At 58.6% G+C, this 83,539-nt stretch carries 92 protein-coding genes and 1 tRNA gene; 55 read left to right on the top strand and 38 right to left on the bottom strand.

The genetic code is table 11. The features are described 5' to 3' along the window. Positions 1-145: 145 nt before the first annotated feature. From ACR0EL_RS18480 to ACR0EL_RS18435, 10 genes are all read right to left on the bottom strand, one after another. Positions 146-847 carry a hypothetical protein gene (locus tag ACR0EL_RS18480; RefSeq protein WP_480501512.1) on the bottom strand — a complete coding sequence of 234 codons (702 nt, stop codon included), beginning with the start codon at positions 845-847 and terminating at the stop codon, positions 146-148. A 99-nt stretch (positions 848-946) separates the two neighbouring features. Further along, positions 947-1,036, bottom strand: a tRNA-Ser gene (locus ACR0EL_RS18475). Between the two features lie 138 nt (positions 1,037-1,174). Continuing rightward, positions 1,175-1,966, bottom strand: a complete 792-nt coding sequence (locus tag ACR0EL_RS18470; protein WP_480501511.1) for a hypothetical protein — start codon at positions 1,964-1,966, stop codon at positions 1,175-1,177. 118 nt (positions 1,967-2,084) lie between these two features. Further along, positions 2,085-2,981 carry an RDD family protein gene (locus tag ACR0EL_RS18465; protein WP_480501510.1) on the bottom strand — a complete coding sequence of 299 codons (897 nt, stop codon included), beginning with the start codon at positions 2,979-2,981 and terminating at the stop codon, positions 2,085-2,087. After that, complete coding sequence (locus ACR0EL_RS18460; RefSeq protein ID WP_480501509.1) at positions 2,978-3,973, bottom strand: stage II sporulation protein M; 996 nt, start codon at positions 3,971-3,973, stop codon at positions 2,978-2,980. Before ACR0EL_RS18460 ends, ACR0EL_RS18465 begins: the two co-directional genes overlap by 4 nt. Continuing rightward, on the bottom strand, positions 3,973-5,235 hold the full coding sequence (locus ACR0EL_RS18455; RefSeq protein WP_480501508.1) for a DUF58 domain-containing protein: 1,263 nt from the start codon (positions 5,233-5,235) through the stop codon (positions 3,973-3,975). The genes ACR0EL_RS18460 and ACR0EL_RS18455 overlap by 1 nt, the downstream gene beginning before the upstream one ends. 17 nt (positions 5,236-5,252) lie before the next feature. Beyond that, entirely contained in the window at positions 5,253-6,209 is a 957-nt protein-coding gene (locus ACR0EL_RS18450) for an AAA family ATPase (RefSeq protein ID WP_353013462.1), read from the bottom strand. Beyond that, positions 6,199-7,509, bottom strand: a complete 1,311-nt coding sequence (locus tag ACR0EL_RS18445) for a hypothetical protein (protein ID WP_480501507.1) — start codon at positions 7,507-7,509, stop codon at positions 6,199-6,201. The genes ACR0EL_RS18450 and ACR0EL_RS18445 overlap by 11 nt, the downstream gene beginning before the upstream one ends. Beyond that, positions 7,506-8,207, bottom strand: a complete 702-nt coding sequence (locus tag ACR0EL_RS18440) for a hypothetical protein (protein ID WP_480501506.1) — start codon at positions 8,205-8,207, stop codon at positions 7,506-7,508. The genes ACR0EL_RS18445 and ACR0EL_RS18440 overlap by 4 nt, the downstream gene beginning before the upstream one ends. Positions 8,208-8,340: 133 nt before the next feature. Then, positions 8,341-9,228, bottom strand: a complete 888-nt coding sequence (locus ACR0EL_RS18435) for a MurR/RpiR family transcriptional regulator (protein ID WP_353013468.1) — start codon at positions 9,226-9,228, stop codon at positions 8,341-8,343. Between the two features lie 94 nt (positions 9,229-9,322). On the opposite strand from ACR0EL_RS18435, the gene ACR0EL_RS18430 reads away from it, so the two are divergent. Genes ACR0EL_RS18430 through ACR0EL_RS18405 form a run of 6 tightly spaced genes read left to right on the top strand, consistent with a single transcriptional unit; the run spans position 9,323 to position 13,797 of the window. Then, positions 9,323-10,405, top strand: a complete 1,083-nt coding sequence (locus ACR0EL_RS18430; protein WP_480501505.1) for an alcohol dehydrogenase family protein — start codon at positions 9,323-9,325, stop codon at positions 10,403-10,405. Then, positions 10,402-10,980 carry a dimethylsulfonioproprionate lyase family protein gene (locus ACR0EL_RS18425; protein ID WP_480501504.1) on the top strand — a complete coding sequence of 193 codons (579 nt, stop codon included), beginning with the start codon at positions 10,402-10,404 and terminating at the stop codon, positions 10,978-10,980. Before ACR0EL_RS18430 ends, ACR0EL_RS18425 begins: the two co-directional genes overlap by 4 nt. Next, a complete protein-coding gene (locus ACR0EL_RS18420; RefSeq protein WP_480501503.1) occupies positions 10,977-11,108 on the top strand; it encodes a hypothetical protein in 132 nt (43 codons plus the stop codon). Before ACR0EL_RS18425 ends, ACR0EL_RS18420 begins: the two co-directional genes overlap by 4 nt. Next, a complete protein-coding gene (locus ACR0EL_RS18415; protein ID WP_480501502.1) occupies positions 11,105-11,389 on the top strand; it encodes a cupin domain-containing protein in 285 nt (94 codons plus the stop codon). The genes ACR0EL_RS18420 and ACR0EL_RS18415 overlap by 4 nt, the downstream gene beginning before the upstream one ends. Beyond that, on the top strand, positions 11,386-12,492 hold the full coding sequence (locus tag ACR0EL_RS18410) for a mandelate racemase/muconate lactonizing enzyme family protein (RefSeq protein WP_480501501.1): 1,107 nt from the start codon (positions 11,386-11,388) through the stop codon (positions 12,490-12,492). Before ACR0EL_RS18415 ends, ACR0EL_RS18410 begins: the two co-directional genes overlap by 4 nt. A gap of 33 nt (positions 12,493-12,525) precedes the next feature. Further along, on the top strand, positions 12,526-13,797 hold the full coding sequence (locus tag ACR0EL_RS18405; protein ID WP_480501500.1) for an aspartate aminotransferase family protein: 1,272 nt from the start codon (positions 12,526-12,528) through the stop codon (positions 13,795-13,797). Positions 13,798-14,015: 218 nt separating this feature from the next. On the opposite strand, the gene hemC is transcribed toward ACR0EL_RS18405, so the two are convergent. Continuing rightward, positions 14,016-14,987 carry a hydroxymethylbilane synthase gene (gene hemC / locus ACR0EL_RS18400; protein ID WP_480501499.1) on the bottom strand — a complete coding sequence of 324 codons (972 nt, stop codon included), beginning with the start codon at positions 14,985-14,987 and terminating at the stop codon, positions 14,016-14,018. Between the two features lie 107 nt (positions 14,988-15,094). On the opposite strand from hemC, the gene hemE reads away from it, so the two are divergent. Continuing rightward, positions 15,095-16,129 (top strand): uroporphyrinogen decarboxylase, encoded by a 1,035-nt coding sequence (gene hemE / locus ACR0EL_RS18395; protein WP_480501516.1) that lies wholly within the window; start codon positions 15,095-15,097, stop codon positions 16,127-16,129. 59 nt (positions 16,130-16,188) lie between these two features. Here the strand turns inward: hemE and ACR0EL_RS18390 are convergent, their stop codons facing one another. Next, complete coding sequence (locus tag ACR0EL_RS18390; protein WP_480501498.1) at positions 16,189-17,298, bottom strand: CaiB/BaiF CoA transferase family protein; 1,110 nt, start codon at positions 17,296-17,298, stop codon at positions 16,189-16,191. Between the two features lie 158 nt (positions 17,299-17,456). Between ACR0EL_RS18390 and ACR0EL_RS18385 the strand changes: the two genes are divergently transcribed. From ACR0EL_RS18385 to uvrC, 6 genes are all read left to right on the top strand, one after another. After that, a complete protein-coding gene (locus ACR0EL_RS18385) occupies positions 17,457-18,386 on the top strand; it encodes an ABC transporter ATP-binding protein (RefSeq protein WP_353013485.1) in 930 nt (309 codons plus the stop codon). Beyond that, complete coding sequence (locus ACR0EL_RS18380; RefSeq protein ID WP_170535638.1) at positions 18,383-19,144, top strand: ABC transporter permease; 762 nt, start codon at positions 18,383-18,385, stop codon at positions 19,142-19,144. The genes ACR0EL_RS18385 and ACR0EL_RS18380 overlap by 4 nt, the downstream gene beginning before the upstream one ends. Positions 19,145-19,247: 103 nt before the next feature. Continuing rightward, the gene (locus tag ACR0EL_RS18375) at positions 19,248-20,045 is read left to right on the top strand and encodes a S49 family peptidase (RefSeq protein ID WP_480501497.1); all 798 of its coding nucleotides are present in this window, start codon (positions 19,248-19,250) and stop codon (positions 20,043-20,045) included. Between the two features lie 168 nt (positions 20,046-20,213). Further along, positions 20,214-21,164 carry a calcium/sodium antiporter gene (locus ACR0EL_RS18370; RefSeq protein WP_170535642.1) on the top strand — a complete coding sequence of 317 codons (951 nt, stop codon included), beginning with the start codon at positions 20,214-20,216 and terminating at the stop codon, positions 21,162-21,164. Between the two features lie 21 nt (positions 21,165-21,185). Next, positions 21,186-21,965: an SDR family oxidoreductase gene (locus ACR0EL_RS18365; RefSeq protein ID WP_480501496.1), complete on the top strand. Its 780-nt coding sequence runs from the start codon at positions 21,186-21,188 to the stop codon at positions 21,963-21,965. A 290-nt stretch (positions 21,966-22,255) separates the two neighbouring features. Further along, complete coding sequence (gene uvrC, locus ACR0EL_RS18360) at positions 22,256-24,130, top strand: excinuclease ABC subunit UvrC (RefSeq protein ID WP_480501495.1); 1,875 nt, start codon at positions 22,256-22,258, stop codon at positions 24,128-24,130. On the opposite strand, the gene ACR0EL_RS18355 is transcribed toward uvrC, so the two are convergent. Continuing rightward, positions 24,127-25,011, bottom strand: a complete 885-nt coding sequence (locus ACR0EL_RS18355) for a DMT family transporter (RefSeq protein WP_480501494.1) — start codon at positions 25,009-25,011, stop codon at positions 24,127-24,129. The two genes, uvrC and ACR0EL_RS18355, sit on opposite strands and share 4 nt — an antisense overlap. Before the next feature lie 170 nt (positions 25,012-25,181). Between ACR0EL_RS18355 and pgsA the strand changes: the two genes are divergently transcribed. Genes pgsA through ACR0EL_RS18340 form a run of 3 tightly spaced genes read left to right on the top strand, consistent with a single transcriptional unit; the run spans position 25,182 to position 26,544 of the window. After that, positions 25,182-25,850 (top strand): CDP-diacylglycerol--glycerol-3-phosphate 3-phosphatidyltransferase, encoded by a 669-nt coding sequence (gene pgsA, locus ACR0EL_RS18350; protein WP_480501493.1) that lies wholly within the window; start codon positions 25,182-25,184, stop codon positions 25,848-25,850. A 3-nt stretch (positions 25,851-25,853) separates the two neighbouring features. Beyond that, positions 25,854-26,099: a molybdopterin converting factor subunit 1 gene (moaD, locus tag ACR0EL_RS18345; RefSeq protein ID WP_480501492.1), complete on the top strand. Its 246-nt coding sequence runs from the start codon at positions 25,854-25,856 to the stop codon at positions 26,097-26,099. A 1-nt stretch (position 26,100) separates the two neighbouring features. After that, positions 26,101-26,544: a molybdenum cofactor biosynthesis protein MoaE gene (locus ACR0EL_RS18340; protein WP_480501491.1), complete on the top strand. Its 444-nt coding sequence runs from the start codon at positions 26,101-26,103 to the stop codon at positions 26,542-26,544. A 10-nt stretch (positions 26,545-26,554) separates the two neighbouring features. Here ACR0EL_RS18340 and ACR0EL_RS18335 read toward each other — a convergent pair whose 3' ends face one another. From ACR0EL_RS18335 to ubiA, 3 genes are all read right to left on the bottom strand, one after another. Then, the gene (locus ACR0EL_RS18335) at positions 26,555-26,875 is read right to left on the bottom strand and encodes a hypothetical protein (RefSeq protein ID WP_170446384.1); all 321 of its coding nucleotides are present in this window, start codon (positions 26,873-26,875) and stop codon (positions 26,555-26,557) included. 1 nt (position 26,876) lies between these two features. Then, the gene (locus ACR0EL_RS18330; RefSeq protein ID WP_480501490.1) at positions 26,877-28,796 is read right to left on the bottom strand and encodes an OmpA family protein; all 1,920 of its coding nucleotides are present in this window, start codon (positions 28,794-28,796) and stop codon (positions 26,877-26,879) included. Positions 28,797-28,859: 63 nt separating this feature from the next. Further along, a complete protein-coding gene (gene ubiA, locus ACR0EL_RS18325) occupies positions 28,860-29,822 on the bottom strand; it encodes a 4-hydroxybenzoate octaprenyltransferase (protein ID WP_480501489.1) in 963 nt (320 codons plus the stop codon). Between the two features lie 12 nt (positions 29,823-29,834). Here ubiA and ACR0EL_RS18320 point away from each other — a divergent pair, with 12 nt between their 5' ends. The 9 genes from ACR0EL_RS18320 to pheT all read left to right on the top strand — a co-directional run bounded on the left by ACR0EL_RS18320 (position 29,835) and on the right by pheT (position 38,981). After that, positions 29,835-30,560: a 16S rRNA (uracil(1498)-N(3))-methyltransferase gene (locus tag ACR0EL_RS18320; protein WP_480501488.1), complete on the top strand. Its 726-nt coding sequence runs from the start codon at positions 29,835-29,837 to the stop codon at positions 30,558-30,560. Next, the gene (locus ACR0EL_RS18315; RefSeq protein WP_480501487.1) at positions 30,557-31,219 is read left to right on the top strand and encodes a hypothetical protein; all 663 of its coding nucleotides are present in this window, start codon (positions 30,557-30,559) and stop codon (positions 31,217-31,219) included. The genes ACR0EL_RS18320 and ACR0EL_RS18315 overlap by 4 nt, the downstream gene beginning before the upstream one ends. After that, on the top strand, positions 31,216-31,743 hold the full coding sequence (locus ACR0EL_RS18310; protein ID WP_480501486.1) for a hypothetical protein: 528 nt from the start codon (positions 31,216-31,218) through the stop codon (positions 31,741-31,743). The genes ACR0EL_RS18315 and ACR0EL_RS18310 overlap by 4 nt, the downstream gene beginning before the upstream one ends. A gap of 67 nt (positions 31,744-31,810) precedes the next feature. Beyond that, positions 31,811-33,181, top strand: coding sequence for a glutamate--cysteine ligase (locus tag ACR0EL_RS18305; protein ID WP_480501485.1), 1,371 nt, complete (start codon positions 31,811-31,813; stop codon positions 33,179-33,181). A 70-nt stretch (positions 33,182-33,251) separates the two neighbouring features. Continuing rightward, positions 33,252-34,325: a phenylalanine--tRNA ligase subunit alpha gene (gene pheS / locus ACR0EL_RS18300; protein WP_480501484.1), complete on the top strand. Its 1,074-nt coding sequence runs from the start codon at positions 33,252-33,254 to the stop codon at positions 34,323-34,325. 8 nt (positions 34,326-34,333) lie between these two features. Next, positions 34,334-34,642, top strand: coding sequence for a hypothetical protein (locus ACR0EL_RS18295; protein ID WP_480501483.1), 309 nt, complete (start codon positions 34,334-34,336; stop codon positions 34,640-34,642). A gap of 565 nt (positions 34,643-35,207) precedes the next feature. Continuing rightward, entirely contained in the window at positions 35,208-36,011 is an 804-nt protein-coding gene (locus ACR0EL_RS18290; RefSeq protein WP_480501482.1) for a CE1 family esterase, read from the top strand. Positions 36,012-36,088: 77 nt separating this feature from the next. Beyond that, positions 36,089-36,496: a cupin domain-containing protein gene (locus ACR0EL_RS18285; protein ID WP_480501481.1), complete on the top strand. Its 408-nt coding sequence runs from the start codon at positions 36,089-36,091 to the stop codon at positions 36,494-36,496. 88 nt (positions 36,497-36,584) lie between these two features. Further along, on the top strand, positions 36,585-38,981 hold the full coding sequence (pheT, locus tag ACR0EL_RS18280; RefSeq protein WP_480501480.1) for a phenylalanine--tRNA ligase subunit beta: 2,397 nt from the start codon (positions 36,585-36,587) through the stop codon (positions 38,979-38,981). Positions 38,982-39,026: 45 nt separating this feature from the next. Here pheT and ACR0EL_RS18275 read toward each other — a convergent pair whose 3' ends face one another. Then, positions 39,027-39,911: a LysR family transcriptional regulator gene (locus tag ACR0EL_RS18275; RefSeq protein WP_480501479.1), complete on the bottom strand. Its 885-nt coding sequence runs from the start codon at positions 39,909-39,911 to the stop codon at positions 39,027-39,029. An 84-nt stretch (positions 39,912-39,995) separates the two neighbouring features. Between ACR0EL_RS18275 and ACR0EL_RS18270 the strand changes: the two genes are divergently transcribed. Together ACR0EL_RS18270 and ACR0EL_RS18265 are read left to right on the top strand one after the other, a co-directional pair. Next, positions 39,996-40,631, top strand: a complete 636-nt coding sequence (locus tag ACR0EL_RS18270) for a class I SAM-dependent methyltransferase (protein WP_480501478.1) — start codon at positions 39,996-39,998, stop codon at positions 40,629-40,631. 84 nt (positions 40,632-40,715) lie between these two features. Further along, complete coding sequence (locus tag ACR0EL_RS18265) at positions 40,716-41,165, top strand: YtoQ family protein (protein WP_480501477.1); 450 nt, start codon at positions 40,716-40,718, stop codon at positions 41,163-41,165. 63 nt (positions 41,166-41,228) lie between these two features. Here the strand turns inward: ACR0EL_RS18265 and ACR0EL_RS18260 are convergent, their stop codons facing one another. Continuing rightward, a complete protein-coding gene (locus ACR0EL_RS18260; RefSeq protein WP_480501476.1) occupies positions 41,229-41,927 on the bottom strand; it encodes a glutathione S-transferase family protein in 699 nt (232 codons plus the stop codon). 145 nt (positions 41,928-42,072) lie between these two features. Between ACR0EL_RS18260 and mscL the strand changes: the two genes are divergently transcribed. Continuing rightward, a complete protein-coding gene (gene mscL, locus ACR0EL_RS18255) occupies positions 42,073-42,501 on the top strand; it encodes a large conductance mechanosensitive channel protein MscL (protein WP_170535682.1) in 429 nt (142 codons plus the stop codon). 132 nt (positions 42,502-42,633) lie between these two features. Then, on the top strand, positions 42,634-43,407 hold the full coding sequence (locus ACR0EL_RS18250) for a mechanosensitive ion channel family protein (protein WP_480501515.1): 774 nt from the start codon (positions 42,634-42,636) through the stop codon (positions 43,405-43,407). 189 nt (positions 43,408-43,596) lie between these two features. Here the strand turns inward: ACR0EL_RS18250 and ald are convergent, their stop codons facing one another. Beyond that, positions 43,597-44,715 (bottom strand): alanine dehydrogenase, encoded by a 1,119-nt coding sequence (gene ald, locus ACR0EL_RS18245; protein ID WP_480501475.1) that lies wholly within the window; start codon positions 44,713-44,715, stop codon positions 43,597-43,599. Between the two features lie 138 nt (positions 44,716-44,853). On the opposite strand from ald, the gene ACR0EL_RS18240 reads away from it, so the two are divergent. Then, a complete protein-coding gene (locus ACR0EL_RS18240) occupies positions 44,854-45,312 on the top strand; it encodes an Lrp/AsnC family transcriptional regulator (RefSeq protein ID WP_480501474.1) in 459 nt (152 codons plus the stop codon). Here the strand turns inward: ACR0EL_RS18240 and ACR0EL_RS18235 are convergent, their stop codons facing one another. Further along, on the bottom strand, positions 45,313-46,152 hold the full coding sequence (locus tag ACR0EL_RS18235; RefSeq protein WP_480501473.1) for a CPBP family intramembrane glutamic endopeptidase: 840 nt from the start codon (positions 46,150-46,152) through the stop codon (positions 45,313-45,315). It abuts the gene before it with no gap. A gap of 226 nt (positions 46,153-46,378) precedes the next feature. Here ACR0EL_RS18235 and ppk2 point away from each other — a divergent pair, with 226 nt between their 5' ends. Further along, on the top strand, positions 46,379-47,314 hold the full coding sequence (ppk2, locus tag ACR0EL_RS18230) for a polyphosphate kinase 2 (RefSeq protein WP_353013533.1): 936 nt from the start codon (positions 46,379-46,381) through the stop codon (positions 47,312-47,314). A 67-nt stretch (positions 47,315-47,381) separates the two neighbouring features. Here ppk2 and ACR0EL_RS18225 read toward each other — a convergent pair whose 3' ends face one another. Continuing rightward, positions 47,382-48,527: a CAP domain-containing protein gene (locus ACR0EL_RS18225; RefSeq protein ID WP_480501472.1), complete on the bottom strand. Its 1,146-nt coding sequence runs from the start codon at positions 48,525-48,527 to the stop codon at positions 47,382-47,384. Between the two features lie 302 nt (positions 48,528-48,829). Next, positions 48,830-49,036 (bottom strand): 30S ribosomal protein S21, encoded by a 207-nt coding sequence (gene rpsU, locus ACR0EL_RS18220; protein ID WP_008207378.1) that lies wholly within the window; start codon positions 49,034-49,036, stop codon positions 48,830-48,832. 111 nt (positions 49,037-49,147) lie between these two features. Here rpsU and ACR0EL_RS18215 point away from each other — a divergent pair, with 111 nt between their 5' ends. From ACR0EL_RS18215 to ACR0EL_RS18205, 3 genes are all read left to right on the top strand, one after another. Continuing rightward, complete coding sequence (locus tag ACR0EL_RS18215) at positions 49,148-49,840, top strand: COQ9 family protein (protein WP_480501471.1); 693 nt, start codon at positions 49,148-49,150, stop codon at positions 49,838-49,840. A 57-nt stretch (positions 49,841-49,897) separates the two neighbouring features. Beyond that, the gene (locus ACR0EL_RS18210) at positions 49,898-50,884 is read left to right on the top strand and encodes an NAD(P)H-quinone oxidoreductase (RefSeq protein WP_480501470.1); all 987 of its coding nucleotides are present in this window, start codon (positions 49,898-49,900) and stop codon (positions 50,882-50,884) included. Between the two features lie 108 nt (positions 50,885-50,992). Further along, complete coding sequence (locus tag ACR0EL_RS18205; protein WP_480501469.1) at positions 50,993-51,976, top strand: quinone oxidoreductase family protein; 984 nt, start codon at positions 50,993-50,995, stop codon at positions 51,974-51,976. A gap of 130 nt (positions 51,977-52,106) precedes the next feature. Here ACR0EL_RS18205 and ACR0EL_RS18200 read toward each other — a convergent pair whose 3' ends face one another. From ACR0EL_RS18200 to ACR0EL_RS18165, 8 genes are all read right to left on the bottom strand, one after another. Further along, positions 52,107-52,580, bottom strand: a complete 474-nt coding sequence (locus ACR0EL_RS18200; protein ID WP_353013544.1) for a YHS domain-containing (seleno)protein — start codon at positions 52,578-52,580, stop codon at positions 52,107-52,109. 101 nt (positions 52,581-52,681) lie between these two features. Further along, positions 52,682-53,038 (bottom strand): hypothetical protein, encoded by a 357-nt coding sequence (locus tag ACR0EL_RS18195; protein ID WP_480501468.1) that lies wholly within the window; start codon positions 53,036-53,038, stop codon positions 52,682-52,684. Next, complete coding sequence (gene plsY, locus ACR0EL_RS18190) at positions 53,035-53,640, bottom strand: glycerol-3-phosphate 1-O-acyltransferase PlsY (protein WP_480501467.1); 606 nt, start codon at positions 53,638-53,640, stop codon at positions 53,035-53,037. The genes ACR0EL_RS18195 and plsY overlap by 4 nt, the downstream gene beginning before the upstream one ends. Next, the gene (gene pyrC, locus ACR0EL_RS18185; RefSeq protein WP_480501466.1) at positions 53,640-54,920 is read right to left on the bottom strand and encodes a dihydroorotase; all 1,281 of its coding nucleotides are present in this window, start codon (positions 54,918-54,920) and stop codon (positions 53,640-53,642) included. The genes plsY and pyrC overlap by 1 nt, the downstream gene beginning before the upstream one ends. After that, complete coding sequence (locus ACR0EL_RS18180; RefSeq protein ID WP_480501465.1) at positions 54,917-55,303, bottom strand: hypothetical protein; 387 nt, start codon at positions 55,301-55,303, stop codon at positions 54,917-54,919. Before ACR0EL_RS18180 ends, pyrC begins: the two co-directional genes overlap by 4 nt. Next, positions 55,288-55,806, bottom strand: a complete 519-nt coding sequence (locus ACR0EL_RS18175) for a hypothetical protein (protein ID WP_480501464.1) — start codon at positions 55,804-55,806, stop codon at positions 55,288-55,290. The genes ACR0EL_RS18180 and ACR0EL_RS18175 overlap by 16 nt, the downstream gene beginning before the upstream one ends. Then, entirely contained in the window at positions 55,803-56,738 is a 936-nt protein-coding gene (locus ACR0EL_RS18170) for an aspartate carbamoyltransferase catalytic subunit (protein WP_353013558.1), read from the bottom strand. The genes ACR0EL_RS18175 and ACR0EL_RS18170 overlap by 4 nt, the downstream gene beginning before the upstream one ends. A gap of 340 nt (positions 56,739-57,078) precedes the next feature. Then, positions 57,079-57,255 carry a hypothetical protein gene (locus ACR0EL_RS18165; RefSeq protein WP_480501463.1) on the bottom strand — a complete coding sequence of 59 codons (177 nt, stop codon included), beginning with the start codon at positions 57,253-57,255 and terminating at the stop codon, positions 57,079-57,081. A 241-nt stretch (positions 57,256-57,496) separates the two neighbouring features. On the opposite strand from ACR0EL_RS18165, the gene ACR0EL_RS18160 reads away from it, so the two are divergent. From ACR0EL_RS18160 to ACR0EL_RS18135, 6 genes are all read left to right on the top strand, one after another. Beyond that, on the top strand, positions 57,497-58,261 hold the full coding sequence (locus ACR0EL_RS18160; protein ID WP_480501514.1) for a uracil-DNA glycosylase: 765 nt from the start codon (positions 57,497-57,499) through the stop codon (positions 58,259-58,261). After that, on the top strand, positions 58,261-58,857 hold the full coding sequence (locus ACR0EL_RS18155; RefSeq protein WP_480501462.1) for a metallophosphoesterase family protein: 597 nt from the start codon (positions 58,261-58,263) through the stop codon (positions 58,855-58,857). The genes ACR0EL_RS18160 and ACR0EL_RS18155 overlap by 1 nt, the downstream gene beginning before the upstream one ends. Further along, on the top strand, positions 58,857-59,477 hold the full coding sequence (locus tag ACR0EL_RS18150) for a LysE family translocator (protein ID WP_480501461.1): 621 nt from the start codon (positions 58,857-58,859) through the stop codon (positions 59,475-59,477). The genes ACR0EL_RS18155 and ACR0EL_RS18150 overlap by 1 nt, the downstream gene beginning before the upstream one ends. Positions 59,478-59,483: 6 nt before the next feature. After that, positions 59,484-60,026, top strand: a complete 543-nt coding sequence (gene moaB / locus ACR0EL_RS18145; protein WP_480501460.1) for a molybdenum cofactor biosynthesis protein B — start codon at positions 59,484-59,486, stop codon at positions 60,024-60,026. A 105-nt stretch (positions 60,027-60,131) separates the two neighbouring features. Next, positions 60,132-61,580, top strand: coding sequence for an efflux RND transporter periplasmic adaptor subunit (locus ACR0EL_RS18140; RefSeq protein WP_480501459.1), 1,449 nt, complete (start codon positions 60,132-60,134; stop codon positions 61,578-61,580). A gap of 5 nt (positions 61,581-61,585) precedes the next feature. Continuing rightward, complete coding sequence (locus ACR0EL_RS18135) at positions 61,586-64,987, top strand: efflux RND transporter permease subunit (protein ID WP_480501458.1); 3,402 nt, start codon at positions 61,586-61,588, stop codon at positions 64,985-64,987. On the opposite strand, the gene ACR0EL_RS18130 is transcribed toward ACR0EL_RS18135, so the two are convergent. Beyond that, positions 64,984-65,403, bottom strand: a complete 420-nt coding sequence (locus tag ACR0EL_RS18130) for an NUDIX hydrolase (RefSeq protein ID WP_480501457.1) — start codon at positions 65,401-65,403, stop codon at positions 64,984-64,986. The genes ACR0EL_RS18135 and ACR0EL_RS18130 overlap by 4 nt on opposite strands. 4 nt (positions 65,404-65,407) lie before the next feature. Continuing rightward, on the bottom strand, positions 65,408-66,220 hold the full coding sequence (locus tag ACR0EL_RS18125; protein WP_480501456.1) for a protein-disulfide reductase DsbD domain-containing protein: 813 nt from the start codon (positions 66,218-66,220) through the stop codon (positions 65,408-65,410). 145 nt (positions 66,221-66,365) lie between these two features. Here ACR0EL_RS18125 and ACR0EL_RS18120 point away from each other — a divergent pair, with 145 nt between their 5' ends. After that, entirely contained in the window at positions 66,366-66,920 is a 555-nt protein-coding gene (locus tag ACR0EL_RS18120) for a YqgE/AlgH family protein (protein WP_480501455.1), read from the top strand. Here the strand turns inward: ACR0EL_RS18120 and ACR0EL_RS18115 are convergent, their stop codons facing one another. After that, entirely contained in the window at positions 66,921-67,868 is a 948-nt protein-coding gene (locus ACR0EL_RS18115) for an L-threonylcarbamoyladenylate synthase (protein ID WP_480501454.1), read from the bottom strand. A gap of 139 nt (positions 67,869-68,007) precedes the next feature. Here ACR0EL_RS18115 and ACR0EL_RS18110 point away from each other — a divergent pair, with 139 nt between their 5' ends. From ACR0EL_RS18110 to ACR0EL_RS18080, 7 genes are all read left to right on the top strand, one after another. Next, positions 68,008-69,711, top strand: coding sequence for an acyl-CoA dehydrogenase (locus ACR0EL_RS18110; RefSeq protein WP_480501453.1), 1,704 nt, complete (start codon positions 68,008-68,010; stop codon positions 69,709-69,711). Between the two features lie 19 nt (positions 69,712-69,730). Continuing rightward, positions 69,731-70,756 (top strand): MBL fold metallo-hydrolase, encoded by a 1,026-nt coding sequence (locus ACR0EL_RS18105; RefSeq protein WP_480501452.1) that lies wholly within the window; start codon positions 69,731-69,733, stop codon positions 70,754-70,756. 3 nt (positions 70,757-70,759) lie between these two features. Next, positions 70,760-71,212: a DUF6173 family protein gene (locus ACR0EL_RS18100; protein ID WP_353013580.1), complete on the top strand. Its 453-nt coding sequence runs from the start codon at positions 70,760-70,762 to the stop codon at positions 71,210-71,212. Between the two features lie 56 nt (positions 71,213-71,268). Next, positions 71,269-73,107 (top strand): glycerophosphodiester phosphodiesterase family protein, encoded by a 1,839-nt coding sequence (locus ACR0EL_RS18095; protein ID WP_480501451.1) that lies wholly within the window; start codon positions 71,269-71,271, stop codon positions 73,105-73,107. After that, entirely contained in the window at positions 73,094-73,654 is a 561-nt protein-coding gene (locus ACR0EL_RS18090) for a hypothetical protein (RefSeq protein ID WP_480501450.1), read from the top strand. Before ACR0EL_RS18095 ends, ACR0EL_RS18090 begins: the two co-directional genes overlap by 14 nt. 67 nt (positions 73,655-73,721) lie before the next feature. Then, positions 73,722-73,856, top strand: coding sequence for an aa3-type cytochrome c oxidase subunit IV (locus ACR0EL_RS18085; protein WP_170535738.1), 135 nt, complete (start codon positions 73,722-73,724; stop codon positions 73,854-73,856). 20 nt (positions 73,857-73,876) lie between these two features. Next, complete coding sequence (locus tag ACR0EL_RS18080; RefSeq protein WP_480501449.1) at positions 73,877-74,509, top strand: hypothetical protein; 633 nt, start codon at positions 73,877-73,879, stop codon at positions 74,507-74,509. Here the strand turns inward: ACR0EL_RS18080 and ACR0EL_RS18075 are convergent. Together ACR0EL_RS18075 and ACR0EL_RS18070 are read right to left on the bottom strand one after the other, a co-directional pair. Next, entirely contained in the window at positions 74,498-74,830 is a 333-nt protein-coding gene (locus ACR0EL_RS18075; RefSeq protein WP_480501448.1) for an AzlD domain-containing protein, read from the bottom strand. The two genes, ACR0EL_RS18080 and ACR0EL_RS18075, sit on opposite strands and share 12 nt — an antisense overlap. Then, a complete protein-coding gene (locus tag ACR0EL_RS18070; protein WP_353013586.1) occupies positions 74,827-75,537 on the bottom strand; it encodes an AzlC family ABC transporter permease in 711 nt (236 codons plus the stop codon). The genes ACR0EL_RS18075 and ACR0EL_RS18070 overlap by 4 nt, the downstream gene beginning before the upstream one ends. Between ACR0EL_RS18070 and ACR0EL_RS18065 the strand changes: the two genes are divergently transcribed. The 6 genes from ACR0EL_RS18065 to ACR0EL_RS18040 are packed head-to-tail and all read left to right on the top strand — an operon-like array spanning position 75,536 to position 80,701. Further along, positions 75,536-76,477: a formate dehydrogenase accessory sulfurtransferase FdhD gene (locus tag ACR0EL_RS18065; protein ID WP_480501447.1), complete on the top strand. Its 942-nt coding sequence runs from the start codon at positions 75,536-75,538 to the stop codon at positions 76,475-76,477. The two genes, ACR0EL_RS18070 and ACR0EL_RS18065, sit on opposite strands and share 2 nt — an antisense overlap. Continuing rightward, complete coding sequence (locus ACR0EL_RS18060; protein ID WP_480501446.1) at positions 76,470-76,916, top strand: hypothetical protein; 447 nt, start codon at positions 76,470-76,472, stop codon at positions 76,914-76,916. The genes ACR0EL_RS18065 and ACR0EL_RS18060 overlap by 8 nt, the downstream gene beginning before the upstream one ends. After that, positions 76,913-77,557 carry a molybdenum cofactor guanylyltransferase MobA gene (gene mobA / locus ACR0EL_RS18055; RefSeq protein ID WP_480501445.1) on the top strand — a complete coding sequence of 215 codons (645 nt, stop codon included), beginning with the start codon at positions 76,913-76,915 and terminating at the stop codon, positions 77,555-77,557. The genes ACR0EL_RS18060 and mobA overlap by 4 nt, the downstream gene beginning before the upstream one ends. Further along, positions 77,554-78,045: a molybdopterin-guanine dinucleotide biosynthesis protein B gene (gene mobB, locus ACR0EL_RS18050; RefSeq protein ID WP_480501444.1), complete on the top strand. Its 492-nt coding sequence runs from the start codon at positions 77,554-77,556 to the stop codon at positions 78,043-78,045. Before mobA ends, mobB begins: the two co-directional genes overlap by 4 nt. Positions 78,046-78,065: 20 nt before the next feature. After that, positions 78,066-80,111, top strand: coding sequence for a molybdenum cofactor synthesis domain-containing protein (locus ACR0EL_RS18045; RefSeq protein WP_480501513.1), 2,046 nt, complete (start codon positions 78,066-78,068; stop codon positions 80,109-80,111). A gap of 41 nt (positions 80,112-80,152) precedes the next feature. Next, the gene (locus ACR0EL_RS18040) at positions 80,153-80,701 is read left to right on the top strand and encodes a GNAT family N-acetyltransferase (protein WP_480501443.1); all 549 of its coding nucleotides are present in this window, start codon (positions 80,153-80,155) and stop codon (positions 80,699-80,701) included. On the opposite strand, the gene ACR0EL_RS18035 is transcribed toward ACR0EL_RS18040, so the two are convergent. The 3 genes from ACR0EL_RS18035 to ACR0EL_RS18025 all read right to left on the bottom strand — a co-directional run bounded on the left by ACR0EL_RS18035 (position 80,698) and on the right by ACR0EL_RS18025 (position 82,794). After that, a complete protein-coding gene (locus ACR0EL_RS18035; RefSeq protein ID WP_480501442.1) occupies positions 80,698-81,693 on the bottom strand; it encodes a hypothetical protein in 996 nt (331 codons plus the stop codon). The genes ACR0EL_RS18040 and ACR0EL_RS18035 overlap by 4 nt on opposite strands. A 14-nt stretch (positions 81,694-81,707) precedes the next feature. After that, positions 81,708-82,178, bottom strand: a complete 471-nt coding sequence (gene greA / locus ACR0EL_RS18030) for a transcription elongation factor GreA (RefSeq protein WP_170453169.1) — start codon at positions 82,176-82,178, stop codon at positions 81,708-81,710. Between the two features lie 235 nt (positions 82,179-82,413). Continuing rightward, positions 82,414-82,794 (bottom strand): VOC family protein, encoded by a 381-nt coding sequence (locus ACR0EL_RS18025; protein WP_480501441.1) that lies wholly within the window; start codon positions 82,792-82,794, stop codon positions 82,414-82,416. Between the two features lie 87 nt (positions 82,795-82,881). Here ACR0EL_RS18025 and soxR point away from each other — a divergent pair, with 87 nt between their 5' ends. Continuing rightward, positions 82,882-83,337 (top strand): redox-sensitive transcriptional activator SoxR, encoded by a 456-nt coding sequence (gene soxR, locus ACR0EL_RS18020; protein WP_353013598.1) that lies wholly within the window; start codon positions 82,882-82,884, stop codon positions 83,335-83,337. The last annotated feature ends 202 nt before the right edge of the window (positions 83,338-83,539 follow it).

The raw sequence follows: 83,539 nt of genomic DNA, 5'->3' as shown, positions 1-83,539 counted from the left end.
GTAGGTTCAAATCCTACTCCCGCAACCAACGCCAGAAAATCCCAAACAGCCCGCATCTCTACAAACAACCCACTGGATCAATCGCTGAACGATCAAACATCGGCGTTAGCAGGGTTTTCGTAAGCGTTGCATCTGACCCCCTAAATCACCCCTGATCAGCTCGTACCTGGCAGTTTATGATGTCCGAAAAAGGATACCCGCTCATGTTCACATTGTCGGTTTCATCGCGGTCGTCTTCGTGACCTTGAATTATCTTTCGGCCAAATTTGACGCCAAGGTTGGTAAGGCGCAATGACAGTAGTGTCTTGAAATGAGAGTGATGCGTTACATTCGCGCACCCGACATAACCTTCAAAACCAATCAATCCATCCGCCAGTTTTTGAAAGGCTGTGTCCGTAAGATTATTGAGATAGACAACATAAAACTGAGTGCTGTGCCGGAAGGTGATCTGCTCTATTGGACACACCGCATCGCGGAAGGCCTCAAACAGAATGTCTTGGTGTTCGTTCTCTCCAAGGTAGTCGCCGTGGAGGATGCTATTCTTGGTGTGCGGGTCTAGGAGCGGAATCAAATGCTTGAAGACTTCATATCCATACCAACTACTTTCAATCTTCATCGTGTCGAAGATCAACGCCAGCTCAAGCTTTTCGCGGTCTGGAACAAGCGCAGCGCGAAGTTCATCGTAGTTTACGCCTTTGGTCTTCAAGGCATCCACCACCTGCTTTCGCATAGCTTGTATCTCAAACAACATGCGGTCGGGCGGGATGTTGAAGTGGTCTCGAAAGACTTCCAGCATTACGTGGCCGCGTGCGTTCAGAGTATGGATCGGAAGAACTCTGAATGCCATTTCGCCACTATACTCCCTTTGAAAGCCTAAGAAGTCGCATGGGTAGGTCGTGGGTAGAACCGGCGACTCGCCAATTTATCCAATAAAATCAATGGGTAATGGCGGAGACGAAGGGATTCGAACCCTCGAGACGGTTTCCCGCCTACTCCCTTAGCAGGGGAGCGCCTTCGACCACTCGGCCACGTCTCCGCCGACGGGTATATCCGTGCATGTCACGGAGTTACAAGGTCGATTCTGGTGCTTGAGTCATTTTTTATGACCCAAAGCCTGGTTCTGGAAACGAAGCAGGGCCCCGGCGGCAGCTATGCCGCCGGGCTTAAGCGAGCTCTAACGGAACACGTCGACCAGATCTGAGACGCTGACGCCTTCCTTGATTTCTTTCAGGCGGGCGAAGATCATCGCGATTGCGACACCTGTCCAGCCATAGGCCAGCGCGTTCAGGGCGGCCTCGGCGATGATCCAAGTCGGTGTGGGTTCAAAGCCGATGGCAGAGGTGTCGCCAAATCCAAACGCGAATACGAACCCCACTACCACAGACACCAAAAAGATGCATAGAATAAGTAGGAGCAACGTGCCGACGATTGGCCAGCGATAGCCCTTGGTGAGCTGCGAGCTGCGATTGAGCGCTCCGAAACCGGATTTGTCGATGACGATGGCCGGGACAATGACCGAGAATACCGCGTAGAGCCAAAGCCCGGGTACAAGCACAAGCGCAAACCCGATTACGATCAGAATGCCGCTTACGATGGACAAAACCGCCAAGGCTGGCAGGTTGACCAAGGCGTTTTTGAAGTATTGGCCAATCTGGGCGGGCCGTCCGGATTTGGCGTCATAGGCCAGTTGAATGACCATGGCCGAGGTTAGCGAGATGGCGACGGATGAGATCAATAGGGCCACGACAAAGGTGGAACTGAAGGTCGCCCAGTCGAACTCAACCCCCGGGACAGCTTCGAAATCCGTATCCCAGGCATATGTATTCACAATGACGTCGATCAGAGCGGGGATGAAACCCAACAGGATCACGATGTGAATTTTCCGGAAGAAAATCGAAAATGTATCACTCAGAACCGCGCCCACTCCGAAGGGGGCGTGGACGTCAGAAGTTGCAGTGTCAGCCATCTGTATATCCTAAATTAAACGATATGGTCTTGGCTCAGATAAAGCAGCGCACTGCCTTTCATCTGCAAGGGGAAACTGCACGTTATGTCTCGCCCCTAGGCAAAACGGCAACAGCTTCTTATTGGACGTCTCCGTTCTCGACGGTGTGGTGCTTGTCCTTCCGTTTGTCTCCGAACAGTTGTCGTTGTTCGAGAAAGGCACGCTGTGCCTTGTAGAAGGCTTCGAGGAAGGCTTGGTGGTCTGCATCGGGAACCGGGTCGGCATAGTCGATCTTGCGGCGCACTTGCGCAAAGACTGCGGCCAGCGTTTCTTTATGCTGCTGGTAGGCGGCGGGGCCTTTGGCACGATTGGCACTGCGCAGAACCCCTTCGAGGGTCTGCAACTCGAACGCGCCATAATGTTCCAATTGATGCGACAGGAATTGATAAGAGGATTGTGCAGCCGTCAGCGGCCGGTTGGTTTCTGACATGTCCGGCAGCAAAACGGGTTTCGGCAAGTGGATCACGTAGGTGCCGGCGATGATGTCCCCAAGCCGCTGGCGGCGCTTGTTGAACAAAGGCACGGCCAGAACGCCCAAAATCCAGACCAGAGAGATAAGCGACGGCACCAGAGCATCCGTTGTCAGCGTCAGCACCAGTGTGCCAGGCAGAAAGATCTCGGCTTCTTTCATCAGGTTGCGCACGACCAGAGATTGCGTCGTCAGAGCTTGGCCATCTGCCGAGACCACCTTGATCTTCATCAGCCGTTTACCAAGGGTCTGGCCGTTCCAGATCAGCTCGGATGCGGCGTAGTAGGGGATGCGGATGACGAAGAACAGCATCGCGCCAATTGCCGAAGCCGTGAACGGTTCGACCAGATCGAAGGAAACCGCTAAAAGGAACAGCGCAACCGCCACGGCCCCGGTGATCAGAATGTCGGTCAGCTGCGCGGCAGTTCGAACGCCTACACCGGCGACACGAAAGTAAAGCGGCACACCTTCGGGTGGCAGCAGGCGGTCCATTGCGGCAACGCTCATGACCGCCTCCTTCCGCCCAGCGTGAACCACAACAGCCAAAGCGCACCGATGGTCCAACCGATGGCAATGCGCGTGGAGCGGTCTTGTACCAGTTGCCTGCCGAACCCTTCCAAAAGGGCCGCAACCACCAGCATCATTGCTGCGATCAGCGCTAGCTTGACCGCATCATGGCCCGCCGCGCGCAGGGCCGCCGCTCGGGTCTGTGGGCCGGGGAACAGGACAGCCAGACCCAGTTTCAGCCCCCCTGCACCTGCGATGCAGATCGCCGACAGCTCGGTCACGCCGTGGATCGAGAGCCATCCGAACATATCCCAACCCAATCCGCGATCGATGTGCAGGGCGTAGAAGACGCCAAGGATCAACCCGTTATAAAACAGCAGCATGATCGTCGGTGCGCATAAGAACGCGCCCAAGCCAAAGACAAAGATGGCGATCCGGGTGTTGTGTGAAAACAGATAGGTCGCAAAGGCCCCAAGACCCGATGCATCCTCTTCCCCGTAAATGGTCGAGCGCAGATAGTCGGTGCTGGCGTCAGGCCCGCGCCCTCCGGCCAAGTCGGATGGCATGAAGACATAGAACCATTCGGGGTTGTCGAAATAAAAGAAATATCCGGCCAGTGCTCCGGCGGCCATGCACAAAAACCCCAGCAGTGTGACGAGCCACGAGGATCGCATCGCCCGTGGCCCACCGCTGGTCAGGAACCTGCGGATCGTGCCGCCCAGCCGTTGTTGGGGCGCATAAACGCTCAGATAGGCGCGGCTGGTCAGGGCTTCGAGATAGTCTAACAAGCCGCGATCCAGCGAAATCTCGCGCGCGATGGACAGGGACGTGGTGGCCTGCCGATACAGATCGGCCAGATCGCGCGCCTCCTGAAAGTTCATGCGATGCAGGCCCTGACCCTCGGCCTTATCGACCAGTTCGGACAATCTGCGCCAGTCACCTTCGCGTTCCTGCCGAAACCGGGCCGAGCGGATCAGGTCACGTTCAGACATCAGATCATCTCTCGCGCTTTGATTTCCAGATAGGTCGAGATCAGGCGGGCTGAGACCTCACCCGGTTCCGCATCAATCACCGTGACGCCCAGCTGGTGCAGCCGCTCCAGCACAAGGCGACGCTCGCGCAGCAGTTGCCCGGTTGAAACCGTCTCTGCCACCCCATCCATATCCGATGGGGCCTCATTGACTTGCGCTTCCAAAATCGGATCGCGCAGGGTCACGAAGACGATCAGATGCCGTTTGGCCAGAACGCTGACATTCTCGACCATCAGCTCGGCTGTTGTTGTGTCCACGAAATCCGAGAATATGATGATCAGACTGCGCTTTGGCGTGCGCCCGTTCAACTCGGTCATAGCCAAGGTGTGGTTCGTCTCGACGCTTTCATAGCTGAGTTCGGCCGTGCGGCTGCGTAACCGGTTGAACGCGGCGCGTCCTGGTTCCGGCGGCAGGAACATGCGCGGTTTGGCGTCATAGGCGTAGAACCCAACCTGATCACCGCCGATGGCTGCGGCCCAGGCGGTTGCCAGCGCAGCGGTGATGGCATGGTCGATCTTTGGCAATCCAGCGACCTCTTCACGCATCTGATAGCCGTTATCCAGCGCGATGATCACATGATGGTTGCGTTCCGCCCGCACCTCTTTGGCCACAAGCGAGCGATAGCGGGCCGAGCGTTTCCAATCGATCGAGCTGGCATCCATCCCGCGCACAAAATCGCGTAGCTGGTGAAATTCGGTGCCTTCGCCAATGGCGCGGTTTTCTTTCACGCCGAACAGGCGTGATTGCACGGTGGTCGAAATCTCACCCGACATGACGCGGCGGATGTTGGGCACCACAGGGACCTTCAGGCCAAAGCTCAGTTTGGGGACGAATTCAAACAGCCTGAGCCGAGAAGACCAAGACAGCCACAAATGCGACAAATCCCAGGTGCCCCTTCGGCCCGCACGAAACGGAATTTCAACCGTGCCTTTCGACAGGTCAAAGCCCGATGGGCCGTTCAGGCCCGATGGCCAATCCAACTCTCCCAACATGCCCGGCGCACTGGGAGAGACGGTCAGGTCGATCTGACCTGCCTCGCCTACAAAGATATCCGGCATCGGTTCAACCGTGACAGACCGTCGACGTGGCCAGGACAACAGCAAATCAACAATTGCCAAACCGCACAGCACAACCCAGGGCAAACCAGCGATGGGCCGGGTTGCATCCCCCAGAACAATCGCCAGCAGCGACAGGCACAGCGCCGCGCAGGCGGCGATGAGCAATATGCGGGATGGCCGGATCAGCGGGGGGCCTCGATCTGGTTGAGGATGTTTTCCAACACTTGCCGCGGGCCACGCCCTTCGATCTCGGCCGACGGGGACAGCACGATGCGGTGTTGCAGCGCGTGGATGATCAGGGTTTTGACATCATCGGGGATCGCAAAGTCGCGCCCATTCAGGGCGGCCGTCGCACGGGTTGCCCCGGCAATGGCATCCGCCGCACGCGTCGAGGCGCCAAAGGCGATGTCCGCGCTTTCGCGCGTGGCGCGGACCAGCCGCAGGATATAGGCCAGAATGTCGTCATCCAGCACGATCCCGTCGATCAGCTGGCGCGCCGCCATCATGGTGGGTGCATCCAGCAGGGGCTGAACGGTTTGTGTTGCGCTCAGGAAATCCAGCGGCTCATTCGCATGCTGGCGCAGGATCGACAGTTCCACATCTTCGGGCGGGAAACTCAGGTTGACCTTAAACAGGAACCGGTCCAACTGCGCTTCGGGCAAGGGGTAGGTGCCTTGCTGTTCAATCGGGTTTTGGGTTGCGACCACGATGAACTCCGAGCCCAGCATGTGGTCGGTGCCGTCAATCGTCACCATCCGCTCGTTCATCGCCTGTAACAGGGCGGCCTGCGTTTTTGGCGGGGCGCGGTTGATCTCATCCGCCAGCAGGATCTGGCTGAAGACCGGGCCTTTGGTCAGAACAAACTCGCTGGTCTGGAAGTTGTAGATCGAGGTGCCCAACACGTCGCCCGGCATCAGGTCGGGGGTGAACTGGATGCGCCCGAACTGCAGATTAAGTGCGCCGGCAAAGCTGCGGGCCAGTAGGGTTTTCGCGGTACCCGGAGGGCCTTCGAGCAGTACATGCCCGCGCGCGAACAAGGCGGTCAGCAGCAGATCAACAGCCTCTTGTTGGCCTTGCACAACTTTGCCGATCTCGGCGCGCAACGCCTCGGCCCGGGCGAACAATTCTTCAAGCGTCATTGGCAAGGTGCTCCAGTATCAGTTCGAATTGGTCAATGTAGGAAATCGCGTCATCTGCGCCCAAATGCGGGGGCAGGGCGCGTATGGTTTGGATCAACCCGTCCAGCTGGACGGCCAGATCAGGCTTTCTGGCGTGGACGTATTTCAGATACGCCTCCTCAGGTGTGCCGACTGTCATTTGCGTATTGCCAAACAGCGCGGCGGCGCGGGCACGCAACCGTGTGTCGACATAGTCCGACAGCATCGCGCCATCCTGATCTGTCAGGCGCATAAGCCGTGCGCGTGCCCGGTTGGCTGTTCGTTTGCCAGTGCCCAGCGTCGGGGCAAGGCCCACCACGGGCCCGCTGCGCAAACCGCCACGCCAAATCGAAAGCGCCAATAAAAGACCCGCCCCGATCCACAAAACTCGGAATGGAGGTTCAAACAGGCGTTTCAAATCATCCCATGTGCGTTCACGGGCGACGACGTTTTCCGGTGCTGTCAGCCAGTTCTGGTCGCTGTAATCGATGATGATGCGCTGATCGCTAGCGATCTGAGGCAAGACCTGCGCCGCAACCCAAGCATTGTCACCCAGGGTCAGGCCGTGATTGTTCAACAGATCCGGGTCTGACAAGATATAGGCTTGTTGCTCGCCCTCAGACCCCGGCAGCGGGCACAGCCCCAGCAGCATCTCGCCCGGTTGTCCGACGACGGGATCGCACCCGTTTCCGGCAAAGGTCTGGGCCGCATAAATCCGGGCGTTCAACTGCTGGTCTGCGACCAGTTCATAGTCCAGAAACGGCCTGCGCGCGAAGTGCAGCCCTCCGACCTCGGGCCCGACAAGCCCGTGCAGGATCGTTTCAAGATCGGTCCTTTGCGCGATCAGAAAGGGATGTCCAAACCCGGTTAGGCGCATGCCGCTGCGCCATTTCGGCAGAATGATCAGGCTGGGCACGGATTGTGCCTTGTCACGGATGACCTCGATGTCCTGATCGAACTCATCGGGCTGAAACAACAACTCTTCTTTGGTCTTCGCAGCGGTTCGATCGGTATCGAGGCGCGTGTCGTAGAGCGGCTGAACCAGAAGGCCCACGGTGCTGCGATCCAACGGCCAGCCGCCTGTAAAGCTTTGTGTGGCGTGCGATTGGCTGTTCAACCAGCGATCCAGCCCGTCAAACCCGCTGGCCGACTCGCGCAGCGCGTATTGGCGACCCGCCATGACATAGAGGAATATGCCCACGCAGATCGCAATCACGACGCCGACGATGATCCAGTCCAGCCGAATGCGATCTGTCGGAGGGAACCCTGTTGTCTCGCTCATGCCCGCACCTCGCGCAGGACGGGCCGGATGCGTGAGAGCAGTGCGTCAAAATCACCTTCACTGATCGAGTGATGGCCGAAATTCACGCGTTCGCTTTCCAGAACCAACGCGCGCAGATCAGGGATGTACCACAGGTTCTGGGGCATGCTGCGTAGGGCCTCGCGGTGGGTCCAGCTTCGTTTGAACAGCACCTCATTGGCGGCCAGACAGCGGCTAAGCGCCAGCTGGGCCAACCCGGTGACGGCCAGATCACGATCCTTGAGCCTGAGCAGCGCGTCCAGATCAGGTATTTCCTCGCCGTCCATCACCGCCACGGGGTCGCCATGCCGACCCTTGCGCTTGGCATTGTCCGAGGATTTGCGGAAAGAAACAGATGTTTTGCCCGCACTGTTATAGATGAAAAGCGCCAGGAAAATCAGAACGATCGTCGAGATGGCACCCACAATCCAGCGACTGTCGGTAGACAGTTGAACCGGTTGGTTTTCGGCCCGAGGCGTGAAATCAGTGTCCAGCGGCGGCGCGGGTTTGGTGGGATCGAAATACAGCACATCCGTGTCGATCCCCCGGTATCTGACTGCTTTCAGATAGTCCTGCCCTGAGGCGCTTAGGTTGGGTCGGGATAGCGTCGCCTCCTGCGCGTTGGCAGGGGGTGAAGCGCACAGAAAACACGCAGAAAAACAGGCGAAAACAAATCTCATCGCGGTATCGATAGATCACTGGCGAATGGCAGGCAACAACCTAGACGCGTTTGCCAGGATCATCGCCCACAACCTGTTGCTATGGGCACATCGACGATGTGAAATCAGGCTACGCCAGGGGCGCTTTGCAGGCCTATTCGGGTTCCGCCGTATATAGGCCCAACTGGTGCCTGCGCTGGTGAAACCGTTCAACACGTTCCACGATCTCATCGCTGGAAACCGAGATGACGAAGGACAATAGCGTTTCCAGAAGTGCGATGGTTGACACCGAGGATGGGAAGAACTGCGGCGTATCCGCGGCCACGACAAACCCGTGTTGTGCATTCAGGATCACCGGGCTGGCGGGGCTGTCCGAGATGCCGACAACCGTCATCCCCTGCCGCCGGGCCAGCTTGATCGCATCAATCACTTCGGTCCGGTAGGGGTGGCAGGTGATGGCGATCAGGACATCTTGTTCATCCGCCCAGGCCAGATCATCCACCGGGGTTGAGCCTGACCGGGGGATAGCGTGAAACTGCTTCATCCCGGTCGAGGCCAGATAGGTAAAGTTGCGCGCGTTCGAGTTGTTGACGCCGACACCCAGCGTGAAAATCTGACGGCAGTTCCAGATATCCTCGGCCGCAGCGCGCAGACGGTCGACATCAATGCCAGCAAATGTCTCTTCAATATTGCGGATGGCTGCGCCGATCATGTCGGCATAAAGGCCGCCCATCTCTCCTGATTTGCCGATTTCCTGTAACCAGCGGGCGCGGTCGGGAAATGAAACCGAACCTTTGCGAATAGCCTCACGGAAGGGCGCACGGAAATCTTCGTAGCCTTCGAACCCGACCTGCCGCGCCATGCGGACAAAGGTGTTGGGTTTGACATTGGCCGCCTCGGCAATCTCGCGCACGGTGGATACGCCCACATCCGTGGGGTTTTCCAGCACATACCGTGCGGCTTTCTGGGCTTCGGGCGTCAGGGCGTCCCATTCCTCGGACAAGCGATCCAGGACGATAGATGATACATTTGTGTCATTCATGATTGACGATGGTACAGTTGTGAAATTAGCCTGTCGAGCAGAATCGCAGGCCGTGAAACGGGTATCGACCTGTGGCCCATCAGGAGACTAGAGCATGACCCTGCCCAATACAATGAAGGCCATGGTGACCATGGGGCACGGCGGTCTTGAGCAAATGGTGCTGCACGACAACTGGCCGCGCCCCGATCCTGCGCCGGGTGAGGTGTTGATCCGCGTCGCCGCCTGCGGGCTGAACAATACGGATGTGAACACAAGGTCGGGCTGGTATTCGAAGACCGTGACTGACGCCACGACCGGCGGCGCGTTCGAGGAAGTGGGCGAGGATGATCCCACCTGGGGCGGTGCCCCCATCACTTTTCCTCGCATTCAAGGCGCTGATATCTGTGGCCATATCGTTGCGGTTGGCGGTGGGGTCGACCCAACACGCGTCGGAGAGCGGGTGATCACCGACGGCTGGCTGCGCGATCCTGACGATCCTGAGAATATGGATAAGACGGGCTATTATGGGTCCGAACGGGATGGCGGCTTTGCTGAATACGCGACGACATTGGCGGTGAATGCCGTGCCAATCACATCGGAGCTGACAGATGCCGAGCTAGCGATATTTTCCTGTTCCTATTCGACTGCCGAAGGGATGCTGACCCGCGCCAATGTGACCGACGCGGATACCATTCTGGTGCCGGGCGCATCGGGTGGTGTTGGCGGTGCTTTGGTGCAGTTGGCCAAGCGCAGGGGTGCCCGTGTGATCGCGATGGCGTCTGAGGCAAAACACGAAGACGTGGCCAAGCTTGGCCCGGACAAACTCCTGCCGCGTGCGCCTGAAAATCTGCGCGCATCGCTTGGGGCTGAGAAAATCACAGTTGTGGCAGATGTGGTGGGTGGCCCCTATTGGCCGCGCCTGATTGACGTATTGGAACGCGGCGGGCGGTATACATGCTCGGGTGCCATTGCCGGGCCGATGGTCGAGTTCGACCTGCGCACATTCTATCTTCGTGATCTGACTTTCACCGGTTCCACCGTGATTGACCCTCAGGTCATGCAGAACCTCGTCAAATACATCGAAGCGGGTGAGATCAAACCGGCCCTTGCCGCAACCTACCCGCTTGAAGAATTGCGAGAGGCCCAGGCCGCGTTCATCGCAAAACAGCATACCGGCAAAATCGTGGTGATCCCATGACTCTGGATGATGTCCTAGAAGCTGCTCGGCAGGTGCATCAGGCACATCCCGAGCTGTCCGCGTTTGGCGCGTGGCCTTCGGACCTGTCGTTTATGCACGCCCACCCCAGTCACATTGCAGCGGCAGACCAGGTGCGGGATTTTGAGATCAAGGGCAGCGAATTGACCCAAAGGTTGGTGGCCGCGGTGCAAGGGACGACGCATCTGGCCCATTGGAAACAGACTTATACCGCAGATGAGGTCGGCGCGGATTTTCTGGCGCGCTACGGATATTACGAGCTATTTGGTCCGACCGGTCATTTCCACTCGACCCAGCTGCGCGGTTACATCGGATGTTGGGGTGCCGGGTTGAACTATGATTGGCACAGCCATCAGGCTGAGGAGCTTTACCTGACCTTGGCGGGCGGCGCTGTGTTCAAGACCGCCGAGGATGCGGCATTCGTTGGGCCAGATCAAACCCGCATGCATTCCAGCTGGGAAAGCCATGCCATGGTAACAACAGATCAGCCAATCCTGACCTTTGTTCTGTGGCGCGGCGCGGGCATGGGCGACCTGCCAAGAATGGATGCGGCATGAAGATGACACTCACCCGCATCTATCAGCTCTGGCTGCCCTATGTCGGCGGACCGGACTCGCGGGAAGGTAATTTTAAGACCTTAGATTCTGAAAGCCTCGGCGCACCATTGGCGGAGTATGCCTTATGAAACCACAAGCCATTGCAACCCAGATGATCGACGATACGCGCGTGCGTGTCACACGCTTTGACTTTGCCCCTGGCGCAGAAACCGGGTGGCACCGGCACCAGATGGATTACGTCATCGCGGCCATCACAGACTGTCACATGCGCCTGGAGCTGCCGGATGGTTCTGTCAACGAGGTCACTGTGTCAGCCGGAACAGCCTATCGCCGCGACGAAGGCGTCGAGCATAATGTGATCAACGCGGGCGACGAACCGATGTCTTTTGTTGAAGTGGAACTGAAATGAAGATCACGCGCCTTTCGGTCTATCACGTCGATCTACCGCTTGAGCATCCTTACTGGCTGTCTGGTGGGCGGCTGAAATTCGAAGTGTTGGGCGCGACGCTAGTGAAGGTGGAAACCGATGCAGGGCTGATCGGTTGGGGTGAGGGCACGCCATGGGGTCACACCTATGTGCCCGCGCATGGGCCGGGTATCCGGGCCGGGATCGAAACCATGGCTCCATTCATTCTGGGTCTTGATCCCCGCAAGGTGCTGGAGGTTGAGCGCGCGATGGACCTCGCGTTGCCCGGTCACCTCTATGCCAAAAGTCCGATTGATATGGCCTGTTGGGACATTGCCGGACAGGCGGCGGGGTTGCCGATCGCCGATCTGATGGGCGGCGGATCCCGTACACCGCGCCCGATTGCCTCGTCCGTCGGGGCGAAGACGGTCGAAGAAACCCGCGAGGTGATCGAACGTTACCGCAGCCGGGGCTACGTGGCCCATTCGGTGAAGATCGGTGGCGATGTGGAACGTGACATCGCCCGTGTCCGCGATGTTGAGAGCATACGGCGACCGGGTGAGATTGTCCTTTATGACGTCAACCGGGGCTGGACGCGGCAACAGGCCCTACGGGTGATGAGCGCCTGTGAAGACCTGAACGTGATGTTTGAACAGCCCGGCGAGTCACTCGACGATATCGCCGCCCTCTCTGGCCGTCATGCCTCACCCGTGTCAGTCGATGAAAGTCTGGTGACGTGGCAGGATGCCGCCCGCATCGCCAGCGAAGGGATCGCCGAGGTCTTTGGGATCAAGTTGAACCGGGTCGGTGGTCTGACCAAGGCCGCGCGGCTACGTGATATCGCACTGGCCCATGGGATCGACATGTTCGTGATGGCGACCGGCGGAACGGTTCTGGCCGATACCGAGGCCCTGCATCTGGCTGCGACCATCCCGGATCACAACTGTCACGCCGTCTGGGCCTGTCAGGATATGATCACCGTCGATATTGCTGGCGGTCGCGGCCCGCGCAATATCAACGGCCACCTGCATTTGCCCGAGGCTCCGGGCCTTGGCGTGCACCCCGATGAAGACGCGCTGGGCGACCCGGTCGCGATTTATGAATAGTCACTGTGTTTATTACGATGGAGATCGCGTGACATGCTGAAGATCAACACTCAAGCCGAATGGATCGACCGCGCGAATGCTGTATTGCCAGCGGGCGGGTTTGGCAATTTCGATCCGGGGATCATTATCTCTCGTGGTGAGGGCAGCCGTGTCTGGGATGAGGATGGCAACGAATACATCGACTATCTGATCGGATCAGGGCCGATGCTGTTGGGTCATGGCCATCCCGAGGTGATGGAGGCCGTGCTGGAGCAACTGCCCAAGGGCATGACCTTTTTCGCCAACAACGCCAAGGGCATCGAACTGGCCGAAGCGATCATCGAGGCGGTGCCCTGTTGCGAACAGGTCCGCTTTGTTGCTTCGGGGGGTGAGGCGGATATGTATGCGATCCGTCTGGCGCGGGCCTATACCAGGCGCGATAAAATCCTGAAATTCGAAGGTGGCTATCACGGGATGAGCGCCGAGGCACAGATGAGCCTAGCCCCTAGCCGACAGGTTAATTTCCCACAGGCGGTGCCCGACAGCGCCGGTATCCCACAGGGTGTGGCAGATCAGATGCTGATCGCACCTTTTAATGATCTGGACGCGGTTGAGGCCCTGCTGAACGAACATGGAGACATCGCCGCGATCATGGTCGAACCTCTGCAGCGGATCATCCCGCCCATGCCCGGCTATTTGCAGGGCCTGCGCGATCTGTGTGACAAGCATAATGTCTTGCTGATCTTTGATGAAATCGTCACTGGTTTCCGCTTGGCCTATGGCGGTGCGCAGGAACGCTATGGCGTGACACCCGACATCTGTACGATGGGCAAGATCACCGGTGGTGGCTTCCCGCTGGCTGCGTTGGGCGCAAGTGCCGATATCATGAAGCATTTCGACAAATCGCAAGTGGGCGAGGGCGGATGGCTGATGCAGCTTGGCACCTTGTCAGGTAACCCCGTCGCTTCAGTCGCCGGGCTGAAAACGATGGAGATTCTACGCCGCGACGGCACCTATGATTGCCTGCGCGACATTGGTGCGCGCCTGCAAAATATGCTGGCCGATACGTTGAATGAGGCCGGGATCGCGCACCAGATTTGCGGTGACGTGACCCTGTTTGACGTCTACTTCACCAGTAGTGACTGTCGGGACTATCGCAGCGCCAAGCATGACGATCCGAAGCGCAACGTGCTGTTCAATGACGTGTTGCGCGCGCATGGTATCTTCAAATCGCCAGGTAAGCTGTATCCGTCCTTGGCGATCACCAAGGCGGATCTGGAACAGACACAATATGCCATTCAGCAAGCTGTCAGCGCCATAAGCTGAAGATACGCCATGATCCAAAAAAGTCGGGCCGCTGTTGACCCCCAACAGCGACCCTGGACCTTTTGAATGTCGGGGTCAGCCTCGCCCCCTCGAACACTGATTAAAACACTAACAACTTGAAACTTTTCGATACTTTCGAGACTGTCCCGATTTTTCAACCGGTATGAACACACTATCAGCTTAATTCCGGCGCCGCGCTGTGAAAAAGTTCACATTGGTTAAAATTTTTCGATTTTTTTCCAATCAAAGAATCCCGGGCCTGCATTTTTAAGCAGGATATCAGCCACGGCACGGCCCATTTCGACGCCATCTTCGATGGCTCCGGTGGTGTCTTCACCAATCGCTTCGGACCCATCGGGGCGCAGAACTTCGCCACGCAGTCGCAGTTGGCCATTTTTGATCTCGGCCAACCCAGCGATCGGGGTTTCACACGAGCCGTCCAGCGCTGCCAGCAAGGATCGCTCGGCTGCCAAACGTGTGCTGGTCTCCACATGGTGGATCGCCTCAAGCAGCTCGGCGGCGCGGTTGTCATCACCTCGGCGTTCGATCCCGATGGCACCTTGTGCGATGGCAGGCAGCATCTCATCGGGCGAGATCGGGCTGGCTGGTACATCCGCCATGTCCAGACGACGGATGCCCGCCATGGCCAGAAACGTGCATTCGGCCACGCCATCTGCCAGTTTCTTAAGACGTGTCTGAACATTGCCCCGGAATTCAACGACATTCAGATCGGGACGGCGATTGAGCAGTTGTGCCTTGCGCCGCAGAGAAGAGGTGCCAACCACCGCACCTTGGGGCAGGTCCTGGATTGCCTGAAACTGTGGAGAGATGAAGGCATCCCGCACATCTTCGCGCGGCAGGAACGTGTCCAGAACCAGACCTGCGGGCTGTGCAACCGGCATGTCTTTGGTCGAATGAACCGCGATGTCGATGTCACCGCGCAGCATCGCCTCTTCGATCTCTTTGGTGAACAGGCCCTTGTTGCCGATCTCTTTCAAAGGCCGGTCCGCATCAATCATCGCGCGATTGTCGCCGGTGGTTTTGATCACCACGATGTCAAACGCATCTTCGGGCAAACCGAACGCATCACGTAACCGTTGGCGGGTTTCATAGGCTTGCGCCAGAGCAAGCGGCGAGCCTCGGGTGCCAATCTTCAGCGGCGATGCGGGGTTGGGCAGGGTCAGTGTCATGGGCACAGCTTTAGTCGCGTCACATTGCCCTGACAATGGGGGCTGCGCTTGACAAATTGCCGCCAAAGGATGACCCCGTGAGCCAAATTGCAAACTCGGGGGCAAAGATGGCCGAAACAAAAAAGCTGCTGCGGGCGCTGGCGGGTGAAGTCCAGGACGTGCCGCCGATCTGGATGATGCGTCAGGCTGGCCGGTATCTGCCCGAATATCGCGCAACGCGGTCACAGGCCGGAGATTTCCTGTCGCTGTGCTATAATCCGGAGTTGGCTGCCGAGGTCACTTTGCAGCCGATCCGCCGATATGGGTTCGATGCGGCGATCCTGTTTGCCGATATTCTATTGGTGCCGCAGGCGCTGGGTGCTGATCTGTGGTTTGTGACCGGTGAGGGCCCGCGTTTGTCGACGGTCACGCAGCAATCGGACTTTGATGTTCTGAAGCCGGTTGCGGATATTCATGAAACACTGTCTCCGGTCTATGAAACTGTGCGGATTCTGTCGCGCGAGTTGCCATCCGAGACTACATTGATCGGCTTTGCCGGCGCGCCCTGGACGGTGGCGACCTATATGATCGCCGGGCGCGGCACACCAAATCAGGGTCCTGCGCATGCGCTGCGCGAGGGGAACACTGCGCTGTTTGAAGCTTTGCTGGATCGGATCACGCTGGCGACGATCGAATATCTCTCGGCTCAGATCGAAGCGGGTGCGGAAGTGGTCAAAATCTTCGACAGCTGGGCTGGTTCTTTGAAGGGTGAAGCGTTCCGGAAGTACGCGGTCGAGCCTTGCCGAGTGATCACCCAAGCCATCAAGGCGCGCCATCCCGATATCCCGGTCATTAGTTTTCCGCGAGAAGCAGGCGATGGTTATATTGGCTTTGCCAAAGACACCGGCGTGGATTGCGTCGCTTTGGACAATTCGGTCGCGCCCGATTGGGCGGCAGCGCATGTACAGGTAGACGGCTGTGTTCAGGGCAATCTTGCGTCCTCGCACATGGTCACAGGCGGTCAGGCGCTGGTCGATGAAACCCGGCGCATTGTCGAGGCGTTCTCAAAAGGCCCCCATATCTTTAATCTGGGGCACGGGATCACGCCGGATGCGGACCCCGAGAATGTGCAGTTGATGATCGACACTGTGCGGGGGCGATAAAGGGGGAAGGGGGCCAGCCCCCTTCTTGGCCTGCGGCCAATTCATCCCCCGGGATATTTTTAGCCAGATGAAGGATTGGATCGGCGCAAGCGGTCGAGTTCGGCTTTGATCTCGGTACTATGTTCGCCTCGGGCCGGGCTTGGTTGTGGGGTCCAGCGGCGGTTTGAGAAGCGCGGCGCGGCTGCTGCCTGAAGGGTGCCGTCGACACTCTGCCATGTTTGACGCATATCGTTCATGGGATGGGCGACGGCTTCATCCGGGCTGAGAACCGGAGCGACACAGGCGTCTGAGCCTTGGAACAAGGTTGCCCAGTGGTCCCGCGGATGTTTGCAGAATAGCTGCGCCAAGCGACGGGTCTGCTCGGGCCAGAGCGTCGGCTTGTATTGAGGTTCGAAGGTGGCGTCGTCAGACAACCCCATGATCTTCAGGAACTCGGCGTAAAATTTGGGTTCGAGACATTGAACAGTGATGTAACGCCCGTCCGAACAGGTGTACGTGCGGCTCCAATGCGGGCCGTCCAGCAGGCTTTGACCGCGTGCCTCTTGCAGGTTGCCAGTTTGGCGCATGGTCATCAGCAGGTTCATCATATGGGCCGAGCCGTCATAGATGGCGGCGTCAACCACCGTGCCTTCTCCAGTGCTTTGGGCGTTGATGATGCCTGCGAGCAGCCCTGCTACCAGATACATCGCACCGCCGCCGATATCGCCCACCAGTGTGGCTGGGGTTTGTGGAACCGCATCGGATGCTGATGCGTACCAAAGCGCACCGGAAAGAGAGATGTAGTTCAGATCATGGCCTGCGGTCAGGGCCAGAGGGCTGTTCTGCCCCCAACCGGTCATGCGCCCATAGACCAATTTTGGATTGCGCCGCAGGCATTCATCGGGCCCGAGGCCCAGCTTTTCCATCACGCCGGGGCGAAACCCTTCGATCAGCGCATCGGCGGTGTCGATCAACTGCTTTGCGGTTTCCCGATCGTCAGCGTCTTTCAGATCCAGCGCGATGGATCGTTTGCCACGGTCCAGGATCGAGCGCTCCGGCATTCCCGGTGGCGGGGTGCCGTTTTTGCGATGGATGGTGATCACATCCGCGCCCAGATCGGCCAGCAGCATGGCGGCAAAGGGCGCAGGGCCGAGCCCTTCAACCTCGATGATGCGCAATCCGTTCAGCATGTGTCGCCTCCTGTTTTGGCCGAGGTTTCCGGCGGATCGGTAAGATTGCAAGGGCGGCGATTGATCTTTCCGCAAAAATGCGGAGAACACTGTGCGGAACTGACCTGTCGCATGCTGGCAAGTCGCGATATGGTTCCGACCAGAAACGAGGGCCAGCCATGACTGCAATTTTGTCCATCAAGGATTTGCGCAAATCCTATGCCGACGGGTTTGAGGCGCTGAAAGGCGTGTCGCTGGACATTGAAGAAGGGGAAATTCTGGCGCTGCTTGGGCCGAACGGGGCGGGAAAGACCACCCTGATCTCGACGGTCTGTGGGATCACCACGCCCAGTTCCGGGTCAGTTACCGTTGGCGGCCACGACATACAGGCCGAGTTTCGCGCCGCACGCAGGATGATCGGTCTGGTGCCGCAGGAAATTGCGCTGGAGCCGTTCGAGAAGGTTTACAACACCGTCCGGTTTTCGCGCGGCCTGTTCGGATATGGGCGCGACGATAGCCGGATCGAGGAGATATTGCGGAAACTGTCGCTGTGGGACAAACGCAGCAATGCGATCAAAGAGCTGTCGGGGGGCATGAAGCGGCGGGTCCTGATTGCCAAGGCACTGGCACATGAGCCCCGTATCCTGTTTTTGGATGAGCCCACGGCCGGGGTCGATGTCGAACTGCGCAAGGACATGTGGGAGATTGTGGCCGAGTTGAAACAGGCCGGTGTCACCATCATTCTGACGACCCACTACATCGAAGAGGCCGAGGCGATTGCGGATCGGGTCGGGGTGATCGACAAGGGTGAGTTGCTGCTGGTGCAGGACAAGGACACTCTGATGGCGCAGATGGGCAAGAAGCAGATCGAAGTGATGCTGGCGGCTTCGATATCAGAGATACCTGATAGTCTGGCTGCTCATAATCTGGCCTTGAACGGAAACGGCGATGCGCTGGTTTATACATATGACACCAATGCCGATCGAACCGGGATTACGACGCTGTTGAATGATGTGGCTCAGGCCGGATTGGTCTTGCGGGACGTTCAGACCCGGCAATCCAGCCTAGAAGAGATATTCGTCAATCTGGTATCGGGAGAGCCCGCATGAACTGGTCTGCTGTCGCTGCGATCTACCGATTTGAAATGACCCGTTTCTTCAGGACTTTGGCGCAAAGCTTTCTGTCACCGGTTCTATCGACCTCGCTGTACTTCGTGGTCTTTGGCACCGCCATCGGCAGCCGCATTCAAGAGGTCGAGGGCGTGTCTTATGGTGCCTTCATCGTGCCCGGGCTGATCATGTTGTCGATTGTGACGCTGTCGATTTCAAACGCGTCTTTCGGCATCTATTTCCCTAAGTTTCTAGGCACAATTTACGAGCTGCTCTCGGCCCCGGTGAACTTTATTGAGATTGTTATCGGCTATGTGGGGGCGGCGGCGACCAAGGCCCTGTTTGTTGGTCTGGTGATCCTGATCACGGCGACATTTTTTGTGGATATCCGAATAGAGCACCCATTTGCGATGGCGGCGTTCTTGATCCTGTCCTGCCTCAGCTTCTCGCTGCTGGGTTTCATTATCGGTATCTGGGCCAGCAACTTTGAACAGATGTCGCTGGTGCCGCAGCTTGTTGTGACACCGCTGATCTTTCTGGGCGGCACTTTCTACTCGATCTCAATGTTGCCGCCGCTGTGGCAGACCATCACCTTGTTCAACCCGGTTGTGTATCTGATATCGGGCTTCAGATGGTCGTTTTACGGGCTGGCGGACGTACCAGTTGTGTTCAGCTTGCTGGCCATCGTGGCGTTCACGCTGATCTGCCTTGCGGTGATCGGTTGGATATTCAAAACCGGATGGCGTATCCGCAGCTAGGCGTTGCATTTTTGCCCGTCGACTGTGTGAATTTGGTTCACGTCGCGTTTAAGGCCGGATGAGTCCCTTGTTTACGGGTTGGGGGCACTCTACATCGGCACCCATGAAACTCAGCCTGCCGTTTGTCAAAAAACATCCCGTCGTCGCCGTCGTGCGCCTGTCCGGGGCCATCGGAATGGCCGGGCGCGGAGCATTGAACGATACCTCGCTCGCCCCTGTTTTGGAAAAGGCGTTTCGCAAGGGAAAGCCAGTTGCCGTCGCGCTAGAGGTCAACTCTCCGGGTGGCTCCCCGGTTCAAAGCTCTCTGATCGGGTCACGTATTCGGCGACTGTCTGATGAGCTCGACATCCCGGTGGTTGCCTTTGTCGAGGATGTGGCCGCCTCGGGCGGCTATTGGCTTGCGGCGGCGGCTGATGAGATTTGGGCCGATGGAAGCTCGGTCTTGGGTTCGATCGGAGTGATTTCTGCCAGCTTTGGAGCGCATGAATTTCTTGCAAAGCAGGGGTTTGAGCGGCGCGTGCATACGGCTGGCAAGTCGAAATCGATGCTCGACCCGTTCCGGCCGGAAAAGAAGGAAGACGTCAAGCGTCTGCAGGGCCTGTTGGGCGACATCCATGAAAACTTCATTGCGCATGTCAAAGCCCGCCGTGGGGACAAGCTGGACGAAAGTGCCGATCTTTTTACGGGCGAAGTCTGGCTTGGAAAACGCGCTCAGGAGCTGGGGTTGATCGAAGGCATCGCCCATCTCAAACCCAAGATGCAAGAGCGGTTCGGCGAGAAGGTCAAGTTTCGTCGTTACGGCTTGCGCAAACCGATTTGGTCGCGCTTCGGGGCCTCGCTGGCGCAAGACGCCATTGCCGGGCTAGAGGAGCGGGCGGCCTACGCGCGTTTCGGTTTGTGACGTGATCATCAAAATTGTCACCTTGTTTCTGGTTGCCATGGGTGTTTTGGCGATGTTCGGCAAGCTGCGGTTTCCTGGGCAAAAACGTTTGAGCTCGGTCAAATGTCCGCGTTGTGGCAGATTCCAGATCGGCAAGGGGCCTTGTGCCTGTGAAAAAGGAGGCCGGACATGACGGCATGGCTGCTCTCCGGCCTGGGTTTGGTGATCCTGCTATTGGCAGGCGATGCGCTGGTACGCGGAGCAGTGAACCTGAGCCTACGATTGGGGGTACCTGCCCTGATCGTCAGCCTGACCATCGTGGCCTTTGGAACCTCGGCGCCTGAATTGTTGATCGCCATCAGCGCGATTGATGAAGGTGCGCCTGGTCTTGCGCTGGGCAACGTCGTTGGGTCCAATACCGCCAACATCCTGTTGGTACTGGGTGTGCCCGCATTGCTGGCGACCCTGCACACAAGCGAGTGCGACAGCCGCAAAAGCTATGTCTTTATGTTGCTGGCGAGTGTTCTGTTCATTGGCCTGGCCTTTTGTGGTGTCTTCAACCTGTTCAGCGGCGCAATCCTGTTGGCCGCACTTGGGCTGGTTCTGTGGAACGCGTTTCGTGATGCAAAAGCACATCGCAAAGCCTGCGCGGCTGATGATGAGTTGGATGGTCTGGAAGAGGCTGATCCAGACATGCCGTATTGGAAGATTTCGATCTACCTGATCCTGGGCCTGATTGGTTTGCCGATGGGCGCGCACCTTCTGGTGGACAACGCCACAATTATCGCACGTATGTATGGCATCAGCGAAACCGTGATTGGCCTCACGCTGGTCGCGATTGGGACGTCTTTGCCCGAGTTGGCGACAACGGTTATGGCCGCGCTGCGGCGGCAGGCGGACGTGGCGCTGGGCAATGTGATCGGGTCGAACATGTTCAACCTTCTGGCCATTGTCGGCATAGCCACCTGGTTCGGCAACATCCCCGTCGACCCGGAATTCCTGCGCTTTGACCTGTGGGTGATGCTGGGGGCCTCGCTGCTGCTGATCCCGTTTGTGTTTTTCAAACAGGATATCTCGCGCATCTGGGGTCTGGTCTTGACGTTTCTTTATGCGCTTTATCTCACCGCATTGCTGATGTGATCTGACAAAGAGAGGTAGCCCATGTCCCGAGCCTTAGTGACCGGAGCCGGAATTCGTTTGGGACGAGCCATGGCGCTGTATCTGGCCAAACGCGGGTATGATGTGGCGGTGCATTATGCGACCTCGGAACAGCCTGCGTCAGAGACGGTTGCACAGATTGAAGCCTTGGGCCGCAAGGCGGTTCCGCTGCAGGCGGATCTGTTGGATGAGGCGCAGGTCGCGGCCTTGCTTCCACGCGCGGCTGAGGCGCTGGGCGGGCCTATCACCTGTCTGGTGAACAACGCCTCGATCTTTGAATATGACAACATCCACACGGCCACGCGCCAAAGCTGGGACCGGCACATCGATAGTAACCTGCGGGCACCCTTCGTGCTGACGCAGGCCATGGCAGAACAGGGCCTGCAGCCCGAAACCGATGCGCAGGGTGAACCGGTGGCGACCGGGCTGATCGTCAACATGGTGGATATGCGGGTGCGCAAGCTGACGCCGGAATTCATGACCTACACCATTGCCAAGATGGGGCTTTGGGCACTGACCCGAACGGCGGCGCAGGCGCTGACACCTGCGATCCGAGTCAACGCCATTGGGCCCGGCCCGACCATGCAAGGCCATCGACAGTCTGAGGAGCACTTTCAGGCCCAACGCGCGAGCACGGTGCTGGAACGTGGTGCGAATCCCTCGGATATCACGGCGGCACTCGGCTATTTTCTCGATGCTCATGCGGTCACAGGGCAGCTTTTATGCGTTGATGGCGGGCAGCATCTGGGGTGGCAAACCCCCGATGTTCTGGGCGTAGAATAGGTAAATCCGCTGCAAGTTTTGCACCGCTCGCTTTTCTGTTACATGCGCGTTACAAAAATGTCTTTTTTTTCATGTACTTGCTAGCGCCTCAAAAAAATAGCGTTATAAAACAAAGCACTAGGATAGCGCCTAATTTTTGTGCAAATCGGCGAACTGGCAATGAATCAAGGAAGATTCCCAGATCAGGGAAACTTATCTGCATACTTATCCACAGAAACCGTGGATTTGTTTTCTCTTGAACTGTGGTCCACAAGATTGCAGCCAATGCCAGAGAATCATATCTCAGAGCTATGACCGGCCCAAGCGAATCGACCTCGGACACTCAGCCAACCGGCTACGCCTGCATTCAGCGCTATGTGAAGACGCTGGACAGTTCGCCTGGCGTCTATCGGATGTTGGATGCCGATAGTCGGGTTTTGTACGTGGGCAAAGCGCGAAACCTGAAAGCGCGGGTGTCGAACTACACGCGCCCGGGGCATTCCGGTCGGATCGAGAAGATGATCGCTGCGACCGCATCGATGATGTTCCTGACCACTCGGACCGAGACCGAAGCGCTGCTGCTGGAGCAGAACTTGATCAAGCAGCTCAAGCCCAAGTACAACGTGCTGCTGCGCGACGATAAGAGTTTCCCGAACATACTGGTTGCCAAGGATCATGCCTTTCCGCAGATCAAAAAGCATCGTGGGGCGAAGAAGGAAAAAGGCACGTATTTCGGCCCCTTCGCCAGCGCGGGTGCGGTGAACCGGACGCTGAACCAGTTGCAAAAGGCATTCCTGCTGCGCAATTGCTCGGATTCCATGTTCGACAGCCGGACGCGACCCTGTCTGCTGTATCAGATCAAACGGTGTTCGGGGCCGTGTGTTGGCCTGATTTCCGAGGGCGACTACCGCGAAAGCGTCAAAGATGCGGAACGGTTCCTATCGGGGCGATCCACCAAGGTGCAGGAAGATCTGGCCGACCAGATGATGGCTGCGTCCGAAGCGATGGAGTTCGAACGCGCCGCCGGATTGCGTGATCGTATACGGGCGCTGACACAGGTGCAGACCAGCCAAGGCATCAACCCGCGCGGCGTGACCGAGGCGGATGTGATTGGCATGTATATGGACAGCGGTCAGGCCTGTGTTCAGGTGTTCTTCATCCGCGCCAACCAGAACTGGGGGAACAAGGACTTCTACCCTCGGGTCGGGGCAGATGTGTCCCCCGCCGAAGTCATGGAGGCTTTCCTCGGTCAGTTCTATGACAATAAGGAACCGCCACGTCAGTTAATTCTGTCGGATGGGATCGAGAACGCTGATCTGATGCAGGAGGCGCTGACTGACAAAGCAGGTCGCAAGGTTGAAATCCTTGTGCCTCAACGCGGTGAAAAGCAGGAGCTGGTCGCCGGAGCCCTGCGCAACGCGCGTGAGTCGCTGGCCCGCCGCATGTCCGAAAGTGCCACGCAAGCCAAGCTGCTGCGCGGTGTGGCCGAAGCGTTTGACCTGGATGCGCCTCCGGCACGGATCGAGGTTTACGATAACTCTCATATCCAGGGCACCAATGCGGTGGGTGGCATGATCGTGGCAGGGCCCGAAGGGTACATGAAAAACGCCTATCGCAAGTTCAACATACGTGGCGATGACCTGACACCCGGCGATGACTTTGGCATGATGAAAGAGGTTCTGACCCGACGCTTTACGCGCCTGCAAAAGGAAGACCCGGATCGCGACAAAGGCATGTGGCCGGACCTGTTGTTGATCGACGGTGGGGCCGGACAGGTGAGCGCAGTGCAAGAGATCATGGAGCAGTATGGCGTTGAAGACATCCCGATGGTTGGTGTCGCCAAGGGCGTCGATCGGGACCACGGTAAGGAAGAATTCCACCGCATCGGTCAGCGCCCCTTTGCCCTGAAACGCAACGACCCCGTATTGTATTTCATTCAACGTCTCAGGGATGAGGCACACCGCTTTGCCATCGGCACTCACCGTGCGAAACGCGCCAAGGCCGTTGGGGCGACGCCACTGGATGAAATTCCCGGCGTGGGTGCAGCGCGCAAACGTGCTTTGCTGACCCATTTCGGCAGTGCCAAGGCGGTCAGCCGCGCCAATCTGGCGGATCTGAAAGCGGTCGAGGGGATCTCAGCCGGGTTGGCGCAAAAAGTCTACGATTTCTTCCACGACAAAGGCTAGGTCCGTCGCCCGCGCCACAGGATGTAAAGCCCAGATGCCACGATCAGCGCGCTGCCGATCCACATGGTCTGATCCAGATGCTCGCCAAAGAAGATCACGCCCAACGCAACCCCGAACAGCAGGCGCGAGTAGCGGAAGGGCGTCACGGCCGACACTTCTCCGATCCGCATGGCCTTCATCAGCGACGCGTAGGCAATGGTTCCAAGTACCACGGCGCCGGTCATATGCAGGCTTGTGTCAAGGGGTAGCGATACAATGGGTACTTGTTCCCAAAAGCTATAGGCAAACCCCGCGATGATCACACAGACGAAGCCATAAAACCCTAGCACTTCGGTGCTCAGACTGGCCGGTGCCGCCCGGCTGGCCAGATCACGCCCGGCAAATCCCAACATCCCGAACACGGCAAGCAAAGATAGGACGCTGAAGCTGTCACCTGTTGGTTGGATGATGATGACAACACCGATCAGACCCACAAGAATGGCACTCCACCGCCGCCAGCCAACGGTTTCGCCGAACAGCAGCGCGGCGCAGGCGACAACAACAAGCGGTGTGGCTTGCAGAATTACTGTGGCCGAGGACAATGGGGTCAGCGTGAAGGCCAGGATGTAGAACAGGCGCCCCAGAATTTCAAAAACTGCACGGATTTTCATTGCAGGCGACAAGACGTCGGGCTGCCACAGGCGTGTGCCACGCGCCCTGGCGACGCTGGCAAAGATCAGCGATCCGCCCAGCCCGAACAGGACAAGTGTTTGCCAGATGGGCAAGGCCAAGGCGGTGGCTTTCAGCAGCGCATCCTCCAGCGCGAAACACGCCATCGCCCCGATCATCCAGGCGCTGCCGATCAAATTTGCGCGCGCGTCCGTTTCGATATGTGCGGTCATTCTGTGCCCTTGGCAAATTCATCCGCAATCTGACGTCATTCCGGCCCTGGGCCAAGGGCGAAAAAGCGTGCATCTGGTCGGCTGTGCCACTTTGACCAAGCCTCTGGGATTGGTGCGGTTTTTTAACCCTTTGTCTTTTCTGTCCTGACCCGGCGATGTAGGGTTTACCCATGAAGTGGAACTTGCCGAATATTCTGACCTTGCTGCGCCTGCTGGCGGCCCCCGGTCTGGCCGTAATGTTTCTGTATTTCACCCGCCCTTACGCGGATTGGTTTGCGCTGATCCTGTTCATGACTGCGGCGATTACAGATTGGTTCGATGGCTATCTGGCGCGGGCGTGGAAGCAGGAAACCAAGATTGGCGCGATGCTGGACCCGATTGCCGACAAGGCGATGGTAGTGATCGCACTGATGATTCTTGTCGGCTATTCGACCGAGCATTGGACACCGTGGCTGGTTCTGCCCGCTACCGTGATCCTGTTCCGCGAGGTCTTCGTCTCGGGTCTGCGCGAGTATTTGGGCGATGTTGCTGGGACGCTCAAGGTCACCAAACTGGCCAAGTGGAAGACAACCGCGCAAATGGTAGCGATTGCGATCCTGTTCTCGCAGGGTATTTTCGAGCACTATTTTGTGATGGCCACGTTCGGGATGGATGCGATCACCATTGATCAGGTTTTGACCGGCCAAATAGAGGATGTGAACAACATAGGTTGGACGCTTGAGGGTATGTATTGGTCAGGCCAGATCGGCCTGTGGCTGCTGTGGATCGCTGCGGCCCTGACATTGATCACCGGCTATGACTACCTACGTAAAGCCATGCCTCATCTGAAGGAGAGCTAACCGATGGACGTGCTGTATTTCGCCTGGGTGCGCGAGCGGATCGGCTTGCCGAAAGAGAAGGTCGAGACAGACGCAGCGACCGTGTCGGAACTGGTTGCAGAACTCAGCGCACGTGAAGAGCGCTATGCTGCTGCATTTGCCGATATCTCTGCCCTGCGGGTGGCGTTGGATCAGGAACTGTCGGATTTCGATGCACCCTTGGACGGTGTGCGCGAAGTGGCGTTTTTCCCACCCATGACCGGCGGCTGACATGCGTATCGTCGTTCAGGAAGACCCGTTCGATCTGGGGGCCGAGGCCAACGCCTTCGCCACTGGGGGTGACGCCAATGGCGCCATCGTGACCTTTACCGGCGTGGTGCGCGATTTGGCCTCGGGCGATCTGGATGTGATGGAGATCGAACACTATCCGGGCATGACCGAACGTGCCCTGACCAAGATCGCAGAAGAGGCGCAGGCGCGCTGGTCATTGGGGGATGTGCTGGTGATTCATCGCTATGGGCGGTTGTCCCCAGGAGACCGGATCATGATGGTGGCCACGGCTGCCCCGCATCGCAAGGATGCGTTCGAGGCGGCCGAGTACCTTATGGATTACCTAAAATCCCGCGCGCCGTTTTGGAAGAAAGAGATCACGCGCTCAGGCGCGGAATGGGTTGCCGCAAAGGATGAGGACGAAGAAGCGCTGACTCGCTGGTAGTCGTGGACTATCAGTCCGCGTTGTTGATGCGCCCGCGCAACTCCTCAGCCTCTTGCCTTGCCGCGCGCAACCCGTCCATGGCGGCGGCCAGTTCGGCTTCGGTCTGGGTCAGTTGGTTGGTCAGTTCTGCCTCGCGCTGTTGCAGGTAGGTGATCGCCTGATCGCGCGTCTCTTCGGCTTCGTGCAGTTCCTGGCTCATGCGGTCCAGATCGGCCACGTCGCTTTGACGGACCCGCGACAGGCGATGTGCCAGCCAGTTGGCGAACCAGCCCATGCAGAACGCCGCGAACAAGATGATGGCTGTGGCGATGATGAATTCGATTCTGTTCAACTTACTGGTCCTCTGCATCCGCATCGGGTTCTGATGCGGTCGTGTCGGTCTGCTCTGCCGCGCCTGTCTCGGACTCAAGCGCTTCCAGCCCTGTCTCGGTGTTCTCGGTGGGCGCAGGGCGGATCAGACGAAACTCGATCCGGCGGTTTTCTTCACGGCCCGCTTCGCTGTCATTGTCGGCGATGGGCTGCGTTTCACCATAGCCAACGGCTGTGTAGCTTGAGGTTGGAATCCGCCGTCCGCGCAGCTCGTTCAAGATGGATTGCGCGCGCGCCTGGCTAAGTTGCTGGTTCATCTCTTCGCGGCCTTGACTGTCGGTATGACCCTGAATCTCCATCCGGATTGGACCACAGTCGCGCAGGATGTCGGCGATCTGATTAACTGTATCGCGCGAGTCGCTTGCAATTGTAGCCGAGCCGGGCTCGAACGCGATCTTGCTGGCGGACTGTATCTGGGCGATCTGTTCTTCGCATTGCTCCGGGTCGGGCAGGGCGTCCTCAGGCTCGGGCGGCTCCACGTAGGTGATCGACAGGCTGAATTCTTGCGCGTCGCCCAGTTTCTCGGACAACAGGCGCGCGATCCGGGCCTTTGCCTCTTCGTCATGGCTGATGCCGTGCAGGTCGACCGTCTCCGTCGTGACGGTCAGCGCACCGTTGTGAAGCTGAGACAGCGCCTCAAGCCCGGCCAGCACGCGCACGGGCCAGTCCCCCGGAAGGTCGGGAACAACGCGGGTGGCGGTGTGCACCTGTTCCGAGCCAAAGGTTGCGCGGGCATAACTGTCGACCATGTCGCGCAGTGTTTCGTCACCGACCCGGCCGCGCAGTTGCACAAGGCCCTCGGGGCTGCGGGTAGCCGAGAATTCGGTGGGTTCGTTTGCCCCCTCCGCCTCTGGTTCCGGCAGAACGGCGTGCAGGGCGAAGACCTCGGGCAGGGCGTTTTCCAACTCGCCCACCACACGATCAAACACGTTCGGATTTGTGCCCTGCGCAGCGATCAGGGTCATATCTGCGTCTGATATGGTCAATGACCCCTGGCCGATTTCCGCCAATGCCTTGATTCCCAGCGAAGCCGCCTCGGGCCAGCGCGGCGTAGGGACGCCCAGGCCAATGGTACAGCTAAACGGGGCGGTTAAACCTGCGGATTGAGCCGCTGCCATGATTTGATTACGGGCTTTTTCATCCTGGGCCGAACACGCATCGAACTGCCCGCCATCAGTCCCGATGAGATATCGCAGCGTGAAGGGTGTGATCACTGGACGCGGGGCCGAGATCGACAGGCCGATCTGCAAGCTGGGCGGGGCAGCGCGGGTCAGCGCCTGCTCCAGCCGTTCTTTCTCGGCCTGACTGTCCGCAATCGCCGTCACCCGGACCAGCCCTGGGCTGGCCGATATTTTGGCTCGGGGCAGTCGTGACAAGGCGCTGATCGCATAGGTGATGGCATCGTCCCAGCCATCTGGCTTGGGATAGTCCGCAGTTTCCATCAGATCCGACACTGCCACAGTCGGGTCCAGATCGTTTAACCTGTCGACAAGTTCCTCCCGATCCTCGCTAGCTGGGATCAGGCCGATGATCGATATACCGCTGTCATTGCGCAGGATCTCAGTCGAAAAGCGGGGCGCGGCCAGAGCGGTGGTCAGGGTGACATCCATCTCGTCGATGACGCGCGAGGTATCGACCTCGGTGCCTGCGGCGGTTAGAGCGTTGAAGCGTTTGGCCTCGTCCGGTGCGGTCCCGGTCAGAACAACGCGCAACCCGTCGGATTGCACTTCGGCCCAATCGTGGCCGTTCAGGTCCAGCGCGCGGCGCACCGCAAATTCCGACGTTTCCTCGATCTTTGTGACGGCAAAACTGGCTGCCAACAGTGAGAGCCCCGCAGACACAGCAAAGATCAGGGAAACAGACAGAACATAGGGCAGACGCATGTGCGGGCTTTGAACTCCTCGGGCGTTTGGCGAACTCTTACAGACCCCGGCCAGCAGGTGCAATCAGAGCAGCAATGCAACGCAGAGGAATATCAGCGGAATAAGGCCGGTGTCCCGGTTGGAATGGAACAGTTGCAGCAGCTTTCTATTGTCTTCGATATCCAACCCGCGCAACTGCCACATCATGTGCCAACCCATGGCCCAGGGGCCGCCAAGGGCGATGACCAGTGCCAGAATAGATGCGTGGGGCACCATGGCGTCCACAATCGCCAACCCCATCAGCGCAACTGTGGCCACCAGAAAATATTTGAGCCAATTTGCGGTATCGGTACCAAACAGGCGTGCTGTGGATTTGATGCCTACAAGCTCGTCATCTTCCGCATCCTGATGCGCGTAGATGGTGTCATAAAACAACGTCCACGCAATCCCCGCCAGATAGAGCGTGATTGCGGGCCATCCCAAACTGCCCGTGTGGGCCGCCCAAGCCAGCAAAGCGCCCCAGTTGAATGCAAGGCCCAGAAACACCTGTGGCCACCATGTGAACCGTTTGGCAAAGGGATAGATCGTCACGGGCAACAGCGACAGGACGCCCATCGCAATTGCCGCTTGGTTGAAGCTGAGCAGGATGCCCAGAGCGAGCACACATTGCAGGATTATCCAGATCACAGCTTGCCGAACGGTGACCTGCCCGGATGGCAGAGGGCGCGACCGCGTGCGCTCCACTTGCGCGTCAAACTCGCGATCCGTGATGTCATTCCATGTGCAGCCCGCCCCGCGCATCAGGAAGGCACCCAGTGCACAACCGATGGCGATCCACAAATCTTCGAGCCTTGGTTGCCCGTCATGCAAAATTGCGAGCGCCAAACCCCACCAACAGGGAATCAGCAGCAGCCATGTTCCGATAGGCCGGTCTGCGCGGCTGAGGCGCAGGTAGGGGCGGGTGAAGTCCGGGGCATATGTGTCTACCCAGTTACCGCTTACGGCATCAGCGACCTGACCATCTGGTGTTGGGGCATTGCCTTGCATATGTAAGGCCTCATGAGTGCGAAGATCAGACTGTATGTAGATCAGCCTTTGGGTCAGGGGCAATCCGTTGAATTGACGCGCGAGCAGGCCCATTACCTGTTCGGTGTCATGCGCCTGTCGGTGGGTGGGTCTGTGGCCCTGTTCAATGGCAAGGATGGCGAGTGGCTGGCCGAGGTGGCCGAGGCCGGAAAACGCGGCGGTGTTCTGAGCTGTGTGGAGCAAACCAAACCGCTGCAGCTGCCCCCTGATTTGTGGCTTCTTTTTGCACCGATCAAAAAGGCGCGCACGGATTTCATCGTGGAAAAAGCAACCGAGATGGGGGCCGCTCGAATTCTGCCTGTTCAGACCCAATTCACCAATTCCGAACGTATCCGGCAAGATCGCTTGCAAGCCCATGCTGTTGAGGCAGCCGAGCAATGCGGCGGAACCTACGTGCCCGAGGTCGCCGAGTTGAAGCGGTTGGACCGGGTGCTGGACACATGGCCTGAGGGGCGGAACCTGATGTTTTGTGATGAGGCCGAGGCTGGCCCGGCCCTTCGATTGGCCGCCAATGAGAAAGGCCAGCCCTGGGCCATTCTCATCGGTCCCGAGGGCGGGTTTTCTGACAAAGAGCGCGCGCGGCTCACTGCATTGCCTTTTGCGCATGTGGTTAGTCTCGGGCCGCGTATCCTGCGCGCCGATACGGCTGCGGTGGCCGCTCTGACCATGTGGCAACAGGCGTTGGGGGATTGGGCGTGAAACAACAGCCGAGACAGGAGCTTCATCTTTTCTTCGCGACTGAGAACAGCGATGCAGTGATCCTCTTTCGGGCGAGCAATAGTCTTTATCGCCTGATTCACTGGCAGACCAATGGAGACAAATTCACTTTTGGGCAATGGATCAAGACCCGTATCTACGAAAGCGATTGCGCACTTTCTCCCGACGGCCGCCATTTTTTAGTGGGTGGGATGCAAAAAGACTCCTCCTACGCGTTTATGGCAATCAGCAAGCCACCTTATTTTACAGCGTTGGAGTATTTTCCATTTCATCTTACATACTCTTGCGGCGGTTTCTTTGTCGACAACACAACAGTTTCACTTCTAGGCGCGGCAAATGACCAAGGCATTGAAACTCTGAGATCTGGTTTCAAATTGGACAGATCTAAGAAACCGTGGTTGCATTTTAGACCTCGGTCCGAATGGGGCAGAGCGGCTGAACAAGATATCGCGGAACTACGATGTATGAACGACGAAAGAAGGGGCCGACCCGCAGTGCTTTTGAACTTTTATCATTGCGAAGGCGCAAAGCTATTTCGCAAGTCTTTAGAAGGCAACACACTGATCGGAGACTTTGGAGAAATGCGGTTTGAGAGTATTCCGGCACCTTATCGCGGGACAGAATGCAAAGAAGTCGAATGAGCTTTATCCGACCCGAAGCAAAACTGGCCCTGTGGCGCTGGCGCGAAGTGTTAATTGCCGCGCTGGTTTTGGTGCTGGGTCTCAGCTGGATCAGTGGGCCAGGTGGTTTACTGGGGTGGCTTGGATGGGTGCTGGTCGTGGTCGCTAGCGCCTTGGCCGTGATCGGGGTTCAGCGTGCCCGGTTCCGCACGGGATCGGGCGGGCAGGGCATTGTGACGGTGGACGAAGGCCAGATTACCTATTTCGGCCCGTTGGACGGTGGCATGGTCGCCACGCGTGAGATTGAGAGGCTGGCGCTTGATCCCACCTCAGCCCCGGCACATTGGGTTTTGGATCAACCCGGACAACCAGCGCTTCACATTCCTGTGAATGCGGAAGGGGCTGAGGCGCTATTCGACGTCTTCTCGGCGCTGCCCGGGTTGAAAACCGAACAAATGCTGATGGAATTGAACGGCCGCTCGGCTCATCCGGTGGTCATCTGGGAACGCACACCATCCCGCCCCGCCCACCTTCGGCTGCATTGACACTGGCGCCAATTGCGCCCACGACTGACCGTCAAGACAGACACAGCAGGATCGGAGCACAGGTCTCATGTCCATCCCTCAGTCCGGCGGCGGTCCGATCGAGCGCCACGCGCAATTGGCCGAATATCTGGAGTCGGGCTGCAAGCCCAAGGAAGATTGGCGCATCGGAACCGAGCATGAGAAGTTCGGCTATTGCAAAGACAGCTTGAAACCCCTGCCGTTCGAGGGCAAACGCTCGATCGTGGCCGTGCTGGAAGGGTTGCGGGATCGCCATGGCTGGGGCGAGGTGCGTGAAGGCGACAAGCTGATCGGTCTGGAAAAGGACGGGGCCAATGTCAGCCTTGAGCCCGGTGGCGCGCTGGAGCTGTCGGGTGCCCCGCTCGAAACAATCCACGAGACTTGCGATGAGGTGAACACTCACCTGCGTGAGGTGAAGGACATCGCCGACGAGATCGGCGTGGGTTTCATCGGACTGGGTGCCGCTCCGATCTGGACCCATGATGAGATGCCGCTGATGCCCAAGGGCCGCTATCGGTTAATGAACGACTACATGGAAAAGGTCGGCACCATGGGCCGCGCCATGATGCGGCGGACCTGCACGGTTCAGGTCAATATCGATTTTGGCTCCGAGGCCGACATGGTGCAGAAGCTGCGCGTGGCGCTGGCGCTGCAACCGGTGGCAACGGCGCTGTTTGCCAATTCTCCGTTCTTCGAGGGCAAGCCCAACGGCCAGAAAAGCTGGCGCAGCCATATCTGGCGGCATCTGGATGACGCGCGTACCGGTATGTTGCCTTTCGTGTTCGAAGATGGGTTTGGTTTTGAAGGCTACGTGCAATACGCGCTGGATGTGCCGATGTATTTTGTCTACCGCAACGGTGAATACATCAACGCCTTGGGACAATCCTTCCGGGATTTCCTGAAGGGCGAATTGCCCGCTTTGCCCGGTGAAACGCCCACGCTGTCGGATTGGGCCGATCATCTGACCACCGCCTTCCCTGAGGCAAGGATCAAGAAGTTCATGGAGATGCGCGGCGCTGATGGTGGCCCGTGGCGCAGGCTGTGTGCTTTACCTGCCTTCTGGGTTGGCCTGACTTACGACCAAGGCGCACTGGACGCCGCCTGGGATCTGATCAAGCGCTGGGACGCCGAAACGCGCGAGGAATTGCGGGTGCAAGCCGCCGTCAAAGGCCTTCAAGCGCAAGTTGGCGACATCAACATGCACGATCTGGCGCGCGAGGTTGTGGCGATCTCAGAAGCGGGCTTGAAATCCCGCGCCCGTCCGGGTGCCGGGGGCCTTGTGCCAGATGAGACGCATTTCCTGAACGCGCTGAAGGAAAGCATCGAAACCGGCAAGGTGCCTGCTGATGAGTTGCTGGAACACTACAATGGTGACTGGAACGGCGATCTGACGCGGATTTATCCCGAATACAGCTATTGACCCACCGCGTCCCGCTTGCATTCACGGGGCTGGCCCGATAGCAGGTTGGCGACCAAATTCAGAGGGCGTCATGGACGATCTTAAGGCAAAATATCTGGGGCAGATTGCTGAGGCGGGCGACGAAAACGCGCTTGAGGCGATCCGTGTCGCTGCCGTGGGCAAAAAGGGCGAGGTCGCGTTGAAGATGCGCGAGCTGGGCAAGATGACGCCCGAGGAACGTCAGGTTGCAGGTCCGGCGCTAAACGCCTTGAAGGATGAGATCAACTCAGCTCTGGCTGCCAAAAAGGCCGCTCTGGCCGATGCCGCGCTGGATGAGCGTCTGCGCACCGAATGGCTGGATGTCACCCTGCCGACTCGCGCGCGCCGTCAGGGCTCGATCCACCCGGTCAGCCAGGCAACCGAGGAACTGACCGCGATCTTTGCCGAACTGGGCTTCTCGGTGGCCGAAGGGCCGCGGATCGAGACCGACTGGCACAACTTTGATGCGCTGAACATTCCCGGCCACCACCCCGCGCGGGCCGAGATGGACACGTTCTACATGCACCGCGCCGAGGGCGACAATCGCCCGCCGCATGTGCTGCGAACGCATACGTCTCCGGTACAGATCCGCTCGATGGAGCTGCAGGGCGCGCCGATCCGCGTGATCTGTCCGGGCGGCGTCTACCGCGCCGATTATGACCAGACCCACACGCCGATGTTCCATCAGGTTGAAGGGCTGGCCATCGACAAGGACATCTCGATGGCGAACCTGAAATGGGTTCTGGAAGAGTTCGTGAAGGCGTTCTTCGAGGTCGATGATGTCGAGCTGCGCTTCCGCGCCTCGCACTTCCCATTCACTGAACCGTCGGCCGAGGTCGATATCCGCTGTTCCTGGGATAACGGCCAGCTGAAGATCGGCGAGGGCGACGACTGGATGGAGATTCTGGGCTCGGGCATGGTCCACCCCAAGGTGATCGCCGCTGGTGGGATTGATCCTGAGGTCTATCAGGGCTTTGCCTTCGGCATCGGCATCGACCGTCTGGCGATGCTGAAATACGGCATCCCGGACCTGCGGGCGTTCTTTGATTCCGACCTGCGCTGGCTGCGGCACTACGGGTTTGCGGCGCTGGATATGCCGAACCTGCATGGTGGTTTGTCGCGATAGAGGTAGTTTTGGACGACTGGCTAACAGCATATCGAGATTGGTGGAAGCGCAGGGTTTCCAACTATCCGTTGCTATGGCTGCTGTGTTTGTTTCTCGCGGTGTTTGTGCTGCCAACGCTCGCATCGTGGGTTTGGGAAAGAGACTCAGCGACCGTGTTGATCGCTTTTCTTTTATCCGCGCTTCTGTTCCTGCCGGGCGTTCTTGTTGCGGCACTGGAGTTTTTGCGAACAGGAGGTTTCTATCTGCGCGACAGGTTTCAAAGAGAGAAAACCCAAGACCTGATCAATAGACGGAGCAGCAGTTTTTGGAAGTGGTGATAGATACGGAGCAGCAGTTTTTGGAAGTGGTGATAGATAGTGTATCTACTAGGAGTATATCTTTCGAAATTCTATGATTGGAGTTTTGCGTTCTCTTCCCGCAATGGTCGTTGGGTGGGGAATGTAGTCCTCTTTGGATGGTTCGTTCTCTTTTGTGCGCTTGCGAGTTTTCTGCCTGGATGGGTGAGCGTACTAATTTTGCTTATATCCGCACCATTCTCCCTCCTTTTCATGATGGCAAATCAGAAGGTTCGAGAAAAACGAGAACGAGCGGCGCGAGACAAAGAGACTCAATTGTGGAAAACCAAGAAGCTTATTGATCGTTACAAGAAATAGGCGCGGAGCAAAGGCCGATAGGCCGCCGCGCCATCGCCAGACCGCCCGCACGGGCTGGCGATTTGTCTCCGCCAGCGCACCGCTCGAACAGTGCACGGATTTGGCTGGACTAAAGTGCCCACCACAAACTAAGGATCGCCACCCCACGGTCTGGCGATGGCGCGGCTTGTTACATTGCCCCACGGGCTTGTGACGTGACTCGGCGCTCAGGCTGGGTAGGGTCAGGCCCATGATCTATCGACTGCTTCTCCTTCTGATGACAGCCACACCGGCCTTTGCCATGGGGCCTTGGAATACCGAATGCCACGGCGATACCGCTTGTCAGGTTGGCGACCGTTCGTACCACGTGCTGGAGCCGGACGGGTGGGATGGCGAAACGCCTCTGCCGGTTCTGCTGCATTTCCACGGCTGGGCGCGACAGGGGACTGTGGTGGTGAACCACGAACGCATTGCGGGCGCGACCAAGCTGCGGGGCGTGCTGCTGGTGGCCCCCAACGGATTGGGCAAAACCTGGAACTTCTGGTCGGCGGATACGCGGGACGTACCCTTTGCCGACCGGGTGCTGGAGGATGTGGCCAAACAATATCCGATTGACCGCGACCGCATCTATGTTTCGGGCTATTCCTATGGCGGCGCGATGGCGTGGCGCTATGTTTGCCAGTCAGGCGACGACATCGCCGCCTTGCTGGCCGTGGCCGGTTCAATCCAGCAGACCGAAACCTGCCCAGAGGCCCCGGCCGAGGCGCGCCATGTGCATGGCCTGCGCGACAAAGTGATGGATTTTCCCTATGGCGCAAACGGCGACGCGACCTATCCGGTGGCCCTGTGGCGCGGGGCCTATGACTGCCACGATGCAACCCCGCGCGGGGATTGGAGTGTCGAGCCGTTCCTGACGCTTAGCCGCATGGAATGGACCGATTGCGCGCAGGGGCAGGTGGTGCTGGACACCCATCCCGGCGGGCATTTTATCCCCCATGGCTGGATCGGGCGACAGCTGGACGAGCTTTTAGGACGTACACCTACCTATCCGTGACGCGCTGCGCTTGAATATCGGCGCTGTCTTTGCCACTTCTGGTGCCTGACGATGTCCGCCAAAACAGGGTGCGTGCAATGAAACTGGTTCTGTCTTTTGCTTTGATATTGGCCTCTGTTCCGGCCTTCGCCCGCGACACCTATCCGCCGGTGGAAGTGTTGTTGCAAACCGAAACTTCGGTGATTGGTGAGGCTTTGGAATACCCTGCGGGTACGCCAGAAATCACCATGGCTATCGTCACAATGCAACCGGGGAAGGAGACCGGCTTGCATCGTCATGACGCCCCGTTGGCGGCCTATGTTCTGGAAGGGGAAATCACTGTCGATTATGGCGACAAAGGAACCAAAACCTACAGGGAAGGCGATGCATTTGTCGAAGCGTTCCAATCGCCACACAATGGGGTGAACCCGGGCCCGGGCATCGCGCGGATACTGGCGGTTTTCGCCGGTTCTGATAGCGTTTCAAACACGGTTGCGGACGAGTAGGCGGCTGGGCTGCACGCGGCCTCTTTCCCCTGTTCGCAATATCCGTTAAACGCGGTCTGACCCAAGTTTTACTGGCGGATGACGACCGATGAAATTCACTCTTTCCTGGCTCAAGGATCACCTGGACACCGACGCATCGGTTGATGAGATCGCCGAGGCGCTGACCGATCTTGGCCTTGAGGTCGAAGAGATCGTGAATCCGGCGGATCGGTTGAAGGGCTTTACGCTGGGCCATGTGAAACATGCCGAAAAGCACCCTGACGCCGACAAGCTGCGCGTCTGCACGGTGGCGACGGATGAGGGCGATCTGCAGATCATCTGCGGCGCCCCAAATGCGCGTGAAGGCATCACGGTCGTGGTCTGCAAACCGGGCATGTATATCCCCGGTCTGGATATCACCATCAGTGTTGGCAAGATCCGTGGTGTCGAAAGCTTTGGCATGATGGCCTCGGAACGCGAGCTGGAGCTGTCGGATGAACATGACGGTATCATCGAGCTGCCCTCGGGCGAGGTTGGTGATCAGTTCGTCGACTGGCTGGCCGAGAATGACCCGTCAAAGATCGACCCGATGATCGAGATTGCGATCACCCCGAACCGTCCCGATGCGCTGGGCGTTGCGGGTATTGCGCGTGATCTGGCGGCGCGCGGTCTGGGGACGTTGAAGGTACGCGACTACGTTCCGGTGCCGGGTGATTTTGAAAGCCCGATCAAGGTGACCATTGATGAGGATACTCTGGACGGTGCGCCGCATTTCACGGGACGACTGATCAAAGGTGTGAAAAACGGCCCAAGCCCGCAATGGCTGCAGGATCAACTGAAGGCGATTGGTCTGCGTCCAATATCGGCGCTTGTCGATATCACTAACTACATGACCTTCGATCACAACCGCCCGCTGCACGTGTTTGATGCCGACAAGGTGCAGGGCAACCTGCGTGTTCATCGCGCCAAGGGTGGCGAAACACTGGTCGCGCTGGATGAGAAGGAATACACGCTGCACCCCGGCATGATGGTTATCTCGGACGACGACGGCCCAGAATCGATTGCTGGTATCATGGGCGGAGAAGAGACAGGCTGTAACGAAGACACAGTGAATGTCTTTCTCGAAAGCGCGTTCTGGGATCATGTGCAGATCGCCCTGACGGGCCGCGCGCTGAAGATCAACTCGGACGCGCGCTATCGGTTCGAACGTGGGGTTGATCCGGAATACACGCTTGAAGGGCTGGAACGTGCGACCCAGATGATCCTGGATATCTGTGGTGGTGAAGCGTCCAAGGTGGTTGAGGCTGGCAAAGCGCCGAACCATGCGCGTGCCTACAAGCTGGATGCGGAACGTGTGCAGTCTCTGGTTGGCATGGACATTCCAGAAAGCGATCAGCGCCAGACCCTGACGCGTCTGGGCTTCCGCCTCGAAGGTGAAATGGCCCATGTGCCCAGCTGGCGCCCTGATGTCATGGGTGAGGCCGACCTGGTGGAAGAGGTCGCGCGGATTGCTTCACTGACCAAGTTGCAGGGCAAGCCATTGCCACGCGTGACCGATGGCATCCCGAAGCCGGTGATGACACCGACACAGCGCCGCCAATCGATGGCGCGGCGCACGTGTGCTGCGCTGGGTTACAACGAATGTGTTACCTACACTTTCATTGATCAGGATGCAGCGGCTTTGTTCGGAGGCGGGGACGCGGCGACTCAGTTGGAAAACCCGATCTCGTCAGAGATGAGCCACATGCGCCCCGATCTACTGCCCGGATTGCTTCAGGCCGCGGCGCGCAATCAGGCGCGTGGTTATGCGGATGTGGCCCTGTTTGAGGTTGGTCCGGTGTTCCATGACGGAGAGCCGGGGGAACAGCAAACGCAGATCACTGGCCTTTTGGTTGGCCGTTCTGGTCCCAAGGACGTACATGGCGCGTCCCGCCCGGTTGATCTGTTTGATGTCAAAGCGGATGCTGAGGCTGTTCTGGCAGCCATCGGGGCGCCCGCTAAGGTTCAGATCCTGCGCGATGGGGATGCCTGGTGGCATCCGGGCCGTCACGGCAAGATTTGCCTGGGTCCGAAAAAGGTGCTGGGCGTGTTTGGTGAATTGCATCCACGCATCCTGCAGTCGATGGATATCAAGGGCCCGGCGATGGCCTTTACCATCTGGCCGGATCAGGTACCTCTGCCCCGTAAATCCGGTGCGACCCGCGCGGCTTTGGAGCTGCGCGATCTACAGGCGGTCGAGCGTGACTTTGCCTTTGTCGTTGACGAAGGTGTCGAAGCGCTGACGCTGGTCAACGCCGCTGCGGGTGCTGACAAAGCGCTGATCGAGGATGTGCGCGTCTTTGATGAATTTATCGGGGGTAGCCTGGGAGAGGGCAAGAAATCCCTGGCCATCACCGTGCGCCTGCAACCCACCGACGCGACGCTGAAAGAAAAAGACATCGAGGCGGTGGCCGAGAAGATCATCGCCAAGGTTTCCAAAGCGACGGGCGGTGTCCTACGCGGGTAATCGCAGCAATATACACTTTGCAGAGCGCGCCTTTGGGCGTGCTTTTCATTTCGAGAAGAACTTGGTCAGCACATCAAAGACCAACCGGATGCGCCGACTGGTGTGCAGCTCGCGATGTGCGACCAGCCAGATCGGGAATTCAAAGGGGTCCATGTCAGGTAGAACCCGTTCCATTTCTGAAGCCGCGTCGCCTACATTCTGCGACATGGGTGCGATGCCGAAGCCGTGCTTGGCATATTCCCAAGCAACAACGCCATTATGTGAACCGAGCCTGAAATTATCTTCCGTCAGGTGAATGCCAAGTGGCTCCAGATAAGCGATCATCTGATGGGTGTCGCCAAAACTAATGAAGTCGTGGTTGGGCAAATCGCTTTTCGATTCAGGGTGCCCCATGCGGTTCAAATACGCGGAAGATGCATAAAAGTGGCCGGGCGCTTCCTGCACCAGTTTGGCGATAAGATCAGGTTGTTCAGGTCGCACATGGCGAATTGCGATATCGGCTTCACGCCGCATCAGGTCACTCACATCGTTCGAAGCGATCACTTCTATCCGCAGACGTGGAGCTTGTGCCTGAACCTCGCGTAGCAAATCCGGCAGAATATGCGCTGACATGACATCACTGGCAGTGATCCGAACACGCCCTTCGATCGATTGTGCCTGACCAGATGCTGTCAAGGCGATCCGATTGGCAGCTTCGCCCATGGCGCGCGCGTGTTCCAGGATCTCCAAACCAGCTTGCGTGATTTCTAACGAGCGGCCCACACGCTCGAACAGCAAAACGCCCAAATCGGCCTCAAGCGCAGCGATCTGACGGCTAAGCGTCGGTTGACTCTGTCCCAGATGCCGCGCCGCTGCCGAGAGCGACCCGGTATCCGCAGTCGCCAGAAAGGCGCGCATGTGGTTCCAATCAAATTCGTCGGCTTTGTTCATGCAAATATGTATAAGCGTTCTGCGATCTTCGGCAATTCCTATTCAATATCCGCATGAATAGATAGGCCGCAAAGGAGATTTGCCATGAAGACTGGTGCAAAATTTTGGGATGGCATTGCCGCGAAATACGCGCGTAGCCCAATCCGTGACAGGGAGTCGTATGAATACACTCTGGGACGGACCCGGTCCTATCTGACCCAACGGCACAACGTTCTTGAGCTTGGCTGCGGAACCGGCTCAACCGCGCTGCTGCTTGCATCGTCAGTCGCGCATATCACGGCCAGCGATTTTTCTGACGCGATGCTGGATATTGGCCGGGATAAGGCGAAAAAAGAAGGGGTCGACAACATCTCGTTCATGCCTATCGACATCACCTTGCCAGACGATGAACAGTCCTTTGATATCATTCTTGGCTTCAACGTGTTTCATCTTGTACCGGATATTGAAAAGGCCTTTGCGGACATCTATGCACGTCTGCCCTCGGGCGGGTTGTTCATATCCAAAACGCCTTGCCTTACCGAGGGAAGTTTGGGTTTTAAATTTGGGCTGATGAAACTCATGCTGCCTGTGATGCAGCTGTTTGGCAAAGCGCCTTATGTGAACCTCTTCGACGTAAAAACGCTTGAAGCTACGATCACAGATGCCGGTTTTGAAATCGTCGAAAGCGGGAACTATCCGGCAAAGCCCCCGTCTCGGTATCTGGTGGCGCGAAAGAAATAGCCGCCTTAGGTGGTTTCTTCGGCTTACGCATTGGGCTTTGCGTGATTGCCCATTAAGTAGGGTTCAAACTGTTTTGGAGGAACCATGGGCCTGAACGTCTATCTATCTGGGGAAATTCACACCGATTGGCGCGAACAAATCATCGATGGTGCGCAGGGGCTGGATGTTTCTTTCAGCAGTCCGGTCACCGATCATGCAGCCAGCGACGATTGCGGCGTTGCCATTCTGGGCGCTGAGCCGAACAAGTATTGGCACGACCATAAGGGCGCGATGGTCAACGCGATCCGCACACGCAAGGGTATCGCTGACGCCGATGTGGTCGTTGTGCGATTTGGCGACAAATACAAACAATGGAACGCAGCGTTTGACGCCGGATACGCAGCTGCCTTGGGTAAATCACTGATCGTGTTGCATGGCCCTGATCATCAGCACGCGCTGAAAGAGGTCGACGCCGCCGCACTTGCTGTGGCTGAGGAACCCGCTCAGGTGGTCGAAGTTCTGCGCTATGTGCTGACCGGTAAGCTGCCGGGCTAAGAATATGGGCTTGCGACCGGTTCTGGCCGCAAGCCCGATGTCGGTAACGGGGCGAGGGGGGCCTTAGTCTCGCGCGGGTGTCACCAAGCCTTTTTGAACTGCAGGCCGTTCCAAGAAACGATCCAGATAGGCCACGACATTGGGGTGATCGTCCCAACCGACCAAATCCTTCGCTTCATAAAAGTCCAATCCGCGCAGCCAGGGGGCAATGGCCATGTCTGCGATCGAGTAGTCTCCGGCAACCCAATCCTGACCTTCAAGCTGCGTGTTCAGCACGTTCAGCAGACGTTTGGCCTCGGCCACATAGCGTTCACGGGGGCGGGGATCTTCGATCTCGCGGCCCGCGAATTTGTGGAAAAATCCAAGCTGGCCAAGCATCGGCCCAATGCCACCCATCTGAAACATCAGCCATTGGGTGATGCGGTGTTTGTCAGATGCACTCTGACCGATGAACTTACCGGTCTTTTCAGCCAGATACAGCAGGATCGCGCCGCTTTCGAACAGGCCGATAGGTTCACCATCCGGACCGTTGGGATCAATGATTGCCGGGATCTTGTTGTTGGGGTTCAGTGACAGAAACTCGGGGCTTTTGACGTCGGCATCGGCCAGTGTGACCTTATGCGCCTCATAAGGCAGACCGGTTTCTTCCAGCATGATCGATGCTTTGACCCCGTTTGGGGTTGGGAAGGAATAGAGCTGAATGACCGACGGATCTTTGGCGGGCCATTTTTGGGTCACGGCGAAGGGGGCTAAAGCGGACATGGGCTCTCCTGAATGATCTGATTGGGGAAAAATAGGCATGCTTTCCCATAAAAAAATATGTTTTAGGGTGCAATTAGCGCACAATTAATCTGCGCCTATGCGCGAACAGAGGCGAAAAACGCTAACAACAGGAAAGAGGGAACACATGATCCAGGAATTCAAAACATTCATAGCCAAGGGCAATGTCATGGACATGGCTGTGGGTATCATTATCGGTGCTGCATTCACCGCAATCGTGACATCGCTGGTCGGGGACCTGATCAATCCATTGATTGGTCTGTTCACAGGCGGGATTGATTTCACCAATAACTACGCCGTGCTGGCAGGCGATGTTGCCGAAGGGGCGAGCCTGGAAGCGGCGCGTGAAACCGGCGCTTCGGTGTTTGCTTATGGTGCGTTCATCATGGCGGTCATCAACTTCCTGATCATCGCATGGGTTGTGTTCATGCTGGTGAAGTCTGTGAACCGCGTTAAGGATGCAGCCGCCAAAGAAGAGGAAGCAGCCGAAGAAGCCCCCGCTGGCCCAAGCGAGTTGGATATCCTCATGGAAATCCGGGACGCTTTGAAGAAGTAAATCCGTAAGTTGGTACGAAAACGGGGCTCCGCATCGTTACCGGTGCCCCTTCTAATTTGATCGAGAAGGAAATCTGACATGGATCAGACAGTCGATATGGCAAACCAAGCTGTGGATTTAGCGAGTGGCTATATGCCGATCCTGTTGAGTGCGGGTAAGGCGTTGATTGTTCTGATCATCGGTTGGATCGTGGCCGGGATGGTATCGGGCGTTGTGCGGCGTCGTATCAACAAAACGCCTCAGATCGATCCCACGCTTGGGAATTTTGCTGCCAGCCTTGTCAAATGGGCGATCTTGGCGATCGTCCTTGTGGCCGTTCTGGGGATTTTCGGGATCGAGGCCACAAGTATCGTTGCCATTCTGGGTGCTGCCTCGCTGGCGATTGGTCTTGCGCTGCAAGGGACGCTCAGCGATCTGGCGGCGGGCGTGATGCTGGTCGTGTTCCGCCCCTATAAACTGGGTCAGTATGTCGATATCGGCGGCACAGCCGGGACGGTCAGAGACCTGAACCTGTTCACGACTGAACTGGTGACACCAGACAATGTGCAGATTATCGTGCCAAACGGACAGGCCTGGGGAACGGTGATCACCAATTACTCGGCCCATGATACACGCCGCGTCGATCTGGTTTTTGGCATCGATTATGGTGACAGCGCGGATGAGGCCATGAAGATCATTCTGGATGTGGCGAACGCGGATGCGCGCATTCACAAGGATCCGGAACCCTGGGTGAGGGTCACAAATCTGGGCGACAGCTCGGTCGATCTCACAGCGCGTCTGTGGTGTGCTGCGGCGGACTATTGGGATGTGAAATTCGAGCTGACTAAGACCATCAAGGAAGCCTTCGACGCCAAGGGTGTCTCGATCCCTTATCCGCATTCGGTGGAAATTCAGAAACAGGGCTAAGGGCTCCCGCCCGTCGAACGGGCATTCAAAATGCCCTCCTCCGGTTGGGCCCGGCGCCGCACTGTCGTGCGGCGCTGTTTCGTTTTGCGACGGTTTATTTGTAGAGTACCCGCGCCGCGCCAAGGGCGCGGTGCTACGCCCAGCGCTGTAAAGCGCCTTTTTCAGAAGGCGCTTTCAGGGGCGGGAGGGTTACGCCTTGATCACCACGTTGGGCGAGACGACGTCGATGCCAAGCGCCTTGCCAACTGCATAGTACGTCAGCTGTCCGGCATGGACGTTCAGACCGGCCAGCAGATGCGGGTCATCCTGACACGCTTGTTTCCAGCCCTTATCTGCCAAAGACAGCATGAACGGCATCGTCGCGTTGCCCAGCGCAATGGTCGAGGTGCGTGCCACAGCGCCCGGCATGTTGGCCACGCAGTAATGCATCACCCCATCGACCTCATAGATCGGGTCCGCATGGGTGGTCGCGCGAGAGGTCTCGAAACAACCGCCCTGATCGATGGCCACATCCACCAGTACCGCACCGGGTTTCATTGTCGACAGCTGCGCGCGTGAGACCAGCTTGGGGGCTGCTGCGCCGGGGATCAGAACCGCGCCGATGACCATATCGGCCTCACGGATCAGTTCGGCGGTTGCGCCGGCGGTCGAGTACTGGTTCTTGAACTGGCCACCGAACACGTCGTCCAGATAGCGCAGGCGAGGCAGGGACCGGTCCAGAACGGTCACATCTGCACCCATGCCAGCGGCGATCTTTGCCGCATGAGTGCCAACCACGCCACCGCCGATCACGACGACCTTGGCCGGGCCAACCCCAGGCACGCCACCCATCAGCACACCGCGCCCGCCATTGGCCTTTTGCAAGGTCCATGATCCGACCTGAGGGGCCAGGCGCCCGGCCACCTCGGACATCGGGGCCAGCAGCGGCAGGCCGCCATTGGCATCGGTTACGGTTTCATAGGCAATGGCCGTACAGCCTGATTCCAGCAGGTCATGGGTCTGATCCGGGTCGGGGGCCAGATGCAGGTAGGTGAACAGCAACTGACCTTCGCGCAGCATCTTGCGCTCTCCGGCCTGGGGTTCTTTGACCTTCACGATCATGTCGGCGGTGGCAAACACCTCTTCTGCCGTGTCCAGAATGCGCGCGCCAGCTGCGATGTAAGCGTCATTGTCGAACCCCGCGCCGATCCCGGCACCGGTTTCGATAAGCACCTCATGCCCGCGTGACACCGCTTCCTGAGCTGCATTCGGTGTCATGCCCACGCGGAATTCCTGTGGTTTTATTTCTTTTGGGCACCCGATTTTCATGTGACCCTCCTCCGTTCATAAACTGCCTAAATTATGTGCATTACGTGGCGCAATTTCTGTGAAACAATGCCTGCTATTGGGCTTTCTTTTGAAAGAATCCAGCGAAAGATACTGAATCAACGCAACGGATATGCGCGAATGAGCTTGGATACGACTGATCGTAAGATTCTGGCCGCCCTGCAAAAGAATGGTCGGGTTTCGAATGCGGACCTGTCGGAAAAGGTGAACCTTTCACCCTCGGCCTGCCATCGCCGGGTCCAACGGCTGGAGCTGGAGGGCTATATTCGAAACTACGTGGCCTTGCTGGACGCGCGGAAGATGAATGTTCCCACAACCGTGTTTGTCGAGATCACCTTGCAGGGTCAAGCCGAAGAAGTTCTGGATTCATTCGAGAAGGCGGTGGCCCGCATTCCGGATGTGTTGGAATGTCACCTGATGGCAGGGACAGCAGATTATCTTCTGAAAGTTGTCGCCGAAAACACCGAAGATTTCGCCCGCATTCACCGCCAATATCTGTCGCGCCTGCCGGGCGTGGCGCAGATGCAAAGCTCGTTTGCCTTGCGGACGGTGTTCAAGACCACGGCCTTGCCGGTCTGATCAGGCCGACACGGGATAGGTGAAATAGGCGAGGTGGACAAAGTTAAAGGCAAAGTGCATCGCAATCGGTACCCAAAGCCGCCCGGTCGCGGCATAGGCCAACCCCAGACCCAAGCCCAGCACCGTGGCAAAGATCATCAGGGCTGGACCACCGCCGAAATGCGCCAAACCGAACAACAGGCTGGCTGCGACAACGCCACCAATAGGGCCAAGTTTCGAACTGAACAGAGATTGCAGGTAGCCGCGAAAAAATGCCTCTTCCGTGAAACAGGTTAGAAACAGGTTTGAAACTGCAAAGACCAGCCACCACGGGGGCAGTTTAACCTCTGGCCGCAGCGCCCCGATTGAAACAGCGGCAAGAAAGATCAGCGGCAGTAGGGCAAGCCCGATGACGAGCCACGTGGCATTGGTTTTCTGACGCGCAAACAGCATGCTGGGCCAAACCAAGAGGACCGCAAAGAATACCATTGGTTTGTCGAGGTTCAGATACATTGTAAACGTGGCGCTCTTTTCACCGGCATAGACCTGATCCAAGATAAGCAGATTGTTGAACCCAGGAACCAGATGCGCGCCCAGGGCGAAACACCACAGGATCAGAAGTGTATGTCCGGCAACTGCCATCGCGCCGCTCAGGCGTGGCAGGGTCGCGGCCCCTAGCAACCCGATCGCAATCACTGAAATCGCCCATGGCGTGATCAGATTGGCAACTGAGCCGACGCTGATGAACAGCACCAACAGCGCCAATGCCACGCCCATCCGTCCGCTCAGCGCGGTAATCTGGGCCGCGATCAGGATCATCCAAGGCCAGATCATCGGAAGAAGGGTCAACACATACGCCATGGTGGCCTCGACAGTTCGACTGGCTTAGTCATGGCGCTCAGCTTTCCCTGGTGCAAGCCTTTCCAGTTGCGGCAATTCTTACGGTTGTATCCCCTGCGCGAGCGGTCCAGAATTGCACGTAATGTCTTTACATGGCAGCGGTCACCTCATCGGCGCCGGCAATAAGATCAACTTATCCGATGACATCAGGCGGTTACACAGGCGCATTACTGTCCGCACCCGGTGAATGAAGAAGGAACAGACTTTGGCGTATGAAAACAACGACTCTCCCAAAGACTGGCTAGAGGCCGAGTTGGAAGACACGCTGGACGAAGATTTTGAGATCGAGTTCAGCGAACCCATGCTGTCGATGGAAGTGCGCAAGATCTACAAGGATCAGCATCCAGATATGCTGGATCGCAAGGTCTATTTCCGCAACTTGCTGCGCCTGCAAGCCGAGCTGATCAAGGTTCAGGATTGGGTGCAGCATACCGGGGCCAAAGTGTGCATCCTGTTCGAAGGCCGCGACAGTGCGGGCAAGGGGGGCGTGATCAAGCGGATCACCCAGCGTCTGAATCCTAGGGTCGCGCGCGTGGTGGCGCTGCCTGCGCCCAGCCGACGGGAACAAAGCCAGTGGTATTTCCAGCGCTATGTCCCGCATTTGCCTGCGGCGGGCGAGATCGTTTTCTTTGATCGGTCCTGGTACAACCGCGCCGGGGTTGAACGCGTCATGGGCTTTGCGACCGAGGATCAGGTCGAACAGTTCTTTCAGGACGTTCCCGAATTTGAACGGATGTTGGTTCGGTCCGGGATCATCTTGCTGAAATACTGGTTCTCGATCACCGATGAAGAACAACAGCTGCGATTCCTCATGCGGATTCATGATCCGATGAAACAGTGGAAACTGTCTCCGATGGATCTGGAATCCCGCATTCGTTGGGAATCCTACACCAAGGCCAAAGAGGATATGTTATTCCGCACGAACATCTCTGAGGCGCCGTGGTACATTGTCGAGGGCAATGACAAAAAGCGCGAACGCCTGAACTGTATCGAGCACCTGTTGACCAAGATCCCTTATACGGACGTGCCGCAGGAGCGGGTCGATCTGCCTGATCGTAGGTACAACCCTGACTACGAACGTCGCATTCTGCCCGACGAGTTGTACGTCCCGAAAATCTACTAGGCGAAACGGGTCTCTGACCCAAGAAAAGCGGGGCGCGATGTCTCGCGCCCTGCCCAAGTGCCAGCCGTTAGGCGACGTCCATCATGCATTCGCCACCCATTGGAGTGAAGATCAGCATGTCATCATCGTCGGTGAAGCCCGCGACGGGTTCTTCTGTCGGCGGCGTTGCGTCATCGCCCGCTTCCGGGATCAGGATCAGACCGTCATCCATTGGTACGTCACCACCAGGTTGCGCGGCGGGTAGTTCGATATCGATCCAGTCGAAATCATCGACCAGTGCCAGCACCTCGTTCAGGAATTCTTCCAGCGCCGCAACGAAGGCTTCGATATCGAAACCGTTCTCAGCCGTTGGTTCAGGCGTTTCTGGCTCTTCAGGCACCTCTGGTTCTTCCGGAGTCTCAGGTTCCACAGGTTCTTCGGGCTCCTCTGGCGTTTCGGGTTCCACGGGAGTCTCTGGTTCCTCCGGCGTTTCCGGCTCTGCAGGCGTTTCCGGTTCTTCTGGCGTTTCCGGCTCCGCAGGCGTTTCCGGTTCTTCTGGCGTTTCCGGCTCCGCAGGCGTTTCCGGTTCTTCTGGCGTTTCAGGCTCTTCCGGTGTTTCCGGTTCTTCCGGAGTTTCAGGTTCAGTTGGTGTCTCTGGTTCTTCTGGAACTTCCGGCGTCTGAGGTTCCTCGGGTGTCTCAGGCTCTTCCGGTGTTTCGGGCTCTTCGGGCACCTCTGGTTCTTCGGGCATCGGCGTAGGTGTTGGGGTCGTGCCTGTATCCAGGTCCACCGTACCCGCTGTTGCGCCAAAGTTTTGCGTGACCATCACGGCGTCAAAACCCTGCATATCGCCCGTTTCGATCCCAATCCCGATATATTCAAAGTTCGGATTCAGGATATTGGCGCGGTGGCCTGGGCTGTTCATCAGGTTCTGATGCAGCTGTGCGACATCGTCGCTGATCCCCGGCGCGCCGCGCTCAGATTGCCAGGCGATGTTTTCACCTGTGCGCCAGCTGCCCGACAGATCAAACCCCGCAGCCTGCATCCGCTGGGTCGCGCTGGACCCGCCCGCGCCTGTATGGCTGAAGATATCGCGATCCAGCATCCAGGTGCTGTGATCCTCGGAAGATGCGTTCAGATTGGTTTCCAGCTGCAGCGGGTTCAGCCCGCGGGAAGTTCGCTCTTCATTAATAAGTGCGAGCATTTCTCGCTCGATTGTGCTTGCAGTCGACATAGTAGCCTCCGTTTTTGATTTGGTGTCTGGGTAGACGAGAGGCTGATACAAAGACCTTTCCTGTTGCGGATAGGTGGGCTGATCTGGCAGGCGAATTTGGGCATCGCTGTGCTACCAATGCGGGATTCGCTGCGCTGCAAAATGCCGGGCAAAATCCTGCCGGGGCTGAAATGGCAGCTTGTCGCACAGTGTCATACACGAGTCGGCAAGATCAAACCGGTCTTAGAAACGACAAACCCCCGGGCGGGGCCTCGGGGGTCGTCAAATAGTGTCATCCAAAGCTGGACGAGACGGGTCGCTGCTTAGAGCATACCTTCGCGCTGGGCTTTCTTGCGTGCCAGTTTACGGGCACGGCGGATCGCTTCAGCTTTCTCGCGCGCTTTTTTCTCGGACGGTTTCTCGAAATGTTGCTTCAGCTTCATTTCACGGAACACGCCTTCGCGCTGCAGCTTTTTCTTCAGGGCACGAAGTGCCTGATCGACGTTATTGTCGCGAACACTAACCTGCATGTGGTTGTCACCACCTTTCTAGATAGAGTTGCAAGGAAATTGCAGGAGTTGGCCGTATAGCAAAGCCGTTCTATCTTGTCTAGTACTGGCCCCGAACACCGGAGAACCGCCATGACAGTGACCTATGAAGACGCAAAACAGCAGATGCTGGACGCGATGCTTGCCCATGTTCCGTTTGACGGATGGTCCGAAACCAGCTTTCGCGCCGCCATTGCAGAGTGCGATCTGGATGACGGTCTAGCCCGGGCGATTTGCCCGCGCGGCGCGGTTGATCTGGCGCTGGCCTATCATGCGCGTGGGGACCAGATGATGCTGGATCGGATCAAATCTGAGGACCTCAGCGCGCTCAAGTTCCGCGAAAAGGTCGCTGCCGCCGTACGGTTCCGGCTTGAGGCGGTCGAAGACAAGGAACTGGTCCGCCGGGGCATGACTTTGTTTGCCCTGCCAATGCATGCAGGTGACGGGGCCAAGGCGGTTTGGGGCACCTGCGATCTGATCTGGGATGCATTGGGTGACACGTCGGATGACGTGAACTGGTACACCAAGCGGGCGACGCTGTCGGGCGTCTATTCCTCGACCCTTTTGTTCTGGCTGGGGGACGATTCGCCTGATCACCAGAAGACGTGGGAGTTTCTGGACAGGCGTATCGGCGACGTGATGCAGTTCGAAAAGCTGAAGGCGCAGGTCAACAGCAACCCGTTGTTCAAGCCGTTTCTGGCCGTTCCGAATTGGCTGGCAGGTCAGGTCAAGGCCCCGATGAAGATGCGAGCAGATTTGCCGGGCCTGCTGAATCCGCGCAAGTAGTCAAAGCTTGGCCTTTGCCCAGATGACAGCTAGGCATTGGGCAAAGGAGATTTGCCCATGACCCAGATGATGCGCGCTGTCGAAATCACTCAGCCCGGTGGACCCGACGTCCTGAAGCTGACCGAACGCCCGATCCCGACGGCCGGGGCCGGGCAGGTTGTTCTGAAGGTCGCCTATGCCGGGGTGAATCGCCCGGACGCTTTGCAACGTGCCGGGGCCTATGACCCCCCGCCCGGAGCCAGTGATCTGCCGGGGCTGGAAGCCTCGGGCGAGGTAGTTGCCGTGGGCGCAGGCGTCGAGGGCTTGGCATTGGGCGATAAGGTCTGCGCCTTGTTGCCCGGTGGCGGTTACGCCGAATACGTCGCCACACCCGCTGCCCATTGCCTGCCAGTGCCGGACGGGATGGACATGAAGCAAGCGGCTTGCCTGCCAGAGACGTTCTTTACCGTCTGGTCCAACGTGTTCACGCGCGGCGGTCTGAAACCAGGCGAGCGGTTCCTTGTTCATGGTGGGTCCAGCGGCATCGGAACCACTGCGATCCAGCTTGCCAATGCCTTTGGTGCGCGGGTCTTTGCAACGGCTGGCTCGGATGATAAATGTGCCGCCTGCCTGAAACTTGGGGCCGAGAAGGCCATCAACTACCGCGACGAAGATTTTGTGGGCGTCATGCGGGCCGAAGGTGGGGCGAACCTGATCCTCGACATGGTGGGTGGTGACTACATCCCGCGTAACGTTAAGGCTCTGGCCGAGGACGGGCGGCTGGTTCAGATCGCGTTCCTGCAAGGCCCAGTGGCAGAATTGAATTTTGCCCTGATGATGGTCAAGCGTCTGACGCTGACCGGCAGTACCTTGCGCCCGCAAAGTGATCTGGCCAAGGCCCGGATTGCACTGGACCTGCGTGAGGCCGTCTGGCCTTTGCTGGCCGCCGGTAAGGTTGCCCCGGTTATGGACAGCGAATTCCCCCTGGCCGATGCTGCGGCAGCGCATACCCATATGGAAAGCTCGACTCATATTGGCAAGATCGTTTTGAGCGTTGCAGGCTAGTGGCGATGCGCGGGGGTTGATCCGCGCGCAAACTCGCCACAGCACAAGCTCCTGATTGCCCTGTCACGCAAGCATGCTAGCTTGGGATCAGGCAAGAGGAGGTTCAGAATGCAGAATACTGCGCGCACAGTCGTTATCCACGAATTCGGCGGCCCCGAGGTCTTGCAGATCGAAGATCGGCCCTTGGGTGATCCCGGTCCGGGTGAGGTTCTTATCCGCCATCATGCCTGCGGCCTGAACTTCATCGATGTTTATCAGCGCACCGGCCTTTATCCGCTGGAGTTGCCACATGCGCTTGGGATGGAAGCATCGGGTGTGATCGAAGCGGTTGGCGACGGGGTCACCCATCTGACACCGGGTCAGCGCGCAGCCTATGCTGCCGCACCGTCGGGCGCCTATTGCGAAGCGCGGGTGATGCCGGCGGCTCAGGTCTGTCCGTTGCCAGACGGCATTTCATTCGAAGCGGCGGCGGCGATGATGCTGAAGGGCATGACCGTTGAATATCTGTTCCACCGCACCACGCCTTTGCGTCGCGGGGATACAGTGTTGTTCCACGCTGCGGCCGGGGGTGTGGGCCTGATCGCCTGCCAATGGGCGAAATCCGAAGGCATCACTCTGATCGGTACTGCCGGTACGGATGAGAAATGCGCGCTGGCCCAGTTCAACGGCGCATCGCATTGCATCAACTACCGCACCGAGAACTTCGTCGAACGCGTGGCCGAGATCACCAATGGGAAAGGCGTTGACGTGGTGATGGACTCGGTCGGCGCCGACACGTTCGAAGGGTCGCTGGACTGTCTGAAACCGCTCGGGATGATGATCTCATTCGGCAATGCTTCGGGGCCGGTTCCGCCTGTGAATATCGGGATCTTGGGGCAGAAAGGATCGCTCAAGATCACCCGCCCAACCTTGTTTACGCATATCGGCGATCATACGATCTGTCAGGCGATGGCGCGGCGGTTGTTTGGTAAGGTCGAAGGCGGCGAGGTCAAGATACATATCGATCAGCGCTTCCCTCTGGATCAGATCGCCGACGCACATCGCGCGCTTGAGGCGCGTCAGACTACGGGCAGCACAATCTTGGATGTCTGAACAACAAAACCCGGCGACACGCGCCGGGTTTTGATCAATCTGGCGGGTTACAAAGCGTATTCCGTTCAGAGTGGGATTTGAGCGCGGCAGGAACATCTCTGTTCCCACCGCAAAAGTTGCCGAATACGGGTTATTGCTGCAGTTCGGCCGGAGCTTTGTCTGCAATGTTCTCCCAGTTTGCGCTGGCCTGTTCGATGAAGCCCGGAATGTCGCCTTCCCAGCGTTCCTGGATGTCTTGCGACAGGTTCAGGTACAGTGTGTTGTCAACAATCTTCCAGTGGTTCGGGTCACCATCAAACTTGAAGCCCATCGCTGCACCGAAGGCGCAGTAGCCGCCGTAAGCAGGCAGATACGCTTCGGGGTTCGCTTCAAACGCGGCTTTGTTTTCCTCGGATGAGAAGCGGTACATCGCATCATCATGCAGCGTGGTGATGCGGTAGTCGCCCTTGGTGGCTTCACCTTCGGTAAAATACGCAACCGGGTCATAGCCCTGCATCGCTAGCCCGGTCGAGCTGGCATTGATTTCTACGCCAGCTGCAAGGGTTGAAGTTGCCAGAGCAACAGACAGCGCAACGCCACCGATCAGAGATTTAAACGTGTTCATAGCTTCACCTTTCGTGAAAGAGGATGCGCTTGGTCGCCGTAATTGCGATTTGCGATCCCGGATTTTGTCCTGTGCGACCGGTAATTGGCCGTCACAAAACCTCAGGTGGGAAGCCGGATGTTCACGTTCAAAGCAATCAATTGTGATTGTGCAGAGGCGCAGAGATGCTGTTCAGAAATGTGGTTGGGTCGGCCTTCGGGTGTCAGCGCCAGAACAAAGGCGACGACCTTTTGGGTAGGCATTTCGCAAGGGCGTAGCAACGCACCGCTGTTGCGGGTTTGGTAAAGGTTCAGGCTGATATAGTCCGTGCCACCGAGCTCATGCGCCACAAGCTTATGGGATCGGTTTCCTGCCGTGACCTGGCGTGAGACGACATAGCGCCGATCATGGGCGCGGCCAGTGAATGTGCCCAATGGCAATGCGAAAAAAGCGCGGGTAAACGCGTCGGTCGCAGTCACGGTTTTCCGATTTTGGGCTCAGTCCCCGCCTTGATGCGGGCTACATTGGCGTTGTGGCGCCAGTAGACCAGCAAGGTAAGCGCAATACCCAAAACGAAGGTGGAACCATCCGTCAGCACCACGATCCAGGTGGTCGACAACGCAGCCGCCGCCAGTGAGCCGATCGAGGATATCCGCCAGATCGCCGCCGCAACCAGCCACGTCAGACAGCAGGCAACACCGACCCGCCAATCCAGCGCCAGCCAAAGGCCAAGGAAGGTGGCCACGCCCTTACCGCCCTTGAAGTTTAGCCAAACGGGATAGCAATGACCCAGAAACGCCATCAGCGCGGCAATCTGGGCTGCGTCTTCACCGGCAAAGGCGCGCGCCAGCAGAACCGCAACTGCGCCTTTTGCGGCGTCACACAGCAGGGTCAGGGCGGCGGCAGCCTTGTTGCCGGTCCGCAACACATTGGTGGCCCCGATGTTGCCCGACCCGATCTGGCGCAGATTGCCCAGCCCCATAAGCTTGGCCAGGATCAGGCCAAAGGGGATCGAGCCCAACAGGTAGCCCATGGCCGCCCACAGCAGCAATTCGGATTGTGTACTGTCAATCAGGGGCATCAAGTTCTCCGGTAGACTTCTTTGCCGGCCACATAGGTCGCAATGACCTTACCTTGCATCCGCTGCCCGTCAAATGGCGTGTTTTGCGATTTGGATCGGAGTGTAAACCGGTCCAGCACAAACGGAATATCAGGATCAAATAAAACCAGGTCGGCTGGCGCATCTTTGGACAAACGACCACTGTTCAAACCCAGGCGTTTGGCCGGGTTCAGGGTCATGGCACGGAACAGGGTCGGAAGGTCCAACTGGCCCGAATGATACAGGCGCAACGCTGCCGGCAGCAATGTCTCCAACGCAACCGCGCCCGATGCAGCCTCTTCAAACGGCAGGCGTTTGCTTTCCTCGTCCTGCGGGGTGTGCATGGAACTGATCGTGTCGATCAGACCGCTTCGCACCGCCTCAACCACCGCTTGTCGGTCATCTTCTGACCGAAGCGGCGGTTTGACTTTGAAGAAGGTGCGATAGTCGGCCACGTCCAACTCATTCAGCGTCAGATGGTGGATCGAGGTTCCGGCGGTGATGTCCAATCCGTTGCGCTTGGCGCGCTCTAATGCGGGCAAAGCGCGGGCCGTGGTGATCTGATCTGCGTGATAGGCTGCGCCAGTCATCTCTAGCAATGCGATGTCACGGTCCAGCTCCATCCGTTCCGCCCGGGCTGAAACTGCGGGCAGGCCGCGCAACGCGGCGAACTTACCGCTGGTTGCAGCAGTCCCGGCGCTGAGGCCCGGTTCCTGCGGATGCGCAATCACCAACGCCCCGCACGACCGTGCATAGGTCAGCGCGCGAGAGAACACCTTGGTGTTGGTCACCACATGATCGCAATCCGTAAAGGCCACCGCACCGGCATCCATGAGAAAACCGATCTCGGTCATCTCGCGCCCTTCGCGTCCCTTCGTCAGGGCAGCCATTGGTAGAACGTTCACAGGCGTATCAGCCTGGGCGCGGCGTGTAGCAAATTCCAGCGTTTCCGGCGTGTCGATGGCAGGTGTGGTGTCAGGGCGCGTAACCATCGTGGTCACCCCACCCGCCGCTGCCGCGAGACCTGCGGATTTATAGCTTTCCTTGTGCCGCTCGCCCGGCTCACAAACTTTAACGCCGATATCGACAATGCCAGGGGCTAGGCATTTGCCATTGCAGTCCACGACCTGCCCATCCACCGCGGGGGCATCGCCGTTGCCCTTAGAAACGATCCGCCCGTCCGCGACATGCAGCCATCCGGTCGAGTCCAGCCCGGTTTCAGGATCGATCAGGCGCGCGTTGGTAAACAGAACGGTGCTCATGGCAAGGCCCTTTCGATAGCGGCTTTGGTGGCGGTTGGATCCGCTTGGTATTTGATCAGATGTTTATCGCCGTTTTTGGTCACAAGTTGAACGAAGCTGCCCATGGTGTTCACGGCCTCGATCTGGGTAAGTGCGACCTTGCGCGGGCCGGGGCCCGTTAGCAAAGTATCGGTCATTTCCCATTTGGCCGTCAGTTCTTCCGAGGCCAGATACCAAGCGCGCAGGCCGATGGCGGCCAGGCCAGCTGGTGCGCCGGTCCAGACATAGGGGTTGCCGATCAGCCAAAGTACGGCCATCGCCCCGGCCATTGCAACGGCGGCCAGCCAGGCGTTGGTGCGAATATACGCGCCCTTGTCGGGGGTGAAGATCACAAGATCAGCCACAGGGCACCTCCGATCACCATCAATATGAACAAGGCCAGCGCGGCCGATCCCATTCGGCGCGGCCTGTCGTCTTGCGCCGGTGTCTGCGGCGCCGAAAACGGCTTGGCGCTTTCGGTTTCGATCCGACCGCCACTCCAGTTTGTGGCATCTTCCGTGAACAGACCAATCAGCTGCACGCGCGGATCGGAGGCAAGCACCGCAGGCTGTCTTTTGAACGCGGCGCTGCGCAGAGCCATGACCCAGCCTTCGACTGCATCAAGCGCCACGCGATCCAGTTGGTCTTCGGACACGCCGCACCCGTCGTTCAGATACCCCCAAAGGCCCAGGTCTTCGAGGTCGGACACAGGAAAGATGTCGATCTGTTCAGGGTCCAGATCTGCAACCCCTAAAACCTGACCAGCGGCACCCGGTTCGCGCAGGAACTTGGCCTCTTCCGGGCGCATGTGCAGTGCAAACAGGCGGATGACGCCACGTTCGTGGGGAAGGACGGTCAGGTCGCTCATGCGGCCTCTCGCAGGTTGCGGGCCAGCAGTTCCATGGCGGCCATGCGGACGGCGACGCCCATCTCGACCTGTTCCTGAATGACCGATCGGTTGATGTCATCCGCCAGCGTACCGTCGATCTCGACCCCTCGGTTCATTGGACCCGGGTGCATGACGATGGCGTCGGGTTTGGCTTGCGCAAGCTTGACTGCATCAAGGCCATAGCGGTGATAATACTCGCGCTCTGACGGGATGAACCCGCCATCCATCCGCTCTTTCTGAAGGCGCAGCATCATGACGACATCCACATCCCGCAGGCCTTCGGTCATATCGTCATAAATCTCGGCCCCGAACTCGGCGAATTGCGCAGGCACCAGCGTGGGTGGCCCGATCAGACGGATGCGGTTCTCCATCTTGCCCAGCAGGATCAAGTTCGAACGTGCCACGCGGGAATGGGCCACATCGCCGCAAATGGCGATGTTCAGGCGGTGCAAACGACCCTTGGCGCGGCGGATGGTCAACGCATCCAGCAGCGCCTGTGTCGGATGTTCGTGCCGCCCGTCGCCTGCATTCAGCACAGCGCAATTCACCTTTTGCGCCAGCAGATCGACTGCGCCAGATTGTGGATGCCGCACCACCAGCAGGTCGGGATGCATCGCGTTTAATGTCATCGCTGTATCAATCAGGGTTTCGCCCTTTTTGATCGAACTGGCCTGCATCGCCATATTCATCACATCTGCACCCAGACGCTTACCCGCGATCTCAAAGCTCGCTTGCGTGCGGGTCGAGTTTTCAAAGAACATATTGATCTGGGTCAGCCCGGACAGCACATCCGAGTGCTTGGTCGACTGGCGGTTCAGATCGACATAGGTCTCAGCAAGGTCGAGAATGGCGGTGATATCAGATTGCGACAGATGCTCGATGCCAAGAAGGTGACGATGGGCGAAACGCATGGGCGGGCTCCTGTCTGACAATCGGACCGCTTATAGAAAGCTGCGCCGGGCAAGGCAACCTAAGGTTCTGTGCTGTCGGGCAGTTTCTGGCATCCACCTTCGGGCAGGCATTGTTCACCCGGTTTGCACCATTTGCCGTACCCGCAATCGATGGCTTTGACCGGGACACAGCCCTGATTTCTGGAGCATTTAAAACCCTGGCGGCACTGAGACCCGGTTTTTTCGCACAAGTACCATCCAGGACGCGAGCATCCACCTTGCGGCATGCAGTAAGATCCGCGCACGCAGATCCGGCCATCAGAGCAGGGCTGCGGCAGGTTCAGATCAATATCTGGGCGGATCAGTTCGCATTTGCCACGGCCATTGCAGCGGCTCCCACTAGGGCAATCGAGGCTGGAATTGCAGGCATTTGCACCTTGTGGTGCACATCGCGCTCCGCCTGCGACACAGCGTTCAAACGGGCCACAGCTGCGCCCACCGCCGCAATAAGTGCCGCCCAGCGGGATGCAGTGGCCATCAAAGCTGCACCTCTGCCCGCCCGAACAACAGCGGCTGCCACAGGCGAATTGACCCCCGCGGCATTGGTCATTGCCGATGGAAGGCTGTGCCTGCAGCGGGCCTGCCGGGGTGCTGAGAAGCAGAGCAATCAGAAGGAATCGCAAGATCGATAGCATAACAGGATCATGGTCGGTGCGACCCAGCGCCGTGGCAAGGTCTATTCGCTTTCCATCGGTCAAAAGCCGGTTAGATTGTGGGGTATGGAATCGGGCATGGACTATCACACCGCACGGGCGCTGTTGGACTGGCAGATCGAACTGGGCGTGACCGAGGCGATTGGCGACGCGCCGGTCGACCGCTACGCGCTGCCGGATACTGCGCCCAAGTCCAAGAAACCGGCAAGCCCCGCGGCCGCGCCGGAGAAAGCCATGCAGGTTGACCCGGTCGCCATCGCAAAGTCCGCAGCACAAAGCGCCGGATCACTGGATGAATTGCGCGCGGCGATGGACGCATTTGAGCATTGTGAGCTAAAGCGCGGTGCGCGGCAGTTGGTGTTTGCCGATGGTACGGCTGGTGCGCGTGTGATGATCATCGGAGAGGCTCCGGGCCGGGATGAAGACCGCGAAGGTAAGCCCTTTGTCGGGCGGGCAGGTCAGTTGCTGGATCGGATGTTGGCGGCGATTGATCTGGATCGCACGCAGAATGCCTATATCACCAATGTGTTGCCCTGGCGTCCCCCGCAGAACCGCGATCCGAAGCCGGAAGAGATCGGTATGATGAAGCCGTTTCTGGAACGCCATGTGGCGCTGGCCAAGCCCGAGGTTCTGGTGGTGATGGGCAATATCAGTTGTCAGGCTGTCCTGGGCAAACGCGGCATCACACGGTTGCGCGGTACTTGGGAACACGCGCTGGATTTGCCGGTGATCCCGATGTTCCACCCCGCCTACCTACTGCGCCAGCCGCAGATGAAACGAGAGGCCTGGGCCGATCTTTTGGAGTTGAAAGCAAGGCTGGGGGCAGGGTGATGCGCATTCTGGCTTTCTCAGACCTTCATATGGCGCGCAACCGGGCGGCTGATCTGGTGGAGGCCAGCGCGCAGGCCGATCTGGTGATTGGGGCCGGGGATTACTGCAATATGCGCCAGGGACTGGGCGAGGCGATGCAGATGCTGTCGGGTATCTCGGCCCCGCTGGTGCTGGTGCCGGGAAATGCGGAAAGCGCGGATGAGCTGACCGATGCTGCGCCAGATAGCGTCCATGTCCTGCATGGCACCGGAATGACGGTCGACGGGATACACCTGTTCGGGCTGGGTTACGGGGTGCCTGCAACGCCGTTTGGCGAGTGGTCCTGCGATCTGTCCGAGCCAGAGGCTTCGGAACTGCTGGATCGCTGTGACACTGCCGATTTTCTGATCGTGCATTCTCCGCCGAAAGGGCACGGGGACGTGACATCGCAAGGTATCTCCGTCGGCTCGGTGGCCGTGCGCGATGCCGTGGAACGGCTTCAGCCCAAGCTGGTCTTCTGTGGTCACATCCATGACAGCTGGGGGTATCGTGGTAGTCTTGGACGAACGCAGATCGCCAATCTGGGGCCCAAAGTGAACTGGTTCGAGGTGTCGTGATGATCGAGACTGTCACGCTGCTGACATTCATCCCGGCGGCGCTGGTCCTTAATCTCACGCCGGGGGCGGACATGATGTTCTGCTTCGGACAGGGCCTGCGATCTGGTGCAAAACCTGCCTTGGCGGCCAGTGCCGGGATATCGGCGGGCTCTTTTGTCCATGTTTTGCTGGCAGGTTTGGGGTTGGGTGCAGTGGTATCGACCATCCCATGGGTATTCGATGTTATCCGTTGGGTGGGCGTTGCTTACCTACTTTATCTTGCTTGGGACGCGTTCCGAAACGGCAACTTGCCGATTGAGAGCGATGTCAAACCAACGCGAATGGCCTTTCGCGACGGTATGGTGGTGAACCTGACCAATCCCAAAGTCATCTTGTTTGTGCTGGCCTTCATACCGCAATTTGTGGATCCCGCTTCGGGCTCGATCCTGGTGCAGTTCCTGATCTTCGGCATGATTATTGCGCTGGGTGGCTTTGTTGTGAACGGTCTGGTCGGGGTTTTTGCCGGGGGTGCGGGAAAGGTGCTGGTTTCAAACCCCCGCGCGTCGCGGGTTATGGGCTGGGTCACCGGAGGCATCTTCACGGCCCTTGCCGTCCGACTGGCAATCATGGAAAGGACCTGACCCCGCATGTCGCGCATTGATGAAACCAAAGTTTTTATCCCTGTCCGCATTGCTGTCCTGACGGTCTCAGACACGCGATCAATCGAACAGGACCGGTCTGGCCAAACGCTGGTCGATCGGATCGAAGCGGCGGGTCATGCCGTTGCAGATCGGCAGATCTTACCCGATGAGCGAGCGCAGATCGCTGATCAGTTACGCATATGGATCGCGGACCCTCAGATCGATGTTGTGATCTCAACCGGAGGCACGGGCCTGACCGGGCGCGATGTCACGGTCGAGGCGCATCGCGACGTCTATGAGAAAGAGATCGATGCCTTTGGAACCGTCTTCACCATTCTGTCGATGGAGAAGATCGGAACCTCTGCCGTGCAGTCCCGCGCCACAGGCGGTGTTGCTGGCGGCACCTATCTGTTTGCCCTGCCGGGCAGCCCGGGTGCGTGCAAGGATGCATGGGACGGTATTTTGGAAAAACAATTCGACTACCGCCATCGCCCCTGCAACTTTGTGGAAATAATGCCGCGATTGGACGAACATCTGCGACGGAAGTAGACTGGTCCTACGTTTAACACCTTATAACCGCATTGTGGCTTGGCATATTTCACGGTCCAGCTACATTTTGCGCAAGGCAGCCCATTGCAACCGGGGTAAGTGAGAATGCGTTTTCTAAGGCAGAGTCTTGTCGGTGTCTTTCTGGCGTCGCTGACGTTGGCTTTGCTGTTTGTCGCTGTCCAGATGATCACAGGTGCTGTGCAAGACGTGATTGCGCGCGACACCGCAAAACCCCCGGCGCGCGAGCGTGTGTTTACAGTGTCGGTCAGAACAGCCGAGCTACAGACCGTAACGCCCTATCTGGAGGCCTTTGGTGAGGTGCAAAGTCGCCGCCGGCTTGAACTGCGCGCGGCGCTGGGGGGGCGTGTGATCTCACTCGCCGATGACTTCGAGGATGGCGGGACGGTCACGGCGGGTGAAATTCTGGTCGAGCTGGACCCTGCGGATACGCAATCCGCCTTGGACCGGGCCAAATCCGATCTGCTGGATGCCCAGTTCGAGGAGCGCGATGCGGAACGATCCCTGCTGCTGGCGCAGGATGAGTTGAAATCGGCAGAAGCGCAGGCTGAGCTGCGTGAACGTGCCCTTCAACGGCAACGCGACCTGGAATCCCGAGGTGTGGGCGCGACTGCGAGCGTGGAAGAGGCCGAATTGTCTGCCACCTCGGCCCAGCAATCTGTTCTGGCGCGTCGTATCGCCCTGGCGCAGGCTGAATCACGTGTGGATCAGGCCACAACACTACTAGCGCGTGCGCGGATTGCCCTTGAAGCGGCAGAACGCGATCTGGATGATATGACCATTCGAGCCGGGTTCGGCGGTACACTGACCGATGTCACATTGGTAGAGGGGCGCTTGGTTTCGGCCAACGAAAAACTGGCTGAGCTGGTAGACCCTGATGCGTTGGAAGTCGCCTTTCGGGTTTCGACGGCCCAATTTGTCCGATTGCTGGATGAAGATGGCACCCTACTAAACGCTCCGGTAACGGTGTCGCTTGAGGTGACGGGGGCCGACCTGACCGCAACAGGACGGATCAGCCGCGACAGCGGATCAGCGGGTGAGGGGCAGACAGGTCGTCTGATCTTTGCACGATTGGATAGCGCCTCGGGCTTCAAACCAGGGGATTTTGTGACGGTCACCGTTCAGGAACAGGCGGTCGACGCCGTTGTGCGTTTGCCCTCATCCGTTCTAGACGCGGCGGGCACGGTTTTGGTGCTGGGCGCGGATGACCGTCTGGAAACCTTACCGGTGCAATTGATACGACGGCAGGGTGATGAGGTTTTGCTGCGCGGCGCCGGCCTGGAAGGCCGCGAGGTTGTGATTGGCCGCACGCCGCTGCTGGGTTCCGGCGTGCGCGTGCGCCCCCTGCGGGTTGAGGAAAGCGCCGACGCGGATATGGTCGAGTTGACGGATACGCAGCGCGCGCAGCTTGTTGCACAGGTTGAGGCCAGCGAAGGTATGCCTCAGGATGTCAAAACCCGAATGTTGGGTCAGTTGGAAGCGGCGCAAGTGCCTGCCTCGCTGGTCCGTCGTATTGAAAACCGGGCCGGGGGATAAGCGCTATGATGCGCGAAATCCCAAGCGCGGCGGGCGGCATTCTCAGTTATTTCACCCGGCACCGGACGGTCGCCAATTTGCTGCTGCTGGTCATGCTGGTTTTGGGGGCCGCGGCGATCCCGAACATGCGCGCGCAGTTCTTTCCGGATGTCATTCTGGAACGGGTCGATGTCGACGTCGAGTGGGAGGGCGCGGGTCCCGAGGATGTTGATAACGGGATCGTTCAGCTGCTGGAGCCCGAGCTGCTGGCGGTCGAGGGCGTAGCCAGTACCACAGCCACTTCACGAGAAGGGTCGGCGAACATCCGGCTTGAGTTCGAAGCCAACTGGGATATGTCCCGCGCCGTCGAAGATGTTCGGACCGCTGTTGATAGTGTCACCAGCCTGCCCGAAGACGCCGAAGAACCCTCGATCCGGCGGGGGGCGTGGCGTGATCGTGTGACCGATGTTGTGATCACCGGCCCAGTAGCGCCTGACCAATTGGCGAAGTTTACCGATGAACTGATCAACAGGCTGTTCGCTGCGGGTGTTACGCGCACCACGATCCGCGGCTTGGCCGCGCCGCGTGTGGTAGTGGAAGTTCCGACGGCGCAGTTGATCGCAAACGACATTGCCTTGTCTGACATCTCCTCGGCCATTGCGGCTGAGGTTAACGCCAGCCCAGCCGGGGATGTCACGGGCGCCAATGCCCGTATCCGAACAGGTTCGGAGAAGCGCACCCCGGAAGAGATCGAAGGCATCGCACTGCGCAATTTTGCAGACGGATCCAAACTGTTCGTGGGCGATGTCGCACAGATCCGGGTTGAAGGGGTTGATCGCAATCGAAGCTATTTCGTGGGCGAAGATCCGGCCATGTCCATCCGGGTGGATCGTTCTAATCTGGGCGATGCCATCGGCATTCAACATCAGGTCGAAGACGTGGTGGCCGAGATGCAGGCCAGCCTGCCCGAAGGCGTCACGGTCGAGTTGATCCGAACGCGGGCGCAGTCGATCACAGACCGGCTGGACATTCTGATCGACAACGGCCTTGTCGGGCTTGGGCTGGTTGTGTGCCTGCTTTTTCTGTTCCTCAATGCGCGGATTGCTTTCTGGGTGGCCGCAGGCATTCCCGTCGCGATGTCAGCCGCCATTGCGCTGATGTACCTAGGCGGACTGTCGATCAACATGGTCTCTTTGTTCGGCCTGATCATCACCCTAGGCATTGTGGTGGACGACGCGATCGTCGTGGGCGAACACGCTGATTTTCGTGCCCGCCGTCTGGGCGAACCGCCCATGGTTGCGGCTGAACGCGCCGCCCGACGGATGGCCATGCCGGTATTCGCAGCGACATTAACAACCGTGATCGCGTTCTTCGGCCTGACCCTTGTCGGTGGTCGGTTCGGAGAGTTGATCCGGGATATCCCATTCACAGTGATCGCTGTACTTGCGGCCTCGCTGATCGAATGTTTCCTGATCCTACCCAACCACATGGCCCATGCGATCGCCCATTCGGCGAAGGAGCATTGGTACGACCTGCCCAACCGGGTGGTCAACCGCGGGTTCCGCTGGGTGCGGGATCGCCTGTTCCGGCCCTTCATCGCCTGGGTGGTCTGGGCACGCTATGTGGTTGTCGCCTTGATGGTTGTCATTCTGGCCAGCCAGATTGCATTGTTCATCCGTGGCGACGTGAACTGGCGGTTCTTCAACGCACCCGAGCGCGGTTCGGTTACCGGCAACTTTATCATGGCCGAAGGGGCGACCCGGTCCGATACGTTCGAGATGATGCGCCAGTTGCAGCAAGCCGCTGAAGAACTGGGCGCAATTTACGAAGAACGCCATGGCCGCAACCCCATCGATTATGTTCTGGCTGAGGTTGGCGGCAGCGCCGGTTTTGGCCTGTCTGCCGCCGAAGGCAAGGATGATGATCTGCTGGGCGGTATCTCGATCGAACTGATTGATGCCGACTTGCGCCCCTATTCCAGTTTTGAGTTTGTGGGCGAGCTTCAGGATTTCGTGCCCCGCCATCCCAAGGTCGAGCTGATCAGCTTCCGAGGCTGGCGGTCTGGCCCAGGTGGCGATGCCATCGACGTGCAGTTCTACGGTTCCGATGTGAACACGCTCAAGGCTGCGTCTGAGGACCTTCAGACTGAACTGTCAAAATACCCCGAGGTTTCGGCGCTTGAGGATAATCTCGCTTATGACAAGGAAGAGTACATTCTTGACCTGACCGCGCAGGGGCAGGCTTTGGGCTTCCGCATCGAAACTCTGGGGCGCGTATTGCGCAACAGGTTGAACGGGATCGAGGCTGCGACCTTCCCGGACGGGCCACGCAGCGCTGAAATCAGGGTGGAACTGCCCGAAGGCGAGCTGACGGCTGACTTCCTGGAACGCACCCTGATGCGCACACCCGACGGGGTGTATGTGCCGCTGGCCGATATTGTCTCGGTCGAGCGGAAATCGGGCTTCTCGACCGTACGGCGCGAGAATGGGCTGCGGGTGATCTCGGTGAATGGCGACATTTCCGAGGATGATCCGACCCGCGCGGCCGAGATTGAACGCGCGCTGAACGAAGAGATTCTGCCCAATATCGCTGCTGAACGACAGGTAGAATGGCGCATGGCGGGGCTGAGTGAGCAGGAAAACGAGTTCCTCTCCGAGGCGCGCACGGGCCTGATTCTGTGTTTGACCGGGATTTATCTGGTGCTGGCCTGGGTCTTTGCCAGTTGGTCCAGACCTCTTGTGGTGATGGCCATTATCCCGTTTGGCTTGGTGGGTGCGATCTGGGGGCATTATATCTGGGATGTGCCGCTGAGCATGTTCACGGTTGTTGGCCTGCTCGGCATGACCGGGATTATCATCAATGATTCAATTGTTTTGGTGACAACCATAGATGGCTATCAGCAGGAACGCGGTCTGGTCCCGTCGATTGTCGAAGGCACGGCTGACCGGTTGCGCCCGGTGATGCTGACGACGCTGACGACAGTGTTGGGCCTGACGCCGTTGCTGTATGAAGGTTCTCAGCAAGCACAATTTTTGAAGCCAACTGTGATCACTCTGGTCTACGGCTTGGGTTTCGGCATGTTGCTGGTTTTGGTTCTGGTTCCTGCCTTGCTGGCTATTCTGAATGACGTCTCCCGTCCGATGACAGCCATGCGCCGGGCCATGCGCGCGCCGGATCGGGTGATGCAGGGCGCTGTTGCGGCCACCGGGGTCGTGCTGATGCTGTGGTTTGCAGTGACGATGGTGTGGCCTGCAGTTGCTGGTGCACCGATGGGCATACTCTCTGCGCTCTACCCGGACGAGGGCGGAGCGGGTGTCTTCGATATGGGGCTGGGTGCGTTTTTGGCAGGAGCACTCCCGATACTGGCGCTCAGCTTTGCAGCGTCCGGATTGCTTTATGTGCGGCTGAAAGGCCGGGTTGGCACTTAGCCCACGCGCAGGGCTCGTTCCAAAAGCTGAGGCACGCGCGCGCTCATCTGCAAGTCGCCCTGACGTATCTGCTCAATCGGAAACCAGCGCGCGTCCAATGCGTCATCTCCGGCTTTGGGCTCGCCGGACTGATAGCGGCAGGCCACGCCGATGAGCAGGTAGTGTGAGATGACCTCTCCTGCCTCATCCCGTCGCAGCAGATCCAGATTGCCCAGATAGTGCAGCGGTTCCGCGGTGACCGAGGTTTCTTCGAACAGCTCGCGCTGCGCTGCCTCAAGAACGGTTTCGCCCCATTCCACATGGCCGCCGGGGAAACCCCACAGCCCCCGGTCCGGCTGTTTGCTGCGTTGCACCAGCAGCACCTGATCTTGATGCAGCACGACGGCCAGCGCGCCGATCTTTGGGGATTGGCTCATGTGATCAACCCGCGGTGCAGCCCTGAATATCTACGGCGTGGTTTGCGCCCAGAACCGTGATCCGAATCTCGGACCGATCCAACGCGAAGGGCGCGCCCGAGGCGTTGATCACCTCAGCCGTAGCGATTAGCGTGCCGCCCTGACGCACTGTTTCAGGCTGCGAGGCCCAAAGCACCGGATTGCCCGGTTCGATCACCGCTATTTCCTGTCCACCTGCCGAGGGCATGGTCACGCGCGCTTCGATCTGCATGCCGTCTGCCGTAGGTGTCAGGCTGCATCGTGCAGCTGAAACATTGGCCTCTCTCGCGGAAAACGGGCGTTGGGCCAGTGCTGCGGCGATGGCCGGGTTGCGCTCGGCCTTGGCATCCAGAGTATGGTCGAAATCCAGTCTCTCGGGGATGCAGACATCCTTGCAGACGCCCAAATCCATCTCGCCGCGCAGGCGAACAGGCTTGGCAGGGTTTTTCGGCGTGATCTCGACCGGCAAAACCAACTGATCCTCGTACCCGATGGATTGCAGGCCTTTCTGGTCAAACACATTCGGTGCAGGCCATGTGATCGACACGTCGCCAACATTGCGCGACCCGGTCCAGTCAAATTGCGGCGGAATCCCCGCATCCCCCGGCGCGCGCCAATAGGTTTTCCAGCCATCCTGCAAGGTCAGGCGCAATGCCCCCAGATAGGTGCCGTTGGTGGTCCGACCCCCATCCAGAACGTCCAGTTGGACGACACCATCCAATTGCTGCGCCGGGGCAGGCGAGACGGCACACAGGCAAGCCGCAACAGCGGCCGTGACGGGTTTCTTGAACGCGATCATGCCCTATACATGCGCGGTACGCAGATGAAATCCAAGTCACGTTCGGTTCACCGGACTGAAATCTGCCAAAAACTTCTGTGCCATCTTGCCAATCCCTGCACCGCAAGGTCATTGTTGAGGTGCCATTTGAAAGAGACCCCGCCCCATGGACCTGACCGGAAAACTGTTGATTGCGATGCCCGGCATGGGTGATCCGCGCTTCGACCATTCGGTTGTTTATATGTGCAGTCATGGTGATGACGGCGCGATGGGCTTGATCGTGAACAAACCCTCAGACCTGCGGATCAAAGCCTTGCTAGGGCAACTGAACATAGCCTGTCGTATTCCGGTGGTGGGGGAACGGTTGGTGCATTTTGGCGGCCCGGTCGAGATGTCGCGCGGCTTTGTCCTGCACAGCGCCGACTACGATGCCAATCTGCACTCGCTGCAAATCTCGGAGTCTTTCAGCATGACCGCAACGCTCGATGTGCTTGAGGATTTGGCCTCTGGCCGGGGCCCACTGAATTCAATGGTCACGCTCGGATACGCAGGTTGGGGTCCCGGACAGCTGGAGGATGAGATTGCCATGAATGGCTGGCTGACAGCTGAGGCGAGCGCGAAACTGGTGTTCGATGTCCCCGATGATGATAAGTGGGAGGCCGCGCTGGCCACGCTGGGTGTTGATCCACTGACCCTGTCGGCCAGCGCCGGGCGTGCGTAATCAGCTATCGCGCGGCGCCGCAGCACGGCGCAGGCGGTCATTGATAGCAGCCCCAAGCTCGTGATCGGGTATCGGGGATACAGCAATCGGTCGGCCCGTTTCATTCAAGCTGTGCAATGCGGCGAACAAATTGGCGGCGGCTTCGATCAGGTTTCCACTCTCAGAAAGGTTCAGGTCGCAATCGACCGGACCAAAGCCAAGTAAAACCTCCTCGCCCTGCTTCGACTGAGCGTTCAGGCGGACGGGCGCGTCCGGGGCGTAGTGGGATTGCAGTTGTCCCGGTGCGGTCAAGTGGCCCCCGGCTTGGTGCATGTGCAGGCGTGTGTTGAGGGCGGCTTCGATATTCTCAAGCGCGATACCGCCCGGGCGCAATAGAGTGGGCTCCCCGGCCAATCCAACAATGGTCGATTCCAGCCCGACACCACAGGGACCGTCATCCAGAATGGCAGAAATCCGGCCGCCAAGCCCTGCGCGGACATGGTCAGCGGTAGTCGGGCTGATCTGGCCGGATGGATTGGCGGATGGGGCTGCCACCGGGCCGTCAAAGGCAGCCAGCAGGTCCCGGGCGGTTTGGTGGGCGGGGACGCGGACAGCCAGTGTTTCCAACCCTGCAGTGACCAGCGGAGAGATACCGTGACCATCACGCAAGGGCAGAACCAGTGTCATCGGTCCGGGCCAGAACGCATTGGCAAGCGTTTCTGCATGGTCTGACCAGTCGACAAATCGTCGGGCTGCCTCGACCGAGGCGACATGGGCGATCAGCGGGTTAAAGCTGGGTCGTCCCTTGGCCTCATAGATCTCAGCGACTGCCTCGCCGTTCCGGGCGTCGCCACCGAGGCCATAGACGGTTTCGGTTGCAAAGGCGACCAGCAAGCCCTGCCGCAAAAGGTCTGCGGCCCGTGCGATGCCGTCTGGGTCCGCTGTCAGATCGAGAGTCGTTGGGATCATGTCTGGTGACGCCGCGTTTCGGTTGCTCGGAACATAGGGAACGTTAGGTAATGCTTCCAAGCCTTGATGCATACCGGTGCAGTGTCGGAAATCCAAGCCCGCCTGCAAACAGCCGATCAGACAGCTCCTGAGGGGAACAATGCCATACCGCGCGCCGCTTTCAGATTATCAGTTCCTGTTCCAAAACGTTGTGGGCTTCGATCAGATCGCCGCGACAGATCGCTTTGCGGATGCCAGCTCGGATGTGGTCAGCGCGATCCTGTCTGAGGCAGGCAAGATGTGCGAAGAGGTTCTGGCCCCGCTTCAACGACCCGGTGATCTGACGCCCGCTCGTTTGGAAAACGGTGTTCTGCGCAGCTCGCCCGGTTATGCCGAGGGCTGGAACGCGATTGCCGAGGGCGGTTGGATTGGCATCAGTGGCGATCCGGAATATGGCGGCATGGGCCTGCCGATGACCGTTACCACCGCAGTGAACGAGATGATGAGTGCAGCCTGCCTGTCACTGCAATTGGCCCCGCTGATGACACAAGGACAGATCGAGGCGTTGGAGCATCATGCCAGTGACGATCTCAAAGCATTGTACCTGCCCAAGATGATGGCAGGTGAATGGTCTGGCACAATGAACCTGACCGAACCGCAGGCTGGGTCCGATGTTGGCGCGTTGACCTCGAAAGCTGAACCCAACGGGGACGGCACATACGCAATCACGGGGCAGAAAATTTATATCTCATGGGGTGACAACGACTTTGCGGGGAACGTCTGCCATTTGGTTTTGGCGCGTCTGCCGGATGGGGTTCCCGGTACCAAAGGGATATCGCTGTTTCTGGTGCCCAAGTTCATTCCGGATGCCGAGGGCAATCCGGGCGTTGCCAATGATCTGAAGGTCGTCTCGCTTGAACACAAGCTTGGCCTGCACGGCTCGCCGACCTGTGTGATGCAGTATGACGGGGCGACCGGTTGGCTTGTGGGCAAAGAGCATGGCGGTATGGCGGCCATGTTCACAATGATGAACAACGCGCGTCTGGGCGTAGGCGGTCAGGGCGTGGGCGTGGCCGAGGCTGCCTATCAACACGCGCTGGCCTATGCGATGGATCGCAAACAGGGCAAAACGCCCTCGGGCACTATCATTGACCATGCTGATGTACGCCGGATGCTGGCCGAGATGCGCGCCGACACCTTCGCCGCGCGTGCGATTATGCTGGCGAATGCAGTGGCAATCGATATGGCGCAGGCCACTCAGGATGCCGATTGGGCCGCGCGTGCCGCGCTGTTGACCCCTATTTGCAAAGCCTTTGGATCACAGACCGGGATGCGCGTCTCGGAAACAGGTGTTCAGGTACATGGCGGAATGGGCGTGATCGAAGAAACTGGGGCGGCTCAATACTACCGCGATGTCCGCGTGGCGGCGATTTATGAGGGTACAAATGGCATTCAGGCCATGGATCTTGTCGCCCGCAAGATGATGGATGGGGGCGAAGCCGCATCGCGCCTGCTGGATGAGATCGAAGACCATGCCGAACAGGCCCGTGCCACGTTGCCTGATCTTGCCGGTCCAGTCTGGGAAGCAACCGAGTCCTTGCGTGAAGCAACCGAATGGATGGTCAGCCAAGGGGATATGAACAACCGGTTTGCCGGGGCGCATGCCTATCTGCATGCCTTTGCCCGTGTTCTGGGTGGGCATTACCACCTCAAGGCAGCATTGGCCGATCCGCAAGGGGCGCGGGGCAAGCTGGCGCGGTTCTACATTAATGGGTTGCTGCCGCAGTATTCCGGTCTGTTGGCGCAGGCGCAAAACGGGGCCGAGGACCTGTTCGCGCTCAGTGCAGATGATCTGGCGGCTTAAGAGCTGAATGGCGGTGTCGATGATCGAATATCCCTGGCCCGACCCGCCCGCACCTGGTGAGGCGATTGAAATTGCCGAAGGTGTCCTGTGGATGCGGCTGCCGTTGCCCATGGCGCTGGATCACGTCAATGCCTACGCGCTGGACGATGGGGATGGCTGGACCCTTGTGGATACTGGGATTTCATCCGGGAAAACACGCGCGATCTGGCAGCAGCTGATGTCCGGTCCGCTTGCGGGCAAACCCGTCCGCCGCGTGCTGGCCACCCATCATCATCCTGATCATGTCGGGAATGTGGGATGGTTTCAGTCTGAACATGGCGCAGAACTTCTGACCAGTCGCACCGCCTGGTTGTTTGCGCGTATGCTTACATTGGATGTTCAGGAAAGCTGGCCCCAGGAAACGCTGGACTTCTACCAGAGCGCAGGCATGTCTGCCGAGGTTCTAAACAAACGCAAGGCTGACCGGCCCTTCAACTTTGCCGACACGGTGTATCCCATGCCATTGGGGTTCACGCGGGTGAAACAGGGCGATGTACTGCACGCGGGTGGGCGCGATTGGGATGTGCACATGGGCAACGGCCACGCGCCGGAACATGTCACACTCTGGAGCCGGGACGACAACCTGGTGCTAAGCGGCGATCAGATCCTCAGCTCGATCAGCCCAAACCTGGGTGTCTATGCAACCGAACCCATGGCCGACCCGGTCTCAGGCTGGTTAGAGGCGTGCGAACGGCTGGAAGGGCTTGCGCGGGCCGATCATCTGGTTCTGGGGGGGCATAAGCTGCCCTTTACCGGTTTGCCCCTGCGTATGCGGCAGCTGATCGATAACCATCATGGTGCGCTGAAGCGCCTGCTGGATAATCTGGACACACCCAAAGCTGCGGCGGATTGCTTTGCACCGCTGTTCAAACGGACCATTCGTGAGGGCGAATATGGCCTCGCGCTGGTCGAAGCGGTTGCACATATGAACCATCTTTACCACATTGGGTCCGTCACCCGGACGCGCCGTGCAGATGGAGCCTGGGTCTACCAACGCAAAGGGTAAAGAATGCAGGACGAGATCGAGACCTCAGCCGAGGCAGCCGAAGCAGCGGCACTGCCGCGCTGCTATGAGGTGCACGCCAATTCCGAAGCTGAGTCTGGGTCGAAGCCTCTGCCGGAACCTTTGCAGAAACCGGTTGAAACCAAAAGCCCGGCGCAATGGGCTTATGAACGTTTGATCCTGTACATCCAGAATTTCGAAAAGACACTGGACGGCGATCACGAGGTCGCAATGGGTTTCACTGGCGGCGACGCGGGTGTGCTGCGGATCGAAGGGATGGGCTATTTTGACCCTGATATCATCACCTTCTACGGCTCGGACGGGGCCGGGGGCCGTACCCAGCTGGTGCAGCATGTCAGCCAACTGAATGTGATGTTGCGCGCCTTGCCGAAATCGGTCGAAGACAAACCAGCCAATCGCATCGGGTTCCGGCTGGCCGCCGATCTGGAAGAAAGCTGACTTGCAATTCACGGCTACGCGGCCTTGAATGATCCCATCATTCAGGAGGTCACGGCGTGTCTTATGTCTCAGTCATAGTTCGGGCCTATTCTGGGGCCTGGGCCCGGCGGCAGACCTTTGTTCCCATCTACATTGCAGTGCGCCTGCTGCTGATCGCACTCATTGCGCCGGCTATGGCCGCAGCGATCAATCTGGCAGTTTCTCTGTCTGATCAGTCGGCGTTGACGGATCAGGATATCGCCACCTTCATCCTATCACCCGCAGGGTTCACCGCGGCCCTGGTCGTGCTGAGCCTGTTTCTGATGGCCGAGGTTTTTGTCTTCGCGGTCATGGCAGGCTCGCTCCGCATGGATGAACCCAACCCTTGGCGGGCGGGCAGTTCCGCCATCCGGCTGGTGGTGTCACGCCTGCCAGCCCTTTTTGGGTTTGCTTGGCGTTTTATTCTGCGCGTTCTGATTCTGGCGCTGCCCTTTCTGGCCATCTCGGGCCTGATCGCGTGGTGGGCGCTGACGGAATACGACATCAACTACTACCTGACCTTCCACCCGCCCGCCTTCTGGATTGCTGTTCTGCTGATCGGCGCGCTTGCACTGGTGATGGCTTGGGTTCTGATCCGCAGATTGTCGGCATGGGCGCTGTCGCTGCATCTTGTGCTGTTCGAAAATGTCCACCCTGCGCATGTGTTTGGGGTCAGCGCGATACGGATGGAGGGGCGGCAAGGACGGTTGAAGTTGTCTTTGGTCGCATGGCTTGGCCTGCGCCTGGTGATCGCAGCGGTGATTGCGGCGATTGCCGGGTTACTGTTTGCGCTGGTTCCATTGCAAGGCAGCGATCATCTGCGGTTGGCGCTGATCTATAGCCTTGTGATCGCGGGGCTTTGGTCATTGTCGGGGTTGGTTTTAGCGGCAACGGCGCTGGGCGCGCTTGCGTTGCTGTTGGACGGGTTCTTTGAGCCTCAGGTCGCGGATATCCCGCATCCCGAACCGCGTCGTCTGCGCCTGTCGCTGATCGGCGCCGTGGGCCTTTCGGTGATTGCGCTGCTGGTCGGCAGCTGGTTTGGCCATCGCCTGCTGGAACGGGTGCAGGCACCGGATCGGGCCGAGGTGATCGGTCATCGTGGCGCGGCAGCGTTGCGGCCCGAAAACACTATGGCCTCGGTTCTAAAGGCGATCGAGGACGGTGCGGATTGGGTTGAGATCGATGTGCAGGAAACCGCGGATAATGAGGTCATTGTGGCCCATGACAGTGACTTCATGAAACTGGCGCAGGTCGATCTGAAGGTCTGGGATGCCACGATGGAGGACGTGGCAGAGATCGATATCGGCAGTTGGTTTGGCGCCGAATTCGCGGACCAGCGCACCCCCACGCTGCGCCAGGTTCTGGAGGCCGCCGAGGGCAAAACCAAGGTTATCATCGAATTGAAATACTATGGCCACGATATCGATCTGGAAAACCGGGTAATCACTCTGGTCGAAGAGTTCGGGATGCAGGATCAGATCGCAACGATGTCTTTGAAATACCCTGCGGTGCAAAAGATGAAGACCCTGCGCCCGGATTGGCGCGCGGGCGTTCTGGCCGCGACCGCCGTGGGAGATTTATCGGGGCTTGAGGGTGATTTTGTCGCGGTGAATGCCGCGTCAGTCTCTCCGGGACTGATCCGCTCGGTGCACGACGTGGGTAAGGATATCTATGTCTGGACGGTGAACGATCCGCTGCAAATGTCTGCCATGGCCTCAATGGGCGTTGACGGTTTGATCACCGACCGACCGGCAATAGCACGCGAGGTTCTACGGATCCGGGCCGAGATGGGCCCAGCTGAACGCCTTCTGCTGTGGCTCGCCACCACCTTTGGTATGCAGGTCGACACGCAGGCGATGCGCGATGCAAGCCCGTAAGTTAGCGGTGCTGCTGGTCTGCCTATCCGGTGCTGCGGCGGCTCAGGATTTGATGCGCAGCGTCGAGATGCCTGCACATCGCGCTTTGATTGCGCAACGGGGCACTGTGCCTTTGACACCGTTTGAAACAGATGGCTGTTCAGGTGGCCTGTCGACCAGCTGGCGCTGGGTAGCTGACACGTTCCCGCAGATCGGCGACCTATATGAGGCCCACCCTCCGTGGGAGGAATGCTGCGTGATCCACGACAGGGCCTATCACAATGCGGGCGCAGCCTTGCTGCCCGAGGACAGCTACGACGCACGCCTGTCTGCAGATCAGACCCTGCGCGCCTGCGTTAAGGATCATGGGGACACACATGCCGAGGATTATGCCCAGCGTTATGACATGACGCCGGATCAAGTGCGCAACGTTCATGCGCTGACGGCAGATGCAATGTATGGTGCCGTTCGGTTCGGCGGCGGACCTTGCAGCGGGCTGCCGTGGCGCTGGGGGTTTGGGTATCCGGGGTGTTCTGTTTTTGGAGATCGCACCCCTGCGCGCGAATGACGTCGTGACAGCCCCTGCCTTTTCGATTATCCAACAGGAAAACACGCGAATTGGGATTCTGAGACTCATGGCTGACCACAAGCACGGCGAAATGGACATCACCGTTCAAACCAAAACCTTCAACGGCTTTATCAAAGCCACCACATGGTGTGTGATTGCTATCGCCTTCCTTTGCCTATTCCTGGCGGTTTTCGCAGCGTAACGCGTAGCGAGGACTGCCCCGTGTTCCGGATTTTGATTGCCTGCCTACTGGCAGCAACCGTTGCAGGCTGCGCAGGCTCGCAGCGCCCTCAAGCTGATCCGTCAGAGATCGTATCCCGGTCTTACCGTGATCCGGGGCCGTCAACGCTGACGCTCTATACAATGATCAACACGCGCACCGGGTCCGGGGCGCATACGTCGCTGATGATCGGTGGCAGTGAACGGGTGATCTTTGATCCAGCGGGGTCTTTCCGGGCCGATGTTGTGCCGGTCCGGGACGATGTTCTCTATGGCATTACCCCGGCAGTCGAGCAGGCCTATCGCAGCTCGCATGCCCGCGAGTCGCATTATGCGCGTGTTCAAACCATTCAGGTCTCACCCCAGCAGGCGGAAATTGCCTTGCAACTGGCTAAACAGAGCGGTCCGGTCGCGGGTGCGTTCTGTGCGAACTCAACAGCGCGATTGCTGCAACAGGTGCCCGGATTCGAGCAGATCGACGTGACCTTCTATCCTGTGAAACTCTCGGATCAATTTGGTCAATTGCCCGGTGTAGTGACTGAAGACTATCGCGAAAACGATGATGCCGATCTGCAAAAAGGTCTGGCGGCGAACAATGCGCGTCTCAATCAGTTGGACGCGGCCCTAGCCGAGTAGATAGAGCAGACCGTAAAGCGTCGCCGCTCCTGAAAAGATCGCGGCGAGGACGTTTTTGCTAAGCACCCCAACGCCCAGTGCCATTGTTGCCGCTGCCATACGTGCAATATCGGGCTGCCATTCGGTGGCCGCGGGCCAGACAACCAGCGGCGCGATCAACGCAGGTAGGATCGCCACAGCCGTATAACGCAGATGGCGCAGCAGCCATGGCGGCATCGGGCGGTCTCCGACCAGACCGATAAAGGTAAATCGAAGGGCAAAACTGCCAATCGCCAGGCCGACGATAACAGTCCACATGGTGACAGGATCGATCTGGGTCATGTCTTCCTCCGCTCCAGCATCACTTCGGACTGCGCACCCGCGATCATTCCTGCCGTTCCTGCGATCAAAAGGCCCAGGTTGAACGGGACAGAAACGGTCAGGAGGGCGACGATGATTGCGACAAAGGCTGCGATCACATGGGGCAAAGTGCGCATCATCGGCCCGATCATGGCCAGAAAGGTGATCGGAAGGGCAAAATCCAACGCCCAGCTTTCAGGAATACGCGCACCCAGTACGGCACCCAGATATGTAGCCAATATCCAAAGCGGCGTGATCGGTGTGACCGATCCAAAGAAATACGCCATCCTCTGCGGCAGCGTCATCTTCGGTTCTTTTTCGAATTGCACGATGCTGCAGGCATAGGATTGGTCGACCGTCAGATAGGCCGCGAAAGCCCTTTGCCACATCGGGGCCGCGCCCAGAAACGGTGTCAGTGACGCCGAATACATCGCCACCCGCAGGTTCACCGCCAAGGCCGAGGCCAGCACGATCACCGTTGGTGCGTTTTCCTGCATCAGCTGCAAGGCAGTGAATTGCGCCGCGCCGGCGAAGACCGTGGCGGAAAAGGCAACCACCTGTACGATGCTCAACCCGGCCTCGGTCGCAAAGACACCGAACAAGGTACCGAACGGGATGGCGACAAATATGAACGGCGTCCCGTCGCGAAAACCCTTCCAGAAGTATGACTTGGATGTGGCGTCTGCCATGGCGAAATCCTATGGTGATCGCAGCAGCAGTAGCGGTCTTGAGAGAGGGTTGCAATTGGCCACGAAACCGAATGCCTCGGACTACATCATCGCGCCTGATCCGGGAGCGCCCCGGTTGACCCGTGCCGTCGAAGGTGTGGACCAGAATGGTGAGGTCAGCCAGATCTCGGTGGTGGAAGAACGCCCGCTGACGATTTTTCTGAATTCACAGGAAATCGTGACGGCGATGACGATCGGTGACTACCCGGAATACCTGGCGCTGGGCTTTCTGCGCAATCAGGGGATGTTGCTGGTGGATGACCAGATCACGCGTGTCGAATATGATGATGATCTGGAAACGGTTGTGGTGCGGACGCAGCGCGAGACCTCGTATGAGGAGAAGCTGAAGAAAAAGACCCGCACCAGCGGCTGCGCTGTGGGCACCGTCTTTGGTGACATGATGGAGGGGTTGGAGGACGTGCGTTTGCCGCAGGCCTCAGTGCGCACCTCGTGGCTTTATGATCTGGCCGCCAAGATCAATCGCACACCGTCTTTGTACCTTGAGGCGGGCGCGATCCACGGTACGGTCTTGTGCCGCCAGAACCGACCGCTTGTATATATGGAGGACGTGGGCCGCCACAACGCGGTCGACAAGATCGCAGGCTGGATGCTGTCCGAGGGTGAGGCAGCCGATGACAAGATCCTCTACACCACAGGCCGCCTGACATCCGAGATGGTGATCAAAACCGCGATGATGGGCATTCCGGTTCTGGCCTCTCGGTCCGGTTTCACCGCCTGGGGTGTCGAAATCGCCCGCGAGGTTGGATTGACCCTGATTGGCCGGATGCGAGGTCAGCGGTTTGTTTGTTTGTCGGGCGAGGATCGGTTGCTGCGGGATGTTGATCCGGCGAGTGTCGCCGTTGAGGATAAGAAGCATAGACGGAAGAGTGCGGATGATTGAAATGCTCACAGGGCTCGAAGAGTTGCTGGTCCTACCGGTTCTCTGTGTTACAGCGCTCTATTCCATGAGATTCCAATATGCGGATGAACTCGCGATGGATATGGCGCTGGCGACCTATCCCGACGAAGTACTGGATCAGCTTGGATGGAGCGCTCTGACCGATTTGATCGCAGCCTCTCGTGCGGCCGTTAGCTCGTCACGGCGAAAGTCGACGCGTCGGCGTATTATGTTTTGGGGACTTCCTGCATTGAAAGGTCTCAATAGACCGGCCTTAGCTGCGACGCGGCGATACCGGTTAAACACTGTGGCCATGTTCATCTCGGTGTTTCTGATCGCAAGCGCTTGGTCTGTCTGGTTGGCTGGCCTTCTGATTTTGGTTGCTGTCGTTTTATTTTTACGAACACCAAAATGGCCGACGCTGGAAGGGTTGCCGGCATGATAAAACCCCTCGGCATCATCCTCGCAGGCGGACTAGCGACCCGAATGGGCGGCGGTGACAAGGGCCTCTTGCAGATTGGCGGGCAGAGCCTATTGAACCACGTGATCGACCGTCTGTCCCCACAGGTGAGTGGTCTGGCTCTGAACGCCAATGGTGATCCAGAACGGTTTGCAAACATCAACCTGCCCGTCATACCGGATACAATAGAAGGGTTCGCGGGTCCTTTGGCGGGTGTTTTGGCGGGGCTTGACTGGGCGGCGGAGCGAGGGGCGGACCGTATCGTTACGGCTGCGGCGGATACGCCGTTCCTGCCAAGTGATCTGGTCGCGCGCCTGACTGTTGCAGCCGAAGGTCAGACCCATCCGCTGGTTCTGGCGACCACTCCGCGCACCGGGGATGAGGCGTTGAAATCAGGTGGCAGCAAGCGGATCAATCGGCATCCGACCTTTGGCCTCTGGCCCGTTGCGCTGCGTGATGATCTGCGGGCTGCGCTGAACGACGGGCTGCGCAAAGTGGTGCTGTGGACCGATCAGCATGACGGGCGCGAAACACTGTTCCCGGCTGAGCCGTTCGATCCTTTTTTCAACGTCAACACGCCGGATGATCTGGCGTTGGCCGAAAAGCTGTTGGATCAGGCATGAAGGTCTACGGCGTCACTGGCTGGAAAAACGCGGGCAAAACCGGGTTGATGGAGCGGTTGGTGGCCGAGCTCACAGGGCGGGGTTTCTCGGTCTCGACCATCAAACACGCGCATCATTCTTTTGATGTTGATCAGCCAGGGCGGGACAGCCATCGCCACCGAATGGCGGGTGCCCGTGAGGTTCTGCTGGCCTCGGGGCAGCGGGTGGCGTTGATGCAGGAATTGCGGGGTGCCCCGGAACCCGCGCTAAAGGATTTGCTGGCCCGCCTGTCACCGGTCGATCTGGTGCTGATCGAAGGGTATAAGCGTGAACCTCACCCCAAAATCGAAGCGTTTCGGGCCGAGCCCGGCAATCATTTGATTGCTGACGGCGACCCCACGATCCGTGCAATTGCCAGTGATACGCCGCTGACGCTGGATCGTCCTGTCTTTGACTTGAACGACACGGTGGCGATTGCGGATTTCATTCTGGCCGAGGTCGGTTTGTGAGCCTGTTTGACAGCTTTGCGATGGTGGATTGGTCAGGTGGTAACGATACCGGGCCGACCCCGCGCAAAGATGCCATCTGGGCCTGCGTTGTGCGTGATGGCAAAGTGCGGGCGCTTGACTATCTGCGCAATCGTGTGGTGGCTGAAACCTGGCTGCGGGACCTGATCGAGACCGAACTGGCGGCGGGTCGACGTCTGTTGTTGGGGTTCGATTTCCCGTTTGGCTACCCTAAAGGCTTTGCCGAAGCCATGACAGGCCACAATGATCCGTTGGCGTTGTGGGATTGGCTGGAGACACAAGTCGAGGATTCACCGAACGCCAATAACCGGTTCGATCTGGCGGGGCTGATCAATAGCCGGTTTGGTGGCAAGGGCCCATTCTGGATGAATGCGCTGCGTCGCGATATCGACGGGCTACCGCGCACGAAACAGGACTACCACAATCCGTTTCCAGACCGCCGCGCAGTCGAAATGCAGGCGAAAGGCAGTTTTACCTGTTGGCAAATGGCCGGGGCCGGGTCTGTCGGGGGGCAGTTGATGATGGGCCTGCCGGTGCTCAACCGATTGCGGCATGCCTTCGATGGCAAGGTCGCAGTCTGGCCGTTTCAGCCGCTGGATAAACCAGTCGCGTTTGTCGAGATCTGGCCCTCACTCAACCTGGGCTCTGCCCCGCCGGACCGGATCAAAGATGCCTGGCAAGTGGAACAGGTCGCCTTGACTTTGTCCCGGCTTACCGATCAGGAATTGACAGAACAGTTGGATGTTTCAGCCCCCGAGGAGGGGTGGATTTTGGGTGTACCACAGGACAAACCGAACATAGCGCCGCCGCCATTGCGAAACGATTGTTTTGCCTTGCCTGCGGGTGTGAACTGGACGCCGGTGGATGAGGCCTTGGCGCTGCTGAGGGACAGGTTGCATCCGGTGACCGGGATCGAAACTGTTCCGCTGTTGCAGTCTGTGGGTCGTGTTCTGGCCGAGGATGTGGTGGCAAAACGCTCGAACCCGCCGCAACCCAACACGGCGGTTGATGGCTATGGCTTTGCAGGCCCTGCCGCAGATGGTGCACAGGTGATGCCTTTGACTGAAGGTCGTGCAGCGGCGGGCATTCCATTTGATGGCCAGGTTCCGCCCGGCCATGCGCTGCGCATCCTGACCGGGGCGACCCTGCCCAAGGGCGTGGATACGGTGATCCTTGAAGAGGATGTGACGCTGAAGGATGGTCACATCGCGTTCCGAGGGCCGTTGAAAAAAGGTGCAAACACGCGCCGCGCGGGTGAGGATGTGGTGGAGGGTGACACAGCCCTTGCAGCCGGGCGCAGGCTAACGCCCGCGGATATGGCTTTGTTATCGGCTGTCGGTATCGCTGAGGTGCCGGTTCGCCAAGCCCTGCGCGTGGCGGTTCTGTCGACCGGGGATGAACTGGTTGAGCCGGGCGATACGGCGGGTGCCGGGCAAATCTTCGATGCCAATCGTCCGATGTTACTGTCTCTGATCGCGCGGATGGGATTTGTGCCTGTTGATATGGGACGGGTCGAGGACGACCGGGATGTGCTGCGCAAACGGCTGGACGAGGCCGCCGCGCAGGCGGATGTCATCCTGACCAGCGGAGGGGCCTCGGCAGGGGATGAGGATCATGTGTCTGCCCTTTTGCGTGACGCGGGTGCGATGCAGGAGTGGCGGATTGCGCTGAAACCCGGGCGGCCTTTGGCGCTGGGCATGTGGTCCGATACGCCTGTTTTTGGTCTGCCCGGCAATCCTGTGGCGGCCATGGTGTGTACCCTGATCTTCGCACGACCTGCCCTGTGCTTGATGTCGGGCGAAGGATGGGTTGAACCACAAGGGTTTGAAGTGCCTTCCGCCTTCGAGAAGCGCAAGAAACCCGGTCGCCGTGAATATCTGCGCGCGCGTCTGCGCGATGGCAAGGCCGAGGTGTTTCATTCGGAAGGGTCAGGCCGGATCAGCGGGCTGAGCTGGGCCGAGGGGCTGGTCGAAATCGACGATGGTGCCCGGCATATTCAACCGGGCGATCCGGTACGGTTCATTCCTTACGGCAGTTTCGGGCTATGAGTGTCACCGTCTCGAAAGGGTTTAGTCCAGATGAACGGCCGATGGCTGCTGCACTGTTCTGGCAGGCCTTCGCAGCGAAATTACACAAAGTGATGGGCCCGGAAGAACGGGGTTTGGCCTTTTTCGAGCAGGCTCTTAATCCCAATTTCGCATTTGTTGCACGCGACTCGTCCGGACAAATACTGGGGCTTGCCGGTTTCAAGACCAACGAGGGTGGTCTGGCCGGAGGCAGCCTGTCTGACCTTGCGCGGGTCTATGGATGGTTCGGGGCACTGTGGCGCGGCACGGTGCTGAGCGTGTTGGAGCGAGACCTGAAACCCGGTGTGTTCCAAATGGATGGTATCTTTGTCGCAGCTGAGGCGCGCGGGAAGGGCGTCGGGACGACATTGCTGAGCGCGATCAAGGATGAGGCGCGCAGCCGTGGCATGACCGAAGTGCAATTGGATGTGATCGATACAAACCCGCGCGCGCAGGCTTTGTATGAACGCGAAGGATTCAAACCGGTAGGTTATGAAGAGACGGGGCCATTCGGGTATGTGTTTGGGTTCAGCAGTGCAACCAAGATGAGTTGGGCCGTTACACCCGTCTAATCGAACGTCCCGGCAACACGTCCCACCAGCATAAAGGCGCGCGCCGTTCTGGTGTCACCCAGCGCAGTCAGTTCGGCATCGCTGGCGTCAGGTTCAAATTCAACAATCATGTTGTCGAACCGTCGCAGGAAATGATGCGCCGCATCCCGGAAAATTGGGTCTTGCTTCATCCGCGCCGCCGTCAGCGCCAGTGACGATCGATCCCGAATTCCACCCAAAGCCGCCACGGCACGCCCACGAGCACCTTGAGCGAATTGCCGCCAGATCTCAGGCCGTGCCATGTCGGGGCGTAGATCATCCATATAGATGCCTTCCTGGCTGAGCAGGGTCAGCACATCCTGCGAGGCTTGAACCAGCTTGGCGACCTTTCGGTCCTTCAATGCCATCCGCAGCGCATTGAAGCCTTCGGTATCTTTATCTGTTTCGGGAAAATTCAGGGCGCGGATGAAGATATCGGTTGTCAGTGGTGGCGTGATCTCTTCGGCTGTTGTGCCCAGTGCCAGCGAGGTTTGATCTCCGGCAACCGGGGCTGGCTGAAGGGTCTGAACAGGCTCGCGGCGTTTGGTCGAGAATGTGGCCAGGGCATCCTCGGCCTTTTTGGTTGCTGCGGCGATCTCGTCCAGCTTTTTGCTCACCGTCGGTTCGTAAGAGCTGGCGGCGCGCTGCTGCTGCACCACATAGGCCTGGCGGATCGCATCTATGGCAGTCTGCAATCGGGCGCTTTCCTCGCGCATGACACGGCTGGCACGCATGGCCGTAGCGGCCACCCAGATCATCGCCACCGGCATAAACACCGCAAGAAAGGTCACGATGATCCCACTACCCTCGGCCTGATCGGGCAGCACAAGAAACACGACCGATATCACCAGCCAGACGACACTCAGCACAGCGGCGGCGATTTCGATCGAGGTTACAGGCGTCTGGTCCGGGCGATCATAGATCCCCAGCGAGGTAGGCCGTTCGGTTTCCCGGTCAGGTTCGTTCCCCGACATGTCAGATGCTCCGGTCAGGCGTATTCGATGCTCAGAACTTCATAGGATCGCACACCGCCGGGTGTACGCACTTCGACGCTGTCGCCTTCATCCTTGCCGATCAGGGCGCGGGCCATGGGTGATTTGATGTTCAGCAGGCCGTTTTCGATATTGGCCTCATACTCTCCGACGATCTGCCAGGTCTTTTCCTCGTCGGTATCCTCATCGACCAATGTGACCTTTGCGCCGAATTTGATCGCGCCCGACAGTTTAGCGGGATCGATCACGTCAGCCAGCGACAGGATGCCTTCCAGTTCCTTGATGCGGCCTTCGATAAAGCCCTGCTTTTCGCGGGCCGAGTGGTATTCGGCGTTCTCCTTCAAATCACCCAGTTCTCGCGCCGATGCGATCGCTTCGATGATCGCCGGGCGCTCGACGGATTTGAGGTTTTTTAGCTCCGCTGCCAGCGCGGCATTGCCCGCAGGCGTCATTGGAATCTTTTCCATAGTCTTGTGGTCCACGCATAAATTGAGCCGCCCCGCCGCAGGGAAAGCGTCGGGGCGAATGATGGGTCGTTCAGTACCTGACCTAAATGGGGCGTGAATTGCAAGAGGCCAAGGGGCAGCCTGCGTTCAATTCGCGGCTTAGCGCCGTTGGGGTGGGCCGGGCGCGCGCCTGTGACGGTGATCCGGGGGCTTGTCCCGGCGCCAGCGGCGCGAATGGGTGCAGAGCCACAGCATCTCAATCATATTGGACCACTTCGAATTCTATGCCGTTGTCATCGTCGAAATAGAACCTTTTGCCTGGTTCGTAATCTGCATGGTTATGGGGAGTGAAACCGGCGTCGCGCACTTTGGCTTCGGTGGCGTCGATATCTTCGACCAGAACGCCAACATGGTTCAGGCCACCGACGATGTCGTAGCTGCTCTCTTTTGATGACTTGGGACTATCGGGCTTGTAGAGCGCAAGATAGGTGTGCTTGGTGCCCACGTGCACGGTGTAGCCGCCGGCCATCGCGGGACCTTCCCAGCGGGTTTTCCAGCCAAAGACCTTTTGCATCCACGCTGCCGAGGCCTGCGGGTCGCGGACAGTAAAATTGGTGTGTTCAAGCGTCGCCATCATGGGATCTCCTTTGCGAATTGAGACTTGTCACGACTCACCTTAATTTCTAAACCTAACTTTAGGTCAAGGTATTTTTGCGAGGGTCCAATGGCTGCATCTGAAGGGCTGGCAATCGGCGCACTGGCCCGGCGCACTGGTTTGGCTGTGTCGGCCATCCGGTACTATGAAGCGCAGGGTCTGATTTCGCCGTGGCGCAACGCGGGCGGGCAAAGACGCTATCAACGGGCCGATATCCGACGGCTGAGCTTTGTGATGATCGCACAGCAGTTCGGCTTGACCCTGCCGGAAATCCGCGAGGTCCTGTCGGGCCTTCCGGGCAACCGCACCCCGACACCGCAAGATTGGAAGGATATCAGTGTAACGCTGCGGGCGCATTTAGATCAGCGAATCGATACATTGGTACGGCTACGCGACAATCTGGATGGCTGCATCGGCTGCGGGTGCTTAAGCCTGCCGAAATGTGCTCTGTACAATCCAGATGATCGCGCCAAATCAAATGGGAGCGGTCCCAGATACCTGATGGGCGACTCGCCAGAGGCTTAACTGCCGCATTGCAGTAATGTTACGCCGTGTTTTGATTGACCAAGGTCTTTCCGACCATGTAATCAGCCGTGAAACAAAATTGCGCCGACTGCACGAGAAAAGCGCCAATTCGGAAAGTTAGCTAAGGAGCCCGCGATGGCCGATATTGAACGCGAAGCGATGGAATATGACGTGGTGATCGTGGGTGCAGGCCCTGCGGGCC

Source organism: Ruegeria sp. AH12, assembly GCF_056541465.1.
Note: the sequence above shows the minus strand (reverse complement) of the source record. Positions and strands in the feature narration are given on the sequence as shown.

What these genes read in the sequence shown, in the direction of transcription:
- ACR0EL_RS18305 (WP_480501485.1), top strand. Translation starts at nt 31,811, where the DNA reads ATGTCCATCCCTCAGTCCGGCGGCGGTCCGATCGAGCGCCACGCGCAA.
- ACR0EL_RS18065 (WP_480501447.1), top strand. Translation starts at nt 75,536, where the DNA reads ATGGCGAAATCCTATGGTGATCGCAGCAGCAGTAGCGGTCTTGAGAGA.
- ACR0EL_RS18270 (WP_480501478.1), top strand. Translation starts at nt 39,996, where the DNA reads ATGAAGACTGGTGCAAAATTTTGGGATGGCATTGCCGCGAAATACGCG.
- ACR0EL_RS18465 (WP_480501510.1), bottom strand. Translation starts at nt 2,981, where the DNA reads ATGAGCGTTGCCGCAATGGACCGCCTGCTGCCACCCGAAGGTGTGCCG.
- ACR0EL_RS18260 (WP_480501476.1), bottom strand. Translation starts at nt 41,927, where the DNA reads ATGTCCGCTTTAGCCCCCTTCGCCGTGACCCAAAAATGGCCCGCCAAA.
- ACR0EL_RS18170 (WP_353013558.1), bottom strand. Translation starts at nt 56,738, where the DNA reads ATGCGTTTCGCCCATCGTCACCTTCTTGGCATCGAGCATCTGTCGCAA.
- mscL (WP_170535682.1), top strand. Translation starts at nt 42,073, where the DNA reads ATGATCCAGGAATTCAAAACATTCATAGCCAAGGGCAATGTCATGGAC.
- ACR0EL_RS18135 (WP_480501458.1), top strand. Translation starts at nt 61,586, where the DNA reads ATGATGCGCGAAATCCCAAGCGCGGCGGGCGGCATTCTCAGTTATTTC.
- greA (WP_170453169.1), bottom strand. Translation starts at nt 82,178, where the DNA reads ATGGAAAAGATTCCAATGACGCCTGCGGGCAATGCCGCGCTGGCAGCG.
- ACR0EL_RS18200 (WP_353013544.1), bottom strand. Translation starts at nt 52,580, where the DNA reads ATGAACACGTTTAAATCTCTGATCGGTGGCGTTGCGCTGTCTGTTGCT.
- ACR0EL_RS18205 (WP_480501469.1), top strand. Translation starts at nt 50,993, where the DNA reads ATGCAGAATACTGCGCGCACAGTCGTTATCCACGAATTCGGCGGCCCC.
- ACR0EL_RS18320 (WP_480501488.1), top strand. Translation starts at nt 29,835, where the DNA reads ATGAGTGCGAAGATCAGACTGTATGTAGATCAGCCTTTGGGTCAGGGG.
- ACR0EL_RS18155 (WP_480501462.1), top strand. Translation starts at nt 58,261, where the DNA reads ATGCGCATTCTGGCTTTCTCAGACCTTCATATGGCGCGCAACCGGGCG.
- mobB (WP_480501444.1), top strand. Translation starts at nt 77,554, where the DNA reads ATGAAGGTCTACGGCGTCACTGGCTGGAAAAACGCGGGCAAAACCGGG.
- ppk2 (WP_353013533.1), top strand. Translation starts at nt 46,379, where the DNA reads ATGAAGAAGGAACAGACTTTGGCGTATGAAAACAACGACTCTCCCAAA.
- ACR0EL_RS18040 (WP_480501443.1), top strand. Translation starts at nt 80,153, where the DNA reads ATGGCTGCTGCACTGTTCTGGCAGGCCTTCGCAGCGAAATTACACAAA.
- soxR (WP_353013598.1), top strand. Translation starts at nt 82,882, where the DNA reads ATGGCTGCATCTGAAGGGCTGGCAATCGGCGCACTGGCCCGGCGCACT.
- ACR0EL_RS18480 (WP_480501512.1), bottom strand. Translation starts at nt 847, where the DNA reads ATGGCATTCAGAGTTCTTCCGATCCATACTCTGAACGCACGCGGCCAC.
- ACR0EL_RS18420 (WP_480501503.1), top strand. Translation starts at nt 10,977, where the DNA reads ATGAAGATGACACTCACCCGCATCTATCAGCTCTGGCTGCCCTATGTC.
- ACR0EL_RS18225 (WP_480501472.1), bottom strand. Translation starts at nt 48,527, where the DNA reads ATGTCGACTGCAAGCACAATCGAGCGAGAAATGCTCGCACTTATTAAT.
- ACR0EL_RS18165 (WP_480501463.1), bottom strand. Translation starts at nt 57,255, where the DNA reads ATGGCCACTGCATCCCGCTGGGCGGCACTTATTGCGGCGGTGGGCGCA.
- ACR0EL_RS18265 (WP_480501477.1), top strand. Translation starts at nt 40,716, where the DNA reads ATGGGCCTGAACGTCTATCTATCTGGGGAAATTCACACCGATTGGCGC.
- ACR0EL_RS18445 (WP_480501507.1), bottom strand. Translation starts at nt 7,509, where the DNA reads ATGAGCGAGACAACAGGGTTCCCTCCGACAGATCGCATTCGGCTGGAC.
- ACR0EL_RS18035 (WP_480501442.1), bottom strand. Translation starts at nt 81,693, where the DNA reads ATGTCGGGGAACGAACCTGACCGGGAAACCGAACGGCCTACCTCGCTG.
- ACR0EL_RS18235 (WP_480501473.1), bottom strand. Translation starts at nt 46,152, where the DNA reads ATGGCGTATGTGTTGACCCTTCTTCCGATGATCTGGCCTTGGATGATC.
- ACR0EL_RS18045 (WP_480501513.1), top strand. Translation starts at nt 78,066, where the DNA reads ATGGTGGATTGGTCAGGTGGTAACGATACCGGGCCGACCCCGCGCAAA.
- moaD (WP_480501492.1), top strand. Translation starts at nt 25,854, where the DNA reads ATGGACGTGCTGTATTTCGCCTGGGTGCGCGAGCGGATCGGCTTGCCG.
- ACR0EL_RS18425 (WP_480501504.1), top strand. Translation starts at nt 10,402, where the DNA reads ATGACTCTGGATGATGTCCTAGAAGCTGCTCGGCAGGTGCATCAGGCA.
- ACR0EL_RS18460 (WP_480501509.1), bottom strand. Translation starts at nt 3,973, where the DNA reads ATGTCTGAACGTGACCTGATCCGCTCGGCCCGGTTTCGGCAGGAACGC.
- ACR0EL_RS18240 (WP_480501474.1), top strand. Translation starts at nt 44,854, where the DNA reads ATGAGCTTGGATACGACTGATCGTAAGATTCTGGCCGCCCTGCAAAAG.
- ACR0EL_RS18070 (WP_353013586.1), bottom strand. Translation starts at nt 75,537, where the DNA reads ATGGCAGACGCCACATCCAAGTCATACTTCTGGAAGGGTTTTCGCGAC.
- ACR0EL_RS18085 (WP_170535738.1), top strand. Translation starts at nt 73,722, where the DNA reads ATGGCTGACCACAAGCACGGCGAAATGGACATCACCGTTCAAACCAAA.
- ACR0EL_RS18110 (WP_480501453.1), top strand. Translation starts at nt 68,008, where the DNA reads ATGCCATACCGCGCGCCGCTTTCAGATTATCAGTTCCTGTTCCAAAAC.
- ACR0EL_RS18375 (WP_480501497.1), top strand. Translation starts at nt 19,248, where the DNA reads ATGAAACTCAGCCTGCCGTTTGTCAAAAAACATCCCGTCGTCGCCGTC.
- ACR0EL_RS18410 (WP_480501501.1), top strand. Translation starts at nt 11,386, where the DNA reads ATGAAGATCACGCGCCTTTCGGTCTATCACGTCGATCTACCGCTTGAG.
- mobA (WP_480501445.1), top strand. Translation starts at nt 76,913, where the DNA reads ATGATAAAACCCCTCGGCATCATCCTCGCAGGCGGACTAGCGACCCGA.
- ACR0EL_RS18025 (WP_480501441.1), bottom strand. Translation starts at nt 82,794, where the DNA reads ATGATGGCGACGCTTGAACACACCAATTTTACTGTCCGCGACCCGCAG.
- hemE (WP_480501516.1), top strand. Translation starts at nt 15,095, where the DNA reads ATGGCCGAAACAAAAAAGCTGCTGCGGGCGCTGGCGGGTGAAGTCCAG.
- ACR0EL_RS18380 (WP_170535638.1), top strand. Translation starts at nt 18,383, where the DNA reads ATGAACTGGTCTGCTGTCGCTGCGATCTACCGATTTGAAATGACCCGT.
- ACR0EL_RS18435 (WP_353013468.1), bottom strand. Translation starts at nt 9,228, where the DNA reads ATGAATGACACAAATGTATCATCTATCGTCCTGGATCGCTTGTCCGAG.
- ACR0EL_RS18175 (WP_480501464.1), bottom strand. Translation starts at nt 55,806, where the DNA reads ATGAGCGACCTGACCGTCCTTCCCCACGAACGTGGCGTCATCCGCCTG.
- ACR0EL_RS18150 (WP_480501461.1), top strand. Translation starts at nt 58,857, where the DNA reads ATGATCGAGACTGTCACGCTGCTGACATTCATCCCGGCGGCGCTGGTC.
- ACR0EL_RS18470 (WP_480501511.1), bottom strand. Translation starts at nt 1,966, where the DNA reads ATGGCTGACACTGCAACTTCTGACGTCCACGCCCCCTTCGGAGTGGGC.
- ACR0EL_RS18310 (WP_480501486.1), top strand. Translation starts at nt 31,216, where the DNA reads ATGAGCTTTATCCGACCCGAAGCAAAACTGGCCCTGTGGCGCTGGCGC.
- ubiA (WP_480501489.1), bottom strand. Translation starts at nt 29,822, where the DNA reads ATGCAAGGCAATGCCCCAACACCAGATGGTCAGGTCGCTGATGCCGTA.
- ACR0EL_RS18330 (WP_480501490.1), bottom strand. Translation starts at nt 28,796, where the DNA reads ATGCGTCTGCCCTATGTTCTGTCTGTTTCCCTGATCTTTGCTGTGTCT.
- ACR0EL_RS18100 (WP_353013580.1), top strand. Translation starts at nt 70,760, where the DNA reads ATGCAGGACGAGATCGAGACCTCAGCCGAGGCAGCCGAAGCAGCGGCA.
- plsY (WP_480501467.1), bottom strand. Translation starts at nt 53,640, where the DNA reads ATGCCCCTGATTGACAGTACACAATCCGAATTGCTGCTGTGGGCGGCC.
- uvrC (WP_480501495.1), top strand. Translation starts at nt 22,256, where the DNA reads ATGACCGGCCCAAGCGAATCGACCTCGGACACTCAGCCAACCGGCTAC.
- ACR0EL_RS18160 (WP_480501514.1), top strand. Translation starts at nt 57,497, where the DNA reads ATGGAATCGGGCATGGACTATCACACCGCACGGGCGCTGTTGGACTGG.
- ACR0EL_RS18075 (WP_480501448.1), bottom strand. Translation starts at nt 74,830, where the DNA reads ATGACCCAGATCGATCCTGTCACCATGTGGACTGTTATCGTCGGCCTG.
- ACR0EL_RS18385 (WP_353013485.1), top strand. Translation starts at nt 17,457, where the DNA reads ATGACTGCAATTTTGTCCATCAAGGATTTGCGCAAATCCTATGCCGAC.
- pyrC (WP_480501466.1), bottom strand. Translation starts at nt 54,920, where the DNA reads ATGAGCACCGTTCTGTTTACCAACGCGCGCCTGATCGATCCTGAAACC.
- ACR0EL_RS18105 (WP_480501452.1), top strand. Translation starts at nt 69,731, where the DNA reads ATGATCGAATATCCCTGGCCCGACCCGCCCGCACCTGGTGAGGCGATT.
- ald (WP_480501475.1), bottom strand. Translation starts at nt 44,715, where the DNA reads ATGAAAATCGGGTGCCCAAAAGAAATAAAACCACAGGAATTCCGCGTG.
- ACR0EL_RS18250 (WP_480501515.1), top strand. Translation starts at nt 42,634, where the DNA reads ATGCCGATCCTGTTGAGTGCGGGTAAGGCGTTGATTGTTCTGATCATC.
- ACR0EL_RS18285 (WP_480501481.1), top strand. Translation starts at nt 36,089, where the DNA reads ATGAAACTGGTTCTGTCTTTTGCTTTGATATTGGCCTCTGTTCCGGCC.
- ACR0EL_RS18290 (WP_480501482.1), top strand. Translation starts at nt 35,208, where the DNA reads ATGATCTATCGACTGCTTCTCCTTCTGATGACAGCCACACCGGCCTTT.
- ACR0EL_RS18370 (WP_170535642.1), top strand. Translation starts at nt 20,214, where the DNA reads ATGACGGCATGGCTGCTCTCCGGCCTGGGTTTGGTGATCCTGCTATTG.
- ACR0EL_RS18140 (WP_480501459.1), top strand. Translation starts at nt 60,132, where the DNA reads ATGCGTTTTCTAAGGCAGAGTCTTGTCGGTGTCTTTCTGGCGTCGCTG.
- ACR0EL_RS18405 (WP_480501500.1), top strand. Translation starts at nt 12,526, where the DNA reads ATGCTGAAGATCAACACTCAAGCCGAATGGATCGACCGCGCGAATGCT.
- ACR0EL_RS18090 (WP_480501450.1), top strand. Translation starts at nt 73,094, where the DNA reads ATGCAAGCCCGTAAGTTAGCGGTGCTGCTGGTCTGCCTATCCGGTGCT.
- ACR0EL_RS18120 (WP_480501455.1), top strand. Translation starts at nt 66,366, where the DNA reads ATGGACCTGACCGGAAAACTGTTGATTGCGATGCCCGGCATGGGTGAT.
- ACR0EL_RS18130 (WP_480501457.1), bottom strand. Translation starts at nt 65,403, where the DNA reads ATGAGCCAATCCCCAAAGATCGGCGCGCTGGCCGTCGTGCTGCATCAA.
- pheS (WP_480501484.1), top strand. Translation starts at nt 33,252, where the DNA reads ATGGACGATCTTAAGGCAAAATATCTGGGGCAGATTGCTGAGGCGGGC.
- ACR0EL_RS18440 (WP_480501506.1), bottom strand. Translation starts at nt 8,207, where the DNA reads ATGAGATTTGTTTTCGCCTGTTTTTCTGCGTGTTTTCTGTGCGCTTCA.
- ACR0EL_RS18210 (WP_480501470.1), top strand. Translation starts at nt 49,898, where the DNA reads ATGACCCAGATGATGCGCGCTGTCGAAATCACTCAGCCCGGTGGACCC.
- ACR0EL_RS18415 (WP_480501502.1), top strand. Translation starts at nt 11,105, where the DNA reads ATGAAACCACAAGCCATTGCAACCCAGATGATCGACGATACGCGCGTG.
- moaB (WP_480501460.1), top strand. Translation starts at nt 59,484, where the DNA reads ATGTCGCGCATTGATGAAACCAAAGTTTTTATCCCTGTCCGCATTGCT.
- ACR0EL_RS18430 (WP_480501505.1), top strand. Translation starts at nt 9,323, where the DNA reads ATGACCCTGCCCAATACAATGAAGGCCATGGTGACCATGGGGCACGGC.
- hemC (WP_480501499.1), bottom strand. Translation starts at nt 14,987, where the DNA reads ATGACACTGACCCTGCCCAACCCCGCATCGCCGCTGAAGATTGGCACC.
- ACR0EL_RS18215 (WP_480501471.1), top strand. Translation starts at nt 49,148, where the DNA reads ATGACAGTGACCTATGAAGACGCAAAACAGCAGATGCTGGACGCGATG.
- ACR0EL_RS18115 (WP_480501454.1), bottom strand. Translation starts at nt 67,868, where the DNA reads ATGATCCCAACGACTCTCGATCTGACAGCGGACCCAGACGGCATCGCA.
- ACR0EL_RS18365 (WP_480501496.1), top strand. Translation starts at nt 21,186, where the DNA reads ATGTCCCGAGCCTTAGTGACCGGAGCCGGAATTCGTTTGGGACGAGCC.
- ACR0EL_RS18355 (WP_480501494.1), bottom strand. Translation starts at nt 25,011, where the DNA reads ATGACCGCACATATCGAAACGGACGCGCGCGCAAATTTGATCGGCAGC.
- rpsU (WP_008207378.1), bottom strand. Translation starts at nt 49,036, where the DNA reads ATGCAGGTTAGTGTTCGCGACAATAACGTCGATCAGGCACTTCGTGCC.
- ACR0EL_RS18275 (WP_480501479.1), bottom strand. Translation starts at nt 39,911, where the DNA reads ATGAACAAAGCCGACGAATTTGATTGGAACCACATGCGCGCCTTTCTG.
- pgsA (WP_480501493.1), top strand. Translation starts at nt 25,182, where the DNA reads ATGAAGTGGAACTTGCCGAATATTCTGACCTTGCTGCGCCTGCTGGCG.
- ACR0EL_RS18390 (WP_480501498.1), bottom strand. Translation starts at nt 17,298, where the DNA reads ATGCTGAACGGATTGCGCATCATCGAGGTTGAAGGGCTCGGCCCTGCG.
- ACR0EL_RS18125 (WP_480501456.1), bottom strand. Translation starts at nt 66,220, where the DNA reads ATGATCGCGTTCAAGAAACCCGTCACGGCCGCTGTTGCGGCTTGCCTG.
- pheT (WP_480501480.1), top strand. Translation starts at nt 36,585, where the DNA reads ATGAAATTCACTCTTTCCTGGCTCAAGGATCACCTGGACACCGACGCA.
- ACR0EL_RS18060 (WP_480501446.1), top strand. Translation starts at nt 76,470, where the DNA reads ATGATTGAAATGCTCACAGGGCTCGAAGAGTTGCTGGTCCTACCGGTT.
- ACR0EL_RS18340 (WP_480501491.1), top strand. Translation starts at nt 26,101, where the DNA reads ATGCGTATCGTCGTTCAGGAAGACCCGTTCGATCTGGGGGCCGAGGCC.
- ACR0EL_RS18450 (WP_353013462.1), bottom strand. Translation starts at nt 6,209, where the DNA reads ATGACGCTTGAAGAATTGTTCGCCCGGGCCGAGGCGTTGCGCGCCGAG.